This window comes from Cohaesibacter marisflavi, from assembly GCF_963665895.2.
GTDB lineage: Bacteria > Pseudomonadota > Alphaproteobacteria > Rhizobiales > Cohaesibacteraceae > Cohaesibacter > Cohaesibacter marisflavi.
On record NZ_OY762534.1, the window covers coordinates 3,832,501 to 3,946,412 of the forward strand.

108 protein-coding genes, 1 tRNA gene and 2 rRNA genes (2 of these 111 only partly in view) are annotated in these 113,912 nt (G+C 54.2%); 53 read left to right on the forward strand and 58 right to left on the reverse strand.

All coding sequences use genetic code 11. The features are described from left to right. The 4 genes from ACKPCT_RS18160 to ACKPCT_RS18175 form a co-directional block, all read left to right on the forward strand. Positions 1-561, forward strand: a 23S ribosomal RNA gene (locus ACKPCT_RS18160) (it extends 2,176 nt beyond the left edge of the window). 121 nt (positions 562-682) lie between these two features. Next, positions 683-797: ribosomal RNA gene (gene rrf, locus ACKPCT_RS18165) — 5S ribosomal RNA — on the forward strand. A 221-nt stretch (positions 798-1,018) separates the two neighbouring features. Further along, positions 1,019-1,486, forward strand: coding sequence for a CBS domain-containing protein (locus tag ACKPCT_RS18170; RefSeq protein WP_139229306.1), 468 nt, complete (start codon positions 1,019-1,021; stop codon positions 1,484-1,486). A gap of 140 nt (positions 1,487-1,626) precedes the next feature. Then, positions 1,627-2,919 carry an ArsB/NhaD family transporter gene (locus ACKPCT_RS18175; RefSeq protein ID WP_210186793.1) on the forward strand — a complete coding sequence of 431 codons (1,293 nt, stop codon included), beginning with the start codon at positions 1,627-1,629 and terminating at the stop codon, positions 2,917-2,919. Between the two features lie 125 nt (positions 2,920-3,044). On the opposite strand, the gene ACKPCT_RS18180 is transcribed toward ACKPCT_RS18175, so the two are convergent. Further along, the gene (locus ACKPCT_RS18180; protein WP_175528138.1) at positions 3,045-3,788 is read right to left on the reverse strand and encodes a GntR family transcriptional regulator; all 744 of its coding nucleotides are present in this window, start codon (positions 3,786-3,788) and stop codon (positions 3,045-3,047) included. A 239-nt stretch (positions 3,789-4,027) separates the two neighbouring features. On the opposite strand from ACKPCT_RS18180, the gene ACKPCT_RS18185 reads away from it, so the two are divergent. From ACKPCT_RS18185 to ACKPCT_RS18215, 7 genes are read left to right on the forward strand one after another with little or no spacing between them, the layout of a single operon-like run. Further along, on the forward strand, positions 4,028-4,921 hold the full coding sequence (locus tag ACKPCT_RS18185) for a carbohydrate kinase family protein (protein ID WP_090074458.1): 894 nt from the start codon (positions 4,028-4,030) through the stop codon (positions 4,919-4,921). Further along, positions 4,918-5,760, forward strand: coding sequence for a BtpA/SgcQ family protein (locus ACKPCT_RS18190; protein ID WP_090074460.1), 843 nt, complete (start codon positions 4,918-4,920; stop codon positions 5,758-5,760). Before ACKPCT_RS18185 ends, ACKPCT_RS18190 begins: the two co-directional genes overlap by 4 nt. 1 nt (position 5,761) lies before the next feature. Continuing rightward, on the forward strand, positions 5,762-6,514 hold the full coding sequence (locus ACKPCT_RS18195) for a hypothetical protein (protein WP_319567576.1): 753 nt from the start codon (positions 5,762-5,764) through the stop codon (positions 6,512-6,514). Continuing rightward, entirely contained in the window at positions 6,507-6,839 is a 333-nt protein-coding gene (locus ACKPCT_RS18200) for a hypothetical protein (protein ID WP_090074463.1), read from the forward strand. The genes ACKPCT_RS18195 and ACKPCT_RS18200 overlap by 8 nt, the downstream gene beginning before the upstream one ends. Then, a complete protein-coding gene (locus tag ACKPCT_RS18205) occupies positions 6,836-7,597 on the forward strand; it encodes an ATP-binding cassette domain-containing protein (RefSeq protein WP_090074465.1) in 762 nt (253 codons plus the stop codon). The genes ACKPCT_RS18200 and ACKPCT_RS18205 overlap by 4 nt, the downstream gene beginning before the upstream one ends. Next, complete coding sequence (locus ACKPCT_RS18210; RefSeq protein WP_090074466.1) at positions 7,594-8,628, forward strand: ABC transporter permease; 1,035 nt, start codon at positions 7,594-7,596, stop codon at positions 8,626-8,628. The genes ACKPCT_RS18205 and ACKPCT_RS18210 overlap by 4 nt, the downstream gene beginning before the upstream one ends. Positions 8,629-8,670: 42 nt before the next feature. Continuing rightward, complete coding sequence (locus ACKPCT_RS18215; protein WP_090074467.1) at positions 8,671-9,624, forward strand: ABC transporter substrate-binding protein; 954 nt, start codon at positions 8,671-8,673, stop codon at positions 9,622-9,624. 138 nt (positions 9,625-9,762) lie between these two features. Here the strand turns inward: ACKPCT_RS18215 and ACKPCT_RS18220 are convergent, their stop codons facing one another. The 6 genes from ACKPCT_RS18220 to ACKPCT_RS18245 are packed head-to-tail and all read right to left on the reverse strand — an operon-like array spanning position 9,763 to position 16,217. Then, a complete protein-coding gene (locus ACKPCT_RS18220; protein ID WP_090074469.1) occupies positions 9,763-10,758 on the reverse strand; it encodes a LacI family DNA-binding transcriptional regulator in 996 nt (331 codons plus the stop codon). A gap of 4 nt (positions 10,759-10,762) precedes the next feature. Then, positions 10,763-11,365: a dual specificity protein phosphatase family protein gene (locus tag ACKPCT_RS18225; RefSeq protein ID WP_319567577.1), complete on the reverse strand. Its 603-nt coding sequence runs from the start codon at positions 11,363-11,365 to the stop codon at positions 10,763-10,765. A gap of 4 nt (positions 11,366-11,369) precedes the next feature. Further along, positions 11,370-12,395 (reverse strand): MBL fold metallo-hydrolase, encoded by a 1,026-nt coding sequence (locus tag ACKPCT_RS18230; protein WP_090074471.1) that lies wholly within the window; start codon positions 12,393-12,395, stop codon positions 11,370-11,372. After that, complete coding sequence (locus ACKPCT_RS18235) at positions 12,383-14,122, reverse strand: ABC transporter permease (protein ID WP_244544753.1); 1,740 nt, start codon at positions 14,120-14,122, stop codon at positions 12,383-12,385. Before ACKPCT_RS18235 ends, ACKPCT_RS18230 begins: the two co-directional genes overlap by 13 nt. Before the next feature lie 4 nt (positions 14,123-14,126). After that, positions 14,127-15,095: an ABC transporter substrate-binding protein gene (locus ACKPCT_RS18240; protein ID WP_090074474.1), complete on the reverse strand. Its 969-nt coding sequence runs from the start codon at positions 15,093-15,095 to the stop codon at positions 14,127-14,129. Between the two features lie 42 nt (positions 15,096-15,137). Beyond that, complete coding sequence (locus tag ACKPCT_RS18245; protein ID WP_319567578.1) at positions 15,138-16,217, reverse strand: ABC transporter ATP-binding protein; 1,080 nt, start codon at positions 16,215-16,217, stop codon at positions 15,138-15,140. A gap of 292 nt (positions 16,218-16,509) precedes the next feature. Between ACKPCT_RS18245 and ACKPCT_RS18250 the strand changes: the two genes are divergently transcribed. The 6 genes from ACKPCT_RS18250 to ACKPCT_RS18275 all read left to right on the forward strand — a co-directional run bounded on the left by ACKPCT_RS18250 (position 16,510) and on the right by ACKPCT_RS18275 (position 22,265). Continuing rightward, the gene (locus ACKPCT_RS18250; protein WP_319567579.1) at positions 16,510-17,019 is read left to right on the forward strand and encodes a DUF2301 domain-containing membrane protein; all 510 of its coding nucleotides are present in this window, start codon (positions 16,510-16,512) and stop codon (positions 17,017-17,019) included. A 138-nt stretch (positions 17,020-17,157) separates the two neighbouring features. Beyond that, a complete protein-coding gene (locus ACKPCT_RS18255; RefSeq protein WP_319567580.1) occupies positions 17,158-17,559 on the forward strand; it encodes a hypothetical protein in 402 nt (133 codons plus the stop codon). Between the two features lie 145 nt (positions 17,560-17,704). Then, on the forward strand, positions 17,705-18,913 hold the full coding sequence (locus tag ACKPCT_RS18260) for a COG1470 family protein (RefSeq protein WP_319567581.1): 1,209 nt from the start codon (positions 17,705-17,707) through the stop codon (positions 18,911-18,913). After that, entirely contained in the window at positions 18,910-19,857 is a 948-nt protein-coding gene (locus tag ACKPCT_RS18265; RefSeq protein WP_319567582.1) for an ABC transporter ATP-binding protein, read from the forward strand. Before ACKPCT_RS18260 ends, ACKPCT_RS18265 begins: the two co-directional genes overlap by 4 nt. Continuing rightward, complete coding sequence (locus tag ACKPCT_RS18270; RefSeq protein WP_319567583.1) at positions 19,854-20,807, forward strand: ABC transporter permease; 954 nt, start codon at positions 19,854-19,856, stop codon at positions 20,805-20,807. The genes ACKPCT_RS18265 and ACKPCT_RS18270 overlap by 4 nt, the downstream gene beginning before the upstream one ends. Before the next feature lie 411 nt (positions 20,808-21,218). After that, the gene (locus ACKPCT_RS18275; protein ID WP_319567584.1) at positions 21,219-22,265 is read left to right on the forward strand and encodes an NAD(P)-dependent alcohol dehydrogenase; all 1,047 of its coding nucleotides are present in this window, start codon (positions 21,219-21,221) and stop codon (positions 22,263-22,265) included. Positions 22,266-22,348: 83 nt separating this feature from the next. On the opposite strand, the gene ACKPCT_RS18280 is transcribed toward ACKPCT_RS18275, so the two are convergent. Further along, complete coding sequence (locus tag ACKPCT_RS18280; RefSeq protein ID WP_090074488.1) at positions 22,349-23,137, reverse strand: helix-turn-helix domain-containing protein; 789 nt, start codon at positions 23,135-23,137, stop codon at positions 22,349-22,351. Positions 23,138-23,406: 269 nt separating this feature from the next. Between ACKPCT_RS18280 and ACKPCT_RS18285 the strand changes: the two genes are divergently transcribed. The 5 genes from ACKPCT_RS18285 (at position 23,407) to ACKPCT_RS18305 (ending at position 30,577) form a co-directional block, all read left to right on the forward strand. Continuing rightward, complete coding sequence (locus tag ACKPCT_RS18285) at positions 23,407-24,993, forward strand: ABC transporter substrate-binding protein (protein WP_407652429.1); 1,587 nt, start codon at positions 23,407-23,409, stop codon at positions 24,991-24,993. Between the two features lie 79 nt (positions 24,994-25,072). Then, entirely contained in the window at positions 25,073-26,074 is a 1,002-nt protein-coding gene (locus ACKPCT_RS18290) for an ABC transporter permease (protein ID WP_319567586.1), read from the forward strand. After that, a complete protein-coding gene (locus tag ACKPCT_RS18295; protein ID WP_319514706.1) occupies positions 26,071-26,898 on the forward strand; it encodes an ABC transporter permease in 828 nt (275 codons plus the stop codon). The genes ACKPCT_RS18290 and ACKPCT_RS18295 overlap by 4 nt, the downstream gene beginning before the upstream one ends. Further along, on the forward strand, positions 26,891-28,522 hold the full coding sequence (locus ACKPCT_RS18300; RefSeq protein ID WP_319514705.1) for an ABC transporter ATP-binding protein: 1,632 nt from the start codon (positions 26,891-26,893) through the stop codon (positions 28,520-28,522). The genes ACKPCT_RS18295 and ACKPCT_RS18300 overlap by 8 nt, the downstream gene beginning before the upstream one ends. Before the next feature lie 57 nt (positions 28,523-28,579). Beyond that, positions 28,580-30,577: a CocE/NonD family hydrolase gene (locus ACKPCT_RS18305; RefSeq protein ID WP_319567587.1), complete on the forward strand. Its 1,998-nt coding sequence runs from the start codon at positions 28,580-28,582 to the stop codon at positions 30,575-30,577. Between the two features lie 127 nt (positions 30,578-30,704). On the opposite strand, the gene ACKPCT_RS18310 is transcribed toward ACKPCT_RS18305, so the two are convergent. Then, complete coding sequence (locus tag ACKPCT_RS18310) at positions 30,705-31,688, reverse strand: aldo/keto reductase (protein WP_319567588.1); 984 nt, start codon at positions 31,686-31,688, stop codon at positions 30,705-30,707. A 255-nt stretch (positions 31,689-31,943) separates the two neighbouring features. On the opposite strand from ACKPCT_RS18310, the gene ACKPCT_RS18315 reads away from it, so the two are divergent. The 3 genes from ACKPCT_RS18315 (at position 31,944) to ACKPCT_RS18325 (ending at position 33,886) form a co-directional block, all read left to right on the forward strand. Further along, positions 31,944-32,414 (forward strand): tellurite resistance TerB family protein, encoded by a 471-nt coding sequence (locus ACKPCT_RS18315; protein WP_090074501.1) that lies wholly within the window; start codon positions 31,944-31,946, stop codon positions 32,412-32,414. Continuing rightward, the gene (locus tag ACKPCT_RS18320; protein ID WP_319567589.1) at positions 32,411-33,118 is read left to right on the forward strand and encodes a glutamine amidotransferase; all 708 of its coding nucleotides are present in this window, start codon (positions 32,411-32,413) and stop codon (positions 33,116-33,118) included. The genes ACKPCT_RS18315 and ACKPCT_RS18320 overlap by 4 nt, the downstream gene beginning before the upstream one ends. 489 nt (positions 33,119-33,607) lie before the next feature. After that, entirely contained in the window at positions 33,608-33,886 is a 279-nt protein-coding gene (locus tag ACKPCT_RS18325) for a YggT family protein (protein ID WP_090074504.1), read from the forward strand. A 110-nt stretch (positions 33,887-33,996) separates the two neighbouring features. On the opposite strand, the gene ppa is transcribed toward ACKPCT_RS18325, so the two are convergent. The 4 genes from ppa to tesB all read right to left on the reverse strand — a co-directional run bounded on the left by ppa (position 33,997) and on the right by tesB (position 38,206). Next, positions 33,997-34,521 (reverse strand): inorganic diphosphatase, encoded by a 525-nt coding sequence (ppa, locus tag ACKPCT_RS18330; protein ID WP_090074506.1) that lies wholly within the window; start codon positions 34,519-34,521, stop codon positions 33,997-33,999. A gap of 703 nt (positions 34,522-35,224) precedes the next feature. Next, complete coding sequence (locus ACKPCT_RS18335) at positions 35,225-36,574, reverse strand: ammonium transporter (RefSeq protein WP_090074508.1); 1,350 nt, start codon at positions 36,572-36,574, stop codon at positions 35,225-35,227. A gap of 43 nt (positions 36,575-36,617) precedes the next feature. Further along, positions 36,618-36,956: a P-II family nitrogen regulator gene (locus ACKPCT_RS18340; protein ID WP_090074510.1), complete on the reverse strand. Its 339-nt coding sequence runs from the start codon at positions 36,954-36,956 to the stop codon at positions 36,618-36,620. A gap of 386 nt (positions 36,957-37,342) precedes the next feature. Beyond that, a complete protein-coding gene (gene tesB / locus ACKPCT_RS18345) occupies positions 37,343-38,206 on the reverse strand; it encodes an acyl-CoA thioesterase II (protein WP_090074513.1) in 864 nt (287 codons plus the stop codon). A gap of 221 nt (positions 38,207-38,427) precedes the next feature. Here tesB and ACKPCT_RS18350 point away from each other — a divergent pair, with 221 nt between their 5' ends. After that, positions 38,428-39,705 carry a ubiquinone biosynthesis hydroxylase gene (locus ACKPCT_RS18350; RefSeq protein WP_319567590.1) on the forward strand — a complete coding sequence of 426 codons (1,278 nt, stop codon included), beginning with the start codon at positions 38,428-38,430 and terminating at the stop codon, positions 39,703-39,705. A gap of 42 nt (positions 39,706-39,747) precedes the next feature. Here the strand turns inward: ACKPCT_RS18350 and ACKPCT_RS18355 are convergent, their stop codons facing one another. From ACKPCT_RS18355 to ACKPCT_RS18370, 4 genes are all read right to left on the reverse strand, one after another. Further along, on the reverse strand, positions 39,748-39,966 hold the full coding sequence (locus ACKPCT_RS18355; protein WP_319514696.1) for a Trm112 family protein: 219 nt from the start codon (positions 39,964-39,966) through the stop codon (positions 39,748-39,750). Between the two features lie 44 nt (positions 39,967-40,010). After that, the gene (locus ACKPCT_RS18360; protein WP_090074680.1) at positions 40,011-40,712 is read right to left on the reverse strand and encodes an LON peptidase substrate-binding domain-containing protein; all 702 of its coding nucleotides are present in this window, start codon (positions 40,710-40,712) and stop codon (positions 40,011-40,013) included. A gap of 130 nt (positions 40,713-40,842) precedes the next feature. Beyond that, positions 40,843-41,841 (reverse strand): thioredoxin, encoded by a 999-nt coding sequence (trxA, locus tag ACKPCT_RS18365; protein WP_319567591.1) that lies wholly within the window; start codon positions 41,839-41,841, stop codon positions 40,843-40,845. A gap of 218 nt (positions 41,842-42,059) precedes the next feature. Then, complete coding sequence (locus tag ACKPCT_RS18370; RefSeq protein WP_090074518.1) at positions 42,060-42,578, reverse strand: prolyl-tRNA synthetase associated domain-containing protein; 519 nt, start codon at positions 42,576-42,578, stop codon at positions 42,060-42,062. Positions 42,579-42,940: 362 nt separating this feature from the next. On the opposite strand from ACKPCT_RS18370, the gene ACKPCT_RS18375 reads away from it, so the two are divergent. Further along, positions 42,941-43,015 (forward strand) — tRNA-Gly (locus ACKPCT_RS18375). Positions 43,016-43,536: 521 nt separating this feature from the next. Continuing rightward, the gene (locus ACKPCT_RS18380) at positions 43,537-43,899 is read left to right on the forward strand and encodes a hypothetical protein (protein WP_319567592.1); all 363 of its coding nucleotides are present in this window, start codon (positions 43,537-43,539) and stop codon (positions 43,897-43,899) included. A gap of 324 nt (positions 43,900-44,223) precedes the next feature. Here the strand turns inward: ACKPCT_RS18380 and ACKPCT_RS18385 are convergent, their stop codons facing one another. The 17 genes from ACKPCT_RS18385 to ACKPCT_RS18465 form a co-directional block, all read right to left on the reverse strand. Further along, positions 44,224-45,102 (reverse strand): ribokinase, encoded by an 879-nt coding sequence (locus ACKPCT_RS18385; protein ID WP_319567593.1) that lies wholly within the window; start codon positions 45,100-45,102, stop codon positions 44,224-44,226. An 8-nt stretch (positions 45,103-45,110) separates the two neighbouring features. Then, positions 45,111-45,557 (reverse strand): ribose 5-phosphate isomerase B, encoded by a 447-nt coding sequence (gene rpiB, locus ACKPCT_RS18390; protein ID WP_319567594.1) that lies wholly within the window; start codon positions 45,555-45,557, stop codon positions 45,111-45,113. 40 nt (positions 45,558-45,597) lie between these two features. Beyond that, positions 45,598-46,500, reverse strand: a complete 903-nt coding sequence (locus ACKPCT_RS18395) for an NAD(P)-dependent oxidoreductase (protein ID WP_244544755.1) — start codon at positions 46,498-46,500, stop codon at positions 45,598-45,600. Next, positions 46,493-46,981 (reverse strand): TRAP transporter small permease, encoded by a 489-nt coding sequence (locus ACKPCT_RS18400; RefSeq protein WP_319567595.1) that lies wholly within the window; start codon positions 46,979-46,981, stop codon positions 46,493-46,495. Before ACKPCT_RS18400 ends, ACKPCT_RS18395 begins: the two co-directional genes overlap by 8 nt. After that, complete coding sequence (locus ACKPCT_RS18405; RefSeq protein ID WP_090074527.1) at positions 46,978-48,252, reverse strand: TRAP transporter large permease; 1,275 nt, start codon at positions 48,250-48,252, stop codon at positions 46,978-46,980. Before ACKPCT_RS18405 ends, ACKPCT_RS18400 begins: the two co-directional genes overlap by 4 nt. Positions 48,253-48,310: 58 nt before the next feature. After that, positions 48,311-49,306, reverse strand: a complete 996-nt coding sequence (locus ACKPCT_RS18410) for a DctP family TRAP transporter solute-binding subunit (RefSeq protein ID WP_319567596.1) — start codon at positions 49,304-49,306, stop codon at positions 48,311-48,313. Between the two features lie 36 nt (positions 49,307-49,342). Continuing rightward, a complete protein-coding gene (locus ACKPCT_RS18415; RefSeq protein ID WP_090074530.1) occupies positions 49,343-50,050 on the reverse strand; it encodes a FadR/GntR family transcriptional regulator in 708 nt (235 codons plus the stop codon). 1,123 nt (positions 50,051-51,173) lie between these two features. Continuing rightward, positions 51,174-51,611 (reverse strand): tyrosine-type recombinase/integrase, encoded by a 438-nt coding sequence (locus ACKPCT_RS18420; protein ID WP_407652431.1) that lies wholly within the window; start codon positions 51,609-51,611, stop codon positions 51,174-51,176. Positions 51,612-51,767: 156 nt separating this feature from the next. After that, a complete protein-coding gene (locus ACKPCT_RS18425; RefSeq protein ID WP_090074533.1) occupies positions 51,768-52,145 on the reverse strand; it encodes a hypothetical protein in 378 nt (125 codons plus the stop codon). A gap of 306 nt (positions 52,146-52,451) precedes the next feature. Continuing rightward, positions 52,452-53,501: a transglutaminase family protein gene (locus tag ACKPCT_RS18430; protein WP_090074534.1), complete on the reverse strand. Its 1,050-nt coding sequence runs from the start codon at positions 53,499-53,501 to the stop codon at positions 52,452-52,454. A gap of 25 nt (positions 53,502-53,526) precedes the next feature. After that, complete coding sequence (locus tag ACKPCT_RS18435) at positions 53,527-56,145, reverse strand: circularly permuted type 2 ATP-grasp protein (protein WP_319567597.1); 2,619 nt, start codon at positions 56,143-56,145, stop codon at positions 53,527-53,529. Positions 56,146-56,415: 270 nt separating this feature from the next. Then, entirely contained in the window at positions 56,416-59,793 is a 3,378-nt protein-coding gene (locus ACKPCT_RS18440) for a transglutaminase family protein (protein WP_319567598.1), read from the reverse strand. 112 nt (positions 59,794-59,905) lie between these two features. Then, entirely contained in the window at positions 59,906-60,931 is a 1,026-nt protein-coding gene (locus tag ACKPCT_RS18445; RefSeq protein WP_090074539.1) for an alpha-E domain-containing protein, read from the reverse strand. After that, the gene (locus ACKPCT_RS18450; RefSeq protein ID WP_319567599.1) at positions 60,928-62,349 is read right to left on the reverse strand and encodes a circularly permuted type 2 ATP-grasp protein; all 1,422 of its coding nucleotides are present in this window, start codon (positions 62,347-62,349) and stop codon (positions 60,928-60,930) included. Before ACKPCT_RS18450 ends, ACKPCT_RS18445 begins: the two co-directional genes overlap by 4 nt. 453 nt (positions 62,350-62,802) lie before the next feature. Continuing rightward, entirely contained in the window at positions 62,803-64,269 is a 1,467-nt protein-coding gene (gene gtfA, locus ACKPCT_RS18455) for a sucrose phosphorylase (RefSeq protein ID WP_319567600.1), read from the reverse strand. Between the two features lie 279 nt (positions 64,270-64,548). Then, complete coding sequence (locus tag ACKPCT_RS18460) at positions 64,549-65,364, reverse strand: response regulator transcription factor (RefSeq protein WP_090074545.1); 816 nt, start codon at positions 65,362-65,364, stop codon at positions 64,549-64,551. A gap of 25 nt (positions 65,365-65,389) precedes the next feature. Beyond that, positions 65,390-67,006: a sensor histidine kinase gene (locus ACKPCT_RS18465; RefSeq protein WP_090074547.1), complete on the reverse strand. Its 1,617-nt coding sequence runs from the start codon at positions 67,004-67,006 to the stop codon at positions 65,390-65,392. A gap of 90 nt (positions 67,007-67,096) precedes the next feature. Here ACKPCT_RS18465 and ACKPCT_RS18470 point away from each other — a divergent pair, with 90 nt between their 5' ends. The 3 genes from ACKPCT_RS18470 (at position 67,097) to ACKPCT_RS18480 (ending at position 68,653) form a co-directional block, all read left to right on the forward strand. Beyond that, positions 67,097-67,318: a hypothetical protein gene (locus ACKPCT_RS18470; RefSeq protein WP_175528141.1), complete on the forward strand. Its 222-nt coding sequence runs from the start codon at positions 67,097-67,099 to the stop codon at positions 67,316-67,318. 47 nt (positions 67,319-67,365) lie between these two features. Then, on the forward strand, positions 67,366-67,851 hold the full coding sequence (locus ACKPCT_RS18475; RefSeq protein WP_319567601.1) for a low molecular weight protein-tyrosine-phosphatase: 486 nt from the start codon (positions 67,366-67,368) through the stop codon (positions 67,849-67,851). A gap of 88 nt (positions 67,852-67,939) precedes the next feature. Next, complete coding sequence (locus tag ACKPCT_RS18480) at positions 67,940-68,653, forward strand: hypothetical protein (protein ID WP_319567602.1); 714 nt, start codon at positions 67,940-67,942, stop codon at positions 68,651-68,653. Positions 68,654-68,722: 69 nt separating this feature from the next. Here ACKPCT_RS18480 and thpR read toward each other — a convergent pair whose 3' ends face one another. The 3 genes from thpR to ACKPCT_RS18495 form a co-directional block, all read right to left on the reverse strand. Then, positions 68,723-69,262, reverse strand: a complete 540-nt coding sequence (thpR, locus tag ACKPCT_RS18485) for an RNA 2',3'-cyclic phosphodiesterase (RefSeq protein ID WP_244544757.1) — start codon at positions 69,260-69,262, stop codon at positions 68,723-68,725. 288 nt (positions 69,263-69,550) lie between these two features. After that, positions 69,551-70,606, reverse strand: coding sequence for an aldo/keto reductase (locus ACKPCT_RS18490; protein WP_090074553.1), 1,056 nt, complete (start codon positions 70,604-70,606; stop codon positions 69,551-69,553). Between the two features lie 81 nt (positions 70,607-70,687). After that, on the reverse strand, positions 70,688-71,416 hold the full coding sequence (locus ACKPCT_RS18495) for an arylesterase (RefSeq protein WP_175528142.1): 729 nt from the start codon (positions 71,414-71,416) through the stop codon (positions 70,688-70,690). Between the two features lie 192 nt (positions 71,417-71,608). On the opposite strand from ACKPCT_RS18495, the gene ACKPCT_RS18500 reads away from it, so the two are divergent. From ACKPCT_RS18500 to ACKPCT_RS18515, 4 genes are all read left to right on the forward strand, one after another. Beyond that, complete coding sequence (locus ACKPCT_RS18500) at positions 71,609-72,337, forward strand: ABC transporter ATP-binding protein (RefSeq protein ID WP_319569439.1); 729 nt, start codon at positions 71,609-71,611, stop codon at positions 72,335-72,337. Between the two features lie 9 nt (positions 72,338-72,346). After that, the gene (locus ACKPCT_RS18505; protein WP_319567603.1) at positions 72,347-74,956 is read left to right on the forward strand and encodes an ABC transporter permease; all 2,610 of its coding nucleotides are present in this window, start codon (positions 72,347-72,349) and stop codon (positions 74,954-74,956) included. 283 nt (positions 74,957-75,239) lie between these two features. Continuing rightward, a complete protein-coding gene (locus tag ACKPCT_RS18510; protein WP_090074560.1) occupies positions 75,240-76,019 on the forward strand; it encodes a Bax inhibitor-1/YccA family protein in 780 nt (259 codons plus the stop codon). A 226-nt stretch (positions 76,020-76,245) separates the two neighbouring features. Beyond that, positions 76,246-76,656, forward strand: coding sequence for a hypothetical protein (locus ACKPCT_RS18515; protein ID WP_090074561.1), 411 nt, complete (start codon positions 76,246-76,248; stop codon positions 76,654-76,656). On the opposite strand, the gene ACKPCT_RS18520 is transcribed toward ACKPCT_RS18515, so the two are convergent. After that, the gene (locus ACKPCT_RS18520) at positions 76,637-76,990 is read right to left on the reverse strand and encodes a DUF2794 domain-containing protein (RefSeq protein WP_244544764.1); all 354 of its coding nucleotides are present in this window, start codon (positions 76,988-76,990) and stop codon (positions 76,637-76,639) included. The two genes, ACKPCT_RS18515 and ACKPCT_RS18520, sit on opposite strands and share 20 nt — an antisense overlap. A gap of 848 nt (positions 76,991-77,838) precedes the next feature. Between ACKPCT_RS18520 and htpG the strand changes: the two genes are divergently transcribed. The 6 genes from htpG to ACKPCT_RS18550 all read left to right on the forward strand — a co-directional run bounded on the left by htpG (position 77,839) and on the right by ACKPCT_RS18550 (position 84,977). Beyond that, positions 77,839-79,770, forward strand: coding sequence for a molecular chaperone HtpG (gene htpG / locus ACKPCT_RS18525; RefSeq protein ID WP_319567604.1), 1,932 nt, complete (start codon positions 77,839-77,841; stop codon positions 79,768-79,770). Positions 79,771-80,019: 249 nt separating this feature from the next. Further along, entirely contained in the window at positions 80,020-80,910 is an 891-nt protein-coding gene (gene dapF / locus ACKPCT_RS18530) for a diaminopimelate epimerase (protein WP_319567605.1), read from the forward strand. Positions 80,911-80,916: 6 nt separating this feature from the next. Continuing rightward, positions 80,917-82,173 (forward strand): tRNA (N(6)-L-threonylcarbamoyladenosine(37)-C(2))-methylthiotransferase MtaB, encoded by a 1,257-nt coding sequence (mtaB, locus tag ACKPCT_RS18535; RefSeq protein WP_090074566.1) that lies wholly within the window; start codon positions 80,917-80,919, stop codon positions 82,171-82,173. Positions 82,174-82,470: 297 nt separating this feature from the next. Further along, on the forward strand, positions 82,471-83,760 hold the full coding sequence (ftsY, locus tag ACKPCT_RS18540) for a signal recognition particle-docking protein FtsY (protein ID WP_319569440.1): 1,290 nt from the start codon (positions 82,471-82,473) through the stop codon (positions 83,758-83,760). 48 nt (positions 83,761-83,808) lie between these two features. After that, positions 83,809-84,477 (forward strand): septation protein A, encoded by a 669-nt coding sequence (locus ACKPCT_RS18545; RefSeq protein WP_319567606.1) that lies wholly within the window; start codon positions 83,809-83,811, stop codon positions 84,475-84,477. Between the two features lie 146 nt (positions 84,478-84,623). Next, positions 84,624-84,977, forward strand: a complete 354-nt coding sequence (locus ACKPCT_RS18550; RefSeq protein ID WP_319567607.1) for a hypothetical protein — start codon at positions 84,624-84,626, stop codon at positions 84,975-84,977. Here the strand turns inward: ACKPCT_RS18550 and ACKPCT_RS18555 are convergent. From ACKPCT_RS18555 to ccmA, 5 genes are all read right to left on the reverse strand, one after another. Continuing rightward, positions 84,974-85,627: a DsbE family thiol:disulfide interchange protein gene (locus tag ACKPCT_RS18555; protein ID WP_319567608.1), complete on the reverse strand. Its 654-nt coding sequence runs from the start codon at positions 85,625-85,627 to the stop codon at positions 84,974-84,976. The two genes, ACKPCT_RS18550 and ACKPCT_RS18555, sit on opposite strands and share 4 nt — an antisense overlap. A 36-nt stretch (positions 85,628-85,663) precedes the next feature. Then, positions 85,664-85,843 (reverse strand): heme exporter protein CcmD, encoded by a 180-nt coding sequence (gene ccmD / locus ACKPCT_RS18560; RefSeq protein ID WP_319567609.1) that lies wholly within the window; start codon positions 85,841-85,843, stop codon positions 85,664-85,666. Positions 85,844-85,895: 52 nt separating this feature from the next. Further along, positions 85,896-86,714 carry a heme ABC transporter permease gene (locus tag ACKPCT_RS18565; protein ID WP_319567610.1) on the reverse strand — a complete coding sequence of 273 codons (819 nt, stop codon included), beginning with the start codon at positions 86,712-86,714 and terminating at the stop codon, positions 85,896-85,898. A gap of 154 nt (positions 86,715-86,868) precedes the next feature. Further along, positions 86,869-87,528, reverse strand: a complete 660-nt coding sequence (ccmB, locus tag ACKPCT_RS18570) for a heme exporter protein CcmB (RefSeq protein WP_319569441.1) — start codon at positions 87,526-87,528, stop codon at positions 86,869-86,871. 20 nt (positions 87,529-87,548) lie between these two features. Further along, positions 87,549-88,223 carry a heme ABC exporter ATP-binding protein CcmA gene (gene ccmA, locus ACKPCT_RS18575; protein ID WP_319567611.1) on the reverse strand — a complete coding sequence of 225 codons (675 nt, stop codon included), beginning with the start codon at positions 88,221-88,223 and terminating at the stop codon, positions 87,549-87,551. A gap of 487 nt (positions 88,224-88,710) precedes the next feature. On the opposite strand from ccmA, the gene ACKPCT_RS18580 reads away from it, so the two are divergent. The 3 genes from ACKPCT_RS18580 (at position 88,711) to ACKPCT_RS18590 (ending at position 93,189) form a co-directional block, all read left to right on the forward strand. After that, positions 88,711-91,503: a bifunctional aconitate hydratase 2/2-methylisocitrate dehydratase gene (locus ACKPCT_RS18580; RefSeq protein WP_319567612.1), complete on the forward strand. Its 2,793-nt coding sequence runs from the start codon at positions 88,711-88,713 to the stop codon at positions 91,501-91,503. 299 nt (positions 91,504-91,802) lie between these two features. After that, entirely contained in the window at positions 91,803-92,234 is a 432-nt protein-coding gene (locus ACKPCT_RS18585; protein WP_319567613.1) for a GNAT family N-acetyltransferase, read from the forward strand. A 103-nt stretch (positions 92,235-92,337) separates the two neighbouring features. Beyond that, positions 92,338-93,189, forward strand: coding sequence for an urea carboxylase-associated family protein (locus tag ACKPCT_RS18590; protein WP_090074582.1), 852 nt, complete (start codon positions 92,338-92,340; stop codon positions 93,187-93,189). A 10-nt stretch (positions 93,190-93,199) separates the two neighbouring features. On the opposite strand, the gene ACKPCT_RS18595 is transcribed toward ACKPCT_RS18590, so the two are convergent. Further along, entirely contained in the window at positions 93,200-93,634 is a 435-nt protein-coding gene (locus tag ACKPCT_RS18595) for an EamA family transporter (RefSeq protein ID WP_319567614.1), read from the reverse strand. Between the two features lie 129 nt (positions 93,635-93,763). Here ACKPCT_RS18595 and mgrA point away from each other — a divergent pair, with 129 nt between their 5' ends. Then, on the forward strand, positions 93,764-94,792 hold the full coding sequence (mgrA, locus tag ACKPCT_RS18600) for an L-glyceraldehyde 3-phosphate reductase (protein WP_090074686.1): 1,029 nt from the start codon (positions 93,764-93,766) through the stop codon (positions 94,790-94,792). An 88-nt stretch (positions 94,793-94,880) separates the two neighbouring features. Here the strand turns inward: mgrA and ACKPCT_RS18605 are convergent, their stop codons facing one another. Then, complete coding sequence (locus ACKPCT_RS18605) at positions 94,881-95,177, reverse strand: DUF1674 domain-containing protein (protein WP_090074585.1); 297 nt, start codon at positions 95,175-95,177, stop codon at positions 94,881-94,883. Between the two features lie 109 nt (positions 95,178-95,286). Here ACKPCT_RS18605 and htpX point away from each other — a divergent pair, with 109 nt between their 5' ends. The 3 genes from htpX to ACKPCT_RS18620 all read left to right on the forward strand — a co-directional run bounded on the left by htpX (position 95,287) and on the right by ACKPCT_RS18620 (position 97,429). Further along, a complete protein-coding gene (htpX, locus tag ACKPCT_RS18610; RefSeq protein ID WP_319567615.1) occupies positions 95,287-96,273 on the forward strand; it encodes a zinc metalloprotease HtpX in 987 nt (328 codons plus the stop codon). Between the two features lie 265 nt (positions 96,274-96,538). Then, positions 96,539-96,880 (forward strand): hypothetical protein, encoded by a 342-nt coding sequence (locus tag ACKPCT_RS18615; RefSeq protein ID WP_319567616.1) that lies wholly within the window; start codon positions 96,539-96,541, stop codon positions 96,878-96,880. A 204-nt stretch (positions 96,881-97,084) separates the two neighbouring features. Further along, a complete protein-coding gene (locus tag ACKPCT_RS18620) occupies positions 97,085-97,429 on the forward strand; it encodes a DUF6122 family protein (protein ID WP_090074590.1) in 345 nt (114 codons plus the stop codon). 87 nt (positions 97,430-97,516) lie between these two features. Here the strand turns inward: ACKPCT_RS18620 and typA are convergent, their stop codons facing one another. The 5 genes from typA to ACKPCT_RS18645 form a co-directional block, all read right to left on the reverse strand. Next, entirely contained in the window at positions 97,517-99,337 is a 1,821-nt protein-coding gene (gene typA / locus ACKPCT_RS18625; protein WP_319567617.1) for a translational GTPase TypA, read from the reverse strand. A gap of 255 nt (positions 99,338-99,592) precedes the next feature. After that, on the reverse strand, positions 99,593-100,243 hold the full coding sequence (locus tag ACKPCT_RS18630; protein WP_319567618.1) for a DUF1643 domain-containing protein: 651 nt from the start codon (positions 100,241-100,243) through the stop codon (positions 99,593-99,595). Between the two features lie 41 nt (positions 100,244-100,284). Next, complete coding sequence (locus tag ACKPCT_RS18635; RefSeq protein WP_319567619.1) at positions 100,285-100,728, reverse strand: RbsD/FucU family protein; 444 nt, start codon at positions 100,726-100,728, stop codon at positions 100,285-100,287. Between the two features lie 151 nt (positions 100,729-100,879). Then, positions 100,880-102,109: an argininosuccinate synthase gene (locus ACKPCT_RS18640; protein ID WP_090074593.1), complete on the reverse strand. Its 1,230-nt coding sequence runs from the start codon at positions 102,107-102,109 to the stop codon at positions 100,880-100,882. Between the two features lie 230 nt (positions 102,110-102,339). Next, the gene (locus tag ACKPCT_RS18645; protein WP_319567620.1) at positions 102,340-103,122 is read right to left on the reverse strand and encodes a phosphatase PAP2 family protein; all 783 of its coding nucleotides are present in this window, start codon (positions 103,120-103,122) and stop codon (positions 102,340-102,342) included. Positions 103,123-103,247: 125 nt separating this feature from the next. Between ACKPCT_RS18645 and ACKPCT_RS18650 the strand changes: the two genes are divergently transcribed. Beyond that, positions 103,248-103,598 carry a hypothetical protein gene (locus ACKPCT_RS18650; protein WP_139229309.1) on the forward strand — a complete coding sequence of 117 codons (351 nt, stop codon included), beginning with the start codon at positions 103,248-103,250 and terminating at the stop codon, positions 103,596-103,598. A 148-nt stretch (positions 103,599-103,746) separates the two neighbouring features. Here ACKPCT_RS18650 and ACKPCT_RS18655 read toward each other — a convergent pair whose 3' ends face one another. Continuing rightward, a complete protein-coding gene (locus tag ACKPCT_RS18655) occupies positions 103,747-103,899 on the reverse strand; it encodes a hypothetical protein (RefSeq protein WP_175528144.1) in 153 nt (50 codons plus the stop codon). Positions 103,900-104,158: 259 nt separating this feature from the next. Here ACKPCT_RS18655 and ACKPCT_RS18660 point away from each other — a divergent pair, with 259 nt between their 5' ends. After that, positions 104,159-105,022 carry a LysR family transcriptional regulator gene (locus ACKPCT_RS18660; protein WP_319567621.1) on the forward strand — a complete coding sequence of 288 codons (864 nt, stop codon included), beginning with the start codon at positions 104,159-104,161 and terminating at the stop codon, positions 105,020-105,022. 181 nt (positions 105,023-105,203) lie between these two features. Beyond that, positions 105,204-105,446 carry a hypothetical protein gene (locus ACKPCT_RS18665; protein ID WP_090074597.1) on the forward strand — a complete coding sequence of 81 codons (243 nt, stop codon included), beginning with the start codon at positions 105,204-105,206 and terminating at the stop codon, positions 105,444-105,446. A 103-nt stretch (positions 105,447-105,549) separates the two neighbouring features. Here the strand turns inward: ACKPCT_RS18665 and ACKPCT_RS18670 are convergent, their stop codons facing one another. From ACKPCT_RS18670 to ACKPCT_RS18685, 4 genes are all read right to left on the reverse strand, one after another. Then, positions 105,550-106,008 (reverse strand): hypothetical protein, encoded by a 459-nt coding sequence (locus ACKPCT_RS18670; RefSeq protein ID WP_090074598.1) that lies wholly within the window; start codon positions 106,006-106,008, stop codon positions 105,550-105,552. A gap of 63 nt (positions 106,009-106,071) precedes the next feature. Beyond that, positions 106,072-107,328, reverse strand: a complete 1,257-nt coding sequence (gene rlmN, locus ACKPCT_RS18675) for a 23S rRNA (adenine(2503)-C(2))-methyltransferase RlmN (protein ID WP_319569442.1) — start codon at positions 107,326-107,328, stop codon at positions 106,072-106,074. Positions 107,329-107,676: 348 nt separating this feature from the next. Further along, complete coding sequence (locus ACKPCT_RS18680; RefSeq protein WP_090074600.1) at positions 107,677-108,189, reverse strand: invasion associated locus B family protein; 513 nt, start codon at positions 108,187-108,189, stop codon at positions 107,677-107,679. Positions 108,190-108,455: 266 nt separating this feature from the next. After that, positions 108,456-108,998 (reverse strand): RNA methyltransferase, encoded by a 543-nt coding sequence (locus ACKPCT_RS18685; protein WP_090074601.1) that lies wholly within the window; start codon positions 108,996-108,998, stop codon positions 108,456-108,458. Positions 108,999-109,278: 280 nt separating this feature from the next. Here ACKPCT_RS18685 and ACKPCT_RS18690 point away from each other — a divergent pair, with 280 nt between their 5' ends. Both ACKPCT_RS18690 and ACKPCT_RS18695 read left to right on the forward strand, forming a co-directional pair. Continuing rightward, positions 109,279-110,334, forward strand: a complete 1,056-nt coding sequence (locus tag ACKPCT_RS18690; protein WP_210186795.1) for a peptidoglycan-binding domain-containing protein — start codon at positions 109,279-109,281, stop codon at positions 110,332-110,334. Positions 110,335-110,442: 108 nt separating this feature from the next. Further along, entirely contained in the window at positions 110,443-111,417 is a 975-nt protein-coding gene (locus ACKPCT_RS18695) for an NADPH:quinone oxidoreductase family protein (RefSeq protein WP_319567622.1), read from the forward strand. A 25-nt stretch (positions 111,418-111,442) separates the two neighbouring features. Here the strand turns inward: ACKPCT_RS18695 and ACKPCT_RS18700 are convergent, their stop codons facing one another. From ACKPCT_RS18700 to purH, 3 genes are all read right to left on the reverse strand, one after another. Then, positions 111,443-111,778 (reverse strand): YkvA family protein, encoded by a 336-nt coding sequence (locus ACKPCT_RS18700; RefSeq protein ID WP_394705150.1) that lies wholly within the window; start codon positions 111,776-111,778, stop codon positions 111,443-111,445. Between the two features lie 363 nt (positions 111,779-112,141). Then, positions 112,142-112,297, reverse strand: coding sequence for a DUF1127 domain-containing protein (locus ACKPCT_RS18705; RefSeq protein ID WP_090074688.1), 156 nt, complete (start codon positions 112,295-112,297; stop codon positions 112,142-112,144). 456 nt (positions 112,298-112,753) lie between these two features. Beyond that, on the reverse strand, positions 112,754-113,912 hold the 3' portion of the coding sequence (gene purH, locus ACKPCT_RS18710; protein WP_319567623.1) for a bifunctional phosphoribosylaminoimidazolecarboxamide formyltransferase/IMP cyclohydrolase. It continues 455 nt past the right edge of the window; the window shows 1,159 of its 1,614 coding nt (coding positions 456-1,614); the start codon falls outside the window, past its right edge; it ends in the stop codon at positions 112,754-112,756.

A 113,912-nucleotide genomic window follows, 5' to 3' on the forward strand; every position in this document is an offset into this window, starting at 1 on the left:
CAATGGCATAAGCCAGCCTGACTGCGAGACTGACAAGTCGAGCAGAGACGAAAGTCGGTCATAGTGATCCGGTGGTCCCGTGTGGAAGGGCCATCGCTCAACGGATAAAAGGTACTCCGGGGATAACAGGCTGATGATGCCCAAGAGTCCATATCGACGGCATTGTTTGGCACCTCGATGTCGGCTCATCGCATCCTGGGGCTGGAGCAGGTCCCAAGGGTTTGGCTGTTCGCCAATTAAAGCGGTACGTGAGCTGGGTTCAGAACGTCGTGAGACAGTTCGGTCCCTATCTGCCGTGGGCGCAGGAGAATTGAAAGGAGCTGACCCTAGTACGAGAGGACCGGGTTGGACGCACCTCTGGTGGACCTGTTGTGGCGCCAGCCGCATTGCAGGGTAGCTATGTGCGGAAGGGATAACCGCTGAAAGCATCTAAGCGGGAAGCCCACCTTGAGACGAGTTCTCCCTGAGAGCCGTGGAAGACCACCACGTTGATAGGTCAGGTGTGGAAGCGCGGTAACGTGCGAAGCTTACTGATACTAATAGCTCGATAGGCTTGATTACTCTCATTTGTCTATATTCATTCAAAGCGGGTTGCTCTTTAGCAACACGAAAAAACTAAGCGCTAGGTGATTGGATAAAATCACCGTTAGCAACTCCAGCTTCTCTGTTTGTTATTCGCCGGCCCGGTGGTTATGGCGAGGACACCAAACCCGATCCCATCCCGAACTCGGCCGTTAATATCCTCTGCGCCAATGGTACTCCGTCTTAAGACGTGGGAGAGTAGGTCGCTGCCGGGCCTGCTAATAACAAACATTCAAAAACCCCCCGTGCTCCATAAGCCGGGGGGTTTTTGCGTCTGAATGAGGACAGTGTAACAAGGGCGTAATCACAGAAATGTGATTTTTCTGTTCATACTGCGTCAAAATGCACCAATTCTACTTTAGCATGCCACAATTGAGGTTTAATTGCGTCAACAGGGACTGTGGCTCATATGCCAACACAAGATTAGGAGGTTACAGTGCCTTGTAAAGACGCAATGATCGAAAAAGTGATCAGTCTGACTCCCGATATGATTGTCGAGGATGCCTTGCATATTCTCGAACATGAAAAGATCAGAACTGCTCCCGTCATATCTAGTGACAATAGACTTCTGGGCATGTTTGGATTCATGTCCGTTATGAGGCAAGTCCTACCCGTTTCTGTAACAATGACCAACGGTCTTGAGCATCTTGATTTTGCGCGCGGTGCCAAACCCGACATCGCAAAGCGCATCAACGAAATCAAGTCAAAGCCCGTTGAATCCGCCATGGAACAGGAACCGATTACCATCAGCCCAGACCTTTCGGTATGGGAGGGTATCCTAAAGCTGACCAAACACGGCAGCCCCTTGCCGGTCGTCGAGAGCGGGACACAAAAGTTCCTCGGCATTTTGACGGAACAATCCGCCATCTCCGAACTGGAACTGATTGTTTCCAGTTCTTCCTGATCGACAGCTTAGCACATCCAACAATCTCGATTGGGTGGGCGCAGGCGACTGTTTGCCTATCCATCGGCAATAAAAGCGATAGTTGATCAATGGAAAATGCCAGTGAAATAGCCACAAGTGCTATTTTTGGATGGCCGCCCATGATTGTGGCGACCGTCATTCTGATTGCAGCTTACTTCTTCATTATCACTGAAAAGATAAACAGAGCCATTGTGTCCTTGTTGGGTGCTGGTCTGTTGGTTCTTCTAGGTGTACTGAACTTCGAGCTGGTCATTCATGGAATTGATTTCAACACGATTTTCCTGCTTACCGGTATGATGGTGATTGTCGCCATCACCAAGGAATCAGGCGTGTTTCAGTTTGTGGCGATCTATACCGCCAAACTGGTCAAAGCCAACCCAAGGATGTTGCTTATCGCACTCGCGGTGGTAACAGCCGTATTCTCAGCCCTGCTTGATAACGTGACTACGGTGCTTCTCGTTGTACCGGTTACGCTGCTGTTGACAGATCAGCTCAATCTAAAGGCTTACCCGTTCCTCTTCTCCCAAATTTTTGCGTCCAACATTGGCGGTACAGCAACTTTGATTGGTGACCCTCCGAACATTTTGATCGGATCTGCTGTTGGGCTCAGTTTTATGGATTTTGTGGAATGGGTAAGTCCGATTGCCATCCTTATTCTTATAGTCTGCTTGGTGTTTTTTGACTTTATCTGGGGTCGGAAGATGCATGCCGCAGAAGAAGATAAGCAGGCGATGATGCAATATAACGCGTTTGAGGCGATAGAAGACAAAGTGCTTCTTACCAAATCGCTGATTACGCTGGCTCTGGTTCTGTTCGGCTTTATCTATGGTCATGGTCAGGGATGGGAGCCGGGCACGATTGCTCTTACTGGTGCGGCTTTTTTGCTTCTTCTACACACCTTTGGTGGAAAGCCAGAAGAGCAGTCTCATGCAGTGCACAAAGCGTTCAATCAGGTTGAATGGGAGACGATTTTCTTCTTCTTGGGGCTATTTGTGTTGGTCGCCGGCGTTGAGCATACGGGGCTTTTAAAGATCATTGCAGGCAAGCTTTTGGCCATCACAGGCACAAATGTCGAGTTTGCGGGGATGATCGTTCTGTTTGCCTCGGCGATCCTGTCATCCATCGTGGATAATATTCCGTTTGTGGCTACCATGATTCCTCTGCTCAAAGCGATGCAGACGGACCTTGGGGGGCCACAGGCCATCGAACCTCTTTGGTGGTGTTTGTCGCTCGGAGCCTGTCTGGGGGGCAACGGCACGCTGATTGGTGCCAGTGCGAACGTTATGGTGGCCAGCTTCTCGGAAAGGGCCGGACAGCGCATTTCTTTCATGCAGTTCCTTAAGCTGTCTTTCCCCTTGATGATGGTGACGACCGTTATTTCGGCGATTTATGCCTATTTTGTCTATTTTTGATCGAATGACGGGATTTCACCCAATCAATCAAACCGTCGTCGGAGACATCTGGCGGCGGTTTTTTTCATTCGGATATGAAGAGGCCAAAAAAAGTTGGCAGAAACGCTCGCTGATCCCATCAGGGGCTACAGTTCTACGCGGAAGCGATAGCGATCGGCGCGATAGGTGATCACGGCAAATTCAATTGGTAAACCGGCTTCTGATTGCGCCGTGCGATGGGCGACCAGAACAGGGTCTCCCTCTTTCACATCCAGCGTTTTGGCAAGAAAGGCATCTGCCAGACCGGCTTCGATAAATTCTACGCCGCCATTGATCTTGATGCCCAGTTCCGTAGCGATCCAGTCATAGAGTGAACCTTGGGACAGGAAGTCTGCATCTGGTGGGGCCACGGAATTGAAAATATCTGGGCGGACGAAGGATTGGGAGTAGCCAATCAGACGATCATTGCCTTTCAGCAACCGTTCGATGTGAAATGGTCTATCGCCGGAGGCCAGACCCAGTCCATGGGTGGCTTCGGGGGTTGCCGTCGTCAGACCGCAACTCAAAACCTCGTAGGATGCTGTCATACCGCGGCTTTCCATATCTTCTGAGAAGCTGCGGATCTGATGAAGTGGTTGATCGACCTTCTGATCGACAACGATTGAGCCCAAACCGGCGCGACGAGAAATCAAGCCATCTTGCACGAGTTTCTGCATTGCTGCACGGGTTGTCGTACGGCTGACATCAAAAGCCTTATTGATTTCGGCTTCAGTCGGGATGCTTTGACCAACTGCAAATGAACCGTCCTCAATTGCTTCGCGCAAGATCTCTGCAATTTGCAGCCAGCGTGGAACGCCGTTGGCGACGATTTTATGTTCAGTCCACTTCATAAGACACCATTTGTATTGCTTCTTCATATCATTTGCAGGTTTTTCTCAACCGAGCAACCATAATCAATGGTTGAGACTTAATCCTGCAACCCGTAATCCTGCGTATTTTTCGAACAAAATTGCTAATAAATGCACAAATATTATACACAGCACTAATATTGTGCAAAAACAAGCTATCAGATGTTGACCTAATTTGTCATTACAAAGATACTAATGTCATAACAAATGAGGATATACCCATGGATGACATTGTTTTTGTCGGCGATATGAGTTGGGATGAGACATTCACTGTTTCCCATTTTCCCGATCCCGATGAAAAAGTTTCTGCGCGTGGCCTGATTGATGGCTTTGGCGGTGTGGCCGCCAATAGCGCGGTTGCAGCCGTGCGTGCCGGGGCTGCAGTTGCGTTCATGGGGCGTGTCGGTCAAGATGATATGTCGCGTCAGGCAGACAAGCATATGCGTGATCATGATATCCGCACCATGCTGGTTCGGGCGGATGGCATGCTTTGCCGTGTTGTCTCGATTGTCGAGCCGCACGGTGAAAAGCGTCTTGTGCTTTATCCCGGTGTATCAATCTATCCCGAGCCGGAAGACCTATCCAGCCTCTCTCTTGAGGGCAGCTTCCATCTTCATACGGCCATTTACGGGCCAGCAGGTCGGCCTCTCATTGAAATGGCGAAAAAGGCTGACCTCTCCTGGTCGCTCGATCTGGAACCCGCGACATTTCCCGAGGGAATAGAGCAACTGGATTATGCCATCGATGGTGCGTCTGTGCTGTTTGTGAATGATCGGGCTGCGGCTCTGATTGGCGAAGCGCCGGTTGCGCGCCTTGAAGCCATGGGCGCCCACTCTGTTGTACGCACACGTGGGCCTTTGGGGGCGGAATATCACGCTGCAGGCACAGTAACCCATATTCCCGCACCAGAAGGATTGCCCGTGCGTGATACGACAGGGGCAGGTGACTGTTTGGCGGGCTGGTTTTTGGCCGGGCTTTCGCGGGGTGTCTGCCCCGCAGTGGCCTTGGAAGATGCGGTATTGGCCGCGACGTTGTCTTGTGGCGCCAAGGGCGCACAAACGGCATATCCGACTTTGAAACAACTCAATCACGAAAAAGAAAAGAGGGCAAAATGACAGCTCCCGTAGTAATGCCGCCAAAAGACAATGCGCTTGAGCGTCTGTTTGGGGTCAAAAAGCCGATTATTGGTGTGATCCATTTGCAAGCCCTGCCGGGTGCGCCCCGCTACGATGGCGCACCTGTCCGTGAAATCTATGCTGCGGCTGTGAAGGATGCCAAGACGCTTGCTGAAGGCGGTGTCGATGGCATCATGATCGAGAATGCCGGGGATATGCCCTTCTCCCGTCCTGAAGATATCGGCTATGAGACAGTTGCCGGTTTGACGGCTGCTTGTGAAGCGGTGCGCGCAGCAGTGGATACTCCAATCGGGATTACCTGCGTTGCCAATGGCGCCATTCCGGGGCTTGCTGTCGCCAAGGCTGTCGGGGCCAAGTGGGTGCGAGTCAACCAGTGGGCCAATGCCTATGTGGCCAATGAAGGCTTCCTCAACGGTGCCTCTTCGCAGGCTCTGCGCTACCGAGCCAATATCGGTGCCAAGGATGTGGCAATCCTAGCCGACGTGCATGTGAAGTTCGGTGCACACGCGATCACGGCAGACCGCACGATCACGGAGCAGGCAACCGATGCAGAATGGTTCGATGCTGATGTGCTGATCGCCACCGGCCAGCGGACAGGGTCTCCAACCCAGCCGGAAGAAGTGGATCAGGTGCGCGCAGGCACTCACCTGCCAGTGATTGTCGGCTCTGGTCTTTCTCCCGAACAGGTGCCGGCCCTCATGTCTGTTGCCGATGGTGCCATCGTTGGTCAATGGCTGAAAAAGGACAATGTCTGGTGGAATCCGATTGATCCGGAACGGGTCGAGCGTCTGATGACTGCTGTCCGGAAGGCTCGCTGACATGAGCGCACTGACAGGCGATACGGATGTCTTTACGGCTGAAGGAGCAGACAGGGCGCGGGCCTGCGTGCTGTTTCTTGCGACCCGCCAGGACGATTTGCCGGGTATCTATGATGCCAGTCATGAAGCGGCGATCAACGGGGTTCTGGATGAGCTTGTGGCCGAGGGTTGGATTGTTTCGCAGCGCTGCGTTTTCGATCCAGAGGCTCCCAATGTTCCCATGGGCATTGATACCGGCTTTACTCATTCACATGATCTGGCAGGCGTGTTTGAAGCGCCAAGCCTTGATGCCGCGTTGGCGGGTACCGTTCGATTGGAAAAGGCTGGCTGGGTCCGCGCTTTCAAGACCGAATGGTTGATTGGTCTTCGAGAATTCTCACCCGTTTTCGGCAAGGGTGCCCATAGCGACCATGAATGGGCCTTTCTTGCTCTGTGGGAGTGGAATGACCAATGGTGTGAAGCCACGGTGGCTGAGCGGAATGACTATGATCTGGAGTGTGATGAAGCCTTCAAGGGCGATCTGGATCATGAGGTCAATATTTCGGGGCGCATGCGCTTCGATATCGCTCATCACTGGCATCATCTGGGCTATTGGGAAATTGCCGGGCCGGACGTTGCAGACAGTGCCATTCGTGGCCATGAGCGTGTAGCCGATTTCAAATTCACAACATCCCGACACATTGTCGGGCGCATTCGCCCACTCGGCGACCTGATCGCGCCCAAAAAGACTGAAGGAGAGGGTCACAATGTCTGATCATGCTCAAAAATCCGGTGCTGACTGTGCATGGCTGCATTATGCGCGCCCCCGTCCACACTGGTATCTGACAGCGCAAGCTGACAAGGATGCGCTTTGCGTTTCCTGGAACAGCATTCGCAAGGCTGCTACCGAGAAGGGCGCCGTTTCGCAGGGACGGTTCCATATTCGCGGTCAGCATGATTTTGAAACGGTTGAAATCTGGCGCTTTCCGAGCAGTCAGGCGGCGTACGACCATTGGCAGGCCCTTGTTGAAGCGCGTTACAGCGAATTCTTTGCCTTTTCGAACAATATCGGGCTTGAGATGGAGGATGCGGTGAAATGACCCAGCCTTTGCTTGAAGCCCGCAACATTCGCCGCACATTTGGCCATGTTCAGGCGTTGCGCGGTGTCGACTTCAAGGTCATGCCGGGTGAAATCGTCGCGCTTATTGGCGATAACGGCGCAGGCAAGTCGACACTGGTAAAAATCCTTTCCGGCGCTGATCAATTTGATAGTGGCGAATTGCTGATCGATGGTAAGCCGGTGCATTTCGGCTCCCCGCGTGATGCACAGGATGCAGGCCTTGCCACGGTCTATCAGGATCTGGCGCTGGCTCCTGATCTGCCACCGGCGGAGAACCTTTATCTTGGTCGCGAACTTGTCCGCTCAGGCCTGCTTGGCAGGCTGGGGGTTCTGGATCGCGTGACCATGCGAGAGCGGGCGGCAAAGGTCTTCACCGAGCTTGGCGTCAAGCTGAAGTCCCAGAATGTGGCCGTTGATACTCTTTCCGGCGGTCAGCGACAGTCGGTTGCCATTTCGCGAGCTGCCATGTGGGCGGAAAAAATCGTTTTTCTTGATGAACCCACTGCAGCCCTCGGTGTGGTGCAGACCGAGCGTGTGCTCGAGCTGACAAAGCGGGTGCGCGATAACGGTACCTCGGTGGTTCTGATCAGCCACAACATGCCGCAGGTGCTTGAAGTCGCCGATCGGGTGCATGTCTTGCGACTGGGCCAATCTGTTGCCGATCTCAACCCCAAGGATGTCACCGTCAACGACCTTGTCAGAGAAATGACCAGCGGTACCACGGAGAAGCAGTCATGAGCACAAGCCAAGATTTCAACATGCCGCAATCCAATGACGGCCGCATGCTGCGCCTTCTGGCCTCGGGCTGGATCTTTCTGCTGCTGCTGGTACTGATCTGCATTTTCACCGGCTTGCGCCCAAGTCAGTTTGCGTCTGCCTACAACATGCAGCAGCTGGCCATCAACGCAGCGCTCATTCTGGTGCTGGCAGCCGGGCAAACCTATGTGATCATCGCCGCCGGGATTGATCTGTCCATCGGCTCGGTGCTGGTTTTTTGTTCTGTCGTATCGGCACAAGTCATGCTGGCGCTTTCCGGCGACAGCGGCACGACTTTTGGCACCACCTCCGCCGGGTGGGGCGTGATCTTGATCGGCGTTTTTGCTTCGATCGTCACGGGTATTCTTTGGGGCCTTCTTAATGGCTTTCTGGTGTCTGTCGCCAAAATTCCGGCCCTGATCGTTACTCTCGGTACGATGGGTATGGCACTGGGCGGGGCCCAGATTCTGTCTGGCGGAGTGGATGTTCGGGCCATGCCGGAGTTGCTTGTAACCGAAATCGGGTCAGGCCGTCTGTTCGGCATTCCGGTTCTGGTATTGATCGCGGTTGTTTGTGTGATCGTGGCCGGATTGGTCTTGCGTTTTACCCGCTTTGGTCTGCATGTCTATGCCGTCGGCTCCAATGATGAGGGCGCGCGACGCAGCGGCATCAAGGTGACCCAACGCATGATGACCGTGTATGCCATTTCTGGTGCGATGGCCGGTATTGCAGCGGTCATGGCCAATGCACGCTTTGCCACCACGACCATCAATGGTCACGCCATGGACAACCTGACGACTATCTCGGCCGTTGTTCTGGGTGGAACCAGCCTGTTTGGCGGGTCGGGCGGTATTTTCGGCACCGTGATCGGTGTCTTCATCCCGATCATCTTGCTTAATGGTTTTGTTATTCTCGGAATTCCGCCCTTCTGGCAAACTGTTGCCATGGGTGCGGTACTGATCCTTGCCGTCTGGATCGACCAGCTCAAGAGACGGCTCAGAAAACGCGGGTAAACCGTGTCAAAAACCAAGCCTTCCAGAAAAGGAATAATCACCATGTTTACTAAAAAGATTGTCTCCGCGCTTGTCCTTTCAGCAAGCCTTGCCGCCTTGACCCTGCCTTCCCAGGCCGCAGACAAGGGCACTGTTTCCCTCGTCCTCGGCGTCAAGGGCAGCCCTTTCTATCAGGCCCTTCAGTGTGGCGCGATGGCGCGCGCTGAAGAGCTCGGCCTTGACCTCTCGGTCTCTGCTCCTGATCAGTTCGCTGCTGATAGCCAGATTCCGGTTGTCAATGCGGTAACGGCCACCAAGCCTGACGTTGCGGCCATCGTTCCCACCGACATGCAGGCGCTTATTCAGCCGATGAAAGAGCTGGCAGAACGCGGCACCAAGGTTCTCACCATTGATCAGACGATTTCCGACACCTCTTTTGTTGAAACGCAGGTTCTGACCGACAATGCGGAAGGTGGCAAGCTGGCTGCTGACGCCATGGCTAAGCTGATCGGCGAAAAAGGCAAGGTCATGGTTATCACCCAGCCTCCTGGCTCTCTGGCACAGGACGCCCGTACCTCCGGTTTCGAGGAAGAAATCAAGAAATTCCCGAATATCGAATATATCGGCCCGCAATATCAGTCTGATGATCCGCAGAAAGCGGCTGAAATCGTAACCTCCACCTTGTCTGCACATCCGGATCTGGCGGCGATCTTCTCTACCAACGACCAGGGTGCCATTGGCGCGATCACTGGTCTGCGTCAGGCTGGCGCTATCGGCAAGGTCAAGATGATTGCCTATGATGCTGCTTCCGCTGAAGTTGCTGCGCTCAAGAATGGCGCCATTCAGGCTCTGATTGCGCAGAACCCGGCAGCTGAAGGCGCAGCTGCAATGGATGCTGCCGTCGCTCTGATCGATGGCAAAACCCTTGATAAGGTGACCATGACCGAGATTGTTACGATCACGGCTGATCAGCCGGAACTGGCTGACAAATACGAGTATATTGCTAGCTGCATGTAAGCTAGGCAAAGGAAGCCGGTCGTTTCTCCCCTCTGACGGTCGGCTTCGCTTTTTCCAACAGTCCTCGCAGCCTGTTGTTCCTCTCCCCCTTGTCCACCTGTCAGGATAAGGGGGATTTTTTTGGAAAGGTGGCAGCCTCTAGCGAACCGAGCCACGTTCAACAAGCTTTACCGGGATGCTTCTGCGAGAGCTTGGTCCATTGGCAGGCCCCATCACCGCTTGCAGCGTTGCTTCAGTCAAGGCTGACAGGGATTGCCGCACCGTGGTCAAATCGTGAGAGGACCAGCCGGAAATGGGCGCATCATCAAAGCCGATGATGGATAGATCTTCAGGCACCGAAAATCCCAGCTCATGTCTGGCGGTGTTAAGGGCGCCCAGCGCCAGCTCGTCGCTCACGGCAAAGATGCCGTCTATGCCAGGACGGGCAAGAAGGGTCCGGGCGGCGTCCGCTCCGGTTTCATAACAATGGGGGCCTTCGCGCCATTGTGTGACTGCGACCCCGCTGCGATCCATTTCGGCAATGAAGGCTTCGGCACGGGCCCGTTTGGCATGGGTGCGTGAGGCGGACACCAGCACGGCCACATTTTGGCATCCTGCCTGTATGAGCCTGCGGGCTGCCAATCGTCCGCCCGTTGCCGAATCCGCTTCGATCATATCTGCATGGGCAACTGCGGCCGGCATCGTGCGGTTGATCAGGACCAACCGGGTTCCATTGGCCGCACAGATGCGAACCACTTCATCGGGCGCTGCGCCAGAAAGAAGCACAACGGTGCGTACCCGATATTCCAGCAGACGTTCGACGGATTTGGTGATGTCGCCATCCACCTGCGCCAAATTGACCAGAATGCACTGTAGGTCATGCTTACTCAAAGCGGCGCTCAAGGCATCGATCTGAGCGGAAATATAGGGGCTGGAGAGGTTTTTGCCCACAACCCCCACCAGATCGGAGCGGCTCATATGCAGCGTGCGGGCCAACAGATTGACTTTGTAGCCCAGCTCTTCTGCTGCCGCCATCACCTTGCGCCGTGTCTTTTCCGAGACGCTGGCCCCTGTGGTGAAGGTGCGCGAAACTGCCGAGCGGGACACGCCCGCCCGTTTGGCGACATCGGAAGCCGACACGAATTTATCGTTCATGGGCCTACCTGCTCATGTTCGGTAACAGTCTGTTGGACAGGACGTCATCGGCCAGAGCCATCATGCCGGGCAAGGGGTAGCTTTGCGGAAGGGCGCGAATGATTCGGATATGATCCAGAGCGTCTTTAAAGGAGGCGAATTGATCTGGGCAGAAAGCGGCCATCCAGAGTGCCAGAACCGTGACGGAGCGAGAGCGGCCACCCCGGCAATGAATGAGAATATTGCCGCAGTGATGCTGAGGGTAATGGGGCTTGCCTTCGATATAGCCATGCATCAGGCCTTGAAGTGTCATCACCGATGCTGCTAGCAGATGGGGGCTGTTGCCTGGCCCATCGATCATGCCGATCTGGTAGCGGCGGATTTCGGTTCCGTCGTCAAGGGTCAAATCCTGCGGGAAAATATTGATAGAGACATTGAGGCTTTCGGTGATATTGGCGCTCTGTAAGGCGTGGGCATCTTCTGCTGCGGGCAAATTGCCAAGGTAAAGCGCTTTGCGATGGGGGCCGAAATTCTCGATAATCGGAATCAACAGGGATTGCGCGTCTTCCATGGCTTCGGCTGCATCGACGTCGGTTGGCAAGCCATGGCGGGATGTCTTGTGCTTCAAAGTCTCAAATCTCCAATTCCCGCTTGAGGGCAAGACGGGGGCCGAGGCCGGATACCAGCTTCGGAGCGGTCGTAATATCAAGAAAGGCCGGTATGACCCGGTCTGCTCTGCATTGGTCGGCCCAGATGAGTATATCCCTGAGGCGCGGATGAACATTCCATGGCAACCATTGCGCACGCTTCTCCGCGATCAGCGGGAAGGCCGGGCTGCCTTTGGGGACATGGCTGGAGAAGAGAAAGCGAAATCCCTCTCGCTTGAGCAGGTCAGCCGACAGGCCTTCCTCGCCATTCGAGCCGGTTGTGACAATAACATCCTCGGGGTTGGCTGTCTCTGCGTCCACCACCGGAACCGTATGTCCCATGGCGATTTGGTATTCTTTGGCGATGATGGCTTCGGCCTTGACTTCATAGCCCGCTTGCCTGAGGGCGTGGACCATGTCTGCGCCCCGTCCGGCAGGAGGGCAACAGACCACGGCTCCGCCTTTTGCCTTAGCGATTATTTGCTGCTTTTGCTCTGTGAGCAGACTGTCCCGGTCGCCATAGGAGGCATCAATCAGCAGGGTTGCTGCGGGGGGCATCGGGTCCATGGGCATGCTGTCGGATTCTGCCGAGACGTCACCTGAATAGATGAAGCCGCCCAGATCAGTTGGCAGGTGAAACCAGACGCCGCCCGGCGCGTGGCCACTTTGGCCAACTGTCATGGGTATGCCCAGCAGATCGAACTGACCCTTTTGAGGAATTTCGCGGCGGTCAGCGGGCACTATGCCCGCGGGAATGTCATCAAAGCACCGTTTGGTGGCATAGACCGGGGGCATGCCCACTTCATCAAGGCGCAAAAGAGAGCCGATATGATCTTCATGGGCGTGGCTGAGACAAAGCGCATCCACCTTGCCGATGCTGGCAATGTCGGGATGCTCCCCCGGTTCGAGGCCATCGCCAAAATCGAACAGGATGCGACGCCCACCGATTTCGACAAGAAACAGGGCGGCACTTTTGCGGTTGAGGCCGCTGATAGCGATCAGTCGCGCCATGGCAGCACCCCCTTGGGCAGAAATTTGCTAAAGCACAGTGAAACCAGCATGAGGGACAGGATGAGCAGTACCATCAGGCAGCCCACTGCGGCGGCCAGGGTGGAGGAGCCAGCTTCTTCGAGGAAAATGATCATCGGCCCAATGGTCTGAGCGCGGGAAGAGACCAGCAGTACAGAAGTCTGGATTTCGTTGATCGCCGTCATGAAGACAAGGATTGCGGCTGCTGCTGCAGAAGGCGCAAGCACTGGCAGGACGATATCCCGAAGGCGTGAAAGGATACCCGCACCCGCAATCTGGGCTGCTTCGTTGAGCGAGCGGTCCACCTGCGCAAAGCCGCCTAGAATGGGACGCAGGGCGAGGGCGAGATAGTTGGACAGATAGGCGGCAAAGATGACCCAAATGGTGCCATAGATGCTGACATTGACGAGGGGCAACGGGCGCAGAAAAAACAGGATCATGGCCACGCCGATGATGATGCCGGGCAGGGCATAGGCCAATTCGGAAGCCAGATGCAGAAGTTTGGACAAGAACCCCGTGCGCCAGACGAGAAAATAACCAAGGGCGATGGAAACGGGAATGAGAATGAACACCGTCAGTCCGGTGAGCATGAAGCTCGTGGCAAAGGCCTCGCGAATGCCTTCATGGCGAAACAGTGCATTGTTGAAATTTTCAAAAGTTAGGGTGTCCAGTGTGAGGGGCTGGCCATAGCCGCGCACCAGTGCCGAACCAGCAAGAGAGGAGAGAGGCAGCACCAACACCGCTGCCAGATAGCCCCATGCCAGAGTGGCGACGGGCCAATGCCAGCGGCCAAGGGAAAGGCGCAATGTGATGCTGGCGCCGTCAACCCGCTGGTCGCCCTGTCGACCCAGCCATCCGGTGATGGTCATGCCGATGATGGTGAGCACGGCAAGCAACAGGGCCAGAAGCGCCATGTCATTAAGGGCCGAGGGACCATAGCTGTTCAGGCGACGGTAAATCATTGTGATGAGGGTTGGCACGCGGGCGGGAATGCCCAGCATGGCCTGAATGCCGAAATTACCGATGGAGGAGACAAAGGCCAGTGCGGCTCCGGCGAAGATGCCGCTGCGCACGAGTGGCAGGATAATGTCCAGAACCACGGGCAGAGGCTTTGCGCCAGCGCTTTGGGCCGCTTCGAGCAGATTGGCTGGCACCCGTCTGAGGCTTGCGCGCACGGAAAGAAAGACCAGCGGCGCGTTATAGAGCCCAAGCAAAAAGATGATGCCACCAGACGAATAGAGCGGATGACGCATACCAGGCTCAAGGGTCAAGCCAAGAGGAGCAAGCAATGGGCTGGCGGGGGAGAATGACTGCACCCATGCAAGGGCTGTTACCTGCGGCGGGATCATCAGCGGCAGGACAAAGCCGAATACCCACGCGGTACGGGCCTTCATGTCCGTCATGCCGACCAGCAGGGCAGCGAGTGTGCCGATAACAGAGGCCAGAAGTGTGGAGGTGATGGAAATCCAGATGGTGTTGCCGGTTGCCTGCAACACGCGACGGCCACCCAGAATGTGGGTGATTCTCTCCAGATCCAGAGAGCCATCGGTAAAGAAGGCGGCATAAACAAGTCGTCCCAGCGGCGCGATAGAGAGCAGGCCGACAAACAGGGCAAGACAGATGATCAGACGCATCTCGCCACTGAGCTTGAGACGCGAAAGGCGGAACGCCCGCTCGGGGCGCTCCTGTTCTACTGCGAGGTCTGACACGCGCTTACATTCCGAAGATGTCTGCGAATTTGGCACGAACTTCTTCGTTCGCTTTCACAGCTGCATCGACATCATAGCCGAGCAGTTTCATGGAAGAGAGAGCCGGGAAGCCTTCTGGGCTTGCAACGTCGGACAGCAAAGGCAGGTTGCCCTGTTTGGAAACCAGTTCCTGACCTTCCTTGGAAAGCAGGAAGTCGACGAATTTCTTGGCTTCGGCAACATGCTTGGTGTTTTTGAGGATAGCAACCGGTTCGCCGATGAAGGAGACGCCGTCTTCCGGAGCGATATAGTCTACCGGAGAGCCTTTTGCTTTGGCGCGCAGGGCGTTGGCATCAACGATGATGGCATATTTGGCCATGCCGGACGCAACAGCCTTGGTTGCCGGGCCGTTGCCGCCTTCCGGAGCGATGTCGAGGTCGGCAAGACCTTCATAGAAACTCCAACCGATGGAGTCCTGATTGATCAGGGTATGCAGATGATTGAGAGCGGCGCCGGAGTAAAGCGGGCTCGGTACGGCGATCTGACCACGGTTTTCTTCGGTCAGCAGGTCAGCCCATTTCTTGATAGGCTTGGCGCTGTTGGTGTTGTAGGCGATACCGGTGGTGATGGCCTTGGTGCCGAAATAGGTCATGTCCTTGTCGTAAGCCGCCTTGTCATAGGCAGCGACCGGGGCCTCGGGATAGGCCAGCAGCTGATCCTGAGCTTTCAGCAGGCCGAGGTTGATCGGGTCGGCAACCAGCAGAATGTCGGCCTGAACCTGACCGGCTTCGATTTCGGCGCGCATCACATTCATCAGGGCGGAGGTGCCGTTGCGGGTCCAGTTGACCTTGATATCCGGATTGGCTTTTTCAAAAGCATCAACGGTTTCCTGAGCCTGCTCGGGAGCCTGGCTGGTGTAAAGCGTGATGGTGGTTTCAGCGTGCGCTGCGGTTGCTGCCATAAGGGCCAGAGCAGCCAGAGTAAGGGTACGCATAAGGGAAGTCCTTGAATGATTAGGTGAGTTTGAGAGAGGGGATTAAGCAAATTGTGGGTCGGGTAAGACCCATCCATCGTTAAGGGCGATGGACACATGTTGTCCCTGCTCGATGGAGAAGGGAGGTGCAACATTCAGGGTGAGCGAGACATCGGGTGCCGGGACGGGGGCGACCTCGGCACGCAGATGATCGCCGCGATAGGTCAATCGCTTGACGGTGGCCGGAATGCCTTCTTCTTTGGCCGTCGCAAGGGATAGATCGGACGGATGGAATGAAATGCGGGCCTGCGAGCGGGCGCTGGCCGAGTTGGCACAGCGCAACCGGATGGGTTTGCCAAACAGGTTGGCATGGGCCATACCGTCATCGCTCGGGGTGAGATTGGAAACATCCATCAATTTGCCTTCACCAATGAAACCGGCAACCATTTCGTTGCTTGGCTCGAGGTAAAGCTTGCTGGGGGTGGCAAACTGAGCGATGCGGCCCTTGTCCATGACGGCGACGCGATCGGCCAGCGCCAACGCTTCGGACTGGTCATGGGTGATGTAGAACATGGTTGCGCCCGAGCGCTGATGGAAACGGGAGAATTCCTCTTCCAGCGTGGCGCGCAAGTGGACATCAAGGTTGGCGAGCGGTTCATCAAGCAGCACCACTCCGGCCTGCATGGCCAGACAGCGGGCCAGAGCTACACGCTGACGTTGCCCGCCGGACAGATCTGCCGGTCTACGATTGGCCAAGCGGTCGAGCCCCACCAGTTCGAGCACATCTTTCGTCCGTTGGGTGCGCTCGGTCCGGGACATGCCCTTGACCTTCAGGCTGTAGGACACATTCTGCTCAACGCTCATATGAGGCCATAGGGCGTAATTCTGGAAAACCACGCCGATGCCACGCTCTTCTGGCGAAAGATGAATATCGCGTCCGGAAAGGCAGCGGCCGTCCACATGGATTTCGCCCTTGTCCAGCTTTTCAAATCCGGCCAGCGTACGCAGCAGGGTTGTCTTGCCGCAGCCGGATGGGCCGAGCACCGCAACGAATTCGCCTGATTTGATGGAGAGTGATATGTCGCGCAAGACTTCGGTTTTGCCGAATGATTTGTGAATGCCGGTGATTTCAATAGCGCCCATCGGGAAGGTCCTATTTGGTTTGCACAGCTGTGCAATGGAGTTGGCGGCACTATGGTTGGGCTTTGCGAAACTTTCTTTTCGATTTCATGTCACTTTTGTGAAATCGCTGGTGAAGGAACTTATGCTATTGTTTTAAATGGGTTTTATAGAATAGTTCGCTGTCCAAAAAGCGGGCGTGCAGAAGAAAATGACGTTGGAGCAAGGGGGAAAGCGTTTGGGTTAAGCCGGTGACTTGCGTTATCATGATGTTGACCAACCCCGCACGCCCCACCCGATATAGAAGGACATCCCTTTGGCAGATCCGCATATCAAATCTGAAATGGACTGGCTCGACTATGTTTCCGTGATTCTATATCGGCTGGGCTTTGTTCTGGCCGCGCCGTCCATCGCGCTTTTGCCCTGGCAGACTGCTTATCCGGTCCAACAGCTCTGCTTTGTTGCTGCCACGATGTGTGCCAGCAGCCTGCATATTTATATGAAGCCCTATCGATTGACTTTGCAGGGAGCGACATGGGTTGGGCTACTCTGTGCGATGCTGGGCTTTCCGCTGATTGGTCTTGGGGGATGTTTCATCACGCTGGGCGGGCTTTGCTTTAAGGAATATTTCTGCTTCAAGGTGCCCGGTTTGCCAGCGCAGCCGCTTTTACTGGCTGCATTGTGGTTTGCTCTGGCGCTTGATGCTGGACCCATTGCCCAGATTCTGGCGGGTATTTCGGCGCTTCTGTTTCTTGTCGTCAGCATTGCCAAATGGCGCATGCCGCTGCATTTCGATATTGGCGATAAAAGCAAATATGAGGTTTGAAGCCGCAAACCCTACGGAAATTTAATTTTCCGCACTTGTTCATAGACAAATTTTCGCCATATCCGGGGCCTTGGTAAGATCTCGCGAGGATGGCATTGATCTGCCATGATCCGGGGATGCAAAACCGGGGACATAGGGATGAGCGAGACGTTGGGAAAAGGGATGAGGGCCGATCGTCTGAACAACCAGAAAGCTGTCTGGTTGCGCGGGCTGCTTGGTCTCTTTCTGGCCTTCCTGCTTCTGTTCTCCTCGTCCTTCCAGTCTGATGCCGCCAGCCTTGGCAAGCTGCAATGGCTGGGCGCGAAACAGGTCAGCAGCTTTCAGGATCAGCTTTATGCGCGTCCTGTCGCCGATGTGGAGGTACGTGAAGACCTTCAAGACGGGATGGGGCAGTTCGTCCCCGTTGACAAGGCCACCCTCAAACATCCCGATCCCGTTTTCCTCAAATTGGCGCGTATCTGGCTGGAACTGTCCATTGATGGCAGTCCGTCCAATGTCAAACCTTTCGGCCGAGGTCCTCCTCTTCCTGTAAAAGCCTGAACAATCATTCGCTTGGTTTGTTGTCCTGGCGCATTGTCACCCTTGTGAGGGGCTTGACATCGCAAATGCGCAAGACAGGGCATTGATGCCCGGCTGAGCGGATTTTCATCCATACCTTTACAGACTTTTACAAGGAAGATTTCCGATGAAATCTCTGGCAAAAAGCGCAAGTTTCGCGCTGCTCGGGGCCGCTATGGCCATGACTCCGCTTCTCTCTTCCCATGCCCTGGCCGAAGCCTTCACCCAACCGGCCAATGGTCCGGCCATCCATGGTTTCTGGCTTACCGCCGATCACCCTGACGTGGCGGTATCTGCGGGCAAAAAGGTATCCATTCCGCTATCCCTTCTCAATGCACTAGACAATCCTGTGCGCACCAAACTGGCTGTTAAGGGCCTGCCGGAGGGGTGGACCTATTCCATTAAGGCGGGGGGGACGGATGTTACCTCTGCGATGCCTCTTCCCAATGAAATTGATAATCTGACGCTCAAGGTTGATCCGGCCAATGATGCCGAGAAGAAGACCTACAAGTTCGAGGTGGATGCCATCGCCAATGGCGATCAGTTCAAGCTGCCTTTGAGCGTTGCCATTGCGGACATTCCGCTTGGGGATACAACGCTTGTGCCCGAATTGCCCGCGCTGCATGGCACGGTCAATACCAGCTTTCAATATAAGATGAAGCTGACCAACGGTTCCAACCACGACACTCTGTTCAACCTGTCCGCCGATGCGCCTGCCGGTTTCATGGCGACCTTCAAGAAAGGCTATGGCAACGAGGAAATCACCGGCATTCCGGTGAAGGCAGGTGCGACCGAATCGGTCACCATGACCATCAAGCTCAATCATGACGTGGCCGAGGGCGATTATCCGATCGAGGTAGCCGCCGTTGCCGGGCCGGATGATCCCGCAGCCAAGGCCAAGGTCAGCCTCAAGGTCAGTGGCTCTCCCAAATTGCTGCTAAGCGGTCCAAACGACCGATTGAGCGGGCAGGCCACCGCTGGTTCGGAAACGACCTTCCCGTTTGTGCTGGTCAATAACGGAACGGCAGCTGCCAACAAGGTCACTTTGAGCGCAACCTCGCCAAGCGGCTGGAAAGTGTCTTTTGATCCCAAGGAACTGGCCAAGCTGGATGAAGGCAAGACCCAGAATGTGAATGTGAAGATCGAGCCATCCAGCAAGGCAATCGCCGGTGACTATATGGTTCACATCCGCGCCAAGGCTGACGGGGTGTCCAAAGAGGTCGATTATCGCGTGACCGTTGAAACCTCCACCATGTGGGGCATCATCGGGGTCGGTATCATCGCCATTGCCGTGATCGTTCTGCTCGGCGCTATCTTCCGGTATGGTCGCAGATGAGTAGACCGGTTGTTGAAGCCGTAGGCCTTACCAAGCGCTACGGCGCATCCACTGTCGTTGACGGAGTCAACCTTGCGGTGGATGAGGGCGAAATTGTCGGTTTGCTCGGCCCCAATGGGGCGGGCAAGACGACAACCATTCTGATGCTGATCGGGCTAACTGAGCCCAGCGCCGGCTCTGTGCGGGTGCTGGATCTGGATCCATTGCGTGATCCGTTGGCGGTGAAGACACAGGTTGGCTATCTGCCCGATTCTGTGGGCTTTTATGATGGCATGACCGGGTTGGAAAATCTGCGTTATACCGCTCGCCTCGGTGGCATTGATGTCAGTGAGATAGATGACCGCATAATGACCGCGTTGCAGCAAGTGCATCTGGATCATGTTGCCAACAAGCGTGTTGGCACCTATTCGCGTGGTATGCGCCAACGTCTGGGCCTTGCCGAGCTGGCGATGCGGCAAATTCGGCTGGCGGTGCTGGACGAGCCCACGTCCGGGCTTGATCCGCGCTCGACCGATGAATTGCTCGATCTGATTCGTGCCTTTGCTGCGGATGGGATGACCCTGCTCATCTCCTCGCATATGCTCGATGTGGTGCAATCCATCTGCACGCGTGTCGCCTTGTTCAACAAGGGGAAGATCGGCTTCATGGGGTCAGTGGAAAAATTCACCAATGATGTTGCAGGCGGGTCCTTCCAGATCGATGTGGCAGCCCGGAAGATCGATTTGAGCGCTTGTGTCGATATCATCCCTGCTGTCGGAGCTGTCGATCATCGTGACAAGGAACACTGGATGGTGTCTGCGACGCATGATGTCAGGCCGGAGCTGGCCCGGATGATCACCGAACATGGGGGCGACCTTTTGTCTTTGCAGGCCCATCGGGCAAGCTTGAGTGAAGCCTATAATCGCTTCTTCCTCGATATCGAGCAAAAGGAGATACAGCAATGAAAAGGAAAGGATCTCCTCTTACAGGCGTTGCCTCGATTGCGCTCAAAGAGGCCGCCGATCACATGACCAGTGCCCGCATGCATCTGATTATGATGCTGGTTCTGCTGACCGCTATTGGTGCGGTCTATGCGGCTATCGGTCAGATCAAGACAACCACGGCGCAGGACGCGTTCCTGTTCCTCAAACTGTTTACTGTGGCCAAGGCGCCATTGCCGTCTTTCTCATCCTTCATGGGCTTTCTGTTGCCGCTACTGGCAATCGCCCTCGGGTTTGATGCGGTCAATGGTGAGTTCAGCCGGCGCACCATGAGCCGCATTCTGGCGCAGCCGATCTATCGCGATGCGGTGCTGTTCGGCAAGTTTCTGGGTGGGCTGATGGTGCTGGCCATCGCACTTGTCACCTTGTGGCTGTTGATGGTCGGGCTGGGTATTCTGTTTCTCGGTTTGCCTCCTTCCGGCGCTGATGTGGCGCGGGGGCTGGTCTATCTGGCTGCCACCCTGTTCTATACCGGGGTGTGGCTGGCTTTGGCATTGGCCTTCTCGACGCTTACCCGCTCTCCGGCGACATCAGCATTGGCGGCCCTGTCTGTGTGGTTGATCTTCACGATCTTCTGGCAGATGATCACGCCATTGCTCGCAAGCGTCATTTCGCCGATCAATCCTTATGATCCGATGACGATGCTGGCCCAGTTCCACACCCAGCAGTCTCTGGCCCGCATTTCGCCAGCCATCCTCTATGGGGAAACAGCCACCATGCTGCTTGATCCGACCTCACGCTCGGTGGGGCCGATCTTCATGTCGCAATTGCAGGGTGCCCTCATCGGCTCGCCCCTGCCGACGATGCAGAGCATCAAGATTATATGGCCACAGATCGCTGGCCTGATAGCCGGCATGCTCTTCATGTTTACGCTGGCTTATGTCAGCTTCCAGCGACAGGAAGTGCGCTCGTAAAGAGGGCTTATTGATCACAACGAGAAAAGTGTCTGCCGCCGGGTCTCCTGACGGCAGATGTGTTTCTGGCCCATGGTGCGGACAAACAATTGGTCATGGCATGAGTAGTTTTCGTTTATTGCAATGGGGCGTGAAAAGCGTTTAACTCGACGCGGAGTGTTCTGATTGCGCCTTGGGTTTCAAGTCTCTGTCGCGATTGCATGCTACATTCATAATGGTTGCCGTGGTTTGGGTGATTGCCAAAATTGCCCACAATACCAAGGAAACATCATCGTCTTTATCGGTTCGGTCCCATGGCTTCTGCCTGTTTGCTGTCTGTTTTTAGCATCTCTAAGGGTGAAGCCCCATTTCCTCCCCATGGATGGGGCCTCGAAACGACTCTTCTGGTTAAGAAATTTCAAGGATAGATAAATGAAATCATTCGGTTATGCGGCTCACTCTGTCGGAAGTCCGTTAGAACCCTTTTCGTTCGAGCGACGGGATCTCAGAAACAATGACGTCGCCATGGACATTCTCTATTGCGGTGTGTGCCACTCGGATTTGCATTATGTGAAGGATGATTGGGCCAAAACCGTTTACCCATGCGTTCCCGGCCATGAAATTATCGGGCGTGTCACGGAAGTTGGTTCAGGTGTTTCCAAGCATAAGGTTGGCGATATTGTTGCGGTTGGCTGCATGGTGGATAGCTGTCAGGAATGTGATCAGTGCAAGAAGGATCACGAGCAATATTGCCGTGAGGGCTGGACGGGCACCTATAACGCGCCGGACCGTCAGACAGGTGACCTTACACAAGGGGGCTATTCCAACAATCTTATCGCCCGTGAAGAATTTGTGCTGACCGTGCCGGATGGGCTCGACATCAGCAAAGCTGCGCCGCTGCTCTGCGCCGGTATCACCACTTATTCTCCCTTGCGTGAATGGAATGTCGGGCCGGGCTCGCGCGTTGGTGTTGTCGGGATGGGCGGCCTTGGCCACATGGCCATCAAGCTGGCTCATGCGATGGGGGCCATTGTTACCGTCATTTCCCGCTCGCCCGACAAGCAGAAAGATGCCGAAGCTCTCGGGGCGCATAATTTCCTTGTCTCCAAGGATGCAGACCAGATGGCAGCCTATGCCAATGGCTTTGATCTGATCATCGACACGGTTCCGGTCAAGCATGACGTCAATCCGTATCTGCCGCTGCTCGATATTGACGGCACGCTCTGCCTGGTTGGCCAGATTGGTCCTTTGGAAGAGCTGACAACTCCCTTCATGATCCGTGGGCGCCGTCGGGTAGCCGGTTCGATTATCGGTGGCATCAAGGAAACGCAGGAATGCCTCGATTTCTGTGCCCGTTTCGGTATCCATCCGGAAGTCGAGATGATCAATATTCAGGACATCAACACCGCTTACGAACGCCTTGAACGCTCTGATGTTCACTATCGTTTCGTCATCGATATGAAAAGCCTTCAAGCTTAGGAAGCCTGTTGCGAGGCAGCGGTCGCCTCGCTCTTTCATTGGACGCTAAATACGGCCCTGTGCAGGAATGCTCAGGGCTCTTTTTATGCCAGCTGAAGCATGGCCCGTTCCATATCGCCAGAGAGGAGAAATTTCTTGACGGTCGGTGACAACAGACGCGAACGGGGTGACAGAATTCCGCACCGTTCCAGCATGGCGCGCTTGTCCGGATTCGTGCCCAGATAGCGCCAAATCATGCGCGTCGCATAGGGCATATTCTGGTTTCGCCATGAAATGCCGGTGCATAGGCCCTTGAGGTAGAGCTGCTGATGCTCCTGAAAGGGCAGGAGGATCGTCTGGGTGATGATCGGTTCACCCATCGAGGCGGTTTCGACAACAAAGATGCGGTCGCGCAAATAGGACGCCTTGCCATTATATTTGGTGAATTGCTTGATCTCCAATTCCACATTGCGGATGCGCTCGATTGATTTTGAGATCACCAGTCCATCGCGTTCTTCCAGATGACTGCAGGAGCAAACCACATTTCCGGGCCAGGACAACGACACATGGTAGGTTTGAAAAAAGCCCAGATGATGTCGCAGAGCTCTGATGTCGCCCGGAAAGCCCTCATTGATGCGGTCCTTGCCGATTGTGCCTTTTTGAGCCTTTTCAAAACGGCCGGCAAAAACCGATGGCACGGTATGAAAGTCGGACGGGTGCAGCGAAAAATACCGTGCTATTCTGGTCAGGTTGTAGGCAGACGGATGGGACGTGCCGTTGATATATCGATTGAATTGCTGCCGATTGAGGCCGATATCGCGGCAAATTTGCGAAACGGATTTTTTCTGGCTGCAGGCATAGCGAAGATTTTCAATGAAGTTACTGGTTTCCACGTATGAAACTGTCCAAGTCTGTCGTTTTTAATCGAATAGTGCGTAAAGTAGCATAAAAAAGCTTAAAAGTGCGAAGTTGTTTCTTGCCTTTCAGACTTTTAGGTTACTGGCAATCAGAGTGCGTATTCGGCTGGCCCAATATTCGGAGCCCTTTCTGCCATACGCATCCAAAGCGTTTCGCTTTCTACTATCACCCCCCGCGTAGCCTTTGCGTGGATGTTGGTGTGATCAAGATTATGTTCCGTCGTTAGCAAAAAGAGTGAATGATTATGACAAAAAGACCTTCCATTGACCCAATCCTGCCTAATAGCCTGTCTCGCCGCCAGTTTCTGGGAGCGACAGCTGCTGCAGGGTTCGCCATGACGGCTTCGGGTCTGATTGTTCCCAATTCAGCAATGGCTGCCGAAACGCCAAAAAAAGGGGGCAACCTCAAGCTGGGCATTAAAGGGGGCGCGGCGACTGATGTGCTTGATCCTGCTGCCGCTGCGGGCACGGTTTCTTTCCTGTGCAACCATCTTTGGGGCGACAAGATCGTGGAATCCGATCCCGAGACCGGTGCGCCGTTGCCCGGGTTGGCTGAATCTTGGGAATCATCGGCTGATGCGTCTGTCTGGACCTTCAAGATCCGCAAGGATGTTGCCTTCCATGATGGCTCTAGCATGAGCGTTGCCGACCTTGTTGCAACGCTCAAGCGCCATACCGACGAGAAGTCCAAATCCGGTGCGCTGGGCTTGCTGCGTTCAATCAAGACGGTTGAAGACAAGGCCGGCGATCTGGTGATCACTTTGTCTGAAGGCAATGCCGACCTGCCATTGCTGCTGACGGATTATCACCTGATGGTGCAGCCAAACGGCGGCTATGATGATCCGAATGCGGCGATTGGTACGGGCGCTTTTACGCTTAAGAGCTATGAGCCGGGCATTCGTGCAACCTTTGAGAAAAACAAGAATGACTGGCGCGATGACCGTGGCCATGTGGACAGCGTCGAAGTGATCGTGATGAACGACAACACCGCGCGTATCGCAGCGCTGTCGTCCCGTCAGGTGCATTTCATCAACTTTGTTGAGCCAAAGACCATCAAGCTGCTGGAACGCGCGCCGCATGTGGATATTCTGCAGACGCATGCCAAGGGCTATTACAGCTTCCAGATGTTCTGCGATACGGCTCCATTTGATAATAACGACCTGCGTCTTGCCATGAAATATGCCATTGACCGGCAGGAAATTCTGGACCGCATCGTCGGTGGCTATGGCTCTCTGGGCAATGACTATCCGGTCAACAGCACCTATCAGCTGGCACCGGACGATATTGAACAGCGCATGTATGATCCTGAAAAGGCTGCCTTCCACTATAAGAAGTCTGGCCATGATGGTCCTGTGCTTCTGCGCACGTCCGATGCCGCCTTCCCGGGCGCTGTGGACGCTGCCGTGCTCTATCAGGAACATGCCAAGAAAGGTGGCATCAATATCGAAGTGAAGCGTGAGCCGGCCGATGGCTACTGGTCCAACGTTTGGAATGTGAAGCCATTCAGCGCCACCTATTGGGGTGGTCGTCCGACGCAGGATCTGCGTTATGCGACCTCTTATCTCTCCAGCGCAGACTGGAATGATTCCCGCTTCAAACGGGATGATTTCGACAAACTGCTTCTGGAAGCCCGCGCCGAGCTGGATAACGACAAGCGCAAGGCGCTTTATCGTCAGATGGCTGTCATGGTGCGCGATGAAGGCGGCAGTATCATTCCTGTTTTCAATGACTTCCTGAATGCATCGGCCAAATCCATGAAGGGCTTCGTGCATGATATCGGCAACGATCTTTCCAACGGCCAGATTGCAAGCCGTGTCTGGCTTGACGCCTGATTCCGGATTGTCGGAATGAAAAATTGGGGCCGTGGAACGCCACGGTCCTTCTCTTGCTGAAAACAAAAGAAGGTCTCCTATGACCCCTCAATCACTTTTCCGGCCATTTGTCGCCTTTTCGCGGCAGTTTCCTTTGGCTGCGAATATCCTGCGTCGTCTGTTGTTGTCCTTTGTGTTGCTATGGGCTGTAACAGTCATGATTTTTATTGGCGTTGAAGCCCTGCCGGGTGATTTTGCCACCACCTATCTGGGACAATCGGCAACCCCCGAGGCGGTTGCAAACATTCGCTCCGAGCTCGGGCTCGATCAGCCTCTTCTCACCCGCTATGTCACCTGGTTGGGAGATGCGGTGAGCGGCGATTTCGGCAATTCCTGGGCTAGTGGCCAATCTGTGAGCGAGCAGATTGGCAAACGCCTTGGAAACTCACTGTTTCTTGCTTTCTTTGCTGCACTGGTGGCTGTCCCCCTTTCGGTTGGGCTGGGACTGCTGGCGGTGCGCTACCGCAATCGGATACCCGACAAGATCATCAATATCTTTTCTCTCGCCGCCGTGTCGCTGCCCGAATTTTTCGTCGGCTATTTGCTGATCATGGTATTCGTGGTGACCTTCCCCACGGCGATTTTCCCGTCGACCGTCTATGACGGCATGGATTTTCTTACTCGGCTCGAGGCCATTGCGCTGCCTGTTGCCACGCTGGTGCTTGTTGTGCTGGCCCATATGATGCGCATGACGCGGGCCGCGATCATTCAGGTCATGTCGTCCGCCTATATGGAAACGGCTGAGCTCAAGGGGCTCGATGGTCTCCGGATCATCATCAAGCATGCAGCGCCCAATGCGCTGGCGCCGATCATCAATGTGGTGGCGCTCAATCTGGCTTATCTGATCGTTGGTGTGGTCGTGGTTGAAGTGGTCTTCGTTTATCCAGGCATGGGCCAATATATGGTGGACGCGGTGACCGTGCGTGACCTGCCGGTGGTGCAGGCCTGCGGCCTGATCTTTGCGACCATCTATATCGCGCTCAACATGACCGCCGATATTCTCGCCATTATCGCCAATCCACGTTTGAGGCACCCACGATGAGACTGAAAGATATACCCATTTCGGTGTGGATTGGCATGACAGGCATTATCGTTGCCCTCATCTGCGCCTTTTTTGCACCTTGGATCGCCCCCTATGGCGAAACGGAAGTTGTCGGTGACGTCTGGGCGCCGGCGTCAGATCAATTTTTCTTTGGGCTGGACAATCTGGGCCGGGATATTCTCTCGCGCATGATTTTTGGCGCGCGGACGACTTTGTTTGTCGCTTTCTGTGCGACGCTGTTGTCCTTTACGCTGGGCATCGTGATGAGCTTTATCGCGGCGACCAACAGAGGCTGGATCGATCTTGGCCTGTCGCGCTTCAATGACTTGATGATGTCAATTCCCACGCTGATTTTTGCGCTCGTGGTGCTGGCAACTCTGCCCCAGAATATGCCGACGCTCATCATCGTCATGGCGGTTCTGGATAGTACCCGTGTGTTCCGTCTTGGGCGAGCCGTGGCGCTGGATGTCGCGGTCATGGATTTTGTTGAAGCGGCGCGCCTGCGCGGCGAGGGAACGGCTTGGGTGATCCTGCGGGAAATTCTGCCAAACACGCTGTCGCCGCTGCTGGCCGAATTCGGTTTGCGCTTTGCCTTTGCCATTCTGTTTGTTTCCACCCTGTCCTTCCTTGGGCTTGGCATCCAACCACCCACCGCAGACTGGGGCGGCATGGTCAAGGATAACAAGGATGGTATCATTTTCGGCATTTCCGCTGCCTTGGTGCCCGGTGCGGCCATCGCCATTCTGACCATTTGCGTCAATCTGGTCGTTGACTGGCTGCTCAGACGAACTTCCAGCCTGAAAGGAGGGCGCGGCGATGCCTGAGCTTCTTGAAGTCAAAGACCTCAAAATCGAGGCGACCAGTTATCCGCCGGGGGAAGATCCTGTCCGCATCACCATTGTTGAGGGAATCAATTTCACCCTCGAAAGGGGCAAGGTGCTGGGGTTGATCGGGGAATCCGGTGCAGGCAAATCCACCATCGGCCTTTCCGCGCTTGCCTATGGGCGAGGCGGGGTTGAGATCACCGGCGGCCAGGCCTTGCTGGATGGAGAAGATCTGCTGGCCATGAACCGCAAGGAAATTCGCGCGATTCGTGGCGCCAAGGTCTGTTATGTCTCGCAGTCGGCGGCAGCCTCCTTCAATCCGGCTCACCGGATCGGGGATCAGGTGATTGAAGCCAGCCTTCGGCACAAGCTGATGACAAAAGCTGAGGCGCGTGAAAGAGCCGCCTATCTGTTTGATATTCTGGGGCTGCCTGAGCCGGAAAGCTTCGGCAAACGCTATCCGCATCAGGTGTCTGGTGGCCAGTTGCAAAGGGCCATGACGGCCATGGCGCTCTGTTCCCGGCCAGATCTCATCGTGTTTGATGAGCCGACTACGGCTCTTGACGTGACCACGCAGATTGACGTGCTGGCGGCGATCAAGCTGGCCATCGAGAAGACAGAAACTGCAGCGCTCTACATCACCCACGATCTGGCTGTTGTGGCGCAGGTGTCCGATGACATCATGGTGCTGCGTGATGGTGCCATGGTGGAATATGGTCCGACCGAGCAGATCATCGAACAGCCCGAGGAAGACTATACCCGGGCGCTTGTCAATGTGCGCAGCATCAAGCATCAGGAAGCGGCTGATCAGAAGCGAAAATATTTCGAGATGAGCGGTATTCACGCAGCCTATATCGGCGGCGTCAAGGTGCTCAATGATGTGTCGTTGCATGTGCCGAAAGGCCAGACTCTGGCGATCGTGGGCGAATCCGGCTCCGGTAAATCAACGCTGGCCCGCGTGGCTACAGGTCTGCTTCCACCCATGGCGGGAGAGGTGCGCATTGAAGGTGAGCCACTGCCTGCCGCACTTAAGCAGCGCTCACGGGAACAGCTGCGTCGCTTGCAATTGATCTATCAGATGGCCGATACGGCCATGAACCCCCGTCAGACTGTGGGGCAGATCATAGGGCGTCCGCTTACCTTCTATGAGGGGGTCAGGGGCGCTGAACGTGACAGGCGTGTTCAGGAATTGCTCGATCAGATTGAGATGGGTGAAGGTTATATTGACCGCTATCCGGCCGAGCTATCCGGTGGCCAAAAGCAGCGGGTGGCAATTGCCCGGGCTTTGGCGGCCAAACCGGAAATCATCATTTGCGATGAACCGACCTCTGCTCTCGATCCATTGGTAGCGGACGGGATTCTGCATCTGCTGCTCGATCTGCAGAAGAAAAAAGGGCTTTCCTATATTTTCATCACCCACGATATCGCGATCGTTCGCGCCATCGCCGATAGCGTCGCGGTGATGTATCAAGGCGAACTGGTTCGTTTCGGACCCAAATCGGAAGTTCTGAGCCCGCCATTTGATGACTATACCGATCTGTTGCTCAAGTCTGTTCCGGAAATGCATCTGGGCTGGCTGGAAGAGGTTCTTGCCACGCGCAAAATCGAATCTGCTGGCAACTGATGGTATGAAGCCAGCCTTGGCTTCGTACACAATATACATAGAATAGAAAGCAATATTATGGAAAAACGAAGCTTTTCCGTCTCTGAGGACGTTTGGATCACGCTGAAGGATGGCACTCGTCTTGCCACGCGCATCTGGATGCCGGAAGGGGCTGAGAAGGACCCTGTGCCCGCAGTTCTCGAATTTCTTCCTTATCGCAAGCGGGATGGAACCTCGCCGCGTGACGAGAGCACTTATCCGGTCTTTGCCGAAGCTGGCATCGCCGGAGTGCGCGTTGATATTCGCGGCTCGGGCGAATCCGAGGGTGTGATCGATGGGGAATATACCCCGCGTGAATTGTCCGACGCCTGTGAGGTCATCGAATGGATTGCCAGCCAGCCATGGTCCAATGGCAAGGTGGGCATGATGGGCATTTCCTGGGGCGGCTTCAATTGTCTGCAGACGGCAGCTCTCAAGCCCGAGGCGCTGAAGGCCGTGATTTCCATCGCTTCAACGGTGGACCGCTTTAATGATGACATTCACTACAAGAATGGCTGTCACCTCTATGCCAACTTGTCCTGGGCTTCGACCATGCTCACTTACCAGTCGCGCACGCCGGACAAGGCGCTGGTCGGCGACAAATGGAAAGAGATGTGGCTGGAGCGTCTGGAAGGGGAACCCTTCTTTCTTGAAGAATGGATCGAGCATCAACGGCGCGATGCCTATTGGGAACATGGTTCCATTTGCGAGGATTTCGAAGGCTTTGACACGCCTGCGCTGGTGATTGCCGGTTGGGCCGATGGCTATCGCAACACGCCGCTCAAGGCGGTTGAGGGCGTCGGGGAAAAGGCCAAGGCGCTGATTGGTCCGTGGATTCATAAATATCCGCATTTCGCATGGCCCAAGCCACGGGCTGACTTCCACGGTGAGGCGATTGCATGGTGGAATCGCTGGCTGCGTGATGAACAGAACGGTGCCGAATCGATTCCTCAGGCTCGTGCCTATATTCTGGATGGTCCCCGTCCGAAGACATGGCGGGATGAAGATCCGGGCTTCTGGGTGGCCAAGGATACATGGTCCAAACCAGAGGTTACCGTCTTCTCGATCGCAGGTGATAAGAGTCTCACAGAAGGAGAGGGCGGAGCCGGCGTTGGTGACATTTACCTGCGCTCACCACTCGATAGTGGCGTCAATTCCGGTGAATGGTTCACCTTGAAACCAGATGCCGAAATGGCGGGGGATCAGCGGGTAGATGATGCTGGTGCTCTAGTGTTTGAAACCGCTCCACTCGAGGAAGAGGCCGTCTATCTGGGCATGCCGGAATTAACTCTGGATCTTTCCTGCTCGGGCGAGTGGGAGAATATGGTTGCGCGTATTGTGGATGTGCATCCTGATGGAACAGCCACGCGGGTGGCTTACGGTGTTCTCAACCTTGCGCATCGCGATGGCTATGCCGAGCCGAAAGCCATGCCTAAGGATGAGAAGGTCTCCGTGACCATGCGTCTGGATGCCTGCGGTTATCGCTTGAAGCCGGGTCATCGCATGCGCCTGTCTCTGGCAACGGCCAGCTGGCCGCTCATCCTGCCATCGCCGGATGCGCCAGGGGTCACGATTGATACCGCTTCGATTCGTCTTGCCATGCCGCTTCTGGGGGCACATGAACGCATTGATATGCCTCAGCCGGAAAATCCCGATCCGCTGCCAAACTATACCATTCTGGAAGCGGGCAGCACGCGGCGCTTCGTCGAGCGGGATTTGATGACGGGTATGACCCATTATCACATTCAGGAAGACACCGGCTTTGAAGAGCATCCTGATACCAAGCTGCGTAATCAGGAAACGCGTACAGAATGTTGGTCTATCAATGCCGATGATCCGCAATCCATGAAAGGTGTCTGTGAAGGCACCACGCGCTATGAGCGGGAAGATGGCTGGAATGTGCGTACGCATACGCGCACGGAGTTGACCTGCACAAAGACCGAATGGATTTTGTCTGCTTCGGTTAAGGGCTATGAAAGGGGAGAAGAGATCTTTTCCAAGAATTTCAGCAAAACAGTCAAGCGTGACTTCATGTAAAGATGATTGCGTGCTTGTGGCGTTACTGTTGTGAGCCTTGATATCAAAAGGAAACCCCGCCAAATGGCGGGGTTTTTGTTTGTCGTGGTCTTTGAAGCCAAGGAGCTGGCTCCAATTGGTTTTAAGATCAGTAGGCCCCGCGCACATGCTGGGCGACTTTTTCCTTGTAGAAGGCGATGAGGTCGTCATGCAGTTGCTGTGGCAAGGGTGCCAGATCTGAAATGACGGCGTTGCGTCCGATCTGGTCCGGGCGGCTGGCTCCGGGAATGATGGTTGAGACAGCATCATGATCCAGAATCCAGCGCTGGGCCATGTCGGCCATGCTCATGCCTTCGGGCAGCATGCCCTTAAGCTCCTCCACCAGCTCCAGACCTTTTTCATATGGCAGGCCAGCGAAAGTTTCGCCCACGTTGAAGCACTGGCCATCGCGGTTGAAATTGCGGTGGTCATTCTCGGCAAATTTCGTGTCAGCAGAGAATTTGCCAGATAGCATGCCACTGGCCAGTGGCAGGCGGACGATGATGCCCACGCCCTTGGCCTTTGCCTGAGGCAGAAGCTCTTCGGTGAGTTTTTGGCGGAAGATGTTGTAAATCACCTGCAGGCTCAGAAGACCTTCCTGCTCGATGCACATCAGCCCTTCTTCAACCGTTTCCACACTGGCCCCGAAATGCTTGATCACGCCTTCGGACTGCAGAGCGCGCAGCCAATCGAAAATGGCACCTTCCCGCATCACTTCGGTGGGAATGCAGTGAAGCTGCACCAGGTCGAGGCAATCCATGCCAAGGCGCTTGCGTGATGCATCAATGCCCGCCCGTAGGGATTGCTCGCTATAGCCATCCGGGTATACATCGCCGCGACCAAACTTTGTGGCCACACGGATGTCTGAGCGGTCCTTGCTTGCGAGGAATTTGCCGATCAGGCTCTCGCTCTTGCCATCGCCATAGACATTGGCGGTGTCAAAAAAGGTCACGCCCTTTTCCAGTGCGGTTTCCAGAATGGAAAGGCCTGTTTCTTCCGCCAGAGCAGCACCCCAGTCTGCACCAAGCTGCCAACAGCCAAGGCCCACTTCGCTGACGATAAAGCCATCTTTGCCCAATTTACGACTATGCATAGTATCCTCCCCAATATGTGATCGTCTAAAAAGCAGGTTTTTCAGAAACCAGCCAGCAATCCGTGGCACATTCGAAATAAATCTCGTGCGATTCTTGCGATCTTCGCGCAGGATATGCTCTTTGTTTCAAAAGGGAAAGCGCCCGGCACTGTCGAAAATATGGATCATTCTTTGAACCATCTTAAGTCGACCATATAATTGACTGAAATATTTGCGTGATTATATGTAGTGTGAACTCAAGAACTGGAATTGAATATGTTTGATAGCTTAATGCAGGTGTTTCGCGATCTCGCCGGCGCATCGGAAGACAGTGAGGTTTTCTCCGATAGTGATCTGCGCGTGGCAACTGCTGCACTGCTGGTGCATCTGATGTCGATTGATGGCGTGATCGATGACAATGAAACCGAAGAAATCCGCAAGGTGCTGAAAAAGCACTATTCCCTCACCGATTCGGAAACTGCCGAACTGATTGATTTTGCGAGCAAATGCGATGAGGAATCGGTTGATCTTTATAAATTCACCTCCGTGCTCAAACGGGAGCTGGATGAAGACGGGCGTATCAAGATCATCGAAATGATGTGGCAACTCGTTTTCGCCGACGGGCAAATTCATGAATTCGAGGACAATCTGGTCTGGCGTGTTTCCGAGTTGCTGGGCGTATCCCGACGGGATCGCATCCGAATGCGACAGCATGTACAGGCCCAGATTGAAAAAGAAGCTGAATGAGTTCTAATTTGCAAAAGATACTGATCATTCTTCATCAGGAAGCCTCAACGCCCGGTCGGGTTGGATATCTGCTGGAGCAAAGAGGGTACTCGCTGGATATCCGGCGGCCTCGCTTTGGGGATCCTTTGCCTACGAGCATGAGCGAGCATGCCGGTGCCGTGATCTTCGGTGGCCCGATGAGCGCCAATGATGAAGAGGACTATGTTACCAAGGAGATTGACTGGATTTCTGTGCCCTTGCGTGATGAGACGCCATTTCTGGGCATCTGTCTTGGCGCACAAATGATGTGTCGGCAGTTGGGTGGGCAGGTTGAGTTGCATCCTTGCGGGCTCGTCGAGCGCGGCTATTACGAAATTGCGCCGACCGATGAAGGCAAGGTGCTGTTTGATTGGCCAGAGAAGGTTTATCAGTGGCATAAGGAGGGCTTTTCGCTGCCTTCCGGTGCCGAGCGTCTGGCCAGTAGCTCCTATTTCAGCAATCAGGCCATGCGATATGGAAAAAGCGCCTATGCCATCCAGTTCCATCCCGAAGTCACTTTGCAGATGATGCATCAGTGGACGACGGTTGCTGCCGATCACCTGACGGTGGAGGGCGCGCGCAAGCGTGGAGACCATTTCAGAGAGCGCAGCGCTTATGACCCCTATGTCGAGCGTTGGTTGAACCGCTTTCTTGATGTCTGGATCGGTGCCGGTCCCGCTCGCTGATGCTGCGATTGAGTCATGCAATTTGCAATGGAGGCTTTGCATATTGCGGGTCGGGTTGTTACCAAAGCCTTGACCGGATTATGCGCTTCTCTAGATCCTGTGGTGATTTTGGGCATCTGGCTACTAAATGTGTCTTTTGGAATTTTTCTCACGCTTGGCACGCCGCTTGCTCAGTAAAGAGCAAGCTGGCATTTGGTGTTCGCGTAGCCAGCACCTCATCTCATCAAGCCCCGATGCACCTGTGTTTGCGTATGTATCGGGGCTTTTTGTATTTTAAAGGTTTGCTTTTTCCAAAACTTAACACAGTTCAGGCATAAGAAAGCATGAGGTAATACCGACGTTTCGTCTCTCTTTGGCCCTTGCAGGGGGGGCTATAGATCGCTACATGTCTCAACATATATTCGGGGTGAGCAGCCCCCGTGGCGGGTGCATAAATATTTTGGGAAGTCGTAAGGACCGAGGTCTCTTTTTCCGAACACGAGGATGACTATGACAGCTTTAATTCTTTTGATTGATCAGGTTCTGGCGATCTACACCTATGTTGTAATCGCGTCGGCGGTTTTCTCATGGCTGTTCGCCTTCAATATCGTCAATCCGCGCAATCAGATTGTCTCCTCGATTTACGAGGTTTGTTGGCGGTTGACCGAACCGGTTCTTGGACGTATCCGCTCGATTATCCCTGCAATGGGTGGGCTGGACCTTTCGCCGGTCATTTTGCTGCTGGGGATCTTCTTCGTTCGGAATCTGCTCAGAACCGGGCTCTATTGATCTGTTCGAAGAGGAGAGGACGACAGCCCGCCTCTTTTAAAATCCGGCCATAAGAAAAGCGCGGAACCGGTGGGTTGCCGCGCTTTCTTGTTTCTGGCCGACAGGAAGACTTATTTCTTCATGTTGTCGATGGAAATCTGGATCATTTCCTTGGCTTTTTCCGGGCCTGCCCAGTCTTCGATCTTTACCCATTTGCCTGGCTCAAGATCTTTGTAGTGCTCGAAGAAATGCTTGATCTGCTCAACGAGGTTTTTCGGCAGGTCTTCGTAGGTCTTGATGTGATCATAGTGGCTGGTCAGCTTGGTGTGTGGCACTGCAACGACTTTTTCGTCTTTGCCGCCATCGTCTTCCATGATCAGAACGCCGATTGGACGCGCGCGCATGACAACGCCCGGGGTCAGCTGTGCGTCGCCAACAACCAATACATCGATCGGATCGCCATCGTCAGCCAGCGTGTTCGGAATGAAGCCGTAATCGCAAGGATAGGCCATCGGGGTAAAGAGGAAACGATCAACGAAGACCGCGCCGGATGCTTTGTCTACTTCATATTTCACCGAAGAGCCTTTTGGCACTTCGATGACAACGAAGATATCTTCCGGGGCGTCTTTGCCAGCAGGGATTTCGCTAATATTCATAGGTGCAACTCCAATTGAGATCACGGTGTTACAGCCGGTTTAGGGTGTCTCAGCGATGATGGCAAGACAAACATTCGGTTTAGCTGACAGAATGGGCCAATTTGCCCAAGCTTGGGGATGCTGGCCCCTTGCGCGCATGCCCAAGCAAGCACAGGGCGGCCTGTTCATCCTTTGGAAACCATAATTTGTGGAATTTTCCCTGTCGTTGGCCTTACCCGTTCCGATAGTAAGGGATGTTCAGATTTTGCAGCCAGAATGATGGGGTTCAAAGAGGAGCGTTGCTGATTGAGTGAGGGAGGCAGACTATGACACTGTTCGATCCGATGAAATTCATGGCCTTTGTCGCAGGCTTCTCGCTCGTGAGCAGCGTCGTGCTGTTTGGCTGGATTCTTTAGGGTGTGATCGCAGCTAAAAATCACTGCCTAATTTTTAGACAGTGCGCTCTTGGCGCAAAAAGCGTCTCTTGCTCTTCCTGATTTTCCATTGTTTGTCTTGCGAAAGTGACGCGTGTGTCTGGCGCTTCCTTACACTGGTTGCCGCTGTGCCGGGGCGCACGCCTTCTGTTGGTCTTGTGCCTCATCGCTATAGACAAAAAGAAACCCGCCGGTGTTCCGACGGGTTTCCCCCTCTGGGCCTGTGCAAGTAGGCCGTGGGCGCTTTAGGCGAAGAAGGTGATCAGGAGGACTCCGCCTAGCCCATTTTATTATACGCGCTGGCTACCGATGCCGAATTCCGGATAAGCTTCGACGCCGATTTCAGCTTTGTCGAGACCGATATATTCTTCTTCTTCGGTAACGCGGATGCCCATGGTTGCCTTCAGGATACCCCATACGATGAAGGAGCAAACCAGAGTGAAGACGCCGTAGGAGATTACGCCGATGAACTGGGTAGCGTAGGAGGTGCCATCGTTGGTGAACGGAACAACCAGAGTGCCCCAGATACCGCAGACAAGGTGAACCGGGATCGCACCAACAACGTCGTCGATTTTCAGCTTGTCGAGAAGCGGAACAACGATGATGACGAGGATTGCGCCGATTGCGCCGATGATGATGGATTCGCCGATGGTCGGGGTCAGAGGCTCAGCGGTAATGGATACCAGACCAGCCAGTGCGCCGTTGAGGACCATGGTTACGTCGACCTTCTTGTAGAGAATCTGCAGAAGGATCATCGCGGCAACAACGCCACCAGCGGCAGCCATGTTGGTGTTGGCAAAGATGCGGGAAACGTCGGAAACGTCACCGATGGTGCCCATAGCGAGCTGGGAAGCACCGTTAAAGCCGAACCAGCCGAGCCACAGGATGAAAGTACCCAGAGTAGCCAGCGGAATGTTGGAAGCAGGCATCGGGTTTACAGAACCGTCAGCACCATATTTGCCTTTACGAGCACCAAGCAGAAGTGCACCAGCAAGAGCTGCCCAGCCGCCTACGGAGTGAACGAGGGTGGAACCGGCGAAATCGGAGAAGCCCATTTCGGAGAGCCAACCACCGCCCCACTGCCAGGAACCGGCGATCGGGTAGATGAATGCGGTCAGCACTACGGTGAAGATCATGAACGGCCACAGTTTGATGCGCTCAGCCAGGGTGCCGGACACAACAGATGCTGCGGTTGCCACGAAGACCATCTGGAAGAACCAGTCGGAAGCCGTGGAATAGCCGGTATCAAGAGCGTCGCCGCCTACCGGATCAAGAGCGTAGAAGAAGGAGAAAGACCCGATATAGCCGCCGTCAACGCCGGTATACATCAGGTTATAGCCGACCAGATAGTACATGATGCCAGCAACGGCATAAAGGGAGATGTTCTTCATGCTCTGCATGGAAACGTTCTTGGAGCGAACAAGGCCAGCTTCGAGCATTGCGAAGCCTGCTGCCATCCACATCACAAGGAAACCGCCGATCAAGAAGAGCAGGGTGTTGAGAATATATTGCGTATGGGCGGCAGCTTCGCCGGTTGCTGCTGGAGCAGCTGCCGCTGCTTCTGCTGCTTCCTGTGCGAGGGCCGGGCCAGCCATAAGGCTTGCTGCGCCAACAAGAAGGGCAAGGGTTACTTTTGACATTTGATTGTCCTTGTTTTTCACTTCTACTTGATTGGGGTTGGGCTTAGAGCGCGTCGTTGTCGGTTTCGCCGGTACGGATGCGCATGACATGCTCGAGTGAGGTGACGAAAATCTTGCCATCGCCAATCTGGCCGGTTGCTGCTGCCTTCGAAATGGCTTCGATGGTCTTTTCAGCCTTGTCTGCTGTTACGGCAACTTCGATTTTCAGTTTCGGCAGGAAGCTGACGGAATATTCGGTTCCGCGATAGATTTCCGTATGACCGCGTTGACGACCAAAGCCCTTAACTTCAGTCACGGTCAGGCCTTCAATACCTTCGGCAGACAATGCTTCACGCACAGCTTCCAACTTGAAAGGCTTGATAATGGCAATAATGAACTTCATGGCACTCTCTCATGTCCCTCTTATGGGTTTTGTCCCTCTGTCGGGTTTGAATGTCATGCCCCAAATTGCAATCAGCCGGGGCAAAACCTCTTGTTTTGTGCTTTCTCTCTTACAAAAGCCGTGCCAGTTTTGTAACTTTTTATTAAGTTGTTGAAATGCTGTCCAAAATTCGATTTTGATAATAAAATCGATCTTTGCTTCATATTTGTGCACAGGGTGATTTTGCGATAATTATAGGCAAATTACAAAAATTGCCTATTTTTCATGCACACATTGTGGCCGTTTTGTGATGAGTGAAAAGCAATGAGTCATTTCAAGCTTTTAAACTGCACATTGATTGTGCGTAGGTTCTAAATAATCCGCATCTGTTAGGCTTAATCTTTCATTTACCGGTCAATTTCGCGTATAAGGCCTTCCTGAGCAGCTGATGCAACCAATGTGCCATCTCGCCGGTAAAGACTGCCGCGGTTGAAACCGCGGCCACCACCTGCCCATGGGCTGTCCTGACAATAGAGCAGCCATTCGTCAGCGCGAAAATCACCATGGAACCACATGGCGTGGTCCAGACTGGCGGCGCTGATGGTCTTACTGAAAACGGAGAGGCCATGCGCGAAAAGGGACGTGTCCAGCAAGGTCATGTCCGAGGCATAGGCCAATGCGCATTTGTGGATGGCCGGATCATCGGGGAGTTTCGATGTTGTGCGCACCCAGATGAGTTGCTGCGGCTCCAGTTTTTTACGCGTTACATAATGTTCCATATTGATGGGGCGCAGCTCGATAGGGCGCTCGCGACGGAAATAGGCCTTTATATTGTCCGGTGCCTTGGCAACATAGCTCTCATAGACCTCTTCCTCGCTGGGCAGATCTTCCGGTCCGGGAATGTCGGGCAGCTCGATCTGGTGGGAGAGACCTTCTTCCTTCTTGTGAAAGGAAGCGGCCATGTTGAAAATGGCTTTGCCATGCTGGATGCCCAGAACGCGGCGTGTGGAAAAGGACCGCCCGTTGCGCAGTCGGTCCACCTCATAAATGATTGGTGTCTTGGGGTCGCCCGGGCGCATGAAATAGCAATGCAGGGAATGGGCGCTGCGTTCAGCCTCCACCGTTCGGGATGCTGCCACAAGGGCCTGTCCAATCACCTGACCGCCAAAAACCCGTTGCCACCCATCCTGCGGGCTCATGCCTCTGAACAGGTCTGTTTCCAGAGTTTCGAGATCCAGAATGGAGAGGAGGGTATCAATTGCTGACGTCATGAAAAATGTCCCGGGATTTGTGGATAGCGATATAATGTTTTCAAACAGGATAAGGCCAAGGCCTATCTTAGCGCTTATAGCAGGAGATGGCGCGACGAAAAAATCGCTTTCTCTAGTCAGTTTGTCGAGATCTTCCGATTTCTTATCACTATATAATGGAAGCGGAGTGCAGGCAGCGTTATGGTGCGGCCACATTAAAGGCAGGCAGAAGGGATTAAAGCATGAATTCACCACGGCACGCAAAGGCAGAACCGGTCGGAGCCAATGACAATGCGTCTTGCCTGAAGGAAAGCTATGATCTGGTGATTGCCGGAGGGGGATATGTTGGTTTGTCGCTGGCGCTGGCCGTGCGGCAGGCAAGCGGCTTGTCTGTTCTTGTTGTCGAGCCTCAGGTCATGGAGCGCATGCGCAAGGATGAGCGTGCGTCTGCGGTTGCCTCTGCGGCGACGCGGATGCTGCAAAGCCTCGGTGTGTGGGACACAATCGCGCCAGATGCCGAACCCATCCGGAAAATGGAAGTCACCGATAGCAAGCTCAAGGATATCGTGCGTCCGGTTTTGCTGACCTTTGAGGGCGGAGCCAAGGATGGCGAGCCCTTTGCCTATATGGTGCCGAACGGAGCCATGGTTGGCGCTCTTGGCGATGCGGCAAAGGCCGCCGGGGTAGATGTTCTGGAAGGACACAGCGTCAAGGATTTCATCGTTGATGGCTCTGCTGTTTCTCTCTTCTTGCAATCTGGCGAAACGGTTGGCGCCAAGCTGCTTGTGGCGGCCGATGGGGTACGCTCGCGTTTGCGGGATCTAGCCGGGATTCACGTGAATCGGTTTGATTATGATCAGGTCGGGATTGTAACCACGGTTGAACATGAGCGCCCGCATGAAGGCTGTGCGGTGGAGCATTTCCTGCCTGCCGGTCCCTTTGCTATTTTGCCGCTCAAGGGTAATCGCTCATCTCTGGTGTGGAATGAGCGCACAGATGATGCCAAGCGCTTGCTGTCCATGGATGACTTTACCTTCGGGCTTGAGCTGGAACGCCGGTTTGGCAAGCAGCTGGGCGCACTTGAGGAAAAAGGGCCGCGCAAGGGCTTCCCTCTCGGGATGGTTCTGGCGCGCTCCTATGTCGCTTCGCGCTTTGCTCTGGTGGGCGATGCAGCGCACGGGATTCATCCGATCGCCGGGCAGGGGCTCAATCTTGGATTCAAGGATGTCGCTTCTCTCGCCGAGGTGATCGTTGAGGCTGCGCGCCTTGGGCAGGATATCGGGGCGTTTGATGTGTTGGAGCGCTATGAGCGCTGGCGCCGGTTTGACGTCACGCAGATGGGTGTCACCTGCGATCTGCTCAATCGGCTCTTTTCCAACAAGAGCGAGGTGCTGCGCCATGTCCGCGATTTCGGCCTCGGCATGGTGGATCGTTTGCCGGGCCTCAAGCGCATGTTCATCGAGGAAGCCGCGGGTAATCGCGGTGAGGTGCCCAAGCTGCTGCGCGGGGAAGGCCTCTAGTCTCTGTGGGAAAGAAAGCTTACAGCCCTTCCGCGATAGCACTCAGTCTTCCAACTGGCGTGCTTCGCTGGGCAGCATGATGGGCACGCCATCTCTGATCGGATAGGCGAGCTTTGCAGCGTGGCTGATCAGCTCTTGCGCGTCTGCATCATAGGTGAGCGTTGTCTTGGTCAGGGGGCAGACAAGAATTTCGAGCAATTTGCGATCAACCGTGCCGGTCTTCTCGCCGACGCCATGATCTTGGGTTTCTTTTTTGCTCATGATGGGTCCTATCTGTCCTGACCGGCTTGTTGCTGCAGGTCAGATCACTGCAAGGTTTGAGGGGCTTCGCCACTTTCGCTGGCCAGATGCATTTCCGTCATGGCAATCAGCGTGTCGGCACGCAGAGCCAGACTTTCCGCTTCCAGGAGCGCCTGTTTTTCTGCCAATCCATAAGGGCTCATCATGGAAAGGGAGTTGACCAGCACTTCGTTGGAGGATTTTCCGATGCTGTCCCAGTCTGCTTCCATATCATTGGCCTCAAGAAAGGCGCGGAAGGCTTCCAGCAGACCTTCCCTGTTCACCTGATCTTCGCCAAGGCCTTCGGTCAGATCATGCACATACTCTTCGCAGTCGATCTCGGCGAGGCGGAAGGGCAGGTCGGTGAGCATTTCCTTGACCAGCTTGAAACGGCAAATGCCGGACAAGGTGACCAATACGCGCCCGTCTCCGGTTTCGCCATAGGCCGAGATACGCCCCAGACAGCCGACTTGCTGAAGCTTGGGGGCGTAGAGCTTTTCGGGCGCATCGCTTTCTGCCGGATCGCCTTCAGGCTCGAGCGGCTGGATGATACCGATGATCCGATCCTTATGCATGGCATAGTCGATCATCATCAGATAGCGTTCTTCGAAGATATTCAGCGGCATCTGGGTGCGTGGCAGCAACAGGGCTTCCTCCAGGGGAAACACCGGAATGATAGCGGGAATGTCTCTCGGGCTGTCATAATATGCATTGCCTGCCTGAGCCATTTGATCTCCTTGTTTTCGCTCGCTTTGAAGCCTGCGATCTGTGCTTTCTTCATTTGCATGGGTCGCATGCGCATCGAATGGAATAAAACTGGCCGCCGCATGCATAAGCGATGGGGCGGCTTTTCGTCAGTTATGAGAAAAGAATAGAGGATAGCTGCCGGCGGCCATAGACGCTGGCAGGGTCCATCACGCCCCAGCTTTCAAAGAATTGCAGAAGCTGTTTGCGGGCTCCGTCATCATTCCATTCGCGATCACGTTTGATGATGGCGATCAGCTGGTCGACGGCCTCTTCGCGTTTGTTCTTGCCATTGAGCGCCACGGCCAGATCGAACTGGGCCTGATTGTCTTCAGGATTGGCTTCCAGCTTGGCTTGCAATTCTGCCAGATCGCCCAGATCTGCACTCTGTTCGGCTAGCTCAAGGCTGGCCTTGACGGCAGACACATCCTGCTCCTTGAGGGCTTCCTCGGGCAGGCTGTCAAACAGGGTGCGGGCCTTTTCAACTTCTTCATTGGCAAGCAGGCATTTGATCATGCCGACAACGGCAGGGAGATGGTCCGGAACCTGCTGCATGATGGCGCCAAAAATCTGCGCGGCTTCAACCGGATTGCCCGCTTCGAGCAATTCGTTGGCATGATTGCAGGCTTCTTCTACAGGATCGGCCTGCGGCTCACTGCCATTCTTTTCGATGAAGGCCTTGATCTGGCTTGGTGGCTGCACGCCCATGAAGCCATCCACCGGGCGGCCATCCTTGAAGGCGACCACGGCGGGAACGGACTGGATGCCCATCTGCTGTGGGATGGCGGGGTGATCGTCGATATTGAGCTTGACCAGCTTGACCCTGCCCTTGGCCTCGGTGACGGCCTTTTCCAGATCCGGGCCCAGCTGTTTGCAGGGGCCGCACCATGGTGCCCAGAAATCGACGAGGATGGTTGTGCTATTGGACGCTTCGATCACATCCTGCATGAATTCCTGCGTCGAGGTATCCTTGATAAGCGGGCCAGTGTCTTGCGCCGGCTTCGGAGCGGGAGTTGGCTGCGGAGCTGCGCCGAAAGATTGCGCATTAGAGCTCTGGGATGTGGTGTAGCTGGCGGACATGCCGCTTCCGTAGCCATATGTGGTGTTGCTCATCTGGACGGTCCTTTTCGTGAGGGACTGTGCCTGCCTTTGGATCTTGGACAGTGTCTAAGTCTGTTTGTCAAAGCCGCTATGTAACCGGGTTACATGCCTTGTGATTTGTCGTCCCCAATATGGGATAGTGGCACATTTTGTTCAATGCCCAATTGGCCTGAAAGGCGATTAACATGTCCGCCTTTCGGGCAGAGGCACAAAGATCCGGCTTGTCTCGCCTAGGCGTCTTCTTTTTCGAGCGCCAATATGGTCGGGCTATGACCCGTGCCTTCGAGAAAGCGCAGCAGATCCTGTTTCGAGATAGCCGTCGTGGCAGTATTTTCCAAAGGGTGGAAATTCACCAGATCCTGTTCCATTAGATTGGCGTCGAGCACCAGATTGATGGCGTGGTCTTCCTTGTCGTTGATCAGAGCAAAGGGGGTGACCGAACCGGGGCGCACACCCAGATGCTGCCACAACAGGTCTGCATTGCCAAAGCTGACGCGGCCGCAATCATATTTCCGATGAAAGCTTTTGAGGTCCACCTCCGTGTCATTGAGGCAGACAACCAGCATCATCTTGCCCTTCTTGTCCTTGAGAAAGAGATTCTTGGTGTGACCACCGGGCAGGTCTTCCTTGATCTTGTGGCTTTCGCTTACGGTGAAAACCGCCTCATGCTCATGAGTGGTGGTTTCTATGTCGAGTGCGGCGAAAAAATCAAAAAGATCTTGGCGGCTGCATTTTTCTGATGAGGTCATTGAACTGTGCTCTGGAAAGATTGATCAGGTCTGAAAATAGGGGCGGACGCTGTGATCCGATAGCATGGAGTGCTGTGTTGGGGCGAGTTAACTGTCTGTAAGGCCCGGCTTTCTCTCATCTAGCTAATAGAGTGAAGGGGCCGAACCTGCAAGGGATGACCCGTCGGAGAGGCGGCAAAGCGGCCAGCAAGTTTTTCACCGTTTGTGAAAAACTTGCACAGCCAGTGGGAAAAAATCATTTTTTGTAATTTCCCTGTTGCAATTGCTCCTCAGGTCGTACATATAAGCACCCACAGACGGCACGGAGCGCCGCAGCGAAGCAACGAAATGTTGCTAAGAGCTTGAAAAAGCTTAAGAGTTTCGCGGGTGTAGCTCAGGGGTAGAGCACAACCTTGCCAAGGTTGGGGTCGTGGGTTCGAATCCCATCGCCCGCTCCATTACATAAAAGGGTTCAGGAAATTTCCTGGGCCCTTTTTCGTTCACAATAAAGCCCTCATTCACAAGTCTGTTCACAATAGCCAACAGGCAAGGTGCGCAAAGCAAGCTTTGGCAGCGTTGCTCTACCACTGAGCGACACTCGCGAAATATCAGTTTCTAGGGGCCTTTCATCGCACGCAGTCTATATGACCTCTCCTTGCCACCCACCAAGGGGGGCTTGGGGGCTGCTCTATATTGCACTCGGGCTCAAAGATTTCTCGCCAAAATTATCAGGTTTTCCATCGTAAACGCCTATAGCACAATCATGATTGAACTATCAGACCAATCAATCTCTTGTGTATTCAGTCCTCCATACGGCTCTGAATATGGGAGATGATAAATGCCTCAATAGTTTTCGCTCCTGCTAACGACGCTTCTGGATAGCGATGGTTGGTAAATATCTAAAATATTTGAATGTTTTATTTATACCGCAAATGGGCCAGTCTACTTAGAGTTAATGGGTTAAGAATGGGAGAAGGAAATGGCGTTGAAAGGCGTTCCTGCGGTCAAAAATAAAGAAGGACTTGATCACTCACGCCGTTTCGAGTTGAGCCGGGCAATTGATAGCCGCTTAGTTCAAGATGCAATTGATCATTTATATGCTGATTATTTGGAGCGGCGACAAGGCAGGAAGCCCAATCAACGTGATATCCCCCGGATACGGTGCTATTTAGAAAAGCTGTATGCTGAGCTTGTTGTGGCTACGCAGGAGGACCATGAACTTTATTTGGGTTACAATAGAGCGGCGGCATATTTCAAGCGAGGCGGTGAGTATTGGAATCTTCTCAACGATAAGCCGCTTCTTTCTCGTAGGCTTTTCCTTGAATTGCCCCTAGAATTGTAGACACCTTGTCCCCTAAAAATGAGGCAAGGAGACGACGATGGCCCATATCCAATTCACTTAGAACACGATAAGCTCGCCCAGAGAAGAAGCCTTTTCAACGGTAGTCGCCCAGAACCGCTAAACCATCAAGCTCCTAACACCACGGCAAACGACAACCCCGAATGAATTAAAGACACTAGGCTCCCCTAAATTCGAACCATTTAGAACCCTAATATCTTGGACCCGTTGGACTAATCACATATCCCTTTTTCTCGATAGAAGGTATGGCTTAAGCGTTTCTCTATAATTTTACGCATGTCTCAGCAATTGATCGATATAATTTTCCTAAAACTCAATGTCTTTGGCCCACGGCATCGCTTCTTGCGCGCCCGAAGCCAGACAAGCCTTGGCGGATGCGACTACGGCCGTTTCGACTGCATCTTTGTAGGAAAGCTCGTTGTGCAATCCAGCAGCCAGATAACCGCAAAAGGTGTCCCCAGCGCCGACGGTATCAACAGGATCAATAGCCGGAGGTCGGATATGGCTGCTTTCGCCGACACCCGCGAGAATCGCGCCATCAGCCCCGAGTGTAAGAGCCAACGCCTTGCCTGTTTGCTGGCACCATTGTTCGGCAGCATTCGATGACGCTTCAAGGCCGGCAATTTTCTCGAACTCAGTTTCGTTGACGATAATCAGGTCAGCCTGCGCAACGGCATCCCCACTATCGGCCAACACAGGCGCGACATTGAGGATAGACATAGCTCCAGCCTGCTTTGCCATGCAAAGAGCCGTCAACGTGGCCTCTTGCGGAATCTCCTGTTGAAGCACAACGAGGTCGCTATTATTCAGACCTTGCAGATACTTCTTCACCATCTCTGAAGAAACAGCTTCATTGGCTCCGGGAAGCACAGCAATCGAGTTTTCACCCTTTGCGTCTATTTCAATGATCGCAATACCGGTCGGCATCTCCGTTCTTTCAACGCCCGAAAGATCAACGCCATCTTGAGCCAGGAATTTGGTCGCCAGTTCACCGTCCAAGTCTCTTCCCGAACAAGCGATCATACGCACCGGCGCGCCAGCACGCTGTGCTGCAACAGCCTGATTAGCTCCCTTACCGCCAGGACTTTTGACGAGCGAAGAGCCAAGGACAGTTTCACCCGGCAGAGGCAAAGCCTCCAGCCGAGCGACATAGTCCAGGTTAATAGAACCTACTATATATATCATAAGGTTGCTTAGCCCTTGAGTTCCATCTCTGAAAGCTTGCAGACACGGCGGCGGAATTCCTCGCTGGTAGAGAATTCCGCTTCCAGAAATGCTGAAACCAGATCTCGGGCCAGCCACAACCCAACAATTTGCGCCCCAATACAGAGAACGTTGACATTGTCATGTTCAACACATTGATGGGCAGAATGCACGTCATGCCCAACAGCAGCACGGATACCGGCCCTCTTGTTGGCGGCAATAGCTGCTCCCACCCCTGTGCCACAAACCATGATGCCCCTCTCCGCCTTGCCTTCGAGCAGAAAATCAACGAGCGCGTTGGCAACATCAGGGAAGTCGACTTCGCCAGCATCATAGCAGCCTACGTCAGTTACCTCGTGACCTAAAGCCTCGATATGCGTAACAATATCGGCCTTGAGCGGAAATCCCGCATGGTCTGAACCAATTACAATTTTCATATGTTTTATTCCGTTTGATCGTTTTCCGGTCTAAAGGTGACTATTCCTGATTGGTCAGCCTGTCGTATGTGCGGAACATGGCCTGGTTGCCATTGGATCCTTCTCCATGGGCTCGTGCTTCAAGATAGAGAGCTGTAGCCATCGCCAAACCAGGCAGGGCCAGCCCCTTCTCGAATGCGGCCTCGCCTGCGAGGCGCAAGTCCTTAAGCTGCAAATCGATCCGGAAGCCAGCACTGTCATCCTTGGCAATGACCTGAGGTCCAAGATTCTCAAGCATCCATGACGCGGCAGCCCCGCCCATCAGCGTATTACGCAATAGATCGAGGTCAGCACCCTGAGCACGACAGAGGGCAAAAGCTTCACACATGGCCTGAATATGAACACCAACCATCAACTGGTTGCACATCTTGAAGACCTGCCCCATGCCCAGTTTGCCGGCATGGGTGATCGTCGTTCCCATGGCACTGAGCACTGGCTGAGCCCGTTCAAAGGCCACATCAGAACCGCCACACATGATGGAAAGCGTACCGCCGATTGCCCCCTTGACGCCACCGCTAACCGGCGCATCTAACAGCTCAACGCCATTTTTAGCCAGTTGTTCTCCAATTGCCTGAATGCCCGATGCTGAAATTGTACTCATATCAATAACAAGCATGCCAGAAGGAAGGATATTCCCGATTCCGCCATCCCCCAGCAGCACACTCTGCACATGCGGTGTATCCGGAAGCATGGTGACAATGGCATCAACACCTTCAACTGCGTCAGCAAGAGTTTCGGCAACTTCGACTCCATCGCTGCGCAGGTTTTCTACCGCCACTGGGCTGAGGTCGAAGGCTTTGACAGAGAAACCCGATTTACGAAGGTTGGCAATCATAGGCCGGCCCATAACGCCAGCGCCAATGAAAGCGACAGATGACATACCCTCTACAGCTCGTTCAGTCATGTTGAGGATCCTTTCTTACGAGTTGATTTTCAAGAATAAAGAGAATTGAGATAGCCGCGGAAACAGGAATGATCAGGTAGACCCATCCAAGCGGTAGCCTTAGAACCGGGGTGAACTGACCAAAGGCACTCTCTGCGAATTCAATGCCGTACCAGGCAACGCCAGCCATGGAGATCACACACAGCAGATCAACCAGATGCCCGAAAACGCGTGCGGCAAGCTCGCCAAATCCTTCCACGATAATCGTGGTCGCCAAATGCGAGCGAAATCTGAAACCAAGAGCGATACCACTGAAGATAGCCACAACGAAGCAAGACATCAGGATGTCATCAAGCCAAAGCACTGACATGGAGAGTAGACTGCGAACAAAAACCTGAATGCCAACACAGAAGAACATGGAGGTCAAAGCCACTCCAAGCAGTACAGCCGTAATTTTCGCTAGCCAACGGCATAGGCTAAGATAGGGAGCAAACAGTCTCATGGCGTCACCCATGTCACGATAGAAGGGAAGATCCAGATCAGCATCGTCACGAAAAGCATTGCCAGAATGAAGGGTACGCATTCCCTGGCTACGTCCCAGACCCGTACGGGGCAGATTGACGAAACAACAAAGAGACACAACCCCACTGGCGGAGTGATCAGACCTATCGCGAGCACCACCAAGATAATCATTGTAGCAACCAGAGGATCAACACCCACCTGATTGAACAGGGGAATGATGATAGGCCCAGCCATAAGAATGGTAGTTGTTGTGTCAAGGAACATTCCCAAAACAAACATCAAGACTGAAACCGCTATGATGAAGCCAAGCGGAGAATCCGAAATTCCCAGTATCAGGTTACCAATCTGCGCAGGCACGCCGGCCACTGTCAGGAAAAAGGAAAATACTGTGGCACCACAGATGATGAACATGATTGTGGCACTTGTTATGCCCGCCTTTACGACGATCCGACCCAGTTGTGCAGGTTTCATTTCACGATAGACAACAAAGCTGACCACCAGGGAATAGGCAAGCACAACAACCGAGGCTTCCGTTGGCGTGAAAACACCACTCAGAATACCACCGACAATCAGAACTGGCGCTCCGATAGCCAAAAGACCATCCATCAGTGAGGAAACGAAATAGGAGGTATTAAAGGCTCGAAATCCCCTTTGATATCCCCTTTTCTGACAGATCCATGTACTGACCAACGACATGGCAACCGTGATCAGAATGCCCGGTATAATCCCTGCCATAAATAGCTCGTTTAGCGATTGTCCGGAAATGAAACTCCAGACAATCATGGGAATAGACGGCGGGATAATCATCCCTACGGGCGAGGTTGCGGCAGTAATGGCGGCACTATATTCCCGCGAATATCCTTCGCGCTCCATCGCAGGGATCATCACTGATCCAACAGCCGATGTGTCAGCCACCGCAGACCCTGAAATGCCGCCAAAGATCATCGAAGCACCGATATTGGCATTGGCAAGCCCACCTGGAAGAAACCCGAAGCAAGCATCGCAAAAGCCGATCAGTCGCTTGGAGATACCTCCAGCTTCCATCACAGCGCCCGCCAGAATGAAAAAGGGAATTGCCAAAAGGACATAGCTTTCCGAGCCTGCGACAAATCTCTGAATAACGATGAGAATTGGAAACTCAAGAAGCCACAGCCCCAAAGCTCCGGACAAAAGCAGAGCAAGAGCGATTGGAACGCCGCTCAACAGCAAAGCCATGAGCGCGCCCAACGCATAAATTGCTTCGGGAGACATCTGTTTATACCTCTAGTAAGAGAAGAGCCCTGGGTGGCTCTTCTCAGGTCTTTTGCGATCAGCGAGCTGCATCAATGGCATCGAGCCATTTGCCAGCTGCGTCGCCATATTCGCTCTTCAAGGCAGAGAGGCCCTTCTCTCGGAAAACAGCCAAGAATGCATCAAGGTCAATGTCGTCCGGCTTGATAAGCGTGATCTGATCCTTGATTTGATCCAGCAGCTTTTCTTCATCCTGCACGGCAATAGAAGGATATTCCGTGGCCACCTCAGAAGCTGCTCGGGTCACTGCATCTTGTTGGTCTTTGTCCAGCTTTTCCCATGCACGAGTACTCATGGACACCATATGCGGTGAGATACCCCAAGGCACCATGGACAGGGAATCCTGAACTTCATAAAGACGTGCCCCAACAATATTGCCAACAGGGTTATGCTGGCCCTGAACAACACCACGCTGAAGGGCAACATAAAGCTCGGAAAAATCGATTGGCGTAGGAATAGCACCAACAGCTTCGGCCATGATGTTGAAGGACGGAACGTTCGGATTACGGATCTTTACGCCTTTAAGATCCGATGGGGATTTGACCTCCACATCATTCATCGTGATATAGCGAAAGCCACCATGCGGAACGACGAAAAGAGTTTTAACACCCGCATCCTGTTCAAAGGCTTCCATAAGGGCTTTACCTTTGTCACTGGAGAAGAAGCTCGTGAAATGATCCAGGCTCGAATAGAGCATCGGGGCCTCAAGAGCGCCAGCCCAAGGCACAAAATAGGAAAATGTGCCAGCAACAGTCATGTCAAGAGTGCCACTGCGCACCCCATCCTGAAGCTGACGCTCGTTACCAAGCGTGCTCGAGTTGAAAATCTGGAGCTTGACGCTGCCTGCACTGTAGTCCTGCACCTTTTGGGCAAACAAATCCGCAATTGTCTGCTGAGGGCTAACTGGAGCCCCGACATGACCAAGACGCAACGTCACGTTACCGGCAAGGGCGGTTCCCGCCATCAAAGCGCTGGCCAACAAGGCTCCAAAAACTGGATTTACTAAAACTCTCATATTTTCCTCCCGTATGAGATTTTTCAATTTCGTGACTTAGCCACGCTGGAGAGACATCCTCATGCGAATGGCTCGTCCTATTTCGAAATGCTCACGAATGGCGGCTTCAGCCGCATCTGCATTTCCCTCCGTCAGGATGGTCAAGATCCGATAGTGATCATCGATAACCTGCTTGCGGGTTTCTTCATCTGCCCCGACAAACTCACGCCGGTCAAAATGAGATCGTTTGAGAAGGTCCGCGATAGCCACATAAAGAGTTCGCAGCGCAGGAGATGCGCTCGCCTCAACCAACGCCATGTGAAAATTGTAATCAGCCTGAGATCCGGCGACAGGATCAGTAATCGTGTCTGCGATCTCGTCGGCATAACGACGCATTTTTTCAAAACCAGAAATGGTCGAACGCGTCACAACAAGCCGGGCGGCCTGACATTCAACCGCAATTCGCGCTTCCATCACATCATCCCCTTGCTGCGCAAGAGCAAAACTGACGAAGTCACCCAAAACGTTGATGTCGGGTGTGCGCACGATCGAACCGACACCGTGGCGGATTTCGATAACACTCAAAATGGAAAGTGCCCTTAACGCCTCCCTAAGAACGGGACGGCTCACCTCAAGCATCTGACAAAGGTCTCGCTCGGGCAGCAGAACATCTCCTTCCTTAAGGGCACCAGACAGAAGCTGCTCCCGCAAAAAGTCCATCACACGTTGATAGCCGTTTGTTGTTTTTCTAGCTGTATCTGCCATAATTTTTCCCAAGAGATCGTCTGTGGTATGACCACTCAAACATAACTCATCTTCATTTGCAAGGGCAGCACCATAATGCTTAGCCGAAAGGACCAGATTGATATATTCAGGACGCCTTCACCTAAATAACTCGACGCGAAAGAGAGCTTGTTCTAGTCGCTCAGCAAATTGACTTGGAGAACTGAACTCTCCAAGGGTGTGTATTTTCCATACGCTGGTGAAACCCTGATTATCGTCGATCGACAGATCAGATGACCAGTGTTTCTCTTGAAAATCCAGCTATCGGCAAAAGAAAGAAGGCTGCATATCTTCTGCATAGTTCGGTTACTCACTCCCGAAAGGCTGCTTAAAGGAAGAGGATTTGGCGTCCTCGAATGTTCGCTCTTGCTCGCTTCATAAGAGGCTTCGCACCTGCAGGAAACGTCAGCAATCCGCCCTCGGCGGGCCAAAAATACTGCGCTTCAATCGAATGTCAGAAATGAGGAAGCTACCTTGTACAGAATTCTGAAAGTCAAATGACCGGATTGGGCCGAGGCTGTGTAAAAACTCAAAATTTTACAAAGCCGCCAGAAACGGTTTTTAAAACTCAGTAGTTTCAATGCAGCAGCAGCAATTACTTTCTTACTCAGTGTTTAACGAAGGAATGGCATTCTATTGAAATTCTCAATAATCGAGTTTCCACACAGCCTCGGCCGTCAACAGTCAAGAGAGGCTAGCGGCAAACAGATGCCACTAGCTCAATTTTCTATTTCAGAAATGCAGTCTGTGCGCAGTGAGGCATTCCAAACGGTCGGCAGTAGTCTCCGAAAATAGCTGTTAGAGGAGCTGTGAGCGGAAATAAGGCTAGTACAAACATAAGGAAGTCGCCGAGTTTGATAGCGATCCAAATCCAATAAATTCAGCCAATGGGTAGCAAGATATAGACGGCGAACATGGTGGTCGAAAGCATTGAACTTATGACGCTAGTAATTGTGATATTCATGATTTTTCCTTTCCGCCATTGGTTAGATGACGAACACGGGATCGGTCAAAGCTGAAAATTTCTCTGCAAAATTGACGTGATTTTCATCGCCTTTAGGTGCGAGATAACGTGTGTTTGGACTTTGATTGTTTGAGTGAGCCGCTAATCAAGAATGTCAATCACATCCTTGACATTCAAGTGCGTGTAGCGCTGAACGCTGCGTCTATCTCTTTGGTCGATCACCATCATGATTTGGGCTTGATTGAAGCCTTTCTTGGCAACAATCGTGCAACGGGTATGCCTGAGCTGATATATTCTTACATCTTCGTCTAACCCTGCGTCCCTCCTCGCTCGTCTTACAGCTGTGGTGACACTGTGAGGAGCAACAGGGAACAAGCGGGCGTTAGGGTGCTTCAGTCCCTTTTGGGCCTCAGCCAAAAGCTCACAAGCCCTGCTGGTTAGTGGAACGCTTCGATCCCCTTCCTTCCCGTGAATGACGTCAAGAAATCTCTCTGACAAATGCAGGTCTCTAAGTCGCAAACGAGTGATCTCTGTTCGCCTCATGGCAGTTTCGTATGCCAGTTCTATGATTGGTCGCATTCCAGAAGGGAGTGCATTGATCAGCAGTGCTAATTCCTTTGAAGTGACGATATGGGATCTTGGCGGCGTTGGTTTGGGGACAATGACAAACTCTGCTGGATTAGCGACAGGCGATTGTCCTTTGGATCTGGCTTCCCTATCAATCCAGCGAAAGACTCACCTTATAAAGACTAGATCGTCATGAACTGTCGTTGGCCCAACCTTTGTTGAGCGATCCTGTTTGAAGATGTTGATATCAGCAACCGTTATTTTGTCGTATGGCTTGTCCAATGCCGAATGGAATCCAATGATATCAACGCGACCGATTTTTAAATGTCGAGAAGGTTTACCAGCTAACACCACATCACAATAGAGTTGGCCCATCTCCCTCCATGTAGGCAGCGAGCCTTTCTTGCCTTTTAGTTGCGCCTCAATGCGTTCGGCCCATTGGTCCGCTTCTTTCTCTGTCGTAAAGGTTTTCGACAAAGAGGGCTGGCCTTTGGATCGAATTTGGATGTTCCATTTGCCGGATTTAAGCTGTCGTTTGGATGGCATGAGTTTACTCCTAAAATTGGTGTAAACCCTTCAGTCCTTGCCAAGGTTGGGGTCGTGGGTTCGAATCCCATCGCCCGCTCCATTACATAAAAGGGTTCAGGAAATTTCCTGAGCCCTTTTTGTTTTTGCGCCTTTTCAACAATTTGAAAGCCAGCCTTCGCTCCGGCGAACAGGCCGGCAATCCGTTGCTTTTTCTCGCTCCCTGATAGGGATGGGCGGGCTTTCTTGTTGTCAGGTGATTGTCATATCAAAGCCGGATCGGTGCGAAGCCGCAATAACTCGGGGTTATGGCACGTGGTTCTGCCCCTAGTAGGTTCTGTCTGCGGGCAAAGGATCTGCTGCCTGAGTCTGACTTTGCTCCTGGCTTTGTTCCTGAATATGCATCTGGATAGGGCGTTGAGATTGCTCTTGCAGTGTGTCCTTGTCTATTGTGACGATTTCCGGTTCAAGCTGGTTGGAGACGGATTCTCCGATTTCCTCGCCCTGTTCGTCAATCGGCATGACATCCACCGACACATTCACAAAATGATTGCCGCCTCCGAGGATGACACCGGAAATGGGGCTGACATCGCCAAAATCGCGGCCCACGGTGAGCGTGACATGTTCATCTGCGATGGTCTTGTTGTTGGTGGGGTCGAAATCGACCCATCCAGCTTCCGGACACCAGACAGAAATCCATGCATGGGACGCATCCGCCCCCACAAGGCGCGGCTGACCCTTGGGCGGATAGGTGCGCAGATAGCCTGAAACATAGCGCGCTGGCAGGCCAAGCGCCCTCAGGCAGGCAAGTTGCAAATGGGCAAAGTCCTGACAGACGCCGCTTTTCATCTCGAAGACTTGCGATACCGGCGTAAAAATGTCTGTGACGGTGCTGTTATAATCAAAATCGGTGAAAATGCGGCTGGTCAGTTCCATCACTCCTTCCAGCAGTGGACGTCCGGGCGGGAAGGATTCGGCCCCATAGGCGGCAATGTCCGAGGTGGGGTTGGTAAAAGGCGAATAGCAGGAGAATTCAGCCTGATCCACATGGGCCGCTTCGAACATGAGATCGCGCACGTTCTCCCATGAGGCGACAGATTTGGCCAGAAGGGGCGTGTGATCGCGGGTTATGGTGACGACGGTCTGCGCATTCATGGTCAAGACGCTGTGGTCTTCTTCCAGCGTCAGATGAATGGTGGAATTGCCGAAATAATCCTTGAAGTCACGGCGATGGGCAGGACGCGGCGTGATGGCGATGTCATGCTGCTCGATGATCTGCCCGTCGACGGCACAGGGGCTCAAATGCACCAGATGGTTGGATTGGGCAACCGGTGCTGAATAGCGATATTCTGTCTTGTGCGTTATCTTGTAGCGCATCGTTTTTCCATGCCTCCCTGTCCGGTCAAATCCGTTGAGCCTGCTCTTCGGTATGGGTGAAATACCGGCGGGTCAAAAGCTCAGTCAATTGTGGCAGTTTTGAAATCTGATTGTTCAAAAGCTGCTCGAGGCGGCATTCTTCCGAGATGATCTGCTCAATATCCTTGCCCTGCTCGAATTGCGGAATCTGGGCCAGCTTGTGCCCTTCTGACAGTTGAATATCGGTCAGGAGTTCAAGAATGAGCCTGTTTTCCTCGCTGCGCAGCCCGCTTTCGGGCTCCTTGGGCAAATAATTGACATGCTCATGCAGCGCCGCGATCTGAAAGGCAATGGAGCGCGGGTTGGTTTCGTCCAGCAGCAAAAGATCAATCACCGCAGGCAGCGTCGGCGTAATGCGGTAGCGCGAGCGGTAGGTGATGAAGCTGTCTGCCACTTCCAGAATGAACATCAGGCGGCGCGGGGCGTCGCTGACCATGCCGGGGGCAAAGATGAGCCTGTTGAGCAGGCCGGACAGATTTTCGGCCCGTTCAATGCGGCGTCCGATATCAAGGAACCGCCAGCCATAATTGCGGGTCATATTCTCCATGGCCATGCCGGAAAAGGCGGCAAGCACCATCAGGCCCTTGTCGAGCAGATCAATGACATGGCCGGTGTGCATGAAGCCGGGTTCCTTGAACCAGCGGTGGTCCGTGAAAAATTCATTCAGAATGCGCCAGGCATCAGACGACATGCGGTCGCGGGTGAGGCCCGTCAGCCGATGCATATGGGCCAGGCTTTCCTGAAATCCGTAGGCGCGATTCTTGCCATACAGAACGGTGCGAACGAGTCGTTCGATTTCATTCATGCCGCCAAAGCCGGCGTCAAAAACCTGTGCTTTGGGAGCGCGCAGGATGAGAGAGTTGAGGGCCGAGACGACGGTCCGCTGATCTTCTTCCGGACCACTATCTTCATTCAGGCGCGACAGAGCCTGACGGCAAAGGCGAAACTGCCATTCGATGCGTTCTACATTGCGCCCGAGCCAGAAGAGGTTATCGGCAATGCGGCTCTGCAGAGAGCGGCCTGCGCGCGAATAGGAACCCTGACGGGCTATGCTGGCCCAGATGCTTTCAAAGGGTTCTGGCTGGGCGTCGGATACGACCCATACATCGCGGGTAAGCCCTTCTGGCGAATGGAGCCCGATAGCATGTTGTTCACCAACCGACATGGACAGGCCGCCGGGCAGGATCTCGTAGCCTTGTTCCCTGCGCGATCCAAAGAAACGAATGGCAAAGGGGCGCGGTTCGAGGGTTTCGCCAGACCAACTGGGGGTCGTGGCATAGCCGGTTTTCTTTTCCGCAACGAGGGTGTTGCTGAACAAATGGATCTTGTCGATGAGGTCTTTGCGTTCTGCTTCAGAAAGCCTGACGGGATCGGTTGCCGGGCGGGCCTCGCCTGGGCGTCCCGAGCCTTCATGGGCATCTGAAATCAACATGTCATCGAGATTTGCAAGCACATGGCTGCGGCTTGTGTGGTCACCCAGCCACCAGCGTTCTGCTTCGCGCAGCATCAGGTCTTCACCAAGCAGGAAACGGCAGATGTCTGGCATGTAGGGTGCCAGCGCACGGTTCTCAACGATGGAGGAGCCTAGCTGGTTGGCCATGATAATGCCTTTATCGCGGATGGCCTGCACCATGGAGGTGGTGCCATCCATGCCATTGGGGTTCAATTCCAGCGGATCGGCATTGAGGCCTTCGATCGAGCGGACGATCAGGTCGATGGGCTTGAGGCCTGCCAGCGTTTTAAGGCAGATCCGGTTATTCTGATAAACAAGGTCGCCGCCTTCCACCAGCAGATAGCCCAGATAGCGGGCCAGATAGGCATGGGAGAAATAGTCCGGATGTTCCGGTCCGGGCGATAGAATGGCGATATAGGGATCTTCAAGCTCGGTGCGCTTGACCAGCGTTGACTGCAATTGCTGGAAATAGGAGGCAAGGCGCACCGCTTTGCTGGAGCGGAAGAGATTGCCTTCGCAATGGGTAAGGGCGATGCGGTTGGCAAGAGCAAAGCCCAGACCTGCCGGTGTTTCGGCGTGGTTGTCCAGCACGCGCCAATTGCCATCGGGCGCCTTGGCAAGGTCGGCTGCGAAAAACTGGACGCCATTATAGGCGCTCTGGTTGCCGCGCATCGGGCGCAGATAGGAAGGATCACTCATCACCAGCGCAGCCGGAATGTACCCCTCATGCAAAAGGCGTCGGTGGCCGTAAAGATCATTATGCATGGCATTGAAGAGGCGGGCCCGCTGGGCCAGCGCGACTTTGAGCCATTGCCATTCTTCGGGGGCGATAATAAGGGGAGCAAGGTCAATCGACCATGGCTGTCTGGCGTCATTTGGGTCTGCGAATAGATCGTAGGCAATGCCGGTTTCCCGGACGACCTCATTCAACTCCTCCCAATGGGTGCTTCGATCTGAGGGCGACCAGCGCGAAAAGGCTCCGAACCATTGCTGCCAGTGGGGCATGATGGAGCCATCCGCATCCATCATTTCATCATGGATGCCGGGCAGAGTCTGATAGAGCACTGGCGCGCCTGCGGGGGGCTGCATGCCATCTTCTGCGGTGCTGCCAGATAATCTGGTTTTGGGGTCTGAAGTTTTTTCCAACTTCATTTTCTCCGTGACATGTGCCTCAAAGGGCCATTTGTTATTCTTATTGACCGGAATGTCTTTCCAAATCCGTACGGTGTTTTTATGGAAATGGAGCTACGCTTTTATCATCTGTTCCGTAAAAATACAAAGTCACAGATTCGATTGTCATGCGAATGATATTTGGCCATAGCTTCATGACGCGCACAACACACCTTTATACCATAATGAAAAGGGCGGGAGATGGTTGCTCCTGCCCTCATGTTTTTTTATTTTCCCTGATGCTCGCGCCGTCTAGCGGATGGATGCGAGGCGCAGATCCAGCGTATAGGGGAATTCTGCGCTTTCTTCCAGCTTGATCGGCTCGGCATAGCCCGGCGAATGTCCCATCATCTCGAAACGCGAGAGACGTCGGCTCTCTGCTTCATAGGCGTTGACCGGGAAGGTGTCATAGCCACGTCCACCCGGATGGGCAACATGATAGCGACAGCCACCCAGAGAGCGACGGTTCCAGCTGTCCATGAGGTCAAAGGTCAGTGGCGTGTGGACGCCGATCATCGGATGCAGGCAGGAGGGGGGCTGCCAGGCGCGATAGCGGATGCCGGCAACGGCTTCATCTTGTCGTCCTGTTGGCTGCAGCGGAATGGCGACCTTGTTGACCGAGAGAATATGGCGATCCGGGTTGATGCCTCTTACCTTGACCTGCACCCGTTCAAGAGAGCTGTCGACGTAACGCGCGGTGCCGCCAACTGCGCCTTCTTCTCCGAGCACATTCCAGGGCTCAAGTGCCTGTCGCAATTCGATCTGTACACCGTCATAATTCACTTCGCCGTAGCGGGGGAAGCGGAACTCGAAATGGGGGGCAAACCAGCCTTCATCCAGTTCGAGCCTATGCAGGGAAAGATCCTTCAGGATGTCCCTGAAGTCTTCACGCACATAGTGAGGCAGCATGAAGCGGTCATGCAGCTGCGTGCCCCAGCGGATCAACTTGTTGCGATAGGGCTTTTCCCAAAGGCGCACGATGATGGCGCGCAGCAGAAGCTGCTGGGCCAGAGACATGCGATCATGGGGCGGCATTTCGAAGGAGCGGAATTCGACCAGCCCCAGACGCCCTGTCGGACCATCGGGGGAGAAGAGTTTGTCAATGCAGATTTCCGCCCGGTGGGTGTTGCCGGTGACGTCGATGAGCAGGTTGCGAAACAGGCGATCCACCTGCCAGTTGGGAATGAAGCCATCACCGGGCAGCGGAACCTGCTTGAGGGCAATCTCCAGCTCATAGAGATTGTCATGACGGCCTTCATCCACGCGGGGCGCCTGCGACGTCGGGCCGATGAAGGTGCCCGAGAAGAGATAGGACAGGCTGGGGTGGTTCTGCCAATAGGTTACAAGGCTTGCCACCAGATCGGGGCGCCTCAGGAAGGGGCTGTCCGATGGGGTGATGCCACCCAGTACGATATGGTTGCCGCCTCCGGTGCCCGTGTGGCGTCCGTCGAGCATGAATTTCTCGGTGCCAAGGCGGGCCAGTCGCGCTTCCTCATAGAGGATCTGGGTGATCTTGCTGGCTTCCTTCCAGTTGGCAGCCGGCTGGATATTGACTTCGATGACGCCCGGATCCGGCGTTACCTTGATGGCGTTGATACGCGGGTCAAAGGGTGGCTCATAGCCTTCGATATGCACCGGCTGGCCGACATCTCTGGCAGCATCCTCAATGGCCGCGACCATAGCGGCATAGTCTTCGGCATTGTGCAGCGGTGGCATGAAAATGCAGAGATGACCATCGCGCGGTTCAACTGACAACGCGGTGCGCACATGCCCTGAGACCTCATTCATGGGAATGAAAGTCGGGTGTTCCGTCTCGTGCCATTGCGGTTCAGGGGCATCGAGCAATCTGGCTGGATCGGTCTTTTTCAGTTTTTCACGCGGGGTGAAGGGCTGGCGCCGGTCGCGCAACAGAGCCTCACGGGCAGGGAGCGCCGCATGGGCTGCATGGGGGTCCATCGGGATCACATGCGGAAATTGGGTTTCCGGAATATGGGTAAGAGAGCCGAGTGGCAGACGGAAGCCGACCGGGCTGTCGCCGGGGATGAGGAAGAGCCTGTCACGGCGGAATTTCCAGACTTCCGACATCCAGGACCGGCCATAGGCCTCGCTGTTCCATGCCTGAACGGGCAGGACGAATCCTGCTGGAGTGGATAGACCCTGCTCAAACACCTTGATGATGCGGGCACGCTCTGCCGGATCGTCGATCTTGTTTTTGGATGGATCGACATCGACGGGAAGCTTCTGCTCCACCAAAGAGAAATGCGCCGGATCCTCATAAGCGGGCAGCACGCAATTGGGGTCTATCTTGAGCTTTTCGACGAGCTTGTAGATGAAGCGCTGCGCGATCTTTGCATCCGCCGGTTCCTGCGGGGTTTCCTGATCGATCAGAGCGGGGTCTTCCCACAGTGGTTCATCATCGGCGCGCCAATAAAGGGCAAAGGCCCAGCGGGGGAGCTGTTCGCCGGGATACCATTTGCCCTGTCCAAAATGCAGAAGGCCACCCGGTGCGAAGCGGTCGCGCAGACGGCGAATGAGATTTTCCGCGTAATAGCGCTTGGTCGGGCCTACGGCGCCGGTGTTCCATTCATCGCCTTCATAATCATCGATGGAGACAAAGGTCGGTTCGCCCCCCATTGTCAGGCGGACATCGCCCTCGTCAAGGCGTCGGTCTACCATGTCGCCCATCTTGTTGATGGCCTTCCATTGGTCATCGGTGTAGGGCTTGGTAACACGGGGGCGCTCGAAGATGCGCTGCACATCCATTTCAAATTCGAACTCGACTTCGGCCTTGTCATGCGCCCCGGTGATGGGGGCTGCAGAAATGGGGTGCGGCGTTGCTGCCAGCGGAATATGGCTTTCACCGGTCAGAAGGCCCGATGTCGGGTCCAGACCGATCCAGCCCGCTCCGGGGATATAGACTTCGGTCCAAGCGTGCAGATCGGTGAAATCGTGATCGGTGCCTTCCGGCCCTTCCAGTGGCTTGACGTCGGGTTTGAGCTGAATGAGATAGCCGGAGGTGAAGCGGGCTGCGAGCCCAAGGTGACGCATGACATGGACCAAGAGCCATGAACTGTCGCGGCAGGAGCCGGAGCATTTGGTCAGTGTCTCTTCAGGCGACTGTACGCCGGGTTCCATGCGGATCAGATAATCGATCTTGCTTTCGACCAGATGGTTGATCTGTACGAGCATATCGATGGTCTTGATTTCCTTGCCCTTGTGGATCGGCTCGATTTCCTTGAGCAGAGCAGAGAGAAGGGGCGTTTCTTCACCAAGTTCCAGATAGGGGGCGAGATCCTTTTTTTCTCCCTCGGCATAGGGGAAAGGATAATGCTCGGCGCTTTCTTCGATGAAGAAATCGAACGGGTTGATCACCGACATGTCGGTCACCAGATCCACAGTAACGGAAAAGGCGTTGATCTTTTCGGGGAAGACAATCCGCGCCATATAGTTGCCGAATGGATCCTGTTGCCAGTTGATCCAGTGGTCGGCCGGTTCGATATTGAGCGAATAGGACAGAATCTGGTTGCGCGTATGCGGGGCAGGGCGCAGGCGAATGATTTGCGGCCCCATGCCTGTCGGGCGATCATAGATATATTTTGTCTTGTGTGTCAGAGCTGCATGAATGGACATTGAAAATGTGCCTTTGTTTCAAGACTCTGATCCCCTGCGGACAAATGCCCATGGACGGATCAGGATAAGATCACGAATATAAAGGTTCAAAGTGAGCGGGCCGGCTGTGGCGTCAGGCCATCGTTTGTGACTGGGTTTGAGACTGGGACTGGCTTTCGCATTCCTCAGCTTCTTTTGACCAATCTGCATGTCCGAAGAATGACGTGCCCAGCTGGTTGGTAATCTCCATCAATCTGTGCTGAACCTTGTCGTTGAACCCATGGAACCGCATATGCAAGTGCGGGTCTTTTGCCGCAGCCTCCAGTTCGTAGAGCAACATCTCCACCTCTTCATAGCATTGAGCGGCCCGGCGTAGCTGGTAGCCCATATAGAGGTCATTGAGCATATCCTGTATTTCGCCGATGCAATGGGTTAGCGATTTTGGGAAGCTCTGGTTGAACATCAAGAAGTTGGCGACTTTTTTGGGGTCCAGTTTGCCCGATTTTGCGCGCTGGAAGGCATGATAGGCCTCAAAGGAGTGGAGCAGCAGTTTCCAGAATTCCATATCGGCAACGGTCTCGGTCTGATCGAGGCCATTGAAACTGGCAACCTGGGCGACCTTGACGTCGAGCAGGCGGCTGGTCTGGTCTGCACGCTCGATCCAGAGGCCAAGCTGATAGAAGCGCCATCCGGCATCGCGATAATAGGTGCCTTCTGTCACTCCCATGATCGCATCGCAGGTGCGGGCGATGGATTCGCAGGTGCGAGACAGGCGCGACGCATCCAGATCCCGGTCGCTGAGGCTCTTCATCTGATTGTATGAAACGTTGATGTAGGACCACATGGAAACAGAAATCAGCGGGCGCAACAGGCGGGCATTTTCTCGCGCAGCCCAAAGGCAGGAGAGGATCGAGCCCGGATTGTCGCGGTCCGTGATATAGAATTTGGCTACCTTCTGGGCGGTGATCTGACCGTTCTGCTCAGTGAAGCGGTCCTTATCGGCATAGAGGGATAGAATGGATGCCCAGTTTTCCTGACTGGAGTGATCCTGCCAGAAGCCGGCTTGCACATTGAGAATGCGCGCAAGGCTGGCTGAGCGCTCGATATAGCGGGCGAACCAGAACAGGGCTTCGGCATAACGACTGAGTAGCAGGCTCATGAGTTGCCTCCGTCCGTTGGATTGAATGGGGTTTCAGCGAGAACCCAAGTGTCCTTTGTGCCGCCGCCTTGGGAGGAATTGACGATGAGAGAGCCTTCCTTGAGGGCCACACGGGTGAGACCTCCGGGCAGAACCCATGTGCCTTTGCCCGTGATGGCAAAGGGGCGCAAATCCACATGGCGCGCCACCAGATCTGTTTCGCCCAATGTGGGGCAGACCGACAGGGAAATCATGGGCTGGGCAATGAAATTGCTTGGCTTGGCCAGAAGAGCCTCGCGGGCCGTGGCCAATTCTTCCTTGCTGGCCTTGGGGCCGATCGTGATACCATAGCCGCCGGATTCTCCCACCGGCTTGACGACCAGTTCATCCAGATGATCAAGGGTATATTGCAATGCGTCCTGTTCGCGGCAAATGTGGGTTTCCACGTTGGACAGAATGGGCTCTTCATCAAGATAATATTTGATGATGCGTGGCATATAGGCATAGACAGCCTTGTCATCGGCAACACCGGTGCCCAATGCGTTGGCGATGGTCACATTGCCTTTCAGCATGGCGCTTACGAGCCCTTTGACGCCAAGCATTGAATCCGGTTTGAAGGCTTCGGGGTCGAGGAATTCATCATCGATGCGGCGGTAGATGACATCCACCCGACGCGGGCCGCCGATGGTTTTCATATAGACCTTGTCGTCATCGCAGAAGAGATCATTGCCTTCCACGACGGGAACGCCCATCTCGCGGGCGAGGAAAATATGTTCGAAATAGGCCGAGTTGAACATGCCCGGGGACATGACGACCACTTGCGGATCGTCCTTGTCGAGGCATCCTTCCGGCGCGGTCTCGCTCAGCTTGGCAAACAGGTTGGTGCCATAGTCTGACACCTTGCGTAGCTTGAGATCGGCCAGAAGATCGGGGAAGGAGCGCTCCATAAGATGTCGGTTCTCGACTACATAGGAGACACCTGAAGGGGAGCGCACATTGTCTTCCAGTACGAGAAAATTACCACTGTCATCGCGGATGATATCCGTGCCCGAAATATGGGTGTAGACATTGCTGGCGGGTGTGAAACCGACCATGACGTCGCGATAGTTGGAATTGCCGAGTACCAGATCGGCAGGCACAATGCCGTCATTGATGATGTGACGGTCGTTATAGATATCGTGAAGAAAGGCATTGATGGCCGCGACACGTTGAATGACGCCGCGATCGATGGTGTTCCATTCGTTGGCGGTCAAGACCCGTGGGATGATATCGAAGGGGAGAACCCGATCGATAACATCCTTGTCGCTGTAGACCGTGAATGTGACACCGAGATTGAAAAGCTCCAGATCCGCGTCCTTGGCGCGTGTCTTCAGATTTTCAAAATCTGCTTCGTCGAACCTGTGCCAGATATCCTTCAATTGCGGACTGCGCTCTGACATGGCGCTCGACATTTCGCAAAAAAATGCGCAGGGATCGTAATTACTCACGCGATGCACCTTTATGTTGGCGCTTCAATTGCCCGCGTCGTCTGCTTTCCCGCCGTGTGCTGTTTGTGTGGCTTATAGCCTTGATAAGCTGTTCCCCAGTCTGTTCTTCGTGCGGAAAATCGTCCTTTGAGCCTGAAACGTACGAATTAACTGTTACGAGTTATTCAAAAGCAAGTTTTGGACCAAGCGTCATAAATTGGGCAAGGTTCTGTCTTTTTGGCATGTTATGCCGTTTCAAGGTGGTCTTCCAACCACTTTGAATCGTTTCCAGCTTAAATTTTACCCAAAGTTGTGTTGCTTTGTGGAGCAACTTTGCCTTACTTTTGAGCATTGTTCTAAAAGTGCGCGAATTTTGAACAATTGCAAGCTGTAAGGCCATCAGGCTCATGCAACTTTGGCAGGGCTTTAAGGTTTAACCGGGAAACGCCCGGTCCCATCCGGCGTGGTGTGGGAAATGGTTGCTTCCATTTGGGCAAAGTCGACCGAAAGCTTGGCCCATTGGCCCTCGGCTTTCCAGGTTATTTCAAGCTGAGCTCGGGCCGGCTGCACAATGGAGAAGGTGCCATTGAAGGCAGGGTGTTCATTTCGGAAGCTAATCAGTTTTATGAGGGCTGCGACCATTGGGGTCTCGAGCGCCTCTACAACTTCGTCATTCTTGTAATAGTGACGGTTGATGTCGCGCCCGACATCGGTTTTGGCCAGCAGCTCCATGTCATTTTCTCCGCCCAGCAGGCCGATATAATAGACCTGCGGAATGCCCGGCGCAAAAAACTGTACGGCACGTGCGATCAGATAGTCGGCTTCTCTGCGACCGATCGCGTCGAAATAGGTGCTGTTGACCTGATAGAGATCGAGGTTGGAGGCCTTGGCGCCTGTTGCTTTGCGAGAGGTGCCATCGGAGCGCTCATGAATGGTTTCTACCAGATTGTGAATGGCATCCGGCTCCAGCAGGCCCGGGCGTCCATCGGAATGGGCCCCTACATCAATGACGCCGATACCGTCATGGGTGTCGAGCACGGTGAGTGCATTGCGCGGGCTGATGTCAAGCCAGCGGCAGAGCGGAGCCGCATCGCCAGTGAACAGCGCATGCATGATGAGAGGCGGCAGAGCGAAATCATACACACAGTCGACTTTTTTCGAAATTTCGATCTGATCCTGATAGTAACTATGGATTTCGACCAGAACCTCCATGCCGCGCGCCTTGGCTTTCTGTGTCAGCTCGGCGAGGAAATCGTAGGTTTCCGGAATCATGAAGCAGCTGGTGCCCGGCTTCTTGATGGCATAGCCGGCCGCATCCAGGCGAATGCAGCTGATCCCTGCTTCGGCAAAGCGCGTCAGGATGCTATCGAGATAGGCTTCGCCCTTTTCGCTGCGTACATCGATATCGATCTGCTTGGGCGTAAAGGTGGTCCAGATCAGGCGACTGCTCCCGTTTTTCAGCGACATCTGGTTGAACGGCAACCCCGGGCGCGGACGATAGATGGAGGTCAGATCCTTTTCGGTGGCGCCATCAGGGAAGATAGATGCATAGGTCAGGAACATCTCCGCATAGTCGGAGGCGTCTCCATGGGCGAGAAAATCCTGAAAGGCCTCGCCATCGGCCGACACATGATTGACGATAAGGTCTGCCATCAGATCCACTGATTTGCTGAGGCTGCGCACGTCATCCCATGTGCCAAGGCGTGAGTCGACGTTGGTGTGGTCTTTGGGGTCAAAGCCCGCATCCGCGCCATCATAGGGATCGAAAAAGGGCAAGGCGTGGACCGTGCCGAAAAGACCCTTGAGCGGGCCATCGATCATGGTCTTGAGATCGGCAAATGTGCCATCGGTGAGCCGGTCTACATAGGTGATAAGCTGGACTTTGTTTTTCATAGCTGGCTCTCCGCTAAGAGGCGCACGCAAGGCTTTGACTGTATGACGTCATTTTGCAACGCGGTTTGAAGGGGCAGGCGCAAGGCACAGGATTTTGATTTCAAATGCTCTCTTGCGCACTGGTTTTACAACATTTTTGAAATTGCTAAAAGCAGTTATTGAGTGGCAGGGGGGATAGCGCTCATCCTCTGATGGCCATGCTAGGTGCGACAGGAGCGTATCGCACGTCTGTCGCGCCAAGCTCTGGCCTTCGAGGCTAAGGGAATATGAGGCTGCTTTTCACACCTTGTTTTGTGTGGCTTCTAGAATAACTTTGAAGATTGCGACAGGTGGATAGGGGTAATCGATGGTTTTGCCGATGCCCAGATCCAACAGCGCTTCTTTCAGGTTCCTGTCGACATTTTCCTTGCAAAGCAGCACCATTTTTCCGCGCCCATGGGTAGCGCGGGTGTTGATGAGATCATTGAGATAGAAATGCACGATTTTGCTGTAGAGCAGAAAAACCAGATCATTATTTTCGATCGCATCCTTGCGCACGGACAAATGCTCTTCATGCACGAACTCCACAAGGCAGCCCAAATCCTGAAGGGCCTGTTCGATTGGCAAAACGAACTTGTGCGAGCTTGCCACCAGAGCGATCGAAAGTGGTTCGGATGACCGGTTTTCGCGCAAGGCATTGTAGATGCGTTTGAGCTTGGTCTCGTTGGTTTCCTTGATGCGATAAACCTGTTCGAGGCGCGCTTTGATCGTGGCCAGCAGCAGGTCATAATCGATGGGTTTGGTGAGATAGTCATCCACCCCCATTTTTTTGCCCACGAGAATATCTTCTCTTGTCGACTTTGCCGTCAGAAAGATGAAAGGCACTTCATTATGTTGTGGCAGTCGTTCGCGGATGAGTTTGAGCGTGGTTGGACCATCGATCAGCGGCATCATTATGTCGCACAGGATGAGATCTACGGTTTCCACTTTCAGAATCTCGATGGCCTCCTTGCCGTTGGAGGCTTTCAGCGTTCTATAGCCAGCGTCCTGCAATTCTTCGACGATATCTTCCAGCAACAGGGCTTCGTCTTCAATGCAAAGAATCTTTTCCGGCATGGGTCTTTCTCCGATATGTCTTTAATCAGGATGCCAGTTCGTCAGGGGTGCCCTGATCTTTGTCGGGGCGGGCCTTACCGGTGTCTTCCTGCTCTTGGACATCATCTGCGATGGATGCCGGAAGGAAAATGGTGAAGCAGGAACCCTCTCCGAGTTTGCTTTTTACTTCAATTCTACCGCCTTGTTCCTTCAATGCCATTTGGGTGAAATTGAGGCCGATGCCTGTTCCGGCAATGCCACTTGAGTTGGAGGCGCGATAGTATTTGTTGAAGATCTTGGGCACTTCGTCTTCTGGAATGCCGATGCCTTCGTCGCAAATATCAATCGTGATATGCTGATCGCCGCGACGTCCGATTACATTGATAGGGGCGCCCGGCTCGGAATATTTGATCGCATTGGAAAGGATATTGCTGACGCACTGATCCAACAGATTCTGATCAAAGCTGGCATATTTGGGCAGCTCGTTCAAATCCCAAAGAATATTGGCGGTCTCCCCCATTTCCAAATGGTTCGCACATAGGCGCTCTACAGTACTGCGAAAATTCTGCTTCTTGGCGGCCATCTTGAGACCTGCGATTTCTTCGCTGGAGAAATCCATGAAGCGGTTGATCAGATACTGCATCCTTTGCACGGAGTCGCGAATGTTATCGATGCGCGTCAACAAGCGCTCGGTGGTCATGTCGCCTGCCTTGCGTTCAATGCGCTGGGCATTGCTGTCGATGATGGCGAGCGGCGTCTTGAATTCATGGGAGGCCATGGAGACAAATTCGCGCTGCGTCTCGGAAAGCGAGATTTCCTTTTGCAACAGTTTGACCAGCTTGTTGGTATGTTGCTGCAGCTTGCTGGTCTGGTCCTTGTAGGTCGAGATATCGGAGAATATGGCTATCTTGCCGCCATTGACCGTTGCCGATTGCTCGATCCGGTACCAGTGATCATCATGCAGTTTGACTTCGTTGCGATGCCGCCCCTTGAGCAGGTCTTCTTCGTTTGTTTCATCCGGCTCGGGCAGATCGAAGCCTTCGATCTTTTTGATATGGGACTGCTGGATCAGGTGTCGTTTCAGGCTTGGATAAAGATCCAGTATGCGGGTGTTGGCCAAAACCAGTCGGTCATCCTCATCAAACAGAATGATGCCGTCGTCGATGGCGTTGATCGCATTGAGCAACAGATCCCTGTTGTAGCGCACTTCTCGCAGGCTGTTTTCCAGCTTGAGTTCCAGCTCATACTGGACGGCTTCTAGTTTTGCCTCATAGGCGCGTTGTTCCGTCACGTCGCTGAAAATGGAAACAAAGATGCCTTCGGTGGCGAATTTGCCCTGCAGGCAGATGACGCGTCCGTCCTGTGTTTCGTGATCGATATCGTGGACGGTTTCCTTGCGCAGCAGCTCAATGCGATGCTTGATGATTTCATCGATATCGCCCGGGCCATAGTCGCCCCGTTCAGCCATATAGCGAATAAGATTGTAAACAGTATTGTTTTTTTGCAAGAGGCTGACAGGAATATCCAGCATCTTGCAAGCTGCCCGGTTCATAAAAACTATATTGAGATCTTCGTCTGTAACCGAAATTCCCTGTTCGACGGATTCCATCAAGAATGAAATCAGATTATTCTCGATATTCTTGTTTTTTATGAAGTAAGGCATGTGTCCTCCCTCGGGTTTTTTACAAAATTTATAATATAATTGTTAATGAAACTAGAATTCCTAAATTCATCTATTTTCATGGTTGAGTTTATGTTTATTAAACGTTTTGTTTACTATAAATTACGCAAGTATTTTCTGATATTATCTAACTTTATAGACATTGCCTGGATTGACGACTTGTCTGTGTCCTTTCATGTCCGTGGTTGGGAGGCTTGGGCAGAAGGTGTGGCTCATGTGGCCTTAGGTAAAGAAACCGGACTGATGCCCGCCAAGCCTGCAAAGGGGGTTGCGACTGCGCCTTTAGGCGAATAGGTTGTCTGCAAACAGATCGGTCAGATCAATCTACCGCGAGATACTTCATGATTCCTGCGCATCCCACCTCGGTTCTTTTTGTTTGTCTTGGCAACATTTGCCGCTCCCCTTTGGCAGAAGGGGTTTTCAGGCAGAAGATTCAAGAGGCTGGCCTTGACGATCAGTTTTTGCTCGACAGTGCTGGCCTTGGTGCCTGGCATGTGGGCCATCAGCCGGATGGCCGTACCATTAGCGTTGCCAGGGTCCATGGAACCGATATCTCTGATCTGCGTGCCCGGCGCATCGCTGTTGAGGATTTTTATGCTTTTGATCTCATTCTAGCGATGGATCGGGACAATCTGAGTGATATCCGGGCAATGCAGCCACGCGATGGCACCGCAGAAGTCGCACTCTATCTGGAATATTGCGGTCTTGAGCAAATGAAGCGCTCTTATGAAGTGCCGGATCCCTATTATGGCGGCGCGGATGCTTTTGAGGATGTCTATCATATGGTCGATCAGGCCAGCGACATTTTATTACAAAAACTTCGTTGAAAAACCTGCTTCGCTTGACGGATCTGGCTGTACATGTCGTCTCTTTATGCTTCTGTATTTTCGAATATGGCTAATTATGGAGAAGATCATGGCTCGCCCTTCCAGACTCATTCTTGCCACCGCGCTGCTGGTTGGCATGTCTTCGGTCGCCTTGGCTGATTTCGATTCCGATGTTGCAAAGGCCTATGCGCCTTATCGTGTTGCGCTCTTCAAGAGCAATCAAAAGGATGTTGAGGGCACCAAAAAGGCTCTGGCACAATTCCAGACGGTCTGGAATGGCAGCATCCTTGAAACCTACCCCACTGCTCCGGCTCGCTATGCCGATGAGGCCAAATGGTCCGAAAGCCTTCAGTCCATAAGCACCATTGCGGCCAAGGCCGTCGACGCCACGGCAAAGGGAGAGGCGCTTGAGGCACATGAAATTCTCGAAGCAATCCGCAATGAGCTCGATGATTTGCGAGATCGAAATGGCGTGCGCGTGTTCAGCAGTTTCGTCAATGCCTATCATGCCGCCATGGAACCCGTACTCGGGGTGAAAGTCAGCGAACAAAGCTGGTCAGATGAGACGCGGGCGCAGCTTTTGGAACAAGCCGGTGTGCTTGGTTATTTGAGCGATGATCTGGTCGCCCATGCTCCGGCTGAGCTGCTGTCCAATAGTGAATTCAAAAAGCTCCTCAGAGGGCTGACAGGATCTGTCCGGGCCTTCATGGAAGCGCTGGAGAGCAATGACCCGGCCAAGGTTGCAGCTGCGCAAAAAGCGCTGAAGCCTGCCTATGCCAAGCTTTTTGTCAAGTTTGGCTAGCGCGGTAGAGTGCTTTATGCCAATCATCAAAAAGGGCCCATAAGGGGCCCTTTTATTCGATCACAGCGCCTATAAGAGATCGAAGGTTTCCTCGATCACATAGGGGCCACCGCCGGTACTGTCGCGTGATGAATAGAGTATAAAGCGCGGCACTCTGAAATGATCTGTCCGGAAGCCGCCGCGCAATGTCAAATAGTTGGCGACATCAATTGGTTCGGCTGATTTTTTCAGGCGGGCCAATGTGACATGGGGCGTATAGTCATGCTTGTCTGACTTGAGGCCAAGTTTGCGCATGCGCCGTTCCAGTTCGTGATGCAGGAGCAGCAGATCTTCATTATTCTGCACCGCCGCAAAGACCGAATGGGGCTTCTTGGCTCCGAAAGACCCAAAGCCTCGCAAGGAGAGGTCAAATTCGGGACATTGGATCTGGGACATTTGAAATACAATTTCATTGGCCAGAGTGTAATCGACATCACCCATGAAGCGCAGCGTGATGTGGTAGTTGGACTCGTCCACCCAGCGCGCACCATAAAGGCCGCCCTTCTGCAGGGACAACATGGTCGTGATGTCGGGGGGGATTTCCAGACCGGCAAATAAGCGTGGCATCATTTCGCTCCCGTATTGGACGTGGGGGCAGGATCACGTGATCCGTGTTACAGTCGAAATGAGTTCGGCCAAAGTAATTGATAGGTCAATGTCGAATCACTTCGGGGCTGTTGTCGTTGCAGGATAGCTGAAAAATTGTGACGATGCTTTAAAAGCTTTATCCGCCGTTGCCTTGTCCTGTTGGCATTTGCTCATAAAAGAAAGCCGCCCCGGCTAGTTCTGGCAGGCCGGGGCGGCTTTTTTATTCTTGTCTATTAGGTCTTGGGGCTGTTGAAATCTACCGCTGCCAGATCATGGGCAAGGGTTGGAATGCAGCAGATGAACCTTGTTGATGGCTTCTTCCATTTCGTCGGTCAGCTTGAAATCGTGACAAGCGATGTCTGTTTTCAGCTGCTCGAGTTTGGACGCACCGAGGATCACCGACGTGGTGAACGAGCGGGTGTGGACAAAGGCCAAAGCCATTTGGGCAACATCCACGCCAAACTCTTCGGCAACCTTGAGATAGCCGCGAATGGCTGGTTCAGCTCCAGGAGTCTGATAGCGACCACCGAAATTCTTGAACAGGGTCATGCGTGCACCTTCAGGATGTTTGCCATCAAGATATTTACCCGTAAGAGTGCCCTGACCCAGTGAGGAATAAGCCAGCAGGCCGACCTGTTCGCGCATCGCGACCTCTGCGAGGTTGACCTCGAAGGTGCGGTTCAGCAGACTATAGGCATTCTGGATGGAAACGACGCGGGGGCCGGTGCCTTTTTCCGCTTCATTCAGATAGTTCATGGTTCCCCAGCCGGTCTCGTTGGACAGGCCCACATGACGCACCTTACCAGCCTTGACCAACTCGTCCATCGCGGCGAGTGTTTCGGCGATCGGGGTTTCGTCTTCGGCTGGTTCCGGATGGGAATAGATGACCGGGTTGGCGCCGAACTGGGAGACCTTACGATCTGGCCAGTGGATCTGGTACAGATCGATATAATCGGTCTTGAGGCGCTTGAGGCTCTTGTCGACGGCTTCAAAAATCTGTGCGCGGGTGAGGCGCGGTTCGATTTCGCCATCGCGGAACCATGTGCTCATGGAGCGGCCCACGACCTTTGTGGCCAGAATGATGTCGGAGCGGTTGCCGCGATCTTGCATCCAGTCGCCGATGATCTCTTCGGTGCGTCCTTGCGTGGCTGCGCGGCTAGGAACCGGGTAAAGCTCGGCAACATCAAAGAAATTGATGCCCTGATCGATGGCATAATCCATCTGTTCATAGCCGTCTGCTTTGGTGTTCTGCTCGCCCCAGGTCATGGTACCAAGGCAAAGGCTGCTCACTTCGAGGTCTGTGCGACCCAGTTTTCTCATTTCCATATCGGGATCCGTTTATTCATCGCCAGCAAAGGGGGAAGGGATCTGGCTGTGTTAAAATGGCTACATGCCAGATGCATGCTGTCAGTTAGGTTGGTTCAATAAATCAATCACGAAGGGTGCGATATTTTTGACAATCACTTGAATGCCCTTCTGGTTCGGGTGCATGCCGTCCTGCAGATTCAGGTCTGGCTCAGCGGCCACATCTTCCAGAAAGAAGGGGTATAGCGGTATTTGGTATTCATTGGCAAGGGCAGGGTAAATGGCGTCAAAGGCCTGAGTATAGTCAGCGCCCATATTGGGGGGCGACCGCATGCCCATCAAGGCGACCTTGATGTCCTTTTGCTGGAATTTCTCGATCATGGCCGCCAGATTGGCCTTGGCATTGTCTACCGAGAGCCCTTGCAAGGCATCATTTGCGCCCAGTTCCAACAATACAAGATCGATATTCTCCGGTGTTGACCAGTCAAGACGAGAGAGGCCAGAGGCCGTGGTGTCGCCAGAAACGGAGGCGTTGACGATCTCTACATCAAGTCCCTGGTTTTTTAAATGCTGCTGAAGCTGCGTTGGGAAATCCTCTCCGGCGGGCAACTGATAGCCAGCGGAGAGAGAATCGCCAAAGGCAAGAATTCTGGTGGTGTCGGCGGCTTTTGCAGAGGTCATGGTGAAGAGGCCAAGAAGCAGTAATAGAAAAAAGGAAGGGAAGAAATGGGCAGGATGACTGGTCATCCGAGCCGTTGCCGCACCGCCGTGTGGCGATTGCAGGCGAGCCGTTGTTTGGCCATGTTGGCTATATTCATACTTCATTTTCATAAGACTTATCTTTGGTGCGCATAAGCAAAACGCCCAAGAATGCGCTTTGCTGTCTTTGATTCCGAAATAACGACCCCATATAGGATTGATCATATTTTCCTTTGTCTTGTCTTCACACTGCGTGCAGAGTTACTTGCAATATAGGTTAGGATCATCGTGACTTCATCCCTTGCTCAAGAAGTTTCCAAAACAATGGCCAATCCGGCAGACGGAGAGACTGCAAAAGAAGCGATTATTTCGCTGCATGGCGTCTATTTGAGCCTCGGGGCAGGGAATTCACGGGTCGATATTCTGCGCGGCATCGATCTCGACATCGAAAGCGGCCACTCGGTGGGCCTTGTCGGGCCGTCCGGCTCGGGCAAGTCAACCTTGCTGATGGTGATGGCAGGTCTTGAGCAAGCCGATCAGGGCAAGGTGCTTGTTGAGGGCAGCGATCTGTCGCAAATGGATGAGGATACGTTGGCGCAGTTTCGCGGCACGCGGATTGGCATCATCTTCCAGTCCTTCCATCTGGTGCCGACCATGACAGCGCTTGAAAATACCGCCATTCCTCTGGAACTTGCTGGCCGCCGCGATGCCTTTGATGTCGCCAAGGCCGAGTTGGAAGCGGTGGGGCTGGGGCATCGCGTGCATCATTATCCGGCAGAGCTTTCCGGTGGTGAGCAGCAGCGCGTGGCCATTGCCCGTGCGCTGGCGCCGCGTCCCTCCATTCTTATTGCCGATGAGCCGACGGGGAACCTTGACGCAGACACGGGGCAGGAGATTTCCGATTTGATGTTCCGCCTGCATAAAGAGCGGGGCATGACGCTGATGCTGGTGACCCATGATCCGCGCCTTGCAGATCGATGTGAGCGTGTGGTGCGGCTCAAATCCGGCCAGTTGGTGGAAACACCCCATGATGCCGCCCATCCGGCTCAATAGGAGGGCGCTATGGATCAGCTGACTTCGAATAAGGACACAGGCAGCGCGCATGCGTTTCCCGGCTTGCCTGCGCCACGTGGTATTTGGGCATCATTGCGCCTTGCCTTCCGCTTTGCACTTAGAGAAATGCGTGGCGGATTGCGTGGATTTTATATTTTTCTGGCCTGTATTGCTCTTGGCGTGGCTGCCATTGGCGCTGTCGGCTCGGCTTCAAAGGCGCTAACCGGTGGTCTCAATGAGCAGGGACGGCAGATTCTGGGCGGGGATATCTCGCTATCGGCCATTCACACGCCGTCGACTGAAGAGCAGCGCGCCTATTTGAGACAGTTTGGCCAATTGGCACAGTTGGCCAGCCTCAGGGCTATGGCGCGCACGGTTGATGCGTCCGATCAGTTGCTGATTGATATCAAGGCTGTGGATGGCAATTACCCCATGGTCGGGGATCTGGTGACCACCAATGGCAAGACGCTTGCGCCCGGCTCGCTGATTGTTGATCCGCTCCTTCTGGATCGGCTCGGGCTTTCGGTTGGGGATCCGCTGGTTATCGGGGTCAAGCAATTCACCATCGCAGACAGCATTGCTGACGAACCGGACGCGCTGGCCTCTGGCATCGCCTTCGGGCCAAGGGTGATCATGGGGCTTGATGATCTGCAAGCAACCGATCTGCTACAGCCCGGCGTCATCGTGCGCTGGATCACGCGGCTGAAGATGGATGGTGATCCGTCTCTTTCCCAAGTCGAGGCCGTTATTGAACAGATAAGGGCAGAATTTCCCGATGCGGGTTGGCGCATTCGCTCTCGTGCCGATGCCGCGCAGGGGCTAAAGCGCAATATCGATCGCTTTGCGGCCTTTCTGGTGTTGGTCGGCCTTGCCTCGCTGATCACTGGCGGGGTTGGTATCGCCAATGCTGTGCAAGCCTTCATCTCCGGTCGGCAGACGACCATTGCCAGTTATAAGTGCCTTGGGGCGCCCAGTTGGCTGATTGTCGGCATCTACCTGATGCAGATTGTCTTTATTGCTTTCATTGGCATTGCGATCGGTGTCTTTTTCGCGGCGCTCGTGCCTTTCATTCTGCAGGCTGTGATACCGGATAATTTGCCGCTGTCTTCGTCGTTGTTTCATCCGCTGCAGTTGGGCAAGGCGGCTCTGTTCGGTCTGCTGGCTGCGCTGCTTTTCTCCATGCGCCCTCTGCTGCGTACCCGTTCCATTCCGGCAACGGCGCTGTTTCGTGACCAGATCGCACCGGTCAAATATCGGGCCAGCAAACGCGATTGGCTGATCGTTCTGGCGCTTGGGGCTTTGCTGGTGGGGCTGGTTCTTGCAACGGCAGAGGTGCTCTATGTGGCTGCGGCTTTCCTTTTGGGCATGGTGATTGTCTTCTTGCTGCTGCGGTTCGTGGCTTTCGTCATCATGAAGGTGGCTGCTAGGTTGCCGCGTTTTCGGCATGTGGTGCCGCGGCTTGCCATTGCCAACCTGCATAGGCCCGGCGCGTTGACGCCTTCGGTGGCGCTGTCGCTCGGGCTCGGGCTCAGTCTGTTGGTGACGCTGGTGCTGATCGATCTTAATCTGCAACAGCAACTGACAGGCAATTTGCAGCAGAAGGCACCAAACTTCTTCTTCATGAACATCCAGAATTCCGAGGTCGATCAGTTTGAAGCCGAACTGGAAGCCATGGCTCCGGAAGGCATGCATCAGCGCGTGCCGATGTTGCGCGGTCGGCTGGTGACGCTGAAGGGGATCGCTGCACGTGATTTCGAAGCGCCGGACGGAGCGCAATGGGTGCTGCGCGGGGATCGTGGCATCACCTATTCGGCCCATCTGCCTGAAAATTCCACGCTGGTGGAAGGCGAATGGTGGCCTCAGGATTATTCCGGCGAGCCGCTGCTTTCCTTTGATGCCGAGTTGGCTGACGAAATGGGGCTGGCCATTGGTGATATTTTGGAAGTCAATGTGCTTGGGCGCACCATTTCGGCAAAGATTTACAATCTGCGGCAGGTGGAATGGCAGTCTCTGGCGATCAATTTCGTCATGGTCTTCTCGCCCAACACCTTTGCCGGAGCGCCGCACGCCCATCTTGCCACTCTGACCCTTGATCCTGATGGCAAGGAGAGTGCCGAGCAAATTGGGCAACGGGAATCGGCCATCATGAAGGCCCTTGTGCAGGATTTTCCAGCTGTCACCTCTATTCGGGTTGGTGATGCGCTTGATACGGTCAATGATCTTGTGCGCCAGTTGGCCTGGGGCATGCGCGCGGCTTCATCGCTTGCCATTATTGCCTCCATTCTGGTGCTCGCCGGGGCCTTGGCCGCTGGGCAACGCGAACGCATCTATGATGCGGTGATCCTCAAGACGTTGGGGGCAACCCGTGGTAAGGTTTTGCAGGCCTATTCGCTGGAATATTGTCTGTTGGGCGTGATTACGGCAGTCTTTGCGCTGATCATCGGCCATGTGGCGGCTTATCTGGTGCTGACCGAGATGATGGAAATGGCCTTTGCCTGGCAGCCATTGGTTTCGGCCATCGTGGTGGTGCTTGCCATGCTTCTGACAATTTTGCTTGGTCTCATTGGTACATGGTCAAGTTTGAACCGGAAACCGGCCCGAATTCTGCGTAACGGTTAACTGGCGTTAAGATTTCAAATGAAGCTTGGGCGAGTCTTTTCAAGCTTTTACAAGGGTCGGGCAAGGATTGTGCATCAAACTTTGCGGCCAGTGATGACATTTGCGTGAATTCGACGATAGAATCCCGTTTGTTGCGCAAAAAGGTCTTGAGCTGGTGCCTGAACCCACCCATATATGGGACACACGTCGGTTTTGAAATTAGGTCCGGCGACCACCAACGACATGAACACTTCGGATTGGTCAGTCGAACCGTTCGAGCTTTTGAGTTTTGTGAGGAGAAACCATGGTGAATGACTTCCGTCAAAGCGCGCAGCATATGAGTGGCCGTGCCGCCGAAATGGCGCGTATCGATCAGGGCCTGCGCAGCTATATGCTGAAGGTCTATAACTATATGGCCATTGCGCTGGCAGTGACCGGCGTATTTGCCTATGGCCTTTACACTGTCGCCTTTACACAGGATCCGTCTCAGGCCGTAGCTCAGGTGAGCGGTAGCCTGTATGTGACCCAGCTTGGTTACACACTGTTTGGCAGCCCGCTTAAATGGGTCGTGATGTTTGCGCCTCTGGCGATGGTAATGTTCCTGAGCTTCCGTATCCAGAAAATGAGCGCTAGTGCTGCTCAGACCATGTTCTGGGCTTACGCGGCGCTGATGGGTATTTCCCTTTCATCGATCTTTGCGGTTTATACCTCGACATCCATTACGCAGGTCTTCTTCATCACCGCAGCAGCCTTCGCTGGTCTTAGCCTCTATGGCTACACCACGCCGAAGAGCCTGTCTGGCTGGGGCAGCTTCCTGTTCATGGGCCTGATCGGTATCGTGATCGCTTCGATCGTCAACATCTTCCTTGCGTCCAGCGCACTGGCCTTTGCCGTGTCTGTGATCGGTGTTCTGGTCTTTGCAGGCCTGACCGCCTATGACACCCAGCAGATCAAGGAAATGTATTTCGAAGGTGACAGCTCCGAAGTCGCTGGCAAGAAAGCCATCATGGGCGCTCTGCGACTGTATCTGGACTTCATCAACCTGTTCATCATGCTTCTGCAGCTGCTTGGCAACCGCGAATAGGCATAGAACAGCGCTCTGCTGAATTAGAAAAAGCCGCTCCATTCGGGGCGGCTTTTTTCGTTTGATGCCATAGATATGGTGCGTCTTGCCCTGTCTTTCAATTGGGGCCATTCCCGACAAAATCGGTCACATTGACGCTTGGCTCTCGCGCGACATAGGTAAGGTGTCGCCTCATACTGTGCGGCCTTGTTTGTAAGGATATTTGCGGGATAGGGGAGGATTTGTCGTGATCAAACTCATCGCAGGCGTCAATTTTGTTGCCGCCATGGTTCATCTGCTTTTCTGGGGGCTGGTGGCCTTCCATTTTTGGGACGGGGTCTTTGGTACGGCACCAACGACAGCGTTGGCGACGACGTTCGGAATCGGGGTGGCCGATCTCGTCTGGTCGGTGCCTTTGTTGTTGATTGGCTCGATAGGGCTAATGCGCCAGCATGCGTTCGGCTGGCTCTGTGCGCAGATGGCGAACGGGCTCTATTTCTATTCCATGACCTTCATTCTGGTCAGGGACGGGCTGACGGGGGATTTCAAGCCCGGCTCCTATCTCTTTATGCCCTTCACGCTGTTTGCTTTCTGGGCCGTGTGGGCGCTCTGGAGCCGGCGCCATCTGTTTTTCGTGCCTAGCTTTCCACGACCTTGAGCAGTTTCTGATTGAGAAGCTTGAGGATGGAATCCAGCTCGTGACCGCGTTTGAGAATCTGGCCCTGTTGCGAAATGAGGCTGTAGGCGCCCTGACGGCGGGCGAGCTTGGGATTTTTCTCGATGCGGTAAATGGGCATTTCGCTTGATCGTCGGAAGATGGAAAAGACCGCCCGGTCTTTCAGTGTGTCGATGGCGTAGTCGCGCCACTCGCCTGCTGCCACCATGCGTCCGTAAACGTTGAGAATATTCGTCAGCTCCATGCGATGGAAACAGATTTGCTGAGGTGGCTTTGGCTGTTGGTTCGAATGGCCTGTCGTTGTTGCCGGACGCAGACTTGCCAGTGAGGTCACACTTTCATCAGAATTATCGAGCAAGCGATCCTCCGTTTGTTCGTGGTCATGGAAGGCATGACACCTAATGTGGCGCCGATCTTCGAAAACTCAAGAGATATGATTGCTGTAAAACGCCCGCTTGGCAAGAGTGGAGACCCGAACCAGCAAGGGGCTTGTCGCAAAGTTCATAGAGGGGGACACGATTATTCTGTTTTAAAGCAAGATATGGGTAGAGAAGCATTCGCTTTCTTTCGTGGAGGATCTGGTCTCCTGTCACCTGGCGATGGGGGCCTGACCGGATGACTGATCGTGGTGTTATCTGATTGATCGGCATAGGAAAATCACACAATTGCCTTATTTCGGCCCTTGGAAAGTCGCAGGTGGGGACCAATATCAGATATGTTGCATCGCGGTACGGTTCATTGATTGGACATGGGACTCTGCCCCCTCTGACTTATGTCCATGAACCTGATTGTTAAGCTTGGTCTGCTTGAGCTTTGATTTCAATGGCTCGAGCAGCTTGCTCGGCAAGCGTTCGATAGAGGTCATTTGTCCTTCGGATTCCCGATAGCGGTCAACATCCCAACAGCTCCTTCACGGGATGCCTTAGCGCATCCCGTTTTTTTTGGGCTCTGCTTTGCCCTTCCCATCTTGAAACTCACCGGCAGCATTGCTAGATCCTGTGCTGAAAACCGTCTTTCTTGCAGTTTTCCGGGGTATCCTTTTGCTCTTCTCGTGCTTGCGAGGCGGGGAGGCGGATGAACCTTGCAGAAAGGCGATCAATCTGGTTGCCGGATTTGGGCCAAAGCGGCTGCTTCCGGCGATGCTGATAAGGAAGGACATCTGTCATGACTGATGAAGCGCAAACTGCTGCTGCGGGCGCCGAGACCCATTCGTTTGAAGCCGAGGTTTCCCGACTGCTCCACCTGATGGTGCATGCCGTCTATTCCAACAAGGAAATTTTCCTGCGTGAGCTGATTTCCAACGCGGCGGATGCCTGCGAGAAATTGCGCCATGAGGCTCTGACCAATTCCGATCTGACGCGCAACGACCCCACTTTCAAGATCACACTGTCTTCTGATGGCAAGGCTGGAACGCTGAAGGTTGTCGATAACGGCGTTGGCATGAGCAAGGAAGAGCTAATCGACAATCTTGGCACGATCGCCCGCTCCGGCACCCGCGCCTTTCTTGATCAGCTTGCCAGCAGCTCCAATGGCGAAGATGGTTCGGCCCTGATCGGCCAGTTCGGTATCGGTTTCTATTCCGCCTTCATGGTGGCCGACAGCGTAGAAGTCGTTTCCCGCCGCGCCGGAGCCGATGAAGCATGGCGCTGGTCGTCCGATGGCATGGGGTCTTACGAGATTGCCCCGGCAAGCGATGAAGACGCGCCGGTGCGCGGCACCAAGATCACGCTGTATCTGAAGGAAGACGAAAAGAGTTTTGCCGATCCGGTAACCATTCGCCGCGTCGTACGCGAATATTCCTCTCATGTGCCCGTACCGATCCGCCTGATGAGCTACAATGAAGAAGCCAAGGCGATTGACGAGGAAGAGCTGACCGATGGCTCCGCACTCTGGATCAAGCCGAAGTCGGACATCACCGAAGAGCAATATACCGAGTTTTATCAGCATACGGCTGGCCAGTTCGACCATCCGGCCCTGACGATCCATTATCGCGCTGAAGGGCGGACGGAATATAACGTGCTGGCTTTCGTGCCTGAGCATAAGCCGTTTGATCTGTTTGATCCAAACCGCAAGGGCCGCATCAAGCTTTATGTGCGTCGTGTCTTCATCACCGATGATGCAGATGTGCTGCCGGCTTATCTGCGCTTTGTGCGCGGTGTCGTGGACAGCGAGGATATCCCGCTCAACATTTCCCGCGAAATGTTGCAGGACAACCCGATCCTCAATGCCATTTCCAAAGGCGTGACCAATCGCATTCTCAGCGAGCTGGAAAAGCTGGCCAACAAGGAAGAAGAGAAATTTGCTTCCGTCTGGGAAGCCTTCGGCCCGGTCATCAAGGAAGGCCTTTATGAAGATCCCGAGCGTCGCGATCAGTTGTTCAAGCTGGTGCGCTTCAACACCACCAAGGGCGACAACCGCACCTTGGCGCAATATGTCGAGGATCTGAAGGAAAACCAGACCGCGATCTATTATGCGCTCGGCGACAGCAAGGAAGCCATTCTGGCCAGCCCGCAGCTTGAAGGCTATCAGGCGCGCGATGTAGAGGTTCTGCTGCTCTCTGATGCAGTGGATGCCTTCTGGGTGCAGACAGCGCTTGGCTTTGATGGCAAGAGCTTCAAGTCTATTTCCCAGGGCGGTGCCGATCTCGATTTGATCGAGAAGCCGGAAAAGGAAGAAGACAAGGGCAAGAGCGAGGAAGACAAGGCCAAGGAACAGGGCGATGTGGCCGAGCTGGTGACCTTCGTTAAGGAAACCCTCGGGGAGGCCGTGTCTGACGTGCGCATTTCTGCTCGTCTGGCAACGAGCCCGGTTTGCATTGTGGCTCCGGATTATGGTCCGGATCGTCAGTTGGAAAAACTGATGCGCAGTCAGAAGGGCGCTGAGGTCGGAATGAAGCCAATTCTTGAGGTTAATCCGGATCACAGCCTCATTCGCATGCTGGCTGACCAGTATAAGGCTGCCAGCGACAAGGCCAGCGTAGAAGACGGGGCGCATCTGTTGCTCGATCAGGCGCTTATTCTGGATGGCGAACATCCGACCAATCCGGCCGACTTTGCCACACGCCTCAGCAAGGTGATGATGTCGGGTCTCAAGTAAGAGACCTGCCGCATAAACCAATCGGCGCGATTGGATGACATCAAGCCGCGAAGGAGGGTATCTTTCGCGGCTTTTTTGTTGTATTAGCAGCACTCTTGTAAAGGTGAAGAGGTGCCTCCCGGTTTCGGGGGTGGTAATTTGCGCCCAGTTTCGCCATATAGAACGAGAAAACCGAGAGCCCAGATACGGATCGGGCTCTCCTTCCCATCATAATGATCAGCAAAGTGATCAAGCAGGAATGGCTGAGAAATGGCCCCGCACGTGCAATTCTTGAAAATGAATGGTCTTGGCAACGAATTCATCGTGATCGATGCCCGAAAGACCAAGCCCCAACTTGGGGCCGATGCCGTGCGCGCACTTTCCAACCATCAGACCGGACCGGGCTGCGATCAGTTCATCACGCTTGAAAAGTCGCCCGCTGGCGGGGATGTTTTTATGCGCATTCACAATGCCGATGGTGGCGAGGTGGAAGCCTGTGGCAACGCGACCCGCTGTGTCGGGCGGCTGATGATGGCCGAGAGCGGCGTCAATCGGGCGGTGATCGAAACAGTGGTCGGCAAGCTGATCGGCTATCGCTGTGATGATGAAAGCATGGTGACGGTGGATATGGGCGTGCCGAAATTCGGCTGGCAGGATATCCCCCTTTCCGAACCTTTCGAAGATACCCGTGTCATTGAACTGCAAGTCGGACCGATTGATGCGCCTATTCTTCATTCCCCCTCGGTGGTCAATGTGGGCAACCCGCATGCCATTTTCTGGGTGAAGAATGATGTCGAGAGCTATGGGCTGGAAGTGAACGGACCGCTGCTGGAAAATCACATGATCTTTCCGGAGCGGGCCAATATCTCTCTGGCGCAGGTGCATAATCGCAGCGAGATGACCCTCAAGGTCTGGGAACGCGGCGTGGGCCTTACGCAGGCGTGCGGCACGGCTGCCTGTGCTGCCACGGTGGCGGCCATTCGCAACAAGATGACCGACCGCACCGTGCTGGTGCATTTGCCCGGTGGCGACCTCACGATCGAGTGGCGCGAAGCGGATGAGCACATCATGATGTCCGGTGGGACAGAACTGGAATATGCCGGTGAGATTGATCTTGCAGATCTCTCCTGGCGCAAGCTGCCAGCAGGCAGCGTGGAGTAGCCTTATATGACAATCAAGGTTCTTACCTTCGGATGTCGCTTGAACACCTATGAATCCGAAGTGATGAAACAGCAGGCCGATGAAGCCGGGCTGGACAATGCCATTCTTGTGAATACCTGCGCTGTAACCAGCGAAGCGGTGCGTCAGGCCCGCCAGCAGATTCGCAAGGCGAAGAGGGACAATCCCGATGCCCGCATCATCGTGACCGGTTGCGCCGCGCAGACCGAGAGCGAGCGGTTTGCCTCCATGGAAGAGGTGGATCTGGTGCTTGGCAACGATGAGAAATTGCGGGCCGAGAGCTATAAGGCCGTGCCTGACTTCGGTGTGCCGCTACCAGAGAAGATCCGCGTCAACGACATTATGAGTGTGCGCGAAACGGCGCTGCATCTGATTGACGGGCTGGAAGGGCGCACCCGTGCCTTCGTGCAGATCCAGAATGGCTGCGACCATCGCTGTACCTTCTGCATCATTCCTTTCGGGCGGGGCAATTCCCGCTCTGTTGCGATGGGGCCGATTGTCGAGCAGATCACCAAACTGGTGGACAATGGCTATGCGGAAGTGGTGCTCACGGGCGTGGATATCACCTCTTACGGGGCAGATCTGCCCGGTCAGCCCAAGTTGGGCACGTTGGTCAAGTCCATTCTCAAGCATGTACCGGATCTGCCGCGTCTGCGCATTTCATCGATTGATTCCATCGAGGCCGATCCGGACCTGATGGACTGCATTGCCAATGAAGAGCGCCTGATGCCGCATCTACATCTCTCTTTGCAGTCGGGAGACAATATGATCCTCAAGCGCATGAAACGGCGGCATAATCGCGAACATACCATTGCCTTTTGCAAGGATGTGCGCGCGTTGCGGCCGGATATGGTGTTCGGGGCGGATATCATTGTCGGGTTCCCAACCGAGACCGAAGAGATGTTCCAGCGCAGCCTTGATATTGTCGAAGAGTGCGATCTGACCCATTTGCATGTGTTCCCATATTCCGCTCGGCCCGGAACACCCGCAGCGCGGATGCCGCAGGTGCGTGGTCCGGTCATTCGCGAACGGGCTGCCCGGTTGCGTGAAGCGGGGGAAGCGGCCCTGCAGCGCCATCTTCAAAGCCAGATCGGGCGTGAGGTGCGATTGCTTGTAGAGGGGAAAGGTCTTGCCCGCACTGAGCAATTTACGCTTACGGAGATTGCAGAAGGCGATTCAGGTGATATTGTTGCTGCGCGCGTCGTGGATGCCAGCCAGCGCCATTTGATGGCGGTCGGGCTTTGATCGTCCGCATATAGATGCGCGCCGCCTTGCGCTTTCGAGCGCGTTTTTCGATCAGGGAGTAGGATCGTGGCCAAAAAAGGATTTTTCTCGCGTTTGTTCGGCTCGTCCGAGGAGAACACGCCCGAAGAGCAAGTCAAGGACAAGGCTCTGGAGGCGGAAGGCGAGGATGTTGCCGATCCTGCCCAGGAGGCGACGGAAGCGACGCCTGTTGAGACCGAAGCTGAAGCGGTGGTTGCGGCTGCTGGTGACGATACAGGCAATGCTGGCGATGCTGTCGAAGAAGTGGATGTGGCCATTATGGGCGGGGATGTCCCTGCCGGAGCCGTTGCATCCGACGCCGAGGAGCTCGCCGAAGACAAGCTGGGAGAGGAAGCCGGTGAGGCTGTCTCCGAGGCCGATCTGGCCGCGCTTGAAGCGGAAGAAGCCGTTGTTCTGGAAGAGGATGCGGTCGATGATACTCCCTTGGAAGAGGCCCCTGCACCACTAGACGCGCCAGCTGCCGAGGAAGACGGACCGGAAGAAGCTATTGAGGCAGTGGCTGAAGAGCCTGAGCTCCCAGAGATTGCTGCCGAAAGCGCACCTGCGGACGACGCCGCTGACGTGCTTGAACCAGTCGTTGAGCCAGCAACAGTTACTGAAGAAGCAGAAACGCCAGCGAAAAAGCTCTCATGGTTCGAGCGGCTCAAACAGGGGCTGTCGCGCTCTTCAGGGGCGTTGGGTGAAGGGATCAGCTCGATCTTTACCAAGCGCAAGCTTGATGACGACACCCTGCAGGATCTGGAAGACATTCTCATTCAGGCCGACCTTGGCGTTGAAACGGCGATGACGATCACGGAGCGCCTTTCTGACGGGCGCTACAACAAGGAAGTGTCTGACAAGGAAGTACAGGAAATTCTCGCCGACGAGGTGGACAAGGTGCTGGAGCCGGTGGCCAAGCCGCTGGAGATCACAAAGCCGGCCAGCGGTCCGCATGTGGTCCTGATGATCGGGGTCAACGGCGCAGGCAAGACCACCACGATCGGCAAGCTGGCGCAGAAATTCCGCGCCGATGGCAAAAAGGTCATGATGGCCGCTGGCGATACCTTCCGAGCGGCTGCCATTGACCAGCTGAAGGTCTGGGGCGAACGCACGGGCGCACCCGTGATTGCCCGCGAAGTGGGGGCTGATGCCGCCGGGTTGGCTTATGATGCGATGCTGGAAGCGAAAGAGAAGGACATGGATGTTCTTCTGATCGATACCGCTGGGCGATTGCAAAATCGCACCGAGCTGATGGCCGAGTTGGAAAAGATCGTCCGCGTGATCAAGAAGCATGATGAAGCGGCTCCGCACTCGGTGCTGTTGGTGCTGGATGCGACCACGGGGCAGAATGCGCTCAATCAGGTTGAGGTCTTCACCAAGATGGCGGGCGTTACGGGCCTTGTCATGACCAAGCTGGACGGCACGGCGCGGGGTGGTATTCTCGTTGCCATTTCAGCCAAGCACAAGGTGCCGGTGCATTTCATCGGTGTTGGCGAAGGCGTTGATGATCTGGAGCCATTCGCATCACGTGATTTCGCACGAGCCATTGCTGGGTTGGCAGACAATTGAGAACAGGCCTGTTCGCAGGCATATTGAACAGGCAAATAAAGGCATAGCATGAGCAATTCCGAATATCCCGGCAAGGATGCTTCTGAGGGGAGCGCACAGCAGGCGGCCGAGCCGCAGTTGGACAAGGCCCAGCTTCTCAAGCTGGTTCTGGAACTGGGGCCACTTGGCATTTTCTTCTTTGCCAATGCCAAGGGCGAAATGCTGGCAGACTGGATACCGGCGCTTGCTGGCATGAAGCCGATCTTCATCGCCACAGCCTGTTTCATGGTTGCCACCGTGATCTCTCTGGTCATTTCCCGAGTCAAGCTTGGTAAGCTGCCCGTGATGCCCATGGTCACCGGTGTTGTGGTGTTCATTTTCGGAGGGCTGACGCTCTATCTTCAGGATGACACCTTCATCAAGATGAAACCGACCATCGTCAATGTGCTGTTCGGATCGGTTCTGCTTGGGGGCTTGCTGTTTGGCAAGAGCCTGCTGGGCTATGTGTTTGATTCCGTGTTTGAGCTCAATGCAGAAGGCTGGCGCATTCTGACCATTCGCTGGGGCATTTTCTTCTTTGTGCTGGCGTTCCTCAACGAGATTGTCTGGCGCAATTTCTCCACCGACGTCTGGGTGGACTTCAAGGTCTTTGGTGTCATGCCGCTGACGATGGTTTTCGGGGCCTTCCAGATGCCCCTGCTCAATCGCTACGCGCCGGGCAAGGAAGAAGAAGCCTGAGCCGGCTGCATATGAAAGTCTTACGAGATGAAACCTCAGGTGTTTCTGTTTGACGGGCCTATAGGAGTGGGTAAGACATCTCTGGGGCAGAGCGTCTGGCACTTGCTTTCATCGACGGCGATGATCATTGTAAGACGGAGCGCTGGTTGGATTCCAGTTTGCAAACCAACAAGAGCATTGCGTCTTTGTGCATCAAGTTGCTTGATAGCGGGCAGGGGGTGATTGTCGCCTATCCTGTGCGCCGCACGAACTGGATTTTCTTTAAAGAAACATTTGCGCATCTGGGATATTGCTGCCGCTGCATTGGCCTGATTGCGCAAAGCAGCCAGATCGCAAAACGCGAACGGGTGCTCTCAAAGGGAGAGTTGGCCAGAAGCATGCAGATGATCAAGGAAGGCAATGGTCAGCGAAGCTTCTGCGACTTGATCTATCACACCGATAAAGCTGACCTTGAAACCAACTGCGTCCGTCTTGCAGACAGCATCCGCGCACTGCCTTAATTGGCCTCTGCCAGAATCTTTTCCAGTTTGGGCATGAAATTTTCGGCGATGGAGCGTTTGGTCAGGGCGCCAATATGCTTGTAGCGGATGATGCCTTTTTTATCGACAATGAAGGTTTCCGGCGCGCCATAGACGCCCCAGTCGATGCCGACGCGGCCTGAAACATCCATGCCGACCTTGTCAAACGGGTTGCCGTGATTTTTCAGGAAGCGGGCCGAGTTGGCCGGTTCGTCTTTGTAGGCAAGGCCGATGAGGTCGAAGCGATTGTCATTGGTCATCTCGATGAGCAGCGGATGTTCGTCGCGGCATGTGGGACACCAGGATGCCCAGACATTGACGACGGCAACCTTTTCCTTGAAATCCTCGGTCTTGAAACCGGGAATGATGCCGCCATCGGGGCGGCGAATGCCGAAGCTGGCATCCAGCGGCGGCAGGTCAAACTCTGGTGCGGGCTTGTTGATCAGCACGCTGGGCACTTCATTGGGGTTGCGCCCGAATTGCATCTGATAGCCAAACAATAGCGCCATGCCGACAAAGATGAGCAATGGCAGCAGGATAAAGATATTGAACCCGCGCTTGGAAGGGGCCGCTTCTTCGCTTGGTGCTTGTTCGGTCGTCTGGTTTTCGGGCGTTTTGTTGTCTTCGCTCATGCTGGTCGTTCTGCTCGCAGGATGTGACGTGTCAGATTAGGAATGTGTGGCCGCTTTTGTGCGTTCGGAGCGGCGATGAATACCTCTCTCATGCAATTGGGCCAAAATTTTGGTCTGTTTGCGCCCATCCAGCAGGACCCACAGGATCAAGACAAGGATGGTTGCAGCGGTGACGCCATAGGAGGCGAGAATGAAACCGGCGTAATTTCCAAACATGCTGTTCTCCTTGCTCTGCTTTTGCCCCAAGTATCTCAGGTGCCTTTGCGCGTCAGTGTGAGGCCGAAGGGCCGGTGGAAGGGCTGGCTGCCTGAGTGGCTGCGGCCCGATTGCCGGAGGCGACCTGACGGGCGGCCTGCATTTGCATCGAGCGGATGCGGCGTCGCAGAATTTCGTTTTTCATGGCTTTGAAATGCAACACGGTGAAAAGCAGCGTGAAGCCGATTGCCATCACCATCAAGGGGATCAACATGGAATTGTCCATCTTGGGCCCTTCGAGTGTGAAGACGCTGGCGGGCTGATGCAGGGTGCTCCACCAGTCGACCGAGAATTTGATGATCGGGATGATGATAAAGCCCACAAGGGTGAGGATGGCGACGGCCTTGCCTGCCTTGATCGGGTCTTCGATGGCGTGCCAGAGGGCGATGAGCCCAAGATAGATGATCAGCAGAATGAGCATGGAGGTGAGCCGTGCATCCCAAACCCACCAAGTGCCCCACATGGGCTTGCCCCAGAAACTGCCGGTGGTCAGGCACACGAAGGTGAAAGCCGCGCCCAGAGGGGCTGCAGCCTTAGCCGAAACATCAGCCAGCGGGTGCTTCCAGACCAACGTGCCGAGGGCGGAAATGGTCATCATGGTATAGGCGAACATGGCCAGCCACGCAGCAGGTACATGGATATACATGATCCGGACCGTGGCGCCTTGCTGATAGTCTTCCGGGGAATCAATCAACGCCATATAGAGCCCTACGCCGATTACGACCACCGTGAGAATAACGAGCGGGATCATGATCTTGTCAAGCAATGCGAGAAAGCGCGTTGGATTGGCCAGGTCTCTAATCCGGAAAGATGTTTGTTTGGTCTCAGTCATCAAGCGTCCTGCGGTCTGGTCGAGCCCCGCGAAGGGGGCGGCTTGTTCGGTTGGTCACCGAAAAGCGCGCCGGGTTTCTAGACAAATATCACGAGATGAAAGGCGCGCGAATTACGATTTTGTAACAAAGCCGCTTTTGCGCGCCGACTTTCTGCTATTCCTGCGAACTCCTCAAGGCGGCTGCGGCGGCCACGGGGCCGATTACCAGATAGAGAAGCGATAGGCCGCATAGAATGTAGAATGGCGTATCAAAAGGCGCAGGATCTGTGACCGCGCCAAGGGATGCGCTGACACCAAAGATCAGTACGGGGATCGTCAGCGGCAGAATGAGAATCGAAAGCAGCAAACCGCCGCGCCTCAGGATCACCGTCAGGGCCGCACCCACCGCGCCAATGAGCGTGAGTGCTGGCGTGCCGACAAGTAAGGTGGCAGTTACGGCGGCAATGCCGACCGGCTCCACATTGAGAAACAGCGACAGAAGCGGGGTTGCGACCACCAGAGGCAGGCCGGTGGAGATCCATTGAGCTGCGCATTTGACCAGCACCACCAGCTCCAGCGGATGTTCGCCCAGCAGCAGAAGGTCCAGCGTGCCGTCTTCCTGATCTGCCTGAAACAGTCGATCCAGGCTAAGCAGCGTCGCCAGCAGGGCTCCGATCCATAGAATGGCCGGGCCGATGCGGGCAAGAAGATTGAGATCTGGCCCCACGGCAAAGGGAAAGATGGTGACGACGATCAGGAAAAACAGCACGCCCATGAGCGCACCGCCGCCGATCCGGATGGACAGTTTTAGATCCCGTACAAAGAGGGCACCCATGGCTGACATATTCTGCTCTCCTAGTGGGCGGTTGGTTCGCTCAAAGCGTCATCAAGCGCGGGCTCGCTGGCCAGATTGCGGTCAAGATGCAGGCGCAGCGGGTCGACCAGTCCAAGAGGCGCATGGGTGGCGGCAATGATCAGGCCGCCCTCAATCAAGTGCTCTGCCATCAGAACCTCCAGCTTGTGTTCGGATGCCTTGTCGAGCGCCGAGGTCGGCTCATCGAGCAGCCAGAGGGGGCGGTAGCTGACCAGCAGGCGCGCCAGCGACAGACGTCGGCGCTGACCGGCGGAGAGATAGGCCGCAGGCAGGTCGATGAGATCCTCGATCCCCACTTCGATCATTGCCTGATAGGGACTGCGGGTGGGGTGGCCATAATAGGTTTGCCAGAATTTGAGATTTTCCCTGCAAGACAGGGCTGGCTTGATAGCGTCGGCATGGCCAAAATAATGGGCTTGCTGGCCGACAGATAGGTCGTCCTCGGCCCCCTCAAGCGTCATGGAACCGGCATGGGCCTTGATGAGGCCCGCCAATGTGCGCAGCAGGGATGATTTTCCTATGCCGTTCGGGCCGGTCACCACAAGCGCCTTGCTTCCGGGCAGGTCGAAGGAAATATTCTCGATGACAGGACGGCCTCCACGGATACATCCCAAATTATGAACGCTTAAAAGCTTTGTGTCTTCTTGAAGAGTCAATGGTTGGTTACTCACCGCTGGGATCTGTATTGGAAACCAAATCTTGCCTTGAATTTCATTCTTTTATCTGGATTTTCCTGCTTGGGGCTGTCCAGCCTGTCTTTTGCATATTCCAGCTATAAAAAAGCACAGTCAAGACCATCGGTTATCTAGCAATCAGTAGTAAAAGATCATAAAAATGGCTTGTTTGATGCCTGCGGTTCTCGCGAGGTCGGGTAATGTTGCGCTCTTTTTGGGCGGAAAACCGGCTTTTTGAGATCTTCTCGTGAGCATTTTCTTTCAATCATTGCACTGCATGTGCCCTTTTGTTGGCTCGGGCGCATGATCTGCACAAATAGGTGATGATCGACGTTGGAGCAATGGCCTTTTGTCGAAGCATTGCACGTTGATCTCATTGATTCAGGACGGCAGTTGAAATGCCATTTTCTTCTCACCACGTTTAATGGGAAGAAAATGGTTGAGCGTTAACGAATAAGCTGGGACCGATATGACCTTATATACAGACTATCTAGACGAAATCGAAACTCGCAAGATTCAAGGGTTGCACCCCAAGCCTATTGATGATGCCGCTCTCTTGAATGAGATTATTGCGCAGATCAAGGACACCGGCAACGAGCACCGGGCCGATTCACTTCACCACTTCATCTATAACACGCTGCCCGGGACCACGAGCGCAGCGGGGGCAAAAGCGGCCTTTCTTAAAGAGATCATTCTGGGCAATGAAGTCGTTGAGGAAATCACTCCGACTTATGCCTTTGAGCTTCTCTCCCATATGAAGGGTGGACCGTCGATCGAGGTTCTGCTCGATCTTGCTCTTGGTGATGATGATGCCATTGCCAAACAGGCCGCCGAAGTGCTGAAAATGCAGGTCTTCCTGTATGAAGCCGATATGGAACGCCTCGAAAGCGCCTACAAGGCTGGCAACGCGATTGCCAAAGACGTTCTGGAGAGTTATGCGAAGGCAGAATTCTTCACCAAGCTTCCCGACGTGGACGAAGAAGTGGAAGTGGTTACCTATGTCGCCGCCGAAGGCGATATCTCCACCGACCTTCTGTCTCCGGGCAATCAGGCCCATTCCCGCTCCGACCGCGAACTGCATGGCAAATGCATGATCTCGGAAAAGGCACAGAAGGAAATTGAAGCACTGAAGCTGCAGCATCCGCAAAAACGTGTCATGTTGGTGGCGGAAAAAGGCACCATGGGTGTGGGCTCTTCGCGCATGTCTGGCGTTAACAACGTGGCGCTGTGGACCGGCAAGCCTGCCAGCCCTTATGTGCCGTTCGTCAATTTCGCTCCGGTGGTTGCCGGTACCAACGGTATTTCGCCGATCTTCCTGACCACGGTCGATGTGACCGGTGGTATTGGTCTTGACCTTAAAAACTGGGTCAAGAAGGTTGATCCGGATGGCAAACCAATTCTGAATAATGATGGCAACCCTGTTCTCGAACAGAAATATTCCGTCGAGACGGGCACTGTTCTCAAGATCAACACCAAAGAGAAGAAGCTTTATAATGAGGATGGCTCTGAAGAGCTGACGGATGTTTCCAGATCCTTCACGCCGCAGAAGCTTGAATTCATGAAGGCTGGCAGTTCCTATGCGATTGTCTTTGGCAAGAAGCTGCAGACATTTGCTGCCGAAACCCTTGGCATTGAAGCACCGACCGTCTTTGCGCCACCCAAGGAAGTGACCAATGAAGGGCAGGGCCTGACGGCTGTCGAGAAAATCTTCAACAAGAATGCCGTGGGCGTGAACTCCGATTTGCCACTGCTCGCTGGTTCGGACGTGCGCGTCAAGGTGAATATCGTCGGCTCGCAGGATACTACGGGCCTGATGACATCGCAGGAACTGGAAGCCATGGCGGCAACCGTGATCTCGCCAACGCTGGACGGGGCCTATCAGTCTGGCTGTCATACAGCGTCCGTTTGGGATCTCAAGGCGCAGGCGAATATTCCGCGGCTCATGAAATTCATGAATGACTTTGGTCTCATCACCGGTCGTGACCCGAAAGATGTCTATCCGCCGCTGACGGACGTCATTCACAAGATGCTGAACGATCTGACCGTTGATGACTGGGACATTATTATCGGTGGCGACAGTCATACCCGCATGTCAAAGGGTGTTGCCTTCGGGGCCGACTCAGGCACCGTTGCATTGGCTCTGGCCACGGGCGAAGCCTCCATGCCTATTCCGGAATCCGTCAAGGTGACCTTCAAGGGCACTATGGCTGATTATATGGATTTCCGTGATGTGGTGCATGCAACTCAGGCGCAGATGCTCAAACAGCATGGAGACAATGTCTTCCAGGGCCGAGTGATTGAAGTGCATATCGGCACACTGTTGGCTGACCAGGCCTTCACCTTCACTGACTGGACCGCAGAAATGAAAGCCAAGGCTTCCATCTGTATCTCCAACGATGAAACCCTGATCGGGTCGCTTGAACTGGCCAAGAGCCGCATTCAGGTAATGATCGACAAGGGCATGGACAATGAGAAGAAGGTTCTGCAGGGTCTGATCGACAAGGCGAACAAACGCATTGACGAGATCAAGTCTGGTGAGAAACCGGCTCTGCGTCCTGACGACAATGCGCAATATTTCGCAGAAGTCGTGGTTGATCTGGACGAGATCGTCGAGCCGATGATTGCCGATCCAGATGTCAACAATGCCGACGTTTCCAAGCGCTATACCCATGATACGATCCGTCCGATCTCCTACTATCATGCAGAGAAGAAGGTTGATCTGGGCTTTGTCGGGTCTTGTATGGTGCATAAGGGTGACATGAAAATCGTTGCCAAGATGCTGCGCAATCTCGAGGCTGCCAAAGGCAAGGTCGAGTTCAAGGCGCCGCTCGTTGTTGCCGCACCGACCTACAACATCATTGATGAGCTGAAGGAAGAAGGCGACTGGGACGTGCTTCAGAAATATTCAGGCTTTGAATTTGATGATCTGGCACCAAAGAGCGCTGCGCGTACCGAATATGAGAATATTCTCTATCTGGAGCGTCCGGGCTGTAACCTCTGCATGGGTAACCAGGAAAAAGCCGAGAAGGGTGACACCGTTCTGGCAACCTCCACACGCCTCTTCCAGGGCCGTGTTGTGGAAGACAGCTCCGAGAAGAAGGGCGAATCCTTGCTGGCCTCCACGCCGGTTGTCGTTCTCTCTGCAATCCTTGGCCGCACGCCAACCCTTGAGGAATACAAGACTGCGGTTGAAGGCATTGACCTGACCAAGTTTGCCCCTCCAAAGGAAATTCCGGGCACCTCGCGGTCTGTGCATTTCTAGGATCATTCGGTTGAGCTTCGCTCTCCTTGATATCGAATTAAGAGCCCGGCGTTCGAAAGAGCGTCGGGCTTTTTGCTTGCTTGACTGTGAAGGTGGGGGCGCTTATCCAGGATATGTTGATGGATAGAGGAGTTTTGATGTCCCGCTGAAAAGGGAAGCCGCAGATGCTTCCAATTGCATGAACCGTGTGAGACCTGCGGCGCGTTGCGCCAGCAGTCACTGTTTGTGCGACCATTTTTAGCGAAGCAATGAAACCGGAACGGCACCAGCCTTTCCGGACGAAAACTGGATATCACATCATGATCCGGACATTTACATCTGAAGACACCGACGCCGTGATTGCCATCTGGCAATCTGCCAGCGAACTGGCGCATTCCTTTCTTCCTGCCGACTTTATGATCGAGGCCGAGCGGTTGACCCGAGAGGTCTATCTCCCGCAAGCCGAGACATGGGTCTTTGTGCGCGATGGCGCAATTGTCGGCTTTATCGGACTGATCGACGCCTATATAGGCGGACTGTTTGTCGACCCCTCTCATCATGGCGAGGGCATAGGGCGGGCGCTTGTCGATAAGGCTTTGGCAGAGAAGGGATCCTTGACGGTTGAGGTCTTTGTCGACAACGCTATCGGACGGCGCTTTTACACAGCCTATGGCTTCACCGGCGATAAGCAGGTGAGTGACCCGCATTCGGGTTTTCCGTTGTTACAGCTCACCTATGAGGTGACAGCTTAACGAAACAGCCCGGCGCCACTGCGCGCCGGATTTTTTCTTGCGCTGGTTGCCGCTTTTCTGTCAGACTGATAAAAAAGAATATCCTTCCAAATCGAGTTTTCCCATGTCCAACATCGTTCCACCCGCTGATGCAGACGCGCGTCGCGCGATCAAACCCGTTATTTGCTATCCGACCGAGACCTTGCCCAAGCCGGATATCGGGCTTTATCAGGCTGCTTTTGAGGGGGCCGAGAAGATTGATGAAGTCATCATTCCGGCGCGAGATGCTGCCAGCATTGAGGTGCCTGCAGGGCATCTGCTGCGCATCATCTGTCCGGAAGGGCCGCAGGTGGGGGATCTTGATCTCTTCAACAGCGGCAATCTCGACGAGCGTTTTTATTCAGGCAAGACCCGCGCGCTGCATGGAACCCATGTGAGCATTGGTGATCAGCTCTGGTCGAGCTTTCCCTATATGCGGCCGATGGCGACCGTTATGGAAGACACGCTGGCATGGTATGGCATCGATGAATATGGTGGCTCGGTGCATGACGTGATTGGTACGCGCTGTGATCCCTATACGGGGCGTGTGCTCAACGGGGTGGATTATCACTATTGTTGCCATTCGAATCTGACGCGCGCTTTGGCGCGGGCGCGCGGGCTCAGCCTGCCTGAAGCTGAGAAATATGTACATGATGTGCTCAATGTCTTCATGTGCACCGGCTTTACGCGGGATACGGGGCAATATTTCATGAAGGCCAGCCCGGTGCGGCCCGGCGATACTCTGGGGCTGTTTGCCGAGATTGATCTTTTGGCAGTGCAGAGTGCCTGTCCGGGCGGGGATTGCTCATCAGAACATTCCAGTGATGCGGCACAATGCTATCCCTTGAAGATGGAAGTCTATAAGCCTGCTGCGGGAAGCCTGGAGGGCTGGCAAAGCCCTGCTGTGAATGCTTATGATGGCAGTCACGGCTGCTGAAGGTTTGAGCTTAGAAAAGGGCAACGAGCACGGCTCCTGTGGCGATGAAGCCAACGCCGAGCCAGCCACCAATGGAGAGCTGTTCGCCAAGGAAGAGAGCGCCGAAGATGGCAACGAGCACAACGCTCATTTTGTCTATGGGGGCAACCTGAGAGGCTTGTCCGATTTTGAGGGCGCGGAAATAGCAAATCCATGATGCGCCTGTGGCCAGACCGGAAAGGAACAGAAAGAGGATTGATTTTGACGATAGGCTGGAAAGGCTGTCCCAGCCGCCTGTCGCACTGAGCATGGCTGCCAGAGCGAACAGAATAACGATCGTGCGTATGAAGGTTGCGAAATCCGACCCAATACCGGATACGCCGACCTTGGCAAAAATGGCCGTTAATGCAGCAAAGCAGGCCGAAAGAATGGCCCAGAACTGCCATGAAAGGATTAGATTTCTCATTGTTTCCTCGTGCTCGCCAGAGGACGAACGGATTCGAGTTTGAAAGAGTGAAATTTTGTGACCTCTCCCACGCTTTGGCAAGAGCCAAGTCGGGGTGGCGCAATGACGTTTGAACGTTGGAGGGAAGATATGATTTATACTGCATCTGATAAACGCTATGACACCATGCCTTACCGTCGGTGTGGCAAATCAGGACTCAAGTTGCCAGCGGTTTCGCTGGGGCTCTGGAACAACTTTGGCTATGACACACCGCATTTCACTAAGCAGGAAATGTGTCGGACCGCATTTGATCTGGGCATTACCCATTTCGACCTGGCCAACAATTATGGCCCGCCTGCTGGTGCTGCCGAAGAAGCCTTCGGTGACATTCTCAAGACCGACTTCAAACCCTATCGCGATGAAATGATCATTTCTTCAAAGGCAGGCTATGACATGTGGCCGGGGCCTTATGGGGAATGGGGTAGCAGGAAATATCTGATCGCGTCCTGCGATCAATCCCTCAAGCGTATGGGGCTCGACTATGTCGACATTTTCTATTCCCACCGCTTCGATCCCAATACGCCGTTGGAAGAAACCATGGGGGCGCTAGATACGCTGGTGCGTCAGGGCAAGGCGCTCTATGTGGGCATTTCGTCCTACAATTCCCAGCGAACGCGGGAAGCGGTCAAGATTCTCAATGAACTTGGTACGCCGTGCCTTATCCATCAGCCGAGCTATAATATGCTCAACCGCTGGGTTGAACGCGATGGTCTGAAGGATACGCTCAAGGAGCTCGGTGTGGGCTCGATTGCCTTTACGCCATTGGCTCAGGGCATGTTGTCCAACAAATATCTCAACGGTATTCCGGCTGATTCGCGTGCTGCTTCCGGTCGTTTTCTCAAAAAGGAAATGATCACGGATCGCGCTGTCGAGCATCTCAAGAAGCTCAATGAGATTGCCGCTCGTCGCGGTCAGACGTTGGCGCAGATGGCGATTGCGTGGGTGCTGCGTGATGAGGGTATTACCACGGCACTGATCGGGGCGTCTCGTGCGTCGCAGATCGTTGACTGCGCAGGTGCGGTAGCGAATCTTGATTTCACAGCGGAAGAACTGGCTGAGATTGATCTTTATGCGCAGGATGAGGACATCAATATCTGGAAGAAATCATCCGATCTGTGATTGACCCGGTCTTTGTGGCTTATTGAAAAACGAAAAAAGGGCGAGCGGCCAAGCCGTTCGCCCTTTTGTTGATCGCTGTGTGATCGTATCAAAAATCGATGGCACGACCGTCGATTTCATAATCATCATAGCGTGATGGATCGAGACCGCCGCGACCATTGAATTCTTTGGGGCGGTCTGCACTGACTTTCAGTGCATCGCGTTCCTTGCGGCGCTGTTCCGCTTCCATGAGCGCGCGCTGGGCTGCGGGGGGCAGATCCTCAAACTTGCGGCGTGGTCTTGGCTCTTCTTTCGGCTTGGCAGTATCGGCGACGCGTTCTTCCGTGCTCTTGAACTGAGGGGAGTCGACGTCAACCGTCTGTCTTTTCGGGGCTTCGTCTGCCATAAATTTGCTCCCTTGCTTTCCTATCTTGAAAATGGGTCTCGTGCGGCACCATATAGGATATTATAATGCGATCCAATCGCTGTGCGCCATAAAGAAGGATAGATTTGGCATGAATTTCTTCCGTACCACATTATTGCTGGCCGCCATGACGGGCCTGTTCATGGCCATCGGCTATTTGCTCGGTGGCTCGGGAGGCATGATGATTGCCTTCATCTTTGCGCTGGGCATGAATGTGTTCAGCTATTGGAATTCGGACAAGATGGTGCTGCGCATGCACAACGCCATGGAGGTGGATGCGCGTACGGCTCCTGAATATTACGAGATTGTGCAGAAGCTGGCCAAGTCTGCCGGGCTGCCCATGCCCAAGGTGTATGTCATCAATTCCGATCAGCCCAATGCGTTCGCCACCGGACGTAGTCCGCAGCATGCTGCTGTTGCTGCCTCGACGGGCCTGCTCAACCGGCTGACCTATGAAGAGGTGGCTGGCGTGATGGCCCATGAGCTGGCGCATATCAAGAATTACGACATTCTGACCATGACCGTGACGGCGACCTTTGCGGGTGCCATTTCCATGCTCGCCAACTTTGCGATGTTTTTTGGCGGCAGCAGGGAAAGGGGCGGTATCATCGGCACGATTGCCATCATGATTCTGGCTCCGTTGGCAGCGTCCATCGTGCAGATGGCCATCAGCCGGACGCGGGAATATGCGGCTGACAAGACCGGTGCTGAAATCTGCGGTCAGCCCATGTGGCTGGCTACGGCGCTGGCCAAGATTGCCAACGCTGCGGGGCGCACGGCCAATGTGACCGCCGAACAGCATCCTGAAACGGCCCATATGTTCATTATCAACCCGCTATCGGGGCAGAAGATGGATAATCTCTTCTCCACCCACCCCGATACGCAGAATCGGATCGATGCGCTGCAGTCGCTGCAGTCTGAATGGTATGGCGGACAGAGCCCTCTCAAGGTAAGTGGTGGCGGTACGCTCGGAGCTTCCCAGCGTCGCGGCCAGATGCAACAGGATGCGGGCGCAGACGGCCCTTGGGGGCGCAGTTCTTCCCCAAGGGATGACAATCAGCCCGGGCCTTGGGGCTAGGGGGAGATTGGCTGCGTTGCAGCTTGAGACGAATCATTCAGGAGATAGGAAGAGCCCGGTTAAGCCGGGCTTTTTTATGTCTCCGGTATAGGCTGCGCGTTCCATGCAACTATGGGACATTGTGCAACAGGTGGTTTTCCCGTGCTGGACCTTAGGAGGTTTCCATAATTCCTTGAGAGTTGCCATTTCGCGTTTGTTGTCCCCTTTTTTGCCTTTATTGGCATGTTCTAAACGGGGCTCTACGAAAAAGAAAAAGGAATATTCGATGTTTTTGATCTGGAGAGGCTGGGGCCTTCTGCTTCCTCTTGGTGTCTTCGCCGGTGCATTTATCGGTTTTCTCGTATCCGGTAGCCTTCTTGGCCCTCAGTCCGGTTTTGCTCCTGTCATTATTTCGCTTTTTGCGACAATCGGGGCCTATGGCGTTGTGGCGCTTCTCGGCCGTACTGATAAGGGCAAAGTGGTTATCGACAAGGATAGTGGAGAGGAACTTCTTTTGAAGCGGGGCGATAGCCTGTTTTTCATTCCTGTTCGTTTCTGGTTCTATCTGCTTGTCATTATTACTGTTGTGGCCTTTGGTATCAGCGTCTTTTCTCTGTTCGCTGGCTAAAGAGATTGTCTGCATTGGTTTTGTGAATATCGATCGCGTAAGCCGTGTGACTTTCAAACCCGGATCTAGATCCGGGTTTTTTTATTGGCGATTTCGATTGATCTATGTTTGATAGAGCGCCTGTAAAGGCAGGAAAGGCTTGTCTGCTCAAGCTGACGCGGCTCTTTTCTGGTAACAATCCGGGTTTAGACAAAGAGAGCCAACGTGGACGGATCTTACGACTTGCTTCGCACCCTTGTGCATTATTCAGGGCATTTTCTGGTGCCATTTGTGCTGGCTCGGTTGCTCTTTCCCAAAGAGATATGGCTCAAGGCTGCATTGGTCATGGTCGCTACCATTGTCATCGATGTGGACCATCTTTTGGCCGACCCGATTTTTGATCCGAACCGTTGCAGCATCGGTTTTCATCCGCTGCATACGCTTTGGGCTGGTGTGGTTTATGTCGGGCTTGTGTTGGTGCCAGACTGGCGGGCACGGGCGTTCGGCCTTGGGGCGTTGTTCCATTTGGCGGTGGATGCCAATGACTGCTTCATGGGTGGCACTTTCTAGCACCGGCTTGGTAAAACCTAATCATGAAAAAGCCGCCTGCGGGGTCTCCCGAGGCGGCTTTTTTGATTGCTTTGAAGGGGCGGCCTATCAGCTGGCCTTTTTGGAGGCGCGCATGGCCCGCTTGCGATCATTGGGATCCAGCAGGATCTTGCGCAGGCGGATGGACTGTGGCGTCACTTCTACCAGTTCATCATCGGAGATGTAGCTCAGCGCAGCTTCAAGGCTCAGCCTTAGCGGCGTGGTCAGCTTGATGGCATCATCCTTGCCCGAAGAGCGGATGTTGGTCAGCTGCTTGCCCTTGAGCACGTTGATGTCCAGATCGTTGCCGCGCGTATGCTCGCCCACAATCATGCCTTCATAGACCTTGGTGCCCGGATCGATCATCATAGGTCCGCGATCTTCCAGCTGCCAGAGGGCGTAAGCCACAGCTTCGCCATTGCCGTTGGAAAGCAATACGCCGGTGTTGCGCGAGGCGATCTCGCCCTTGTGCGGCTGATATTCATGGAAAATACGGTTCATGATGGCCGTGCCGCGCGTGTCGCTGAGCAGTTCGGACTGGTAGCCGATCAGGCCACGGGTCGGCGCGTGGAACATCAGGCGTGTACGACCGCCACCGGATGGGCGCATTTCGACCATTTCGGCTTTGCGTTCCTGCATCTTTTGCACAACGATACCGGAAAATTCATCATCAACGTCGATGGTAACTTCTTCGATTGGCTCGAGGCGCTTGCCATTTTCGTCCTTCTGCATGACGACCTGCGGACGGCCGACGCCAAGTTCGAAGCCTTCGCGACGCATATTCTCGATGAGGATGGAGAGCATCAGCTCGCCACGGCCCGATACGATGAAGGCGTCTGTGCCCTGGGCTTCTTCCACTTTCAGGGCAACGTTGCCCTCGGCTTCAGACAGCAGGCGGGAACGGATGACGCGGCTCTGTACCTTGTCGCCTTCCTGGCCGGCCAGCGGGCTGTCGTTGACGCGGAAGGTCATGGACAAGGTTGGCGGGTCAATCGGCTGGGCCTGAATGGCTTCGGTCACGGCTGGCGCGCAGATGGTGTCGGCAACGGTGGCCTTCTGCAGGCCGGCGATGGAAACGATGTCGCCTGCTTCGCCCTTTTCGATGGCGGCGCGTTCAAGGCCGCGGAAAGCCAGAACCTTGGAGATGCGGCCCTGTTCGATCAGTGAACCATCACGGGACAAAGCCTTGACGGCCATGTTCGGGGTGACCTCGCCTGCGATGATACGACCGGTCAGGATGCGGCCAAGGAAGTTGTCCGACTGAATGGTGGTTGCCAGCAGACGGAATTCGCCTTCTTCCACTTTGGGGGCAGGCACATGCTTGATGACCATATCGAACAATGGCTCAAGGCTATCCTTGGGGCCGTCCGGATCGGTCGCCATCCAGCCGTTCTTGGCGGAGCCGTAAAGAACGGGGAAGTCGAGCTGATGCTCGTCGGCATCCAGATTGGCGAACAGGTCAAAGACTTCGTCGAGCACTTCGTCAGCGCGCTGCTCGGGTTTGTCGATCTTGTTGATGGCTACGATCGGGCGCAGGCCAAGATTCAATGCCTTGGAGACCACGAATTTGGTCTGAGGCATAGGGCCTTCAGCCGCATCCACCAGCACGATAACGCCATCGACCATGTTGAGGATACGTTCCACTTCGCCGCCAAAGTCGGCGTGGCCCGGGGTGTCAACGATGTTGATGCGTGTGCCGTCATGTTCCAGCGAAGTCACTTTGGCCAAAATGGTGATACCGCGCTCACGTTCGATATCGTTGGAATCCATCATCCGTTCTTCGGTTTGCTGGTTGGCCCGGAACATGCCAGAGGCTTTGAGCAGTTCATCGATCAGAGTGGTCTTGCCGTGGTCAACGTGTGCGATGATCGCAATGTTGCGCAGATTCATGTCTGTTTCTCATGTTTTACGGGCATAGCAAACGGCCTCGGCAAATGCCGACGCACCCTCTCAGCCCGACTTATTCAGGAAGTTGGCGCAAGCTCTATACGAATTTTCCCCAGTTGAAAAGCCTTGTTCATGCGGAAAAACGGCAAATTGGCTGCGTTGCAGTATTGCATAGCTCCCTAAAGCGTTCCTGTGACAGGGGAATGAAGCTTGTTGCGGGACCATAATTGACCGATCTCGAACAGCGATGCGCGCGGCTTAAGACCGCGTTTTCATAGGCGCGTTTGCGGTCGATACCGATTGTGGAGGCGCACCCTTCAGGGGTGAGGAGATGGATCGCGATGAGACCAGCTTTGTGTTGAACGGTCTTGTTGCCTTTGACGCGTGCTCAGTCGGCCAGACCTCAAAAGCTGTCTGGTAGGAGACATAAAGAGGGTGTTTTGGGTGATTGTCGCGGGAGAGGCCAAGATGGTGCAATACCAACCCTTCCGAGGCCAGCAGCCTGGAGACCGCAGGTCCCATGCCCAGATAGGCTCCGTGGGTGCCCCATGCACACAGGATCGTGTCGGCAAGACGGGCGGATTTCGTCAGGATGGCCAGATTGTCCGGCCCTATCGGCTCCTTTGCCCGTTTGAGGTCTTTCGGATCTGTGGCGCGATAGGCAAAGAGGTTGCAAGCCCTGAAACCGCCATAGCCCAGTGCGCGGGCACGTCGTTCGCAGCGCTCGATGGTGGGATCATTCTTCAGCTCGGTTGCCGTGGACGGATTGAGCATGATGAACAGGAGTTTGGGGGCCGTCTCGTCCCAGACCCGCGTGAGGGCGTAGCGGTAGGTTTCGCATGGCGAGTAATGGGCCGTGGAGATTTTGCCCTCTTCGATATGCTGTCTGATCAAAAGTGTTTCGGTCATATGCGTTTCCAAAGAGGGCAATATGCTCTGTTTCATGCGCGTCAGAGACGCACAACGCCCTTCTTGACGATAATATTGCCATAGAGCCGCCGTTCGCCGGTCTGGACGATGGCATAGGCGTTCTGGGAGCGCTCATAGAAGGCAAAGCGGTTCATCGATGCAATGTCTGCCGGATTGTCAGCCGCATCTTTGATGACAGACTGGAATTCGGTCACAACAGGCGGAATCTCGGCAGTATCGCCAACCACTTCCATCACATAGGCCGGGTCTTTCACGAAGTCGTCCAGTGGCATCAGCTCCAGCACGGCTTTCAAAACGTCCGTTGCCAATATGCCGTCAAGGCGCACATAGCGGCAGCCGTTGGTGCGGGCGATCTGCTCGCCGGGGTAATTCGCATCAGCAATCACCAGATCATCGCCATGTCCCATGGCAGCGAGAATATGAAGAAGGTCTGGGGAGAGAAGTGGATTGATATTTCTAAGCATTGGATGGTTCCCAATCACATAAAGGCCTTATGGATACAGGATCGCGGCTGGTTTGCGGGTGCAAATCGACTAAGGAGCAATCTGTCTCATCCATAAAAAATGGCGAGGTTGTAACCCCGCCACTTTGTCATTCCAGATTGGAGGCTTCAACTTAGCCTTTGGCCTTGCGGTTGCGATAGCCAATGGTCCTTAGGCGCAGTCCCTGCAGCTCGATAAAGCCGGCAGCGTCATTATGGTCATAGTCGATCGCGCCTTCTTCGAAGGTCACCAGATCTTCGCTATAGAGGCTGTATTCGCTGTCTCGGGCGATGACGTCAACATTGCCCTTGTAGAGCTTCAGTTTAACAGTGCCGGTGACATATTCCTGAGATTTGTCGATCAGAGCCTGCAGCATTTCGCGTTCCGGGCTGTACCAGAAGCCGTTATAGATCAACTCTGCATAGCGCGGCATGATGGAATCCTTCAGGTGCGCCGAGCCGCCATCAAGGGTGATGGATTCGATGCCGCGGTGCGCTGCGATCAGGATCGTGCCGCCCGGGGTTTCATAGATGCCACGGGATTTCATGCCGACGAAACGGTTTTCCACCAGATCAAGGCGGCCGATGCCATTGTCATGGCCCAGCTCGTTGAGCTTGGTGAGAATTTCGGCCGGGGTCATTTTGACGCCATCAATGGAAACAGCGTCGCCCTTTTCAAAGCCAACTTCGATGATGGTGGCTTTGTCTGGAGCCGCTTCCGGGCTGATGGTGCGGGAATAGACATATTCCTCAGCCGGGATGGCCGGATCTTCCAGAACACGGCCTTCAGAAGAGGTGTGCAGCAGGTTGGCATCCACCGAGAAGGGGGCTTCGCCGCGTTTGTCCTTGGTGATGGGGATCTGGTTTTGCTCTGCGAACTCAAGAAGCTTGGTGCGCGAGGTCAGGTCCCATTCACGCCAAGGTGCGATGACCTTGATGTCCGGGTTGAGGGCACGGGCGGCCAGTTCGAAACGAACCTGATCATTGCCCTTGCCGGTTGCGCCGTGAGCGACGGCATCGGCGCCGGTTTCCTTGGCGATCTCGACAAGGCGTTTGGAGATCAGCGGGCGGGCGATGGAGGTGCCGAGCAGGTAGACGCCTTCATAAAGGGCGTTGGCGCGGAACATCGGGAAAACGAAGTCACGCACGAATTCTTCGCGGACATCTTCGATATAGATATCCTTGATGCCTAGCATTTCGGCTTTTTTGCGGGCTGGTTCCAGCTCTTCACCCTGACCGAGATCGGCGGTGAAGGTAACCACTTCGCAGCCATATTCGGTCTGCAGCCATTTGAGAATGATGGATGTATCCAGGCCCCCTGAATAGGCCAATACGACTTTTTTGATATCGCCTTTTTTCGCCATGCGATTTCACCTGATTGTCTGGAGGCGCCTGATGCAATGTCTGCGCCATAGTCATTGGGAAGAGACTGCTCTCTTTAATATATCTGGCGGCACTATAGGCGCTATATAATTCTGCGCAAGAGGGAGAGGGGAGAATTTCCTCCTGAGGGGGGCGAGTTATCCGCCGGGTTTTGTCCTTATGGCAGCGTAGGTCCTTCCACTCTGCCAAGGCTTCTTAGCATTTGGCTGGGTTATTGGCTCAGAATGCGCCAGAGCGTTGCAAGGCGCGCGCGGAGCTGTTGTCCTGTATGATCCCAGTTTTCCTCGATTCTCTGTGCCCTGTCGCCAAACCATCCGGCCCGCTGCATGAGGCGATAGAGGATGAGCATCACCCAGCCTGTCAGCGCCCACGAAAGGAGAATGTCGGAGAGGAAATGCCCCCCAAAGGCGATGCGATTAAGCGAGATCAGCACACACAGAGTGGCAAGGAGCCAAACTGATGCCTTGCGCCAGGCAAATGGCAATAGCAATACCAATCCCAACATCCAGAAGCCCATTGAGGCTTCACCTGATACGAAGGAACAGTTGCTCTGGCAGTGATCGGCCAACACCCAGACTTCAGAGTAGGGCCAGTCGCCGCCAAACAGATCTGTCTGGATCGGGCGGGCGCGGCCCCAGTTGGCCTTGAGCAGGCCATTGACCAGTAGTCCCGGCCCCAATAGGGCGCTTGCTCCCAGAAATAAGACAATCGGGAGGGGAAACAGCTTCTTGAGAGATGGCCAGAAGAGACGCGCAAGAGCGAAGCCAAGCAAGAGCAGAATGGCGGAACGAGGCAGAAACAGGCCCAGCTTGCGCAACCGCAGTGGCACATCGTGAGCCTTGAGCCAGAAGCCATCGACAGGACTGAAAAAGAGCCCACTGACCCAGATGTCCAGCTCCGGCAGGATGAGAAAGAGGCTTGATAGCAGCAAAATCGCCATAGTCGCCCAATAGACAGGGTAACGGTATGCTTCGTGTATAAAAGTCTTGCGCATGGGTGGGTCCGGGTCGCTTGGTCTTTGCCTGCTCTAGCCTATTTGTCGGGCAAAGAAAAGGGACTGCGGGCGGTTGCATCGTGGTGATGACTTATGTCCTTCTGGGTGGGGAAAGGATCGATTCGATGACGCATTTATGGATAAGTCTGATGCGGTTGGTTCTTGTTGCCTTTCTTGGCGCGGGACTCTTTGCCGTCAGCAGCGTTTCCGGCGCGACACAAAGCCGGGATGATAGTTGCAGAGCTCTGTCCATGGTGCGGTGTGATGCAGCGTCCCGATGTATTTGGGTGAAGAGCTACATGACCAAGACGGGCGCACGCATTGGTGCCCATTGCCTGGCCAAGAACCGCAATAAAAGCTCGGCCATCAATAAATTGCTCAATGGCGAGAAGTCCTCCACTACCGTCACGCGGATCCCCCCCCAGAGGCGGGGCAGTATCACGCGCAATCCCAAGCCCTCTGAAAAGCTTAGATAGGCTCTGCGGGTGCGATCGCGGGGTTTGTCGCTTCATGGTGACATGAAAAGAGCCGACGCAAGGGCTGTGATCGCTTGCATCGGCTCTGGCTCGCTATCTTTGGGAGGATAGGGCCTATCAATGGGTATTTTTCTTTGAAAAGTAGGCGTTAGTGTTTGCGTGAAAGGGCCTGAAGCATATTGACCCATGGCATGAAAGGTTGCCATTCAGGACGTTCAAACGGGTCCTGGAAGGCGTCATGTTTGGTATGGCTGGTCTTTGTTGCAGAATCCCACATGAGCAATGTTTGCATATGTGTCATTTTCTACACTCCTGCATTATGCGCATAAAAATCCCTGCCGTCGGCCCGTGGAGGCAGGAACGGATGATTCTATACGCCGATTGTGACTGATGGTTCCCTTGGAATGGCTCGGTGTTGATCCATTGAAAAATCGCGCACCGGTCCTTGGGGACACCCTAAGATATAGCATCACCCGCATGAGCGATGTAGATTAGAGTTTGAAAGTCGTTTTTCATTCTTATGCGTTTCGCCTGTTTGTGCTCCGTAGGAAAGAAGTGTCATGGAAGCAAGTTGGGATGATCTCAGGCTCTTTATGATTGTGGCCGAGTGCGGCGGATTATCCGGTGCAGCGGCGCGTACGGGGCTTAGTGCGCCGACAATCGGGCGACGCATTCTGGCTCTTGAGCGGACGATGAATCGTTTGCTGTTCGAGCGCAGCAGACGCGGCTATGTCTTGGCCAAGGACGGCGAGATTCTGCTTGAGCAGGTCAAGCAGATGCAGAAGATCTCAACCGAGATAACGGACTGGCATGGCGGCGCCTTCAAGGATCCTGTGGTGGAAGTCGCTGCCGATACATGGTTAGCAATGTTTTTTGCGCATCATGGCAAGGACCTGTCTAAGGGGCCGGGTGATATTCGAGTCGGCTTTACCGACTGTCATGAAACAACCCAACATATCAATCGCGACAGGCTCGTGTTTCTGACGATTGCACCGCCCACTTCAGGCAACTATGCCATCCTGCAATCGGTCGTGATGCGCTATGCGGTCTATAAAAGCATTGAGCTGGCCCAAACAGAGGATGTGCCATGGATTTCTCTGGGCAAGGAGACGTCGCGTTTTCCCGCCGATCGTTGGGTGTTTGAGCATTTTGACAGGGAAATCTACAGTTGGACCAACAAGGCGCATATGTTGCTGCACCTCATCGTGAGCGGGCAGGGGCGAGGGGTTTTGCCTTGCTTCATCGGAGATATGCAGCCTTCCGTGATCCGGGAAGGCGATATAATCGAGGATTTAACCACGCGGCTCTATATCGTGGTCAATGATGATGATCGCCGACGCCCCGAAGTGCGCATGATGATGGATCGCGTGGCAGGTCTGCTTAGCGATCATGCCGAGCTGTTCGCCGGTCGCGGCGGCGCTTGAGTCGGCCTTACCGCTTGCTTGCATCCTGAATCGTGCCGCATCTTCGCCACTATTCCTCCATACCGCTTTTTTCGACATTCGTGTCTATTATTAGAAGCTCTCGAAAAGAGATGCCAACCCGGCAGAGCCTTCATGTTCTGGTTTGTCGGGTTTTCAGTTTTGTAAGGAAGAGAAGAAGAAAATGTCCGTAAAACCGTTTGTTATCGGAGCGCTGGTCTTCGCTGTCTGTGAATATCTCGCCTATGTCGCCTATAGCGGCGAAACTCTAGGTGTGAGTGGGCGGCGCGGTCGCGCGATAGCCGATCTGGTCAATTGGCTTGTTGCCAAGGTGGGCAGTATGCCGGCCGCGGGAATTCTTGCCGTGGCAGGACTGCTGCTGGCACTGATTGCTTTCAAGGCAGCCGTGCGCAAGGCTGCGGCCTAGTCGGCTTCTATTCTGACAAGCCAAATCTGGAGAGGTGCGTTCCTGCTGGAGCGCGCCTTTTTTTTGCGAGACGAGCAGAGATATTCCAAGAGTTTTCGTGACTTCAGAGTGATTTGGGCTTGTTGTCGAGAGATCGCTTGACGATGCCTGCGCCTCTTCCTGCAATCAGCCAGTAGACAAAGCCGCCGATGAGGCCCGCTGCCATGGCGCGAATATCTATGGCGATTGCCATGGCATCAACCGGCTCATTGGGAGAATGGGTAATAAAGAAGGACAGCACCAACCCATAGGCCAAATAGATCCAGATGCTGCGCCATGAGAAGATTTCCGCGATGATCAGGCCCAGAATGGCTGGATAGAAGGCAAAATGCCCCAGTGGGAAGACAAGTACAAAGCCGGAAAAGATGGCGAACATATTTTCCGCTGCCGGATCATGATACATGCCGGGGCTGGGCGCCATGGAATTGAGGGCAAAGCCCAGAAAGATGCTGGCTGCCATGATGGCCAGAAACAGGCCGATTGGCACCATGATGATGCGGGCAATCAGGCGGGACAGGCTCATGGCAGGCTCCTTGGGCTTACTGGGTATCTTGCGAGTGAGAGAAGGGGAGTGTTTGGGCTCTCCCTATTCCTCTTCTTCCATATCGTCGTTGGAGCCGTCGCCGACAAGGTTTGCCAAGCGCATTCTTTCAAGGGCGGCCAACTCGGCTTCCAGCTTTTCGCGCTCAACCTTGCGCAGGCGCTCGGATTCGGATTTCAACTGGCCACAGGCAGCATAGATGTCACGTCCGCGTGGCGTGCGAACCGGAGACGCATAACCGGCGCGGTTGATGAAATCAGCAAATTCCTCGATCTGGTCCCAGTCGGAGCATTCATAATTGCTGCCCGGCCACGGATTAAAGGGAATGAGGTTGATTTTTGCCGGGATGCCGCGCAGCAGCTTTACGAGGTTGCGGGCATCCTCGATGGAATCATTCACACCCTTGAGCATCACATATTCGAAGGTGATGCGCTTGGCGTTGGAAACGCCGGGATAAGTACGGCACGCCTCAAGCAGTTCCTTGAGGTTCCACTTCTTGTTGATGGGCACGATTTCGTCGCGCAACTCATCATTGGTGGCATGAAGGGAAATGGCCAGCATGCAGCCGACTTCCTCGCCAGCGCGCCGGATGTTTGGCACGTGCCCGGAGGTCGACAGCGTGATGCGGCGCTTGGAGATGGACAGACCTTCACCATCGGACATGATCAGCATCGCGGTTTTCACATGGTCATAGTTGAAGAGTGGTTCGCCCATGCCCATCATGACGACGTTGGAAACAAAACGGCCCATTTTTGGTACGATGGTGCCGACCTTTGCTTCGCGATCAGGGAAATCGTTGAGGATTTCGCGCGCAACGCGCAGCTGAGCGACGATTTCTTCCGCTGTCAGGTTGCGCACCAGCTTCTGGGTGCCTGTGTGGCAGAAGGTGCAGTTGAGCGTGCAGCCAACCTGGGAGGAAACGCAAAGCGTGCCCCGATTTTCATCGGGAATATAGACAGTTTCCACTTCCACCGGACGTCCGGCGCCACGGGGCGGAAAGCGCAGCAGCCATTTGCGGGTGCCGTCTACCGAGATCTGTTCGGCGACCAGTTCGGGATGGGTAATGGTGTAGACCAGATCCATCTTGGCGCGCAGATCCTTCGACACGTTGGTCATCTGATCAAAGGAAGTGGCCCCGCGCACATAGATCCAGTGCCAGAGCTGGTTGACGCGCATGCGGATCTGCTTTTCCGCCACGCCGACCCGGCGCATTGCCTCCGAAAGGTCTTCGCGGTTCATGCCCACAAGATTGAGCTTGTCCGGATCAAGGGCAGGCCAGGTGTAATTGTGGCTTGTTTCAATAGCGACAGTGTCCAGAACAGGGGTCTCCTGTGCTGTGTCGAGAGCGGAGGCGTGCGTCATGTAATTTTCAAAGCCGCGGGTTGGCGCGGTTCCTCTTTTCAAGGCCGATCACGTCTGTTCCTTCGCTTGCCGATCGGCAAAGGCGCAAGGTGTGGCGCGATCCTTGTAGACTGCCATTCCAGAACGACCACCGTGCATTGGCTATGGGTGGCCCGATCCTTGCCCTTTTTTCAGCAAATGCTGTCCATCAGGGGGCAATCCGGTTGAATGCTGTGCGAATTGGCGGGTGTATAAAGCAAAAAAGCGGCCTTGTCAGCCGCTTTTGTTGATTTTTCTGGTCACTTTATCTTACTGACACTCGGCCAGAGCCTTGCGGGTTGCCGCCGTAACGCCCGAGAGGGAGTAGGTATCAACCGTCAGGGTGCCGCGAGACGAGGTGCCCTTGACGACCATGCTTGCGCCAGCGCGCATTGCATTGACCAAACGGGCTTCTTCAGCTGCATTCTCAAGCCAGGCTCCATCGCCGGACGTATAAAGAGAGAATGTATCCGAACCGACCTGAATGGAGGTCTTGGACCCCTCTTTGTAAGGATAGCCGGTGATCACGTTCACTTCTTCGCGAACACCTTCGCGCGGGCGCGTGGTGATGAAGAAATAGACCGGATCGCGGTTCACATTCTTTGGCTCCATGTCTTTGGGTTGGCTAACCGCAAAGCACATCTTGCCACGTTGAGGATCGTTAAAAACATAAGCACCCCAATCTTGGAATTGTTCGACGCGAGTGGCCGCGCCCTGAGCATTTGCTGCAGTGGCGGAAAGTGCGAGAAGGGTGGCTGCTCCGAGGATTTTTACGCTTTTCATCTCTACCTGTCGCTTTCGACTGGATGCCAACAGGAGCCTCAAGCTCCAATTCATTCATTTAACATTTACCAAAGTCAGGGTTACCAAACAGTGAAGTTGCAGCAAATTTTGATTTTTTTTGCTCGTTTGCCGTTCACTGCCCGGAATTCCGCGATTCTGATGTGATTGCAGGCAAGATTCACCGCAAATGCGGCAAGAGATAGGCAGATGCCATCTTCTCTGTTGTCTAAAGATCCTTCTTTGAAAGAAGACCTTCAGGCCATTTTTCAGCCCTTGAGCGCATCCGGTGTACCGGAGCGGAATCTTGGCTGGCCATGTTGATGCACACGGGTTTCGCGTGGGCCGCCAGCGCGCACCGGACGATCAGTAAAACCGCCCATGGATTGCACACGATCATACATGATGATCGCACCCGCTGTCGCGACATTCAGGCAGAAGCGTGTCGGGATCTTGACGATGAATTCGCATTTATCCTGCATCGACTTGGTCAGGTTACCCCGCTCGGGGCCCAGAATATAGGCTGCCTTGGTCGGGTGCCTGAAACTGGGCAGATCCACGGCGTCGTCTGTCAGTTCGATGCCGACAAGGCGGCAATCCTTGGGCAGTATGAGCTCATCTTCACTGGCCCATGGATAATAGGGCAGGTGGTCGCCGCTGTTGGAGGTGTCCGTTCCCGGCTTGGCGAATGTTTTTTCCGCCGCAATCGTGAAAAAGAAGCTGGCGCCGAAGGCATGGGCCGTTCTGACCAGATTTCCGAAGTTGCCCTCTTTGGATAGCCCTTGTACGCCGACTGCGAAATATCCGCGCATTTGTTTCCTGTCTTCCGCTTTTGTTGTTCTTTGTTTTGGTGCTGCGGCTTGCTGCTCTGGTAAGGTATCAGCGCAATGGCCACAGATGCGCCTTTCTAGACCAGAACGCGCCAAAAGGGAACCATCTGGCTTTTCACAGCGCAAAAGCTCGGCGATGAGCTAGACAAAAAGCGCAGTGATGAAATTTCGGGTTGATAAAATTTTTTCTGAAACCCTATCATTTGCAGATCATTCTTTCGGCCCGATTGGCGGGCAAATTTATTGCAAATGGACTAGTCTCTTGAAACACCTATATCTGGCTGGCCTTGTCGCCTGCGCGTTTGCGGTCTTTATGGCCTCTTGCCCTTCATCCATGGCGCGCGAAGATCTCGTGGTTCAGTATCTGAGGGCGGAAAATGGCTCTGATCTTGGCCTCTTCACGGTTAAAAAGGTCAATCTGGAAGCCCATGGGGACAGAAGTGATGAATATATCGTCTCCTTCAGGGGCTCGCTATATTGCGGGACCGCAGGCTGTTCCCATGAAGTCTTGCAGGTTCGCGACAGGAAGGTGACCAAGCTTTTGGACATTGTCACCCATTCGATAGACCCGATTGAGGATCAATCTCGGAATGGCATGAAAGGGCTGATGCTTGGTGGCAGCAGGGGCGACGCGATCTGGGCGTTTGATGGCCAGGAATATCAGCATGTTAAAAATCTAAGTGAGCAGCAGCAGGCCTCCGCTCCTTCCCCTACTCCTTCAGCCCCTGCATCGGGCTGGGGCGCTCAACCCGACACCCGACCAAGTCCGCCCCCGAACGTGCGGGAAATCCAGTCAGCGCTCAACTATCTGGGCTTCTGTGTCGGGCCGGTCGACGGAATTATGGGCCGCAAGACGCGTGATGCCATTGCGTCCTTCAAGCGTAACCGGCGGGAATGGACAGCCAAAAACGAGACCTCGAGTATGATGACGGATCAGTTTGTCAGGGTGCTGCGCAAAGCTCGGGCCGAACAAGGGGCAGGCTCCGATCGATGCGCCGCTATGGCTCGGGCTGTTCGGCCCAAAATACCCGGGAGCTATCTCAATGAAAAAATTTATCAAAATAGTGAGGTGGATACACTTCTGTATTTGATGGGGAACGGCGAATTCAAGTTGAGCGTGATGCAATATAAGCCTTTGGGCACGCCGGGGCGCTATGTAATTTTGGTTTCGGGTGTTTACTCGGTCAGAGGGAGAGACGTTATTCTTCATGTGCAACGCTCGGATCCTCCCGGAGCCCCCAATAGAAGTGTTTTCGTGCTAACCCGGGATGGCAAAGCCCTGATTAATGAAGGGGTTGTTTACTACAAACAGCGCTAGATTTTACTTTGCCTGCCTCCTTTTGTCTTATTGCGCGTGTTTGCATCTTTGTGACGCCGTTTTCTCATGCTAGGGCTATGGGGAGGGTTGCAGAAGGGGGAACCGAGTATGCGGGCAATTGTGTGCGATGCCTTTGAAGGCGTTGATAATCTCAAGCTGGTTGACATGAAGAAACCTTCTGCCGGGCCGGGGGAGGTTTTGATCCGGGTGAAGGCGGCCGCGCTTAATTTCTTCGACACGTTGATTTTGCACGACAAATATCAGTTCACACCTGAGCTGCCTTTTTCTCCTGCTGGGGAGATCGCCGGTATTATCGAGGCGGTTGGGGAAGGGGTGGACCCGCACCGCGTTGGTGAAAAGGCAATTGCCTATATCCGTTGGGGTGGCGCGCGCGACTATGTCGTTGTCCAGCAGGATGAAGCGATCACGATGCCGTCCAAACTCGGCTTTGAGCATGCTGCCGGTCTGATGATTACCTATGGCACCACCATTTATGGCCTTCGCAGCCGCGCCCGCATGCAGCCGGGGGAAACCCTTGCGGTGCTTGGAGCCGCTGGGGGCGTTGGGCTTGCTGCAGTGGAAATCGGCAAGCTGATGGGGGCTCGGGTCATCGCCTGTGCGTCATCGGATGAGAAGCTTCAGCTTTGCAAGGCCCATGGCGCAGATGACCTTCTCAATTACAAGACAGATGACCTTAAGGAGGCGCTGAAAGACATGACCTACGGCCATGGTGTCGATGTGGTCTATGATCCGGTTGGTGGCGATCTGTCCGAAGCGGCGCTCAGAGCTACGGGCTGGTATGGGCGGTTTCTGGTTATCGGTTTTGCGTCGGGCGCCATCCCCAAAATGCCGCTCAATCTGGTGATGCTGAAGGGCGTGGACCTGCTTGGGGTCTTTTGGGGAGAGGCGATCGGGCGGGAGCCCGCTGATCATGCGGAGAATATGAAGCAGATCATGGCCTGGGTCGCCAGCGGTCAGCTCAAGCCATATATCGATCGCCGTTATGCTCTTGAAGAAACGCCAGAGGCGATCAAGGCCATTGCCAACAGAGAAGCCAAGGGCAAGGTGGTGATCACGCTTTAGGCCGAGTGGCCAAGAGAGGTTTTGGCTAGCGCTCTACATGCACATCATGCTCGGCCATGGCCTGTTTGGCACGCAGCCGGTGTTTATCGGTGATGTTGCCGTGTACGGTCTTGATGACATAGGTCAGCAGCGCGATGTCGTCGGCAAAGCCGAGGCCGAAAATCATGTCGGGGATGGCATCCAGTGGCAAGACGAAATAGGCGAGCGCCCCGATCAGCGTGAGGCGCACCTTGACCGGCGTTTCGGGATCAAAAGCACAATAATAGGCGGCGACCACATCCTCGATGATGGGCATCTGCTTGGCTGCTTTTCTGACCACAGACCAGAATTTCTTGCGTACATTGGCAGCCTTTTTGGCCATGGAAGAATCGCGATGGCCCTGCTCATCCTCGGCTGCTTTCTCTGGCGGAAGCAGTTCGATTTCGTCTTCGGAATAGTGTTTATCAGCCATTTGTCCTTCCCCAGAATGTCTTGCCTTCTTGATATGGGGCAAAATATGCGGAAAGCAAGCTGCGTGCGACGGGAATGTCGGGTGGCTTTGGGGATTGTCGAAGGAAGGCAGATAACAAAAACCCTCCGGGGGAGGAGGTCCGGAGGGCTTTGTTAGGAGATTCAAAACTGGGAGGAGGTAGTTTTGAATCGATCAGGCTTTGGGAGGAGGAAAAGCCTGAATTCCTTGAAACTCGTGGCTTTCGCTTGGACATTTCTGTCAGCGAAAGACTTTTTATTTTGCAGTAGCAGCTTCACGTGCGATTTCGGTGATGTCGCCGCGGGAAATTCCCAGTTCGCCCAGATCGCGATTGCTCAGGCGGGCAAGTTCATCAACCGTGTCACGGTAGTTGCGCCACTGGCGATAGTTTTCAACAACAGTATTGATCATCGGTGTCATTCCTTTGTTGCTATGTGGCTGTTTATCTTCAACTGCGTTTCAGAAGCGTTTACTTGATTTTGTCTTTCGAACTCGTCATCGCTTCCTTGACCATGAATATAGTTCATGGCTCTCGATTTTACATCGCACAAAATTGCATGGCTGTTTTGTTGGCATTGCATTTGTGGTGGTGATTATTTTTTAGGCAGACTATTTTTGCATATCTACATGGGTTTTGTCTTTGAAAACAGATATTTAAAAATTTTTCCAATTGCTTGATAGACGCTAAATATCAAACTTTTTGGTTCAAGAATTTCTTTCAGACTTGATGTCAAGCAGTGGATACGTGTTTTTACGCTGGGTTTTCTCCTTGTTTGGGGCGTCGTGCAGCCATGGAAAAAGCCCGAAGCGATTGCTCCGGGCTTTGTATATTGGACAGGCTTTCGCCTTTTTCTGGCGAAGTGTTCCCTAGTGCCGGAAATGGCGCATGCCGGTCATGACCATGGCAAGGCCGGCTTCGTTGGCCGCATCGATGACTTCCTGATCGCGCATGGAGCCGCCTGGCTGGATAACAGCGGTTGCTCCGGCTTCGGCGGCTGCCAGAAGACCATCGGCAAATGGGAAGAAGGCATCGGAGGCCACAACGCATCCCTTTGTGAGTGGTTCGGTCATTCCGGCTGCCTCGGCTGCGTCTTCTGCCTTGCGGGCTGCGATGCGGGCAGAATCCACACGGCTCATCTGGCCAGCGCCGATGCCGACGGTCGCGCCGTCTTTCACATAGATGATGGCGTTGGATTTGACATGCTTGCAAACCTGGAACGCAAATTTGAGATCGGCCATTTCCTGCTCGGAAGGCTGGCGCTCGGTAGCAACCGTGAGGTCCAGATCTGCGACGTTGCCGTTGTCGCGGTTCTGTACCAGGAGGCCGCCGGAAACGGATTTGACGGTCACGCCTTCTTCGCGTGGATCAGCAAGGCCACCGGTGAGCAGCAGGCGCAGGTTCTTCTTCTTGGAGACAAGCGCCTTGGCGCCTTCCGTTGCATCGGGGGCGATGATCACTTCAACGAAGATCTTTGTGATTTCTTCTGCGACTGCTTCATCCAGTGTGCCGTTCAGGGCCACGATGCCGCCAAATGCGGAAACCGGATCACAGGCCAGCGCCTTGACATAGGCGTCTTTGAGCGTAGCGCCCATGGCGACACCGCAAGGGTTGGCATGTTTGATGATGGCAACGGCCGGAGAGATGGCCGGATCGAACTCGCAGACCAGCTCGAAGGCGGCGTCGGTGTCGTTGATGTTGTTGTAGGAAAGCTGCTTGCCCTGTACCTGCGTTGCGGTGGCAACACCGGGGCGGGAAGAGGCGGTCTTGTAGAAACCGGCTTTCTGGTGCGGGTTTTCGCCGTAGCGCATCACTTCAGCCAGTTCACCACCAAAGGCGCGGAAGGTTGGAGATTCGATTTCCAGTTCAGCGGCGAACCAGCCAGAGATGGCTGCATCGTAAGCGGCGGTGCGGGCATAGGCCTTGGCGGCAAATTTCTTGCGCACGTCATAGCTGATGCCACCCTTTTCCTCGATCTGGGCGAGGATCTCGGCATAGTCTGCCGGATCAACCAAGGTGGTGACGAAA

Coding starts and splice junctions, on each gene's coding strand:
- ACKPCT_RS18210 (WP_090074466.1), top strand. CDS start 7,594: ATGAGCACAAGCCAAGATTTCAACATGCCGCAATCCAATGACGGCCGC.
- ACKPCT_RS18295 (WP_319514706.1), top strand. CDS start 26,071: ATGAGACTGAAAGATATACCCATTTCGGTGTGGATTGGCATGACAGGC.
- ACKPCT_RS18400 (WP_319567595.1), bottom strand. CDS start 46,981: ATGAGACTGTTTGCTCCCTATCTTAGCCTATGCCGTTGGCTAGCGAAA.
- ACKPCT_RS18580 (WP_319567612.1), top strand. CDS start 88,711: ATGACCTTATATACAGACTATCTAGACGAAATCGAAACTCGCAAGATT.
- ACKPCT_RS18360 (WP_090074680.1), bottom strand. CDS start 40,712: ATGGCTCAGGCAGGCAATGCATATTATGACAGCCCGAGAGACATTCCC.
- thpR (WP_244544757.1), bottom strand. CDS start 69,262: ATGATGCCACGCTTATTTGCCGGTCTGGAAATCCCCCCCGACATCACG.
- ACKPCT_RS18230 (WP_090074471.1), bottom strand. CDS start 12,395: ATGGCGCGACTGATCGCTATCAGCGGCCTCAACCGCAAAAGTGCCGCC.
- ACKPCT_RS18180 (WP_175528138.1), bottom strand. CDS start 3,788: ATGAAGTGGACTGAACATAAAATCGTCGCCAACGGCGTTCCACGCTGG.
- mgrA (WP_090074686.1), top strand. CDS start 93,764: ATGATTTATACTGCATCTGATAAACGCTATGACACCATGCCTTACCGT.
- ACKPCT_RS18200 (WP_090074463.1), top strand. CDS start 6,507: ATGTCTGATCATGCTCAAAAATCCGGTGCTGACTGTGCATGGCTGCAT.
- ACKPCT_RS18505 (WP_319567603.1), top strand. CDS start 72,347: ATGGATCAGCTGACTTCGAATAAGGACACAGGCAGCGCGCATGCGTTT.
- ACKPCT_RS18265 (WP_319567582.1), top strand. CDS start 18,910: ATGAGTAGACCGGTTGTTGAAGCCGTAGGCCTTACCAAGCGCTACGGC.
- ACKPCT_RS18640 (WP_090074593.1), bottom strand. CDS start 102,109: ATGGCGAAAAAAGGCGATATCAAAAAAGTCGTATTGGCCTATTCAGGG.
- ACKPCT_RS18190 (WP_090074460.1), top strand. CDS start 4,918: ATGACAGCTCCCGTAGTAATGCCGCCAAAAGACAATGCGCTTGAGCGT.
- ACKPCT_RS18355 (WP_319514696.1), bottom strand. CDS start 39,966: ATGAGCAAAAAAGAAACCCAAGATCATGGCGTCGGCGAGAAGACCGGC.
- ACKPCT_RS18415 (WP_090074530.1), bottom strand. CDS start 50,050: ATGGCAGATACAGCTAGAAAAACAACAAACGGCTATCAACGTGTGATG.
- ACKPCT_RS18255 (WP_319567580.1), top strand. CDS start 17,158: ATGAGCGAGACGTTGGGAAAAGGGATGAGGGCCGATCGTCTGAACAAC.
- ftsY (WP_319569440.1), top strand. CDS start 82,471: ATGGGCGGGGATGTCCCTGCCGGAGCCGTTGCATCCGACGCCGAGGAG.
- ACKPCT_RS18440 (WP_319567598.1), bottom strand. CDS start 59,793: ATGTCCATTCATGCAGCTCTGACACACAAGACAAAATATATCTATGAT.
- ACKPCT_RS18500 (WP_319569439.1), top strand. CDS start 71,609: ATGGCCAATCCGGCAGACGGAGAGACTGCAAAAGAAGCGATTATTTCG.
- ACKPCT_RS18460 (WP_090074545.1), bottom strand. CDS start 65,364: ATGCCGGAAAAGATTCTTTGCATTGAAGACGAAGCCCTGTTGCTGGAA.
- ACKPCT_RS18305 (WP_319567587.1), top strand. CDS start 28,580: ATGGAAAAACGAAGCTTTTCCGTCTCTGAGGACGTTTGGATCACGCTG.
- ACKPCT_RS18475 (WP_319567601.1), top strand. CDS start 67,366: ATGATTCCTGCGCATCCCACCTCGGTTCTTTTTGTTTGTCTTGGCAAC.
- trxA (WP_319567591.1), bottom strand. CDS start 41,841: ATGAGCAACACCACATATGGCTACGGAAGCGGCATGTCCGCCAGCTAC.
- ACKPCT_RS18245 (WP_319567578.1), bottom strand. CDS start 16,217: ATGGGCGCTATTGAAATCACCGGCATTCACAAATCATTCGGCAAAACC.
- ACKPCT_RS18325 (WP_090074504.1), top strand. CDS start 33,608: ATGACAGCTTTAATTCTTTTGATTGATCAGGTTCTGGCGATCTACACC.
- ACKPCT_RS18430 (WP_090074534.1), bottom strand. CDS start 53,501: ATGCGCTACAAGATAACGCACAAGACAGAATATCGCTATTCAGCACCG.
- ACKPCT_RS18635 (WP_319567619.1), bottom strand. CDS start 100,728: ATGCTTAGAAATATCAATCCACTTCTCTCCCCAGACCTTCTTCATATT.
- ACKPCT_RS18700 (WP_394705150.1), bottom strand. CDS start 111,778: ATGGCCAAAAAGGCTGCCAATGTACGCAAGAAATTCTGGTCTGTGGTC.
- ACKPCT_RS18395 (WP_244544755.1), bottom strand. CDS start 46,500: ATGACTGAACGAGCTGTAGAGGGTATGTCATCTGTCGCTTTCATTGGC.
- ACKPCT_RS18510 (WP_090074560.1), top strand. CDS start 75,240: ATGGTGAATGACTTCCGTCAAAGCGCGCAGCATATGAGTGGCCGTGCC.
- ACKPCT_RS18205 (WP_090074465.1), top strand. CDS start 6,836: ATGACCCAGCCTTTGCTTGAAGCCCGCAACATTCGCCGCACATTTGGC.
- ACKPCT_RS18405 (WP_090074527.1), bottom strand. CDS start 48,252: ATGTCTCCCGAAGCAATTTATGCGTTGGGCGCGCTCATGGCTTTGCTG.
- ACKPCT_RS18585 (WP_319567613.1), top strand. CDS start 91,803: ATGATCCGGACATTTACATCTGAAGACACCGACGCCGTGATTGCCATC.
- ACKPCT_RS18555 (WP_319567608.1), bottom strand. CDS start 85,627: ATGAGCGAAGACAACAAAACGCCCGAAAACCAGACGACCGAACAAGCA.
- htpX (WP_319567615.1), top strand. CDS start 95,287: ATGAATTTCTTCCGTACCACATTATTGCTGGCCGCCATGACGGGCCTG.
- ACKPCT_RS18425 (WP_090074533.1), bottom strand. CDS start 52,145: ATGCCATCCAAACGACAGCTTAAATCCGGCAAATGGAACATCCAAATT.
- ACKPCT_RS18195 (WP_319567576.1), top strand. CDS start 5,762: ATGAGCGCACTGACAGGCGATACGGATGTCTTTACGGCTGAAGGAGCA.
- ACKPCT_RS18300 (WP_319514705.1), top strand. CDS start 26,891: ATGCCTGAGCTTCTTGAAGTCAAAGACCTCAAAATCGAGGCGACCAGT.
- ACKPCT_RS18410 (WP_319567596.1), bottom strand. CDS start 49,306: ATGAGAGTTTTAGTAAATCCAGTTTTTGGAGCCTTGTTGGCCAGCGCT.
- ACKPCT_RS18665 (WP_090074597.1), top strand. CDS start 105,204: ATGTCCGTAAAACCGTTTGTTATCGGAGCGCTGGTCTTCGCTGTCTGT.
- ACKPCT_RS18630 (WP_319567618.1), bottom strand. CDS start 100,243: ATGACCGAAACACTTTTGATCAGACAGCATATCGAAGAGGGCAAAATC.
- ACKPCT_RS18450 (WP_319567599.1), bottom strand. CDS start 62,349: ATGTCAGAGCGCAGTCCGCAATTGAAGGATATCTGGCACAGGTTCGAC.
- ppa (WP_090074506.1), bottom strand. CDS start 34,521: ATGAATATTAGCGAAATCCCTGCTGGCAAAGACGCCCCGGAAGATATC.
- ACKPCT_RS18545 (WP_319567606.1), top strand. CDS start 83,809: ATGAGCAATTCCGAATATCCCGGCAAGGATGCTTCTGAGGGGAGCGCA.
- ACKPCT_RS18705 (WP_090074688.1), bottom strand. CDS start 112,297: ATGATCAATACTGTTGTTGAAAACTATCGCCAGTGGCGCAACTACCGT.
- ACKPCT_RS18380 (WP_319567592.1), top strand. CDS start 43,537: ATGGCGTTGAAAGGCGTTCCTGCGGTCAAAAATAAAGAAGGACTTGAT.
- ccmB (WP_319569441.1), bottom strand. CDS start 87,528: ATGGGTGCCCTCTTTGTACGGGATCTAAAACTGTCCATCCGGATCGGC.
- ACKPCT_RS18185 (WP_090074458.1), top strand. CDS start 4,028: ATGGATGACATTGTTTTTGTCGGCGATATGAGTTGGGATGAGACATTC.
- ACKPCT_RS18490 (WP_090074553.1), bottom strand. CDS start 70,606: ATGGAAATGAGAAAACTGGGTCGCACAGACCTCGAAGTGAGCAGCCTT.
- ACKPCT_RS18420 (WP_407652431.1), bottom strand. CDS start 51,611: ATGCGACCAATCATAGAACTGGCATACGAAACTGCCATGAGGCGAACA.
- ACKPCT_RS18290 (WP_319567586.1), top strand. CDS start 25,073: ATGACCCCTCAATCACTTTTCCGGCCATTTGTCGCCTTTTCGCGGCAG.
- ACKPCT_RS18435 (WP_319567597.1), bottom strand. CDS start 56,145: ATGAAGTTGGAAAAAACTTCAGACCCCAAAACCAGATTATCTGGCAGC.
- ACKPCT_RS18445 (WP_090074539.1), bottom strand. CDS start 60,931: ATGAGCCTGCTACTCAGTCGTTATGCCGAAGCCCTGTTCTGGTTCGCC.
- ACKPCT_RS18350 (WP_319567590.1), top strand. CDS start 38,428: ATGAATTCACCACGGCACGCAAAGGCAGAACCGGTCGGAGCCAATGAC.
- ACKPCT_RS18655 (WP_175528144.1), bottom strand. CDS start 103,899: ATGACACATATGCAAACATTGCTCATGTGGGATTCTGCAACAAAGACC.
- ACKPCT_RS18310 (WP_319567588.1), bottom strand. CDS start 31,688: ATGCATAGTCGTAAATTGGGCAAAGATGGCTTTATCGTCAGCGAAGTG.
- ccmD (WP_319567609.1), bottom strand. CDS start 85,843: ATGTTTGGAAATTACGCCGGTTTCATTCTCGCCTCCTATGGCGTCACC.
- ACKPCT_RS18595 (WP_319567614.1), bottom strand. CDS start 93,634: ATGAGAAATCTAATCCTTTCATGGCAGTTCTGGGCCATTCTTTCGGCC.
- ACKPCT_RS18685 (WP_090074601.1), bottom strand. CDS start 108,998: ATGCGCGGATATTTCGCAGTCGGCGTACAAGGGCTATCCAAAGAGGGC.
- rpiB (WP_319567594.1), bottom strand. CDS start 45,557: ATGAAAATTGTAATTGGTTCAGACCATGCGGGATTTCCGCTCAAGGCC.
- gtfA (WP_319567600.1), bottom strand. CDS start 64,269: ATGAAAAACAAAGTCCAGCTTATCACCTATGTAGACCGGCTCACCGAT.
- ACKPCT_RS18590 (WP_090074582.1), top strand. CDS start 92,338: ATGTCCAACATCGTTCCACCCGCTGATGCAGACGCGCGTCGCGCGATC.
- ACKPCT_RS18615 (WP_319567616.1), top strand. CDS start 96,539: ATGTTTTTGATCTGGAGAGGCTGGGGCCTTCTGCTTCCTCTTGGTGTC.
- tesB (WP_090074513.1), bottom strand. CDS start 38,206: ATGACGTCAGCAATTGATACCCTCCTCTCCATTCTGGATCTCGAAACT.
- ACKPCT_RS18645 (WP_319567620.1), bottom strand. CDS start 103,122: ATGCGCAAGACTTTTATACACGAAGCATACCGTTACCCTGTCTATTGG.
- ACKPCT_RS18215 (WP_090074467.1), top strand. CDS start 8,671: ATGTTTACTAAAAAGATTGTCTCCGCGCTTGTCCTTTCAGCAAGCCTT.
- ACKPCT_RS18465 (WP_090074547.1), bottom strand. CDS start 67,006: ATGCCTTACTTCATAAAAAACAAGAATATCGAGAATAATCTGATTTCA.
- ACKPCT_RS18370 (WP_090074518.1), bottom strand. CDS start 42,578: ATGACCTCATCAGAAAAATGCAGCCGCCAAGATCTTTTTGATTTTTTC.
- dapF (WP_319567605.1), top strand. CDS start 80,020: ATGGCCCCGCACGTGCAATTCTTGAAAATGAATGGTCTTGGCAACGAA.
- ACKPCT_RS18650 (WP_139229309.1), top strand. CDS start 103,248: ATGACGCATTTATGGATAAGTCTGATGCGGTTGGTTCTTGTTGCCTTT.
- ACKPCT_RS18605 (WP_090074585.1), bottom strand. CDS start 95,177: ATGGCAGACGAAGCCCCGAAAAGACAGACGGTTGACGTCGACTCCCCT.
- ACKPCT_RS18275 (WP_319567584.1), top strand. CDS start 21,219: ATGAAATCATTCGGTTATGCGGCTCACTCTGTCGGAAGTCCGTTAGAA.
- ACKPCT_RS18495 (WP_175528142.1), bottom strand. CDS start 71,416: ATGAAAATGAAGTATGAATATAGCCAACATGGCCAAACAACGGCTCGC.
- ACKPCT_RS18565 (WP_319567610.1), bottom strand. CDS start 86,714: ATGACTGAGACCAAACAAACATCTTTCCGGATTAGAGACCTGGCCAAT.
- typA (WP_319567617.1), bottom strand. CDS start 99,337: ATGAATCTGCGCAACATTGCGATCATCGCACACGTTGACCACGGCAAG.
- ACKPCT_RS18385 (WP_319567593.1), bottom strand. CDS start 45,102: ATGATATATATAGTAGGTTCTATTAACCTGGACTATGTCGCTCGGCTG.
- ACKPCT_RS18695 (WP_319567622.1), top strand. CDS start 110,443: ATGCGGGCAATTGTGTGCGATGCCTTTGAAGGCGTTGATAATCTCAAG.
- ACKPCT_RS18670 (WP_090074598.1), bottom strand. CDS start 106,008: ATGAGCCTGTCCCGCCTGATTGCCCGCATCATCATGGTGCCAATCGGC.
- ACKPCT_RS18240 (WP_090074474.1), bottom strand. CDS start 15,095: ATGCGTACCCTTACTCTGGCTGCTCTGGCCCTTATGGCAGCAACCGCA.
- htpG (WP_319567604.1), top strand. CDS start 77,839: ATGACTGATGAAGCGCAAACTGCTGCTGCGGGCGCCGAGACCCATTCG.
- ACKPCT_RS18285 (WP_407652429.1), top strand. CDS start 23,407: ATGACAAAAAGACCTTCCATTGACCCAATCCTGCCTAATAGCCTGTCT.
- ACKPCT_RS18175 (WP_210186793.1), top strand. CDS start 1,627: ATGATTGTGGCGACCGTCATTCTGATTGCAGCTTACTTCTTCATTATC.
- ACKPCT_RS18470 (WP_175528141.1), top strand. CDS start 67,097: ATGTTTATTAAACGTTTTGTTTACTATAAATTACGCAAGTATTTTCTG.
- ACKPCT_RS18260 (WP_319567581.1), top strand. CDS start 17,705: ATGAAATCTCTGGCAAAAAGCGCAAGTTTCGCGCTGCTCGGGGCCGCT.
- ACKPCT_RS18220 (WP_090074469.1), bottom strand. CDS start 10,758: ATGAACGATAAATTCGTGTCGGCTTCCGATGTCGCCAAACGGGCGGGC.
- ACKPCT_RS18320 (WP_319567589.1), top strand. CDS start 32,411: ATGAGTTCTAATTTGCAAAAGATACTGATCATTCTTCATCAGGAAGCC.
- ACKPCT_RS18660 (WP_319567621.1), top strand. CDS start 104,159: ATGGAAGCAAGTTGGGATGATCTCAGGCTCTTTATGATTGTGGCCGAG.
- ACKPCT_RS18335 (WP_090074508.1), bottom strand. CDS start 36,574: ATGTCAAAAGTAACCCTTGCCCTTCTTGTTGGCGCAGCAAGCCTTATG.
- mtaB (WP_090074566.1), top strand. CDS start 80,917: ATGACAATCAAGGTTCTTACCTTCGGATGTCGCTTGAACACCTATGAA.
- ACKPCT_RS18270 (WP_319567583.1), top strand. CDS start 19,854: ATGAAAAGGAAAGGATCTCCTCTTACAGGCGTTGCCTCGATTGCGCTC.
- ACKPCT_RS18680 (WP_090074600.1), bottom strand. CDS start 108,189: ATGAAAAGCGTAAAAATCCTCGGAGCAGCCACCCTTCTCGCACTTTCC.
- ACKPCT_RS18340 (WP_090074510.1), bottom strand. CDS start 36,956: ATGAAGTTCATTATTGCCATTATCAAGCCTTTCAAGTTGGAAGCTGTG.
- ACKPCT_RS18315 (WP_090074501.1), top strand. CDS start 31,944: ATGTTTGATAGCTTAATGCAGGTGTTTCGCGATCTCGCCGGCGCATCG.
- ACKPCT_RS18480 (WP_319567602.1), top strand. CDS start 67,940: ATGGCTCGCCCTTCCAGACTCATTCTTGCCACCGCGCTGCTGGTTGGC.